This window comes from Pedococcus aerophilus, assembly GCF_039532215.1.
GTDB lineage: Bacteria > Actinomycetota > Actinomycetes > Actinomycetales > Dermatophilaceae > Pedococcus > Pedococcus aerophilus.
In genome coordinates this window covers 498,931-614,273 of record NZ_BAAARN010000001.1, presented here as the reverse complement: position 1 = coordinate 614,273, position 115,343 = coordinate 498,931, and the positions used below count along the sequence as shown (strand labels likewise).

The 115,343-nt window shown below is 68.6% G+C and carries 99 protein-coding genes, 3 tRNA genes and 3 pseudogenes (1 of these 105 running past the window's edge); 56 read left to right on the top strand and 49 right to left on the bottom strand.

Annotated features, from left to right (window positions below; translation table 11 throughout):
• From ABD286_RS02860 to ABD286_RS02850, 3 genes are all read right to left on the bottom strand, one after another.
• A protein-coding gene (locus tag ABD286_RS02860; RefSeq protein ID WP_344190054.1) for an Abi family protein crosses the window boundary here: on the bottom strand, positions 1-491 show its 5' end (the start). Its footprint begins 496 nt before the window's first position; only the first 491 of its 987 coding nucleotides appear in the window; its start codon is at positions 489-491; the stop codon falls past the left edge of the window.
• A 1,127-nt stretch (positions 492-1,618) separates the two neighbouring features.
• Entirely contained in the window at positions 1,619-2,086 is a 468-nt protein-coding gene (locus ABD286_RS02855; RefSeq protein ID WP_344190052.1) for a hypothetical protein, read from the bottom strand.
• A 441-nt stretch (positions 2,087-2,527) separates the two neighbouring features.
• The gene (locus ABD286_RS02850; RefSeq protein WP_344190050.1) at positions 2,528-3,148 is read right to left on the bottom strand and encodes a hypothetical protein; all 621 of its coding nucleotides are present in this window, start codon (positions 3,146-3,148) and stop codon (positions 2,528-2,530) included.
• 486 nt (positions 3,149-3,634) lie between these two features.
• Here ABD286_RS02850 and ABD286_RS02845 point away from each other — a divergent pair, with 486 nt between their 5' ends.
• Entirely contained in the window at positions 3,635-4,576 is a 942-nt protein-coding gene (locus tag ABD286_RS02845) for a cold-shock protein (RefSeq protein ID WP_344190048.1), read from the top strand.
• 56 nt (positions 4,577-4,632) lie between these two features.
• Here ABD286_RS02845 and ABD286_RS02840 read toward each other — a convergent pair whose 3' ends face one another.
• Entirely contained in the window at positions 4,633-5,010 is a 378-nt protein-coding gene (locus tag ABD286_RS02840) for a DUF3253 domain-containing protein (protein ID WP_344190046.1), read from the bottom strand.
• Positions 5,011-5,114: 104 nt separating this feature from the next.
• On the opposite strand from ABD286_RS02840, the gene ABD286_RS02835 reads away from it, so the two are divergent.
• From ABD286_RS02835 to ABD286_RS02825, 3 genes are all read left to right on the top strand, one after another.
• The gene (locus tag ABD286_RS02835; RefSeq protein ID WP_344190044.1) at positions 5,115-5,450 is read left to right on the top strand and encodes an antibiotic biosynthesis monooxygenase family protein; all 336 of its coding nucleotides are present in this window, start codon (positions 5,115-5,117) and stop codon (positions 5,448-5,450) included.
• Positions 5,451-5,459: 9 nt separating this feature from the next.
• The gene (gene arr, locus ABD286_RS02830; protein WP_344190042.1) at positions 5,460-6,413 is read left to right on the top strand and encodes an NAD(+)--rifampin ADP-ribosyltransferase; all 954 of its coding nucleotides are present in this window, start codon (positions 5,460-5,462) and stop codon (positions 6,411-6,413) included.
• Between the two features lie 66 nt (positions 6,414-6,479).
• The gene (locus ABD286_RS02825; RefSeq protein WP_344190040.1) at positions 6,480-6,908 is read left to right on the top strand and encodes a PH domain-containing protein; all 429 of its coding nucleotides are present in this window, start codon (positions 6,480-6,482) and stop codon (positions 6,906-6,908) included.
• A gap of 40 nt (positions 6,909-6,948) precedes the next feature.
• On the opposite strand, the gene ABD286_RS02820 is transcribed toward ABD286_RS02825, so the two are convergent.
• From ABD286_RS02820 to ABD286_RS02795, 6 genes are all read right to left on the bottom strand, one after another.
• Positions 6,949-7,770, bottom strand: a complete 822-nt coding sequence (locus ABD286_RS02820; protein ID WP_344190038.1) for an arylamine N-acetyltransferase family protein — start codon at positions 7,768-7,770, stop codon at positions 6,949-6,951.
• A 19-nt stretch (positions 7,771-7,789) separates the two neighbouring features.
• Positions 7,790-8,422 (bottom strand): DinB family protein, encoded by a 633-nt coding sequence (locus ABD286_RS02815; RefSeq protein WP_344190036.1) that lies wholly within the window; start codon positions 8,420-8,422, stop codon positions 7,790-7,792.
• A gap of 124 nt (positions 8,423-8,546) precedes the next feature.
• Positions 8,547-9,452, bottom strand: coding sequence for a carbohydrate ABC transporter permease (locus ABD286_RS02810; protein ID WP_344190034.1), 906 nt, complete (start codon positions 9,450-9,452; stop codon positions 8,547-8,549).
• Positions 9,449-10,615, bottom strand: coding sequence for a carbohydrate ABC transporter permease (locus ABD286_RS02805; protein ID WP_344190032.1), 1,167 nt, complete (start codon positions 10,613-10,615; stop codon positions 9,449-9,451). The genes ABD286_RS02810 and ABD286_RS02805 overlap by 4 nt, the downstream gene beginning before the upstream one ends.
• Before the next feature lie 157 nt (positions 10,616-10,772).
• Entirely contained in the window at positions 10,773-12,032 is a 1,260-nt protein-coding gene (locus ABD286_RS02800) for a sugar ABC transporter substrate-binding protein (RefSeq protein WP_344190030.1), read from the bottom strand.
• Complete coding sequence (locus tag ABD286_RS02795; RefSeq protein ID WP_344190028.1) at positions 12,029-13,132, bottom strand: LacI family DNA-binding transcriptional regulator; 1,104 nt, start codon at positions 13,130-13,132, stop codon at positions 12,029-12,031. Before ABD286_RS02795 ends, ABD286_RS02800 begins: the two co-directional genes overlap by 4 nt.
• 203 nt (positions 13,133-13,335) lie before the next feature.
• On the opposite strand from ABD286_RS02795, the gene ABD286_RS02790 reads away from it, so the two are divergent.
• Both ABD286_RS02790 and dxs read left to right on the top strand, forming a co-directional pair.
• Positions 13,336-15,447, top strand: a complete 2,112-nt coding sequence (locus ABD286_RS02790) for an amylo-alpha-1,6-glucosidase (RefSeq protein WP_344190026.1) — start codon at positions 13,336-13,338, stop codon at positions 15,445-15,447.
• Positions 15,448-15,548: 101 nt separating this feature from the next.
• Positions 15,549-17,417: a 1-deoxy-D-xylulose-5-phosphate synthase gene (dxs, locus tag ABD286_RS02785; protein WP_344190024.1), complete on the top strand. Its 1,869-nt coding sequence runs from the start codon at positions 15,549-15,551 to the stop codon at positions 17,415-17,417.
• Here the strand turns inward: dxs and ABD286_RS02780 are convergent.
• The 7 genes from ABD286_RS02780 to ABD286_RS02750 all read right to left on the bottom strand — a co-directional run bounded on the left by ABD286_RS02780 (position 17,371) and on the right by ABD286_RS02750 (position 26,025).
• A complete protein-coding gene (locus tag ABD286_RS02780) occupies positions 17,371-19,221 on the bottom strand; it encodes a helix-turn-helix domain-containing protein (protein WP_344190022.1) in 1,851 nt (616 codons plus the stop codon). The genes dxs and ABD286_RS02780 overlap by 47 nt on opposite strands.
• A gap of 29 nt (positions 19,222-19,250) precedes the next feature.
• Positions 19,251-20,015, bottom strand: coding sequence for a 3-hydroxybutyrate dehydrogenase (locus tag ABD286_RS02775; protein ID WP_344190020.1), 765 nt, complete (start codon positions 20,013-20,015; stop codon positions 19,251-19,253).
• Positions 20,016-20,097: 82 nt separating this feature from the next.
• The gene (locus ABD286_RS02770) at positions 20,098-20,475 is read right to left on the bottom strand and encodes a nuclear transport factor 2 family protein (RefSeq protein WP_344190018.1); all 378 of its coding nucleotides are present in this window, start codon (positions 20,473-20,475) and stop codon (positions 20,098-20,100) included.
• A 75-nt stretch (positions 20,476-20,550) separates the two neighbouring features.
• Positions 20,551-22,656, bottom strand: coding sequence for a 3-hydroxyacyl-CoA dehydrogenase NAD-binding domain-containing protein (locus tag ABD286_RS02765; RefSeq protein WP_344190016.1), 2,106 nt, complete (start codon positions 22,654-22,656; stop codon positions 20,551-20,553).
• Positions 22,653-23,870 (bottom strand): thiolase family protein, encoded by a 1,218-nt coding sequence (locus ABD286_RS02760; protein ID WP_344190014.1) that lies wholly within the window; start codon positions 23,868-23,870, stop codon positions 22,653-22,655. The genes ABD286_RS02765 and ABD286_RS02760 overlap by 4 nt, the downstream gene beginning before the upstream one ends.
• Before the next feature lie 180 nt (positions 23,871-24,050).
• Complete coding sequence (locus ABD286_RS02755; protein WP_344193232.1) at positions 24,051-25,223, bottom strand: HRDC domain-containing protein; 1,173 nt, start codon at positions 25,221-25,223, stop codon at positions 24,051-24,053.
• Between the two features lie 217 nt (positions 25,224-25,440).
• Positions 25,441-26,025 carry a DUF3000 domain-containing protein gene (locus ABD286_RS02750; protein ID WP_344190012.1) on the bottom strand — a complete coding sequence of 195 codons (585 nt, stop codon included), beginning with the start codon at positions 26,023-26,025 and terminating at the stop codon, positions 25,441-25,443.
• 82 nt (positions 26,026-26,107) lie between these two features.
• Between ABD286_RS02750 and ABD286_RS02745 the strand changes: the two genes are divergently transcribed.
• Positions 26,108-26,932 carry a DMT family transporter gene (locus ABD286_RS02745; protein ID WP_344190010.1) on the top strand — a complete coding sequence of 275 codons (825 nt, stop codon included), beginning with the start codon at positions 26,108-26,110 and terminating at the stop codon, positions 26,930-26,932.
• Positions 26,933-26,965: 33 nt separating this feature from the next.
• The gene (gene hemE / locus ABD286_RS02740; protein WP_344190008.1) at positions 26,966-28,012 is read left to right on the top strand and encodes a uroporphyrinogen decarboxylase; all 1,047 of its coding nucleotides are present in this window, start codon (positions 26,966-26,968) and stop codon (positions 28,010-28,012) included.
• 27 nt (positions 28,013-28,039) lie between these two features.
• Here hemE and ABD286_RS02735 read toward each other — a convergent pair whose 3' ends face one another.
• On the bottom strand, positions 28,040-29,104 hold the full coding sequence (locus ABD286_RS02735) for a DUF4349 domain-containing protein (protein WP_344190006.1): 1,065 nt from the start codon (positions 29,102-29,104) through the stop codon (positions 28,040-28,042).
• Between the two features lie 74 nt (positions 29,105-29,178).
• On the opposite strand from ABD286_RS02735, the gene hemG reads away from it, so the two are divergent.
• The 5 genes from hemG (at position 29,179) to ABD286_RS02710 (ending at position 32,938) form a co-directional block, all read left to right on the top strand.
• On the top strand, positions 29,179-30,603 hold the full coding sequence (hemG, locus tag ABD286_RS02730) for a protoporphyrinogen oxidase (RefSeq protein ID WP_344190004.1): 1,425 nt from the start codon (positions 29,179-29,181) through the stop codon (positions 30,601-30,603).
• Between the two features lie 4 nt (positions 30,604-30,607).
• Positions 30,608-31,309, top strand: coding sequence for a hydrogen peroxide-dependent heme synthase (gene hemQ / locus ABD286_RS02725; protein ID WP_344190002.1), 702 nt, complete (start codon positions 30,608-30,610; stop codon positions 31,307-31,309).
• Between the two features lie 119 nt (positions 31,310-31,428).
• Positions 31,429-31,770, top strand: a complete 342-nt coding sequence (locus tag ABD286_RS02720) for a hypothetical protein (RefSeq protein ID WP_344190000.1) — start codon at positions 31,429-31,431, stop codon at positions 31,768-31,770.
• Positions 31,770-32,513, top strand: a complete 744-nt coding sequence (locus tag ABD286_RS02715) for a hypothetical protein (RefSeq protein ID WP_344189998.1) — start codon at positions 31,770-31,772, stop codon at positions 32,511-32,513. Before ABD286_RS02720 ends, ABD286_RS02715 begins: the two co-directional genes overlap by 1 nt.
• A complete protein-coding gene (locus tag ABD286_RS02710; protein ID WP_344189996.1) occupies positions 32,513-32,938 on the top strand; it encodes a hypothetical protein in 426 nt (141 codons plus the stop codon). The genes ABD286_RS02715 and ABD286_RS02710 overlap by 1 nt, the downstream gene beginning before the upstream one ends.
• 46 nt (positions 32,939-32,984) lie before the next feature.
• Here the strand turns inward: ABD286_RS02710 and msrB are convergent, their stop codons facing one another.
• Positions 32,985-33,416, bottom strand: coding sequence for a peptide-methionine (R)-S-oxide reductase MsrB (msrB, locus tag ABD286_RS02705; RefSeq protein WP_344189994.1), 432 nt, complete (start codon positions 33,414-33,416; stop codon positions 32,985-32,987).
• 121 nt (positions 33,417-33,537) lie between these two features.
• Between msrB and ABD286_RS02700 the strand changes: the two genes are divergently transcribed.
• Positions 33,538-35,697, top strand: coding sequence for an ATP-dependent DNA ligase (locus tag ABD286_RS02700; protein WP_344189992.1), 2,160 nt, complete (start codon positions 33,538-33,540; stop codon positions 35,695-35,697).
• Between the two features lie 20 nt (positions 35,698-35,717).
• Complete coding sequence (locus ABD286_RS02695) at positions 35,718-36,911, top strand: alpha/beta hydrolase family protein (RefSeq protein WP_344189990.1); 1,194 nt, start codon at positions 35,718-35,720, stop codon at positions 36,909-36,911.
• 83 nt (positions 36,912-36,994) lie between these two features.
• On the opposite strand, the gene ABD286_RS02690 is transcribed toward ABD286_RS02695, so the two are convergent.
• On the bottom strand, positions 36,995-38,527 hold the full coding sequence (locus ABD286_RS02690; protein ID WP_344189987.1) for an HNH endonuclease signature motif containing protein: 1,533 nt from the start codon (positions 38,525-38,527) through the stop codon (positions 36,995-36,997).
• A gap of 115 nt (positions 38,528-38,642) precedes the next feature.
• On the bottom strand, positions 38,643-39,404 hold the full coding sequence (locus ABD286_RS02685; protein WP_344189985.1) for a dihydrofolate reductase family protein: 762 nt from the start codon (positions 39,402-39,404) through the stop codon (positions 38,643-38,645).
• A gap of 32 nt (positions 39,405-39,436) precedes the next feature.
• On the opposite strand from ABD286_RS02685, the gene zapE reads away from it, so the two are divergent.
• The 3 genes from zapE (at position 39,437) to ABD286_RS02670 (ending at position 41,906) form a co-directional block, all read left to right on the top strand.
• The gene (gene zapE / locus ABD286_RS02680) at positions 39,437-40,444 is read left to right on the top strand and encodes a cell division protein ZapE (protein ID WP_425565304.1); all 1,008 of its coding nucleotides are present in this window, start codon (positions 39,437-39,439) and stop codon (positions 40,442-40,444) included.
• A 12-nt stretch (positions 40,445-40,456) separates the two neighbouring features.
• A complete protein-coding gene (locus ABD286_RS02675) occupies positions 40,457-41,440 on the top strand; it encodes a polyphosphate kinase 2 family protein (RefSeq protein WP_344189983.1) in 984 nt (327 codons plus the stop codon).
• A gap of 91 nt (positions 41,441-41,531) precedes the next feature.
• The gene (locus ABD286_RS02670) at positions 41,532-41,906 is read left to right on the top strand and encodes a VOC family protein (protein WP_344189981.1); all 375 of its coding nucleotides are present in this window, start codon (positions 41,532-41,534) and stop codon (positions 41,904-41,906) included.
• Positions 41,907-41,955: 49 nt separating this feature from the next.
• Here ABD286_RS02670 and ABD286_RS02665 read toward each other — a convergent pair whose 3' ends face one another.
• Both ABD286_RS02665 and ABD286_RS02660 read right to left on the bottom strand, forming a co-directional pair.
• The gene (locus ABD286_RS02665; protein WP_344189979.1) at positions 41,956-42,312 is read right to left on the bottom strand and encodes a hypothetical protein; all 357 of its coding nucleotides are present in this window, start codon (positions 42,310-42,312) and stop codon (positions 41,956-41,958) included.
• 64 nt (positions 42,313-42,376) lie between these two features.
• On the bottom strand, positions 42,377-44,023 hold the full coding sequence (locus ABD286_RS02660) for an acyl-CoA dehydrogenase family protein (protein ID WP_344189977.1): 1,647 nt from the start codon (positions 44,021-44,023) through the stop codon (positions 42,377-42,379).
• Between the two features lie 31 nt (positions 44,024-44,054).
• On the opposite strand from ABD286_RS02660, the gene ABD286_RS02655 reads away from it, so the two are divergent.
• The 4 genes from ABD286_RS02655 (at position 44,055) to ABD286_RS02640 (ending at position 45,627) form a co-directional block, all read left to right on the top strand.
• Complete coding sequence (locus ABD286_RS02655; protein WP_344189975.1) at positions 44,055-45,317, top strand: YihY/virulence factor BrkB family protein; 1,263 nt, start codon at positions 44,055-44,057, stop codon at positions 45,315-45,317.
• Positions 45,318-45,354: 37 nt separating this feature from the next.
• Positions 45,355-45,427 (top strand) — tRNA-Gly (locus ABD286_RS02650).
• A gap of 22 nt (positions 45,428-45,449) precedes the next feature.
• Positions 45,450-45,520: transfer RNA gene (locus ABD286_RS02645), tRNA-Cys, on the top strand.
• A gap of 32 nt (positions 45,521-45,552) precedes the next feature.
• A tRNA-Val gene (locus ABD286_RS02640) sits at positions 45,553-45,627 on the top strand.
• Between the two features lie 99 nt (positions 45,628-45,726).
• On the opposite strand, the gene ABD286_RS02635 is transcribed toward ABD286_RS02640, so the two are convergent.
• The 9 genes from ABD286_RS02635 to ABD286_RS02595 all read right to left on the bottom strand — a co-directional run bounded on the left by ABD286_RS02635 (position 45,727) and on the right by ABD286_RS02595 (position 55,015).
• Positions 45,727-46,938, bottom strand: a complete 1,212-nt coding sequence (locus ABD286_RS02635) for a site-specific integrase (RefSeq protein ID WP_344189973.1) — start codon at positions 46,936-46,938, stop codon at positions 45,727-45,729.
• Entirely contained in the window at positions 46,922-47,131 is a 210-nt protein-coding gene (locus tag ABD286_RS02630; RefSeq protein WP_056918510.1) for a helix-turn-helix domain-containing protein, read from the bottom strand. Before ABD286_RS02630 ends, ABD286_RS02635 begins: the two co-directional genes overlap by 17 nt.
• A 371-nt stretch (positions 47,132-47,502) precedes the next feature.
• Positions 47,503-48,897, bottom strand: a complete 1,395-nt coding sequence (locus ABD286_RS02625) for a hypothetical protein (protein WP_344189970.1) — start codon at positions 48,895-48,897, stop codon at positions 47,503-47,505.
• Complete coding sequence (locus tag ABD286_RS02620; RefSeq protein WP_344189968.1) at positions 48,894-49,217, bottom strand: hypothetical protein; 324 nt, start codon at positions 49,215-49,217, stop codon at positions 48,894-48,896. Before ABD286_RS02620 ends, ABD286_RS02625 begins: the two co-directional genes overlap by 4 nt.
• A gap of 40 nt (positions 49,218-49,257) precedes the next feature.
• On the bottom strand, positions 49,258-50,706 hold the full coding sequence (locus ABD286_RS02615) for a CHC2 zinc finger domain-containing protein (RefSeq protein ID WP_344189966.1): 1,449 nt from the start codon (positions 50,704-50,706) through the stop codon (positions 49,258-49,260).
• On the bottom strand, positions 50,703-51,344 hold the full coding sequence (locus tag ABD286_RS02610) for a hypothetical protein (protein WP_344189964.1): 642 nt from the start codon (positions 51,342-51,344) through the stop codon (positions 50,703-50,705). Before ABD286_RS02610 ends, ABD286_RS02615 begins: the two co-directional genes overlap by 4 nt.
• Positions 51,345-51,431: 87 nt before the next feature.
• Positions 51,432-51,827 carry a hypothetical protein gene (locus tag ABD286_RS02605; protein ID WP_056918546.1) on the bottom strand — a complete coding sequence of 132 codons (396 nt, stop codon included), beginning with the start codon at positions 51,825-51,827 and terminating at the stop codon, positions 51,432-51,434.
• A 363-nt stretch (positions 51,828-52,190) separates the two neighbouring features.
• The gene (locus tag ABD286_RS02600) at positions 52,191-53,537 is read right to left on the bottom strand and encodes a type IV secretory system conjugative DNA transfer family protein (protein WP_344193228.1); all 1,347 of its coding nucleotides are present in this window, start codon (positions 53,535-53,537) and stop codon (positions 52,191-52,193) included.
• A 1,130-nt stretch (positions 53,538-54,667) separates the two neighbouring features.
• Positions 54,668-55,015: a hypothetical protein gene (locus ABD286_RS02595; protein WP_056914741.1), complete on the bottom strand. Its 348-nt coding sequence runs from the start codon at positions 55,013-55,015 to the stop codon at positions 54,668-54,670.
• Between the two features lie 651 nt (positions 55,016-55,666).
• Between ABD286_RS02595 and ABD286_RS18865 the strand changes: the two genes are divergently transcribed.
• Positions 55,667-55,930, top strand: a complete 264-nt coding sequence (locus ABD286_RS18865) for a DUF202 domain-containing protein (protein ID WP_369796206.1) — start codon at positions 55,667-55,669, stop codon at positions 55,928-55,930.
• A gap of 202 nt (positions 55,931-56,132) precedes the next feature.
• Here the strand turns inward: ABD286_RS18865 and ABD286_RS02585 are convergent, their stop codons facing one another.
• The 6 genes from ABD286_RS02585 to ABD286_RS02560 all read right to left on the bottom strand — a co-directional run bounded on the left by ABD286_RS02585 (position 56,133) and on the right by ABD286_RS02560 (position 60,944).
• Positions 56,133-56,786 carry an alpha/beta fold hydrolase gene (locus ABD286_RS02585; protein ID WP_344189961.1) on the bottom strand — a complete coding sequence of 218 codons (654 nt, stop codon included), beginning with the start codon at positions 56,784-56,786 and terminating at the stop codon, positions 56,133-56,135.
• Positions 56,787-56,867: 81 nt separating this feature from the next.
• Positions 56,868-57,494 (bottom strand): uracil-DNA glycosylase, encoded by a 627-nt coding sequence (locus ABD286_RS02580; RefSeq protein WP_056914740.1) that lies wholly within the window; start codon positions 57,492-57,494, stop codon positions 56,868-56,870.
• A 483-nt stretch (positions 57,495-57,977) separates the two neighbouring features.
• Positions 57,978-58,658 carry a hypothetical protein gene (locus ABD286_RS02575; RefSeq protein WP_056914739.1) on the bottom strand — a complete coding sequence of 227 codons (681 nt, stop codon included), beginning with the start codon at positions 58,656-58,658 and terminating at the stop codon, positions 57,978-57,980.
• A gap of 68 nt (positions 58,659-58,726) precedes the next feature.
• Positions 58,727-59,386: an anti-sigma factor family protein gene (locus tag ABD286_RS02570; protein WP_056914738.1), complete on the bottom strand. Its 660-nt coding sequence runs from the start codon at positions 59,384-59,386 to the stop codon at positions 58,727-58,729.
• A complete protein-coding gene (locus tag ABD286_RS02565; RefSeq protein ID WP_235530613.1) occupies positions 59,383-59,964 on the bottom strand; it encodes a sigma-70 family RNA polymerase sigma factor in 582 nt (193 codons plus the stop codon). Before ABD286_RS02565 ends, ABD286_RS02570 begins: the two co-directional genes overlap by 4 nt.
• Positions 59,965-60,002: 38 nt before the next feature.
• Positions 60,003-60,944, bottom strand: a complete 942-nt coding sequence (locus ABD286_RS02560; protein ID WP_344189957.1) for a LysR family transcriptional regulator — start codon at positions 60,942-60,944, stop codon at positions 60,003-60,005.
• A 107-nt stretch (positions 60,945-61,051) separates the two neighbouring features.
• Here ABD286_RS02560 and ABD286_RS02555 point away from each other — a divergent pair, with 107 nt between their 5' ends.
• From ABD286_RS02555 to ABD286_RS02505, 11 genes and pseudogenes are all read left to right on the top strand, one after another.
• Positions 61,052-62,200, top strand: a complete 1,149-nt coding sequence (locus tag ABD286_RS02555; protein ID WP_056914736.1) for a TDT family transporter — start codon at positions 61,052-61,054, stop codon at positions 62,198-62,200.
• A gap of 266 nt (positions 62,201-62,466) precedes the next feature.
• The gene (locus tag ABD286_RS02550) at positions 62,467-63,918 is read left to right on the top strand and encodes a YncE family protein (RefSeq protein WP_082552966.1); all 1,452 of its coding nucleotides are present in this window, start codon (positions 62,467-62,469) and stop codon (positions 63,916-63,918) included.
• A 143-nt stretch (positions 63,919-64,061) separates the two neighbouring features.
• Complete coding sequence (locus ABD286_RS02545) at positions 64,062-64,826, top strand: CHRD domain-containing protein (RefSeq protein ID WP_056914734.1); 765 nt, start codon at positions 64,062-64,064, stop codon at positions 64,824-64,826.
• Entirely contained in the window at positions 64,826-65,551 is a 726-nt protein-coding gene (locus ABD286_RS02540; RefSeq protein ID WP_056918544.1) for a class F sortase, read from the top strand. The genes ABD286_RS02545 and ABD286_RS02540 overlap by 1 nt, the downstream gene beginning before the upstream one ends.
• A gap of 131 nt (positions 65,552-65,682) precedes the next feature.
• Positions 65,683-66,599, top strand: a pseudogene (locus ABD286_RS02535) (IS3 family transposase); the annotation flags it as partial.
• 46 nt (positions 66,600-66,645) lie between these two features.
• Positions 66,646-68,043, top strand: a pseudogene (locus ABD286_RS02530) (IS30 family transposase).
• Between the two features lie 7 nt (positions 68,044-68,050).
• Positions 68,051-68,341, top strand: a pseudogene (locus ABD286_RS02525) (integrase core domain-containing protein); the annotation flags it as partial.
• A gap of 38 nt (positions 68,342-68,379) precedes the next feature.
• Positions 68,380-69,318 carry a hypothetical protein gene (locus ABD286_RS02520; protein WP_157581279.1) on the top strand — a complete coding sequence of 313 codons (939 nt, stop codon included), beginning with the start codon at positions 68,380-68,382 and terminating at the stop codon, positions 69,316-69,318.
• A gap of 388 nt (positions 69,319-69,706) precedes the next feature.
• Positions 69,707-70,150: a thioredoxin domain-containing protein gene (locus ABD286_RS02515; RefSeq protein WP_162246818.1), complete on the top strand. Its 444-nt coding sequence runs from the start codon at positions 69,707-69,709 to the stop codon at positions 70,148-70,150.
• 333 nt (positions 70,151-70,483) lie between these two features.
• Positions 70,484-71,365, top strand: coding sequence for a cytochrome c biogenesis CcdA family protein (locus ABD286_RS02510; RefSeq protein WP_344189947.1), 882 nt, complete (start codon positions 70,484-70,486; stop codon positions 71,363-71,365).
• A gap of 426 nt (positions 71,366-71,791) precedes the next feature.
• On the top strand, positions 71,792-72,970 hold the full coding sequence (locus ABD286_RS02505; RefSeq protein ID WP_344189945.1) for an IS110 family RNA-guided transposase: 1,179 nt from the start codon (positions 71,792-71,794) through the stop codon (positions 72,968-72,970).
• A gap of 434 nt (positions 72,971-73,404) precedes the next feature.
• On the opposite strand, the gene ABD286_RS02500 is transcribed toward ABD286_RS02505, so the two are convergent.
• On the bottom strand, positions 73,405-73,608 hold the full coding sequence (locus ABD286_RS02500; RefSeq protein ID WP_056914727.1) for a hypothetical protein: 204 nt from the start codon (positions 73,606-73,608) through the stop codon (positions 73,405-73,407).
• Positions 73,609-73,664: 56 nt separating this feature from the next.
• Between ABD286_RS02500 and ABD286_RS02495 the strand changes: the two genes are divergently transcribed.
• The 4 genes from ABD286_RS02495 (at position 73,665) to ABD286_RS02480 (ending at position 78,290) form a co-directional block, all read left to right on the top strand.
• Complete coding sequence (locus ABD286_RS02495) at positions 73,665-74,120, top strand: DUF6153 family protein (protein WP_056914726.1); 456 nt, start codon at positions 73,665-73,667, stop codon at positions 74,118-74,120.
• Between the two features lie 88 nt (positions 74,121-74,208).
• A complete protein-coding gene (locus ABD286_RS02490) occupies positions 74,209-74,811 on the top strand; it encodes a DUF305 domain-containing protein (protein ID WP_056914725.1) in 603 nt (200 codons plus the stop codon).
• Between the two features lie 183 nt (positions 74,812-74,994).
• Positions 74,995-77,373 (top strand): heavy metal translocating P-type ATPase, encoded by a 2,379-nt coding sequence (locus ABD286_RS02485; protein WP_056914724.1) that lies wholly within the window; start codon positions 74,995-74,997, stop codon positions 77,371-77,373.
• A gap of 86 nt (positions 77,374-77,459) precedes the next feature.
• Positions 77,460-78,290 carry a F510_1955 family glycosylhydrolase gene (locus tag ABD286_RS02480; RefSeq protein WP_056920578.1) on the top strand — a complete coding sequence of 277 codons (831 nt, stop codon included), beginning with the start codon at positions 77,460-77,462 and terminating at the stop codon, positions 78,288-78,290.
• A gap of 783 nt (positions 78,291-79,073) precedes the next feature.
• Here ABD286_RS02480 and ABD286_RS02475 read toward each other — a convergent pair.
• The 6 genes from ABD286_RS02475 to ABD286_RS02450 form a co-directional block, all read right to left on the bottom strand.
• A complete protein-coding gene (locus tag ABD286_RS02475; RefSeq protein ID WP_056920585.1) occupies positions 79,074-80,312 on the bottom strand; it encodes a TraC family protein in 1,239 nt (412 codons plus the stop codon).
• Positions 80,313-80,563: 251 nt separating this feature from the next.
• Positions 80,564-82,012: an SCO6880 family protein gene (locus ABD286_RS02470; protein WP_056920577.1), complete on the bottom strand. Its 1,449-nt coding sequence runs from the start codon at positions 82,010-82,012 to the stop codon at positions 80,564-80,566.
• A 21-nt stretch (positions 82,013-82,033) separates the two neighbouring features.
• Positions 82,034-83,335, bottom strand: a complete 1,302-nt coding sequence (locus ABD286_RS02465) for a type IV secretion system protein (RefSeq protein ID WP_056920576.1) — start codon at positions 83,333-83,335, stop codon at positions 82,034-82,036.
• A complete protein-coding gene (locus ABD286_RS02460) occupies positions 83,332-84,135 on the bottom strand; it encodes a hypothetical protein (protein ID WP_344189936.1) in 804 nt (267 codons plus the stop codon). Before ABD286_RS02460 ends, ABD286_RS02465 begins: the two co-directional genes overlap by 4 nt.
• Complete coding sequence (locus ABD286_RS02455; protein ID WP_200947897.1) at positions 84,132-84,416, bottom strand: DUF6112 family protein; 285 nt, start codon at positions 84,414-84,416, stop codon at positions 84,132-84,134. The genes ABD286_RS02460 and ABD286_RS02455 overlap by 4 nt, the downstream gene beginning before the upstream one ends.
• Before the next feature lie 84 nt (positions 84,417-84,500).
• Positions 84,501-85,340 carry a C40 family peptidase gene (locus ABD286_RS02450; protein WP_344189933.1) on the bottom strand — a complete coding sequence of 280 codons (840 nt, stop codon included), beginning with the start codon at positions 85,338-85,340 and terminating at the stop codon, positions 84,501-84,503.
• Positions 85,341-85,646: 306 nt separating this feature from the next.
• Here ABD286_RS02450 and ABD286_RS02445 point away from each other — a divergent pair, with 306 nt between their 5' ends.
• Positions 85,647-86,147, top strand: a complete 501-nt coding sequence (locus ABD286_RS02445) for a hypothetical protein (protein ID WP_157598595.1) — start codon at positions 85,647-85,649, stop codon at positions 86,145-86,147.
• A 351-nt stretch (positions 86,148-86,498) separates the two neighbouring features.
• Here ABD286_RS02445 and ABD286_RS02440 read toward each other — a convergent pair whose 3' ends face one another.
• A complete protein-coding gene (locus tag ABD286_RS02440) occupies positions 86,499-86,891 on the bottom strand; it encodes a hypothetical protein (RefSeq protein ID WP_344189930.1) in 393 nt (130 codons plus the stop codon).
• A gap of 411 nt (positions 86,892-87,302) precedes the next feature.
• Here ABD286_RS02440 and ABD286_RS02435 point away from each other — a divergent pair, with 411 nt between their 5' ends.
• Together ABD286_RS02435 and ABD286_RS02430 are read left to right on the top strand one after the other, a co-directional pair.
• Complete coding sequence (locus tag ABD286_RS02435; RefSeq protein WP_056920570.1) at positions 87,303-88,076, top strand: helix-turn-helix domain-containing protein; 774 nt, start codon at positions 87,303-87,305, stop codon at positions 88,074-88,076.
• 16 nt (positions 88,077-88,092) lie between these two features.
• Positions 88,093-88,560, top strand: coding sequence for an NUDIX domain-containing protein (locus tag ABD286_RS02430; RefSeq protein ID WP_056920569.1), 468 nt, complete (start codon positions 88,093-88,095; stop codon positions 88,558-88,560).
• On the opposite strand, the gene ABD286_RS02425 is transcribed toward ABD286_RS02430, so the two are convergent.
• Together ABD286_RS02425 and ABD286_RS02420 are read right to left on the bottom strand one after the other, a co-directional pair.
• On the bottom strand, positions 88,557-89,060 hold the full coding sequence (locus ABD286_RS02425; protein ID WP_235529351.1) for an HD domain-containing protein: 504 nt from the start codon (positions 89,058-89,060) through the stop codon (positions 88,557-88,559). The two genes, ABD286_RS02430 and ABD286_RS02425, sit on opposite strands and share 4 nt — an antisense overlap.
• An 89-nt stretch (positions 89,061-89,149) precedes the next feature.
• A complete protein-coding gene (locus ABD286_RS02420; RefSeq protein WP_056920568.1) occupies positions 89,150-89,491 on the bottom strand; it encodes a hypothetical protein in 342 nt (113 codons plus the stop codon).
• A 323-nt stretch (positions 89,492-89,814) separates the two neighbouring features.
• On the opposite strand from ABD286_RS02420, the gene mobF reads away from it, so the two are divergent.
• The 3 genes from mobF (at position 89,815) to ABD286_RS02405 (ending at position 100,605) form a co-directional block, all read left to right on the top strand.
• The gene (mobF, locus tag ABD286_RS02415) at positions 89,815-92,724 is read left to right on the top strand and encodes a MobF family relaxase (protein ID WP_344189923.1); all 2,910 of its coding nucleotides are present in this window, start codon (positions 89,815-89,817) and stop codon (positions 92,722-92,724) included.
• Between the two features lie 592 nt (positions 92,725-93,316).
• Positions 93,317-100,273 (top strand): DNRLRE domain-containing protein, encoded by a 6,957-nt coding sequence (locus tag ABD286_RS02410; protein ID WP_344189921.1) that lies wholly within the window; start codon positions 93,317-93,319, stop codon positions 100,271-100,273.
• A gap of 14 nt (positions 100,274-100,287) precedes the next feature.
• Entirely contained in the window at positions 100,288-100,605 is a 318-nt protein-coding gene (locus ABD286_RS02405) for a hypothetical protein (protein ID WP_344189919.1), read from the top strand.
• 65 nt (positions 100,606-100,670) lie between these two features.
• On the opposite strand, the gene ABD286_RS02400 is transcribed toward ABD286_RS02405, so the two are convergent.
• Positions 100,671-101,093 (bottom strand): hypothetical protein, encoded by a 423-nt coding sequence (locus ABD286_RS02400; RefSeq protein WP_344193359.1) that lies wholly within the window; start codon positions 101,091-101,093, stop codon positions 100,671-100,673.
• A gap of 926 nt (positions 101,094-102,019) precedes the next feature.
• Here ABD286_RS02400 and ABD286_RS02395 point away from each other — a divergent pair.
• Genes ABD286_RS02395 through ABD286_RS02340 form a run of 12 tightly spaced genes read left to right on the top strand, consistent with a single transcriptional unit; the run spans position 102,020 to position 114,491 of the window.
• Positions 102,020-103,201, top strand: coding sequence for a sugar ABC transporter substrate-binding protein (locus ABD286_RS02395; RefSeq protein ID WP_344189917.1), 1,182 nt, complete (start codon positions 102,020-102,022; stop codon positions 103,199-103,201).
• Positions 103,202-104,734 carry a sugar ABC transporter ATP-binding protein gene (locus ABD286_RS02390; protein ID WP_344189915.1) on the top strand — a complete coding sequence of 511 codons (1,533 nt, stop codon included), beginning with the start codon at positions 103,202-103,204 and terminating at the stop codon, positions 104,732-104,734.
• The gene (locus tag ABD286_RS02385) at positions 104,731-105,756 is read left to right on the top strand and encodes an ABC transporter permease (RefSeq protein ID WP_344189913.1); all 1,026 of its coding nucleotides are present in this window, start codon (positions 104,731-104,733) and stop codon (positions 105,754-105,756) included. The genes ABD286_RS02390 and ABD286_RS02385 overlap by 4 nt, the downstream gene beginning before the upstream one ends.
• On the top strand, positions 105,756-106,646 hold the full coding sequence (locus ABD286_RS02380) for an enoyl-CoA hydratase/isomerase family protein (protein WP_344189911.1): 891 nt from the start codon (positions 105,756-105,758) through the stop codon (positions 106,644-106,646). Before ABD286_RS02385 ends, ABD286_RS02380 begins: the two co-directional genes overlap by 1 nt.
• A complete protein-coding gene (locus tag ABD286_RS02375; protein ID WP_344189909.1) occupies positions 106,633-107,871 on the top strand; it encodes a CaiB/BaiF CoA transferase family protein in 1,239 nt (412 codons plus the stop codon). The genes ABD286_RS02380 and ABD286_RS02375 overlap by 14 nt, the downstream gene beginning before the upstream one ends.
• A gap of 31 nt (positions 107,872-107,902) precedes the next feature.
• Positions 107,903-108,601 carry a GntR family transcriptional regulator gene (locus ABD286_RS02370; RefSeq protein WP_344189906.1) on the top strand — a complete coding sequence of 233 codons (699 nt, stop codon included), beginning with the start codon at positions 107,903-107,905 and terminating at the stop codon, positions 108,599-108,601.
• The gene (locus ABD286_RS02365) at positions 108,598-110,022 is read left to right on the top strand and encodes an amidase (protein ID WP_344189904.1); all 1,425 of its coding nucleotides are present in this window, start codon (positions 108,598-108,600) and stop codon (positions 110,020-110,022) included. Before ABD286_RS02370 ends, ABD286_RS02365 begins: the two co-directional genes overlap by 4 nt.
• On the top strand, positions 110,012-111,133 hold the full coding sequence (locus ABD286_RS02360) for a ring-opening amidohydrolase (RefSeq protein ID WP_344189902.1): 1,122 nt from the start codon (positions 110,012-110,014) through the stop codon (positions 111,131-111,133). The genes ABD286_RS02365 and ABD286_RS02360 overlap by 11 nt, the downstream gene beginning before the upstream one ends.
• Positions 111,130-111,873: a (Fe-S)-binding protein gene (locus tag ABD286_RS02355; protein WP_344189900.1), complete on the top strand. Its 744-nt coding sequence runs from the start codon at positions 111,130-111,132 to the stop codon at positions 111,871-111,873. Before ABD286_RS02360 ends, ABD286_RS02355 begins: the two co-directional genes overlap by 4 nt.
• On the top strand, positions 111,870-113,339 hold the full coding sequence (locus ABD286_RS02350; RefSeq protein WP_344189898.1) for a LutB/LldF family L-lactate oxidation iron-sulfur protein: 1,470 nt from the start codon (positions 111,870-111,872) through the stop codon (positions 113,337-113,339). Before ABD286_RS02355 ends, ABD286_RS02350 begins: the two co-directional genes overlap by 4 nt.
• Positions 113,339-113,968 (top strand): LutC/YkgG family protein, encoded by a 630-nt coding sequence (locus ABD286_RS02345; RefSeq protein WP_344189896.1) that lies wholly within the window; start codon positions 113,339-113,341, stop codon positions 113,966-113,968. Before ABD286_RS02350 ends, ABD286_RS02345 begins: the two co-directional genes overlap by 1 nt.
• Before the next feature lie 10 nt (positions 113,969-113,978).
• Positions 113,979-114,491, top strand: coding sequence for a gamma carbonic anhydrase family protein (locus tag ABD286_RS02340; protein WP_344189894.1), 513 nt, complete (start codon positions 113,979-113,981; stop codon positions 114,489-114,491).
• The last annotated feature ends 852 nt before the right edge of the window (positions 114,492-115,343 follow it).

The window sequence follows — 115,343 nt, the reverse complement described above, 5'->3', positions numbered from 1 at the left end:
AGTGCCGAGCGGTGAACCAGCCCGTCGTCGCCGGCGTCGGGGGTGCCGCGCAGCCGCGCCTCGCACGTGTCCCTAACGATCCTCACAAACCGGGCGTGCTTGCCGGAGTCGCGGAAGTGCGTGGACGCCACGTACCAAAACGGGTCGTCGTACGTCGTCGACATGTGGTCCGTCAGCGCGGCGCGAACGGCAACCTCCGCACGCTCGATGGCGTCCATGACGATCGAGCGGAGCGCGCGGTCGAAGACGTAGAGGTCGAGCAGGTCGTCGAATGAGGTGCCCTCTCGCAGCGCGTGGTCCGGGCCGCCCTGCTGGAATGGGATGGCATAAGGGGAGAGTCGGTAGTAGCCGATGTGGCGGAGATACCGATCGGCGCGTTCGCGGTCGGGCACCTCGAGCCCGCGTCCAATGAGACGGTCCGCCAGCTGGTCGAGGGTCAGCGGCGGCTTGTTGAAGCTGAGCGAGCCGCGTGGCCGCATCGACTGAGGCACCAAGGGCTCCTCCACTCCCGGGCAAAAAAATCCCCCAAGTGCGCATCGTGGAGAGGCGTGGGGGATGTAGTAAGGAGACAGTAGCACGAGTCGCAGGGCATGGCCGCTGGCTCGTACAAGTCGCGTCCACACGCGCCCGCCGGGCGCGCGTCATATCGCCGCGTGTATTTCGCCGACGCAGGGGTTCCTCCGAGATGAGCCTGGCGGCGCAGGTTTGCTGAACCTTCCGTCAACGGCGCTTGCCTAGACCGGGCGAGCCCGCGGGTGGCTCCCAGGACCGACGATTGGACAGCCACCAAGGGACATAGCGTCGGGTCCGCGCATAGGGGCTGGGCGCACTCTTGGCTGCCACTTGGAGGGTGCGATCCATCGCCTCCGTCGCACGACGATCCAGCGCCGCAAGACCCGAGTTCTCCAGTCGGTCGACAATGTCGTTTCGCGTGGCCGCGGAGTGACTGGGCAGTAGACGGCGAATCACGAGCACTAGGTAGGCGGCAGTCGGCTCGTCCCTTGCGCCGATCGCGGCTTCGGCCTGCTCCAACAACTTCCACACGTCCGTTTCAGCTGTCTTCCCCTGCTTGGGGAGCCGCCTTGCACTCTCGTCCGACATTCCGACCTCCCAAGATCCCGTCGAAACGAGCGTGGCCGAGTCGACGCGTGGCCGCCTGGCGATTGACGACAATTGACTCGAAGGGCTCGGTCATAGTCTGCCGCAGCCCAGGGCCTCGATGACCGCGATATGCCACGATGCGTCTTACCGCTGCCTTCGCTCTTTCGCGCCGTTACACATTTTGTCGCGGGTCGACTCATGGGCTCGGATCCTGGACGCCCAGTTGTGACGCCGTCGTCAACGCGGTCGACCCTGACGTCGAAAGGTCCTTCTCAGGAGTCTGTCGTAGCGCTGGGCGTCCTTGACGCATGACGCGGAGGGCGGCGGGATGGCCGCGTGTCCGAGCCTGAGGTCGAGTCCCTGACGGCATTCGATCGAAGAGCAGCAGCATCGCCGCGGTTGGTGTCGTGTGCCTTGCCGAGGTAGTAAGTCGACGGGACTGGGTGGGTCGCAGGTTCGGGATCTGCTATTCGGCTGCCGCCGAGGTGCTGTAGGGCGTTAGCAATTCTTTAAGTCCCTAACAACCCATGAGTTCAGCGAGCTGCTGTTGGTCCTGTGTGCGGGCAGTTGGTTCCATGTCACACGCCTCCTGCACGGAGTCTGTTGCGTTCTCGAGTTGGGCTTCAGCGGCCTGCAGCTTGTCCACCTGGTCGGGACAGACAAAGCGGAAGTTGATCCGCAGCACATCCATTGGTTCTCCTGCGTCCTTCTGCAGGCTGGCGAACGTCGTCAGCTCCTCTTGGCTGTCATCGCACATGTCCCTTGTGAGCGCCTCAACCTTGGACATATCTAGGTCAGTGACGCCGGCAATAGCTAGCTCTCGGATCCACGCCGCCGTGTCGACTCCAGTCGACCGGCTCACCGTCGGCGACTTGTCTTGGCTACCTGCGTTCACGTCCTGATCTTCCGCGCCTTCTCCGCATGCACCCATCAGCCCCACTAGCAGCACCGCGAAAACACCCCGTCGGCTTTGCACGTCCCCCACCCTTCAACAGTGCCGCGTTCGGTGCGACGTTGGGGCAAACCCTAGGTGACGAAGCGGTCATCTCGGGTTATGCCCGCGGTCGCCGATGGTTTCACGTCTTGGCGACGCCGGTCGCTGCCAACGTGGGACTGTCTCGCTTTCGGCAAAGGCAGCAGAACCGGCGAGTAACTGGCTCAGTTCTTAATGCTCCTCGCAGCGTGACGACACCCGGCTCTAACTTGATGCTCAGTTCTTGGGCGCTGGCGCAGCCGCCGGTCCTATTAGGGCCAGGCCACGCCCTGACGGAACGTCGGCTCGGACGCAGGTCTTGCGGCACGTCTTACCGCCGCGAGCTGGACGCTGTTGCAGTGTCCGATTGGGCGAGTTGTTTCAGACCCTTGGCCCGCTGGCACCGCGCGTTAAGAGGCTCGCAGGCTTCGATGCCGGCCGGCATTGAAGTCTCTAGGCCCCCGGCTTACCGCCGGTAGGCCAGTCGTGATTCAGGAAAGTTCCGAGGTCGTCGTTGCCCCACCAGCCAGTCCGCGCCTTCGTCATCGCTACGACCAATCGCCTCCGACGCCACCACCACGGCTCGGCCGACCATGCCGTCACAAAGTTGGCGAACGTTCGCGCATGGTTCCGCAGCTCGTCCAGTTCAGGGCCTCGGTGTATCAGGTGAAGGTCACCGCGTCCGTCCTCCATGTCTGCCGCGATTCTCAAGGCATCCTTCTGCAGTCGCACTCTCCATTGCAGCGCTTCCTGCACGAACGCCCGGCCTTCCTTTCGAAGCTGAGGCAGGATGCGCCTTCCGTCCTGGTGAAGTAGGTCGATGCTCCACGCTCGTAGGCTGGTGTCGAACTTAGAGTCATAGTCGCGCATTAGGTCGGCGTTGCGGTGGCAGTAGCGCACCACGTGGAAAGAGTTGATGATCACGTCCGACGCGGCTGTGATTTGACGCTGCTTGAAGCCCTCCTTTCGCTGGACGTGCACGGTCCATGCGACCGCGATGAGGGCGGCGATGAGGGCGCCTAGTGTCTGGACCCATGTGGCTCCCCAGGTAGTCCACCAGCTGGTGGCATCCACTGGGCTCTCCGCCACGGTCACATTGACTCCCTGCTGCCTTGTCGACAATCCATCTTGCACTGTAGCCGGGCGGTGGTCGAGGCGCGTTCGGTTCACCCGACGCATCCCCCGGCCCATTGGCGCCAAGCGTCGCGGCGTGCGCCTCCTTGCGGGATAGGTGTTTCGTATTCGACACTGGCAACCTCAAACGACCGGAGCTGATGTTCCGCTTCTCCCGGATCATCCCCCAGTAGCGCATCTGTTGGTGAGGCCAAGGGAATCACAACCCCAAAAAAGCGGACCGCCGCAGGGCCGCGTCTTTCCGCCGCCTGTCGGGCTACCGCAGACGTTGGATAATGCCGTTGTCCGTGCGAGTCGGGATGCCGTCGATGACGCCGTGGGGGACTTGCCCCGGTTGTCACCATCTCCTGAGGCCGTGACGCGAGTCGTGCTGCGTCGGGGACACTTGGGGTAACACCGACCGCAGTTTTTGACAAGGAGTCAGCCGTGACCGAGGGAACCGTCCGCTGGTTCGACACAGATCGAGGGTTCGGCTTCATCGCCCTCGGGCAGGGGGCAGACGACCTCTACGTCCATGCGTCCGAGATCGTCAGCAACGACGCGATGAAGGTGCTCCGGGAGGGGCAGGTGGTCGAGTTCGAGATCGGCGAGGGGGACCGTGGGCCGCAGGCGCGGCGCGTCAGGGTCACGGCCGACCAGGCTGCCGATGCACCGCTGGGCGTGCTCGGCACCGTGTCCTGGTACGAGCCTGCCAAGGGCTACGGCTTCGCCACCCCCGACGGCGGTGGCGCCGAGGTCTTCGTGCACAGCTCGGCCATCGTGGGCGGCGGTGTGGTCTCGGAGGGGCAGCGGGTGGCGTTCCTCGTCGTCGACGGCGAGAGGGGACCGCAGGCTGACCACCTCCTCCCCCTGGGAGCCCAGGCCGCCCAGCAGGCAGTGGCCTCGGACGGGGCTGACGGCACCGTGTCCTGGTACGACGGCGACAAGGGTTTCGGGTTCATCACCCCCGAGTCGGGTGACCCCGATGTCTTCGTCCACGTCCGGGAGCTGGCCGACGGCCTGCTCGGGTTGGACGAGGGTGACCGGGTGACCTACGACGTCGTCATGAGCGACAAGGGCCCGCAAGCTCGCGGTGTGCGCCTCGCGCGCAGCTCCGCGCAGCGGGGCCCCGCGTCGTCGACGACCCGCGCCCGGTCGGGGCACCGTGGGGCGTCCGACGTCCCGGCACGCGGTGGCGAGGGTGTGGTCGCGCGGTATGACGCGGAGCGGGGTTTCGGGTTCATCACCCCGGACGCCGGCGGCGCTGACCTGTTCATGCACGTGTCGGTGATCCGGGACGGCGAGGAGCTGTACCAGGGCGACCGGGTCAGGTACCAGGTGCGACAGAGCGATCGAGGACCGCAGGCCGACCGCGTCGAAAGGGTGTGAGCGGAACGCTGCACCGCGCACGAAGGCTTTGACCCGTCAGGGCGCCGACCTCGACCTCAACGGGGTCGGCGTACCCGGATCGGGCCCTTGAACTTGCTCGGGTCGACGACCTGTCCGCCCTGGGTGATCTCGGCGCGCCCCGCTGCCACCAGCCGTCGGGCGGCCATCCGTGCCGGCTCCATCAGGTCGGACCAGTCGTCCGCACCGACGGCGCGCGCCGCCTCCGACGGGCACACCGACGAGCTGGCCGACCGCCCGTCCAGCAGCGACTCCAGGGACGCCTCGAGCTTTCGATCGACGTCGCTCAGGCCGTGCTTGCGGCAGCTGTCCGAGCACCAGCGCACCGAGTCCCAGTCGCGAGCCCAAGCCTTGCGCCAGGTGATGGTTCGACCGCACCGGGCGCAGGGCTTGGACGGCAGGGGAGGTCGGGCCATGTCACCAGTCTGCCCGAGGAGCGGAGCAGGCACCCGGGCGGTGGCCGGGCACCTGCCGGGGGCAACGCTGGTCGGGCTGTGCGGCGCAGTGGCAGGCTGGGCGGGTGACCACCATCAAGATCAACGCCATCACCGTCCCTGCCGGATCCGGCGACGAGCTCGCCCACCGCTTCGCCGCACGGGCCGGAGCGGTCGACGGTGCCGACGGCTTCGAGGGTTTCGAGCTGCTGCGCCCGACCGATGACCGGGAGCAGTGGCTCGTCATCACCCGCTGGCGTGACGAGGAGTCGTTCCAGGGCTGGGTGAGCTCGCCCGGTTTCGCCGAGGGGCACCGGTCGGCCGTCGAGCGCGCCGGCGGAGAAGCACCGCGTCCGGTCTCGACCCACAGCGAGGTCTGGAACTACGAGGTGGCGGGCGGCTCCACGCCGACGAAGGACTGAGCCGGACCGATGCCGCCGAGCCAGCCAGACTTCGAGCTGACGATGGACGAGCTGCGGGCCGTGGCCGCCTACGCCGCCGCGTGCGCCGAGCCGGCGCTCGTCCTGTTCACCAAGGCCGTGCCGGACGACCCACGCCCGTCCGCTGCGCTGGACGCAGCGAGGGCTTTCGCCGAGGGAGCGCCGCGTTCCCGGTTGCAGCGCGCGACGGCGGCGGACGCCCACCGCGCGGCGAAGGACGCCCCCGACGAGCCCGCCCGGCACGCAGCGACGGCCGCGGGCGATGCTGCTGCCGCGGCATACCTGCACCCGCTCGCCAACCACACCCAGCTCCGGCACATCCTCGGTGCGGCGGTCCATGCGGCGCGCGCTGGGGAGCTCTCGCGCGGTGAGGACCCGGTGGTGGCCGAGTACCTCCTCGACGCGTCGGCGAAGCGCGCCACGCCCGTGGTGCTCGACGTGCTGTCGCGCTACCCGCGGGCACCGAAGGGCCGCAGCCGCACCGCTGTCCTCACCGCCCGGCTCGACAGCCTGCTGCGCGACCCGCGCCCGGTCCCGCGGGTCGTGGACGACCCCGGTCCGTTCTTCCATGGCACCAGGGCGGACGTGTCGGTCGGGGACCTTCTGACGCCCGGCTGGCGGTCGAACTACGGCTCGCAGCGCCCGTCGAAGCACGTCTACATCACGTCCTCGGCCGAGGGCGCCCCGCTCGCTGCCGCGCTCGCCCGTGGCGACGGACCCCCTCGCGTCTACCGCGTCGAACCGCTCGGCACCATCGAGGACGACCCGAACGTCACCGACAAGCGCTTCCCTGGCAACCCCACGCGCTCCTACCGCACGACGGAGGCGCTGCGCGTCGTCGAGGAGGTCACGGACTACCCGCCCGCCGACCCCGCGCTCGTCGAACGGCTGCGGTCGCGGATGGGCGAGCTGGACGAGCTCGGCATCGAGGCCATGGACGACTGAGTCCTCATCAGGGGAGAGTGTGGGCCGTGCCGACGCTGGGAGGCTCTTGGGGGACAGGGGAGAAACGTGGTCAGGGATCGTTCGAGCGGTGCTGTCGAGGGCACGCACGTGTTCGTCGGACGCGTATGGGTCGCGGTCGTGCTCCCCGCGGCGATCCTCGCCGTCGGGGTGGTCCTCGTCGCCGCCACCGACCTCGAGGCAGGCGCGCTGGTGGTCTCGTTGCTGTTCGCCGTCCCGATGGTGCTGAGCTGGTGGAACTGCACGGTCGTGTCGAATGACGGTGTGCGGCTTCGTCGTTGGCTGCGGTGGCGCACGTTGCCGTGGTCAGGGCTCGCTGAAGTCGCCGAACCCGGCCGGGCTCGGCGCGGCGCCGTCGTCGGCGTCGTCACGGCCCAGGGTGAGCCGGTCGCGCTGGACGTCCCGGGGGCGCTGCACGCCGAGTTCGTCGAGTACGCCCTGGCGCACGGCTTGCCCCAGAGGTCCCGGGGCCGCTGAGACGCTGCCTACCGGTCGACCGACAGGCTCATCGAGCAGGTCAGGACATCGACACCCGCTCGACCAGGCGACTGCGCTCGTCGTCCGACAACGGCACCTCGACCTCGGTCAGCCACTCCTCGAACTCGCCCGGGCGCAGCGGTCGGTGCTCGGTCGGTCGGCCGGGGGAGCGGAGGGTGACGACCTCGTGGGTGAGCGTCACGTGGCGAGCAGGCTGGTGCCGCGTGATGATCACGCCGCTGCGGAAGTGGGAGTCGGGGAAGGTGCTCGTGTAGTGGTGCCCGATGACGACGTCGACCGGGCGCACCTCGAGCTCATCGGTGGTGTGCATGATCTCCCAGCCCTCGTCGCGCCGTCGCCACAACGCCCAGCCCGTGTCCGACCGGTGCACCCGGTAGGCCCACCCGGGCGCCTGCTCCTCCTCGGCCCCGTCGCGCAGCGGTATGGGGCGCAGCAGGCTCATCCCGAACTCCGGGTCGCAGAGCAGCCGCTCGCCGTCGAGAGCGACCTCGACGACCATGTGCGTGCGTCCCTGCTGGGTGCCCGCCTCGGGGTCGCCGACCCGGCCAAGGTGACGTCGCACGGCATACCCCATGCGCTCCAGGGCTGCGGCGAAGATCGTGCTGTGCTCGAAGCAGTAACCGCCGCGACCACGACCGACGAACTTCGCCTGCACGGCCGCGATCCCGACACCGGGGTGCTGCCCGAGGACGACGTCGATGTTGTCGAAGGTGAAGGTGCGCACGTGCGCCTCGTGCAGCTGCGCCAACGCCTCCCAGCTGGGCGGCGAGGCAGCGACCCCCAGACGCGTGAGGTACCCGTCGAGGTCGAGCGCGTCGATGTGCCAGTCGTCGTGAGGCACAGGCCCAGTCAAGCGCAGCTCAGCGGTTGGCGGCAGGCCCGGACCACGCGCCGGCCGCGGCCTTCTCGCCCTCGCGGGCAGCGGCTTCCACCCTCGCGCGGTGCTCGGCCCAACGACGCTCGTCCTCCTCGGACGGCGCGGACACCGCTTCGGCGGGATCCGGTGCCCAGTCGCCCACCCGGCCGTCGAGCTGTTCGCGCAGGACGTCCGCATGGCCGGCGTGCCGCGCGGTCTCGACCACCACGTGGACGAGGACCGAGTGCAGCGTCACCTCGGGCCGGGGCCACCACGACACGTTGCCGGGGGAGTCGAGGTCCAGCGCCGCGATGGTCTCGTCGGCATGGGCTGTCACCGCACGGTACGTCGACAGGATCTCGGCGCTGCTCTCGTCCGCCGTCGCCCACAGGTCGCCGTCCGCGGGCTGGTCGTCGTCCCACCACGGCAGGTGCGGGGTGAACGGCCTGCCGAACGACTCACCGAAGTACCGGGACTCGACGATCGCCAGGTGCTTGACCAGCCCGAGCAGGTTGCTGCCCGTCACGGTGAGCGGGCGCCGCAGGTCGTACTCCGAAAGTCCCTCGACCTTCCACAGCACCGACGCGCGCGTCCGGACGAGGTACCGGTGGAGCTTGTCCTTGTGGGTGTCGGTCATGGCTCCCACTGTGCCGCAACGGGGTGCCCCGACGGGAGCTTGCGCGTATGCAGGGAGGTGAGCGGGCCGGGTACGTCCCCGCCGGCCCGCTCACCGTCTGTGGAGGCCCCGCCGGGCCGACCCCCTACTCCTTGACACCGCCCTCGAGCGACCCGGAGATGATGCGCTTCTGGAAGATGAAGAACATCACCGCGACCGGGATCGTCATGAGGACTGCTGCCGCCAGCTTGAGTGGGTACCGGTTGCCGGCACCGAGCGCCCCGGTGAGCAGACCGGCCACACCCGTGGTCAGGGTGTTGAGCTCGGGGGACTGCCGGGAGATCAGGAAGTGGCCGAGCTCGTTCCACGAGGACTGGAACGAGATGATCGTGATGGTGATGAGCGCGGGCTTGGCGATCGGCAGGACCACCGACCAGAACGTCCGGAACGGACCGCACCCGTCGAGGCGCGCGGCCTCCTCGAGGCTGACCGGGATCGACTCGAAGAACTGCTTCATGATGAAGATGCCGGCCGCATCCGCGAGCAGCGGCAGGATCATCGCGGCGAACGTGTCGTAGATGCCGATCTGCTTGAGCACCAAGAACTTCGGGATGAGCAGGACGACGCCCGGGACCGCCATCGTCGCGATCAGCGCGGTCGTGACCAGGCCGCGGCCACGGAACTTCATCCGTGCCAGGGCGTAGCCGGCGAGGCTGTCGAAGAAGACCCGACCCGCGGTGACGAACACGGTCACGATGACCGAGTTCCGGGCCCACAGGGCGAAGTCCTGCTCGAACAGCGCGCTGTAGGCGGCGGTCGAGAAGGTCGACGGGAAGGGGTTCAGCGGCGCCGCCGTCGCGTCCGGGTCGGTCTTGAAGCTCGTGCCGACCTGGATGACGAACGGGTAGAGGTAGAGCAGGGCGAAGACCGTCAGCAGCGTGTAGCCGAGCGCCTTGAGCACCGTGGCACGCGTGGCGTGCGCACTGCGCGGGGAGGCGCTGACGACGGTGCTGGTGTCCGCGTCGGAGCGGGGCGTGGTCTGGGTGCTCATGACATCGGTCCCGTCGTCGAGGTGGCGCTGGTGGTGCCGACCGTCGCCTGCCCGAGGGCCCGCTGCGGGCCGGGGTTGACCGGGCCGGGGGTGGCGGGGCCACCCCCTCGCTTCCACGGCTTGCGCCGCGGGGTGTCGCGATCTCGCAGCAGCAGCCACTGGATGCCGGTCATCACGAGGATGATCCCGAAGAGGATGAAGGACATCGCCGTGCCCTGGCCCCACTCGCCGTTGTTGATCGAGCTGTCGTAGGCGAGGAAGGCGGGCGTCAGCGTCGTCTTGCCGGGGTTGCCCTTGGACATGATGTAGATCTGGTCGAACACCTGCCAGGTGCCGATCAACCCCAGGGTCAGCACCGTGAACAGGGTCGGCTTGAGCTGCGGGATGACGACCGACCAGTTGGTGCGGATCGGGCCGGCGCCGTCGATCGACGCAGCCTCGTAGACGTCACCGGGGATGCTCTGGAGGGCGGCGAGGAACAAGAGCATGTAGCCACCGGCGGAGACCCAGATGACCAGGAAGATGATCGTGCACATCGCGATCGACGGCCCGGACACCCAGTCCCACCAGGTGAGGCTGAAGAAGCCGTTGTCCGTCATCGACGCCGGGCCCTGGCCGTCCTTGCCGATCCCGATCCCGTTGAGGACGAGGTGGCCGATGCCACGCGGGTCGGCGAACCAGTTCGGGCCCTTGATGCCGACGAACGACAGCAACGCGTTGACGGTGCCGGCCCCGGCGAACAGGAACAGGAACACCGACGCGATCGCGACCGAGCTCGTCACGGAGGGGAAGTAGTAGGCGGTGCGGAAGAAGCTCAGGCCCTTGAGCCGTCGCTGGTTGAGCAGCAGCGCGAGCGCGAGCGCGAGGACCGTCTGGATCGGCACCACGAGCAGCACGTAGTAGAAGTTGTTGCGGATCGAGGTCGCGAAGTCGCTGCGGGCCAGAGAGTCCTCGCCGATCAGCTGCTTGTAGTTGTCCGCGCCGACGAAGTTCACGGTCCCCGCCAGGGGAGAGCCGCGTCCAGCCCAGTCGCTGATGCTCACCCAGAAGGCGATGAGGATCGGGAACACGAGGAACAGTCCGAGGATCACGATCATCGGGGTGATGAACAACCACCCAGAGCGTGCCTCGGCGGCCTTGGCCGAGTTGGTACCGCGTCGCATGGGACCCCTTTTGGTCGCGTCGATGCCCCGTGGTGCCCACGGGAGAGGCGGTCGGCCCGCCCCGTGGTGCCGCGGGGCGAGCAGGGGCTCGCCCGGCGGCTGGGTGGAGACGGTGCCCGCGCGGAACGGGGGAGCCTCGCGCGGGCACCGGGTCTGGCTACTTCAGGACGGCTTCGCCGTTCTTCTGGAGGCGCTCGAGCATCCCCTTCGGGTCAGCGCCCGGCAGGCCGGCGAGCTGGGTGTCGAAGTCCTTGAGCACCGGGTCCATGCCGGCCACGGTGACCGGGCCCTGGGCGTACTCGGCGCCGGCGAGGAACGCCGCGTCGTCCGGGAACGCCTCCTTGTAGCCGGCCTCGGCGGACTTGATCGGCGGGATGACGCCCAGGCCCTTGGCCAGCGCCAGGGACGGCTCGGCCGTCGAGAGGTAGTTCACGAGGTCGATCGCAGCAGCCTGGTTCTTGCTGTCCGCGGCGATGCCGTAGCACTGGGTGAAGCTCAGCGTGCCCTTGCCGGCCGGGCCCTCCGGGAGCTCGGCAGCCATGTACTTGACGTTCGGGAAGTCGGCCTTGAGGGCGCCCTTGATCCAGTTGCCCTCGATGGTCATCGCGGTCGAGCCCTTGCCGAAGGCCTCACCGCCCCATCCTGCGTCGACACCCTTCGGGAAGGCGGTCGTCTTGCTCGCGAGGAGCTTCTGGACCTCCTTGAGGCCCGCGAGGTTCTCGGGGGAGTCCGCGGTGACCTGGGTCTGGTCCTCGTTGACGATCCAGCCGCCGGCCTGCTTCATGAAGGCGCCCACGCGGTCACGGGTGTCGCCGATGACGAGGCCGACGTGCTTGTCGGTGGTGAGCTTCTTGGCGACGGCCTCGAGGTCCGCCCACGTCTTCGGGACGTCGGCCTCGGTGAGGCCGGCTTCCTTCCACATGTCGGTGTTGATGATCAGGGCGAGTGCGGAGAAGTCCTTCGGGGCGCAGTACAGCTTGTCCTCGTAGGTGAAGGTCTTGGTCAGGCCCTCGTAGAAGTCCTCCTTGTTGGCGAGCTTGTCGCCGTAGGGGAACAGGTTGCCGGCCTTCGCGTAGGTCGGGAACACGTTGGCGTCGGTGAAGAAGACGTCCGGCGGCGAACCGGCCGCGAAGCCCTGGCTCAGCTGCTGGTTCATGTCGGAGGCCGCGACGATCTCGACCTTGTTGCCGGACTTGGTCTCCCACGCCTTGACGGTGTCCTGCTGGAGCTTGACGTCAGCCGGGCCGTTGGACGTGATCATGAACTTCAGCGTCACGGGTCCGCTCTGGCTGCTCGGCGAGGCGCTGGAGCCCTCGTCGAAGCCGCCGCCGCCCGAGCAGGCGCCGAGGACCAGGGCCCCCGCGGTCAGGCAGACCGCGAAGGCGGTCCGGGTGGGGCGGTTCCTGTATGGCGTCATGGTGTGTCCTTTCGACGGCCGTGTGCCGTGCCAGTGGTGTCCGGATCGGTGGCCGTCCGGGGTGGGTGGGGGGTGCGGGTGCTGCTGGAACGAACCGTGAGCTCGGGAGTGAGCAGGACCGGTTCGGTGCTTCGGGGGGACAGGAGCATCTGCCAGGCGGTGCGGGCCGCCTCGGCGATGGGCTGTCGGATGCTGGTGACGGACAGGGCCTCGGCCACGTCGGTGTCGTCGAACCCGACCACCCCGACGTCCGGGCCCAGGGCCAGCCCGGCGTTGCGGGCAGCGCGGACGGCACCGAGGGCGAGCATGTCCGAGGCGCACACGACGGCGCTGCCGGGACCGAGGCGGGCGAGCAGCCGCTCGGCGGCGGCGGTCGCCTGGTCGAGGTCCTGGACGGACTCCTCGGCCTCGGCCTCGTCGGGGTCGCTGCGTCCGGCGTCCGCCAGGCCGGCGAGCCAACCGCTGCGGCGGTCGTCACCGACGGGGGAGCCCGACGGCCAGCCGAGGAAGCCGATCCGGTCGTAGCCGGCCTCGACGAGGTGGGCCACGCCCTGGCGCACACCGGCGCCGCCGTCGACGTCGACCCACTGGTGCAGGTCGGGCAGGTCCCACACGCGGCCGAAGGACACGAAAGGGACGTCGTGGTCGAGGAGCCACTGCGGTCGGGGGTCGCCGCGCCGGGTGTCGGCCAGCACGAACCCGTCGACGAGGCCGGTCGCCAGCGTCTGGCGGTATCCCTCGATGACGTCCTCGGCGTCCGGGGCGAACACCATGAGGTGCGAGCCGTGGTCGGGGGCGGCGACGGTGAGCTGGACGAGGAACTCGTCGAGGATGTGCCCCATCTTCCCGTGGCCCGAGGGGTTCACCTCGAAGCCGAAGGCGGCGGCCTTGCGGCGACGCAGCTGCTGGGCGGTGACGTGGGGGGTGAAGCCGAGCCGGGCGATCTCCGCACGCACCCGCTCGAGCGTGGGGGCGGCGACCTTGTCCGGGCGGTTGAGGACGTTGCTCACGGTCTGGCGGGACACCTGGGCGGCACGGGCGACGTCGACGATGGTGGCGCGCGTCGACGGCGTCGCGGCGACACCCGTCAGTCCCGTCATCGGCTCGCTCCCTTGCGATGTGATCGTTCAAATCCGAAGGGGTTTGAACGTTCCAATAAAAGCGAGCATGCTCTACGCACCCGGCGTCGTCAAGAGCATGATGGGATGGCACGCCGGAACCGACCGAGCCCCGGGACGTCGTTCCACGACACGGTCCACAGCTCGCTGACCTGCCCTGACGTCAACGGAGAGAAGGCCCACAGGTGTCCGACCACGAGTCGCCGGAGGTGTCCGACGCGGCCGTCCCGCCGCGCCAGCCCTGGCTCCACCAGCTCAACATCTGCGCCAACGGCAATGCCACGGCGTTGTCCGGGACCTGTGGCGACATCGAGCCCTCGACCTCGCACGGGCTCTACGTCGACGACGTCCGCGTGCTCGGCACCGCGACCGTCCGCATCGACGGGGAGGCCCCGGCGTTCGTGGCGCAGGGAGCCAGCGGTGCCCGCGCGGAGTTCGTGCTGTCGGCGCGCAACCTCGGCAACCCCGGCCCGGACCCGACGGTGGAGGTGCACCGCACCCGACTGCTCGAGGACGGGGCCATGGTCGAGCGCCTGGTCCTCACGTCCCGCGCCAGCGAGACCGTCACCGCCACGGTGGCCGTCGAGCTCGCGGGCGACGGCGCCCCGATCGGCTCGGTCAAGGCCGGCCACGTGGTCCACCCCGCCGTGGCGCCGTCCCGCGACGGGGACGCCCTGGTCTTCTCCTTCGAGCGGCACACCGGCCGGGTCGAGTTCGACCCCGCGCCTTCCGCCGTCGTCGTCACCGACGACCGGGCCGTGGTCGAGCTGGAGATGTCGGTCGAGCCCGGGGGCAGCACCGTCGCCACGATGCGGGTCGAGGCGACCCGCGACGCGGCGTCGGTCCTCGACGCCGACCCCGGCCACTCCGCCGTGTCCTGGGACTCGGTCGAGGTCGTCGCCGACGACCCGCGACTGCGCCACCTCGTGGAGCACGCGATGGACGACCTCCAGCACCTCCTGCTGCGCGACCCCGACGACGCCGCTGACGTCTTCGCCGCAGCCGGAACCCCTTGGTACCTCACGCTTTTCGGCCGCGACTCGATCTGGGCCGCCCGCATGATGCTGCCCTTCGGCACCGACCTCGCCGGCGGCACGCTGCGGGTGCTCGCACGCCGCCAGGGCAAGGTCGTCGACCCCCGCAGCGCCGAGGCGCCGGGCAAGATCCCCCACGAGCTGCGCCGCACGGCATACCTCGATCCCGAGAGCGGGCTGGCACTCCCGCCGGTCTACTACGGCACGGTCGACGCCACCGCGCTCTGGGTGACGCTGCTCGTCGAGGCGTGGCAGTGGGGGATGGCCGAGGACGAGGTCCGCGCCCTCCTGCCCAACCTGCGCGCCGCCCTCCAGTGGCTCACCACCGACGGGCGTCCCGACGACGATGGCCTCCTCAAGTACCTCGACACCTCGGGCACCGGCCTGGCAAACCAGGGGTGGAAGGACTCCGGGGACTCGATCCGCTGGCGCGACGGGCGCATCGCCGACGCCCCCATCGCCCTCGTCGAGGCGCAGGCGTATGCCGTCGAGGCGCTCTCCGGCGCGGCTCGCCTCCTGCGCGCCCTGGGCGAGGACGGCGGCGACGACGCGGAACGCCAGGCCAAGGAGCTCCGCGAGCGGATCGCCGACCGCTTCTGGGTGCAGACCGACGCCGGGCGCTACCTCGCCATCGCGCTCGACGGCCACGGCGACGCTGTCGACGGGCTCGGCTCCAACATGGGCCACGTGCTCGGCACCGGGGTGCTCACCGAGGCCGAGTCCGCCTCGGTCGCCGCCCAGCTGACCGGGGAGGAGCTCCTCGACGAGTTCGGCATCCGGACCATGGGCAGCGGGAACGGCGGGTTCAACCCCATCGGCTACCACACCGGGTCGATCTGGACCCATGACACCGCCATCGCGGCGCTGGGCCTGGCGCGAGAAGGACATCGGGCCGAGAGCGCCCTCGTCGCCAAGTCGCTCGTCGCCTCCGCCGAGGCCTTCGACTACCGCTGGCCCGAGCTCTACTCGGGCCTGCCCATGATGGGGCGGCCCTCGCCCTACCCGGCCTCCTGCCGTCCGCAGGCGTGGTCCGCGGCGTCCGCCGGCGCGCTGGTCACGGTGGCCCTCGGGCTGCGGGCCGACGTCCCGGCCGGGACCATCGACATCGACCCCGTCGTCCCGGCGCCGTTCGGGGCGCTGCGCGTCGAGGGCCTTCGGGTCGGGGACGCCACGGTCACCGTGAGCGTTGACCGGGACGGACAGGTCGACGTGACCGGGGTGCCCCAAAGCATCGAGGTCAGGGTGCGTGGCGGCAGGGCCTAGCGCCACCGCTTAGACTCAGTCGCTTGCCCGATGCGGTGACCCGTCCCATGGACCTCGGACGGTGGACCGGGCGAACCGACTGCGTGAAAGGACGGCCCCGCGTGGGACTGCTCGAGACGATCAAGAGCCCCGCCGACCTCAAGGCGCTGCCTGCGCCCGAGGTCACCGAGCTCGCCGAGGAGATCCGCTCGTTCCTCGTGGAGTCGGTGTCCAAGACCGGCGGGCACCTCGGGCCGAACCTCGGCGTCGTCGAGCTGACCATCGCGCTGCACCGGGTCTTCGACAGCCCCCGCGACACGATCGTCTTCGACACCGGTCACCAGTCCTACGTCCACAAGCTGCTCACCGGCCGCCACGACTTCAGCAAGCTCAAGAAGCAGGGAGGGCTCTCCGGCTACCCGAGCCGCGCCGAGTCCGAGCACGACGTCGTCGAGAACTCGCACGCCTCGACGGCCCTGTCCTGGGCCGACGGCATCGCCAAGGCGCGCCGCCTCAAGGGCGAGCGTGGGCGCCATACGGTCGCGGTGATCGGTGACGGGGCACTCACCGGAGGCATGGCGTGGGAGGCGATCAACAACATCGCCGCCGACAAGGACCTGCCGCTGACCATCATCGTCAACGACAACGAGCGCTCCTACGCCCCGACCATCGGGGGCCTCGCCGAGCACCTCGCCACGCTGCGCACGACGCGCGGGTACGAGCGTTTCCTCGACTGGGGCAAGAACACGCTGCACCGCACCCCCGTCGTGGGCGGCGCGATGTACGAGACGTTGCACGGCATGAAGAAGGGCATCAAGGACATCGTCGCCCCGCAGGGGATGTTCGAGGACCTCGGCCTGAAGTACCTCGGCCCCATCGACGGGCACGACGAGCCCGCGGTCGAGGCGGCGCTGCGCCGGGCGCGCGCCTTCGGCGGCCCCGTGCTCGTCCACGTGATCACGCAGAAGGGCCGCGGCTACGACCCGGCCATCAACGACGACGCCGACCAGTTCCACGGCGTCGGCAAGTTCAACCCCGAGACGGGGCTGCCGTTCGAGGTCAGCGGCCGCATCTGGACCGACGAGTTCAACGACGAGATGGTGGCCCTCGGTGCCGAGCGGCCCGACCTCGTCGCGCTCACCGCGGCCATGCTCATCCCCGTGGGCCTGGACGGGTTCGCCGCGGCCTACCCCGACCGCGTCTTCGACGTCGGCATCGCCGAGCAGCACGCGACGACCATGGCGAGCGGGCTCGCGTTCGCCGGGCTGCACCCCGTGGTGGCGGTCTACGCGACGTTCCTCAACCGGGCGTTCGACCAGCTGCTTATGGACGCGGCGCTGCACCACGCCGGGGTCACGTTCGTCCTCGACCGCGCCGGGGTCACCGGTAGCGACGGTGCGTCGCACAACGGCATGTGGGACATGGCGATCGCCTCCATCGTGCCCGGCCTGCGCCTCGCCGCCCCGCGCGACGGACAGCAGGTCCGTATGCAGCTGCGCGAGGCCGTGGACGTGGCCGACGCCCCGACCGTGATCCGGTTCCCGAAGGGCGACGTGGGGGAGCCGGTGCCGGCGGTGCGCCAGGTGGGTGCGCTCGACGTCCTGCACGAGACCTCGACGGACGGCTGCGACGTGCTCGTCGTCGGTGTCGGGGCGTTCGCCGCCCTGTCGGTCGAGGTGGCGCAGAAGCTCGAGGCCCAGGGCCTGCGGGTCACTGCCGTCGACCCGCGCTGGGTGCTGCCCGTGAGCGACGACCTGGTCGAGCTGGCGCGCTACGCCGGTGCCGTCGCGGTCGTCGAGGACAACCTCGTCACGAGCGGCGTGGGGGTGGCCGTCACGGTCGCCCTCCGCGCGGCGGGGCTCGAGCAGCCGGTGCACCTGCACGGCATACCGAAGTCGTTCCTGGACCACGCCTCGCGCGGTCAGCTCCTCGACGAGCTGGGGCTCACCGCCGACGCGGTGGCGACGTCGCTGGCGACGCGCCTGCACTGAGCCGCCGCAGCCGCAGCGCCAGCTGCAGCTCCAGGGCGGGATCCGGCTGCTGCCAGTGCGGTCCGAGCAGTGCCGCGATGCGTTCGAGGCGCTGGCTGACGGTGTTGACGTGCACGTGCAGCTGCGTCGCGGCGTGCCGCGGGCTGCCACCGGCGTCGAAGTAGGCCTGGAGCGTCTTGACCAGCTCGGACCCACGCTTGGCGTCGTAGTCGAGCAGCGGGCCGAGGTGGTCGGTGACGTACCCGTCGACGTCGGGGGCCGAGCCCACGACGAGACCGGCGAAGCCGAGGTGGGCCGAGCTCGCTCCGGTGCCGCCGAGCCCGAGGGACTCCAGCGCCTGCACGGTCCGCACCGCCTCGGCCCAGGTGGCGGGCACGTCGTCGGCGAGGCTGACCGGTCCGGCGGCTCCGACGCTGACCCGGCCCAGTCGCCCCAGGCGACGGGCGAGCTCACCGGCGGACTGGTGGGCGTCGTCGGAGGGCACGAGGGCCACGACACGTCCGTCGTGCTCGCCGACGACCGAGTCGGGACCGGCGGCGGCGTGGGCGGCGAGCAGCAGGGTGCGGCGCGGCACCGTGTCGTCCGCGTCTGCCACGAGCACGGCGTGGGGGACCGAGGGGTCCACGCCCTCGCCGCGCGCGCGGGACGCCAGGGCCTGCGGGTCGCCGCGGCCGCTGACGAGGTCGGTCACGAGGTCGGTGCGCACGCGCTGCTCGGCCTCGGCGGCGGTGCGCTCGAAGAGCAGGACCAGGGCAGACACGACCGAGGCGCGCTCGACGGTGCGCCGGTCGGCGTCGTCGAGGACCCCCACACCGCCCAGGACCAGCACGCCGAGGGGGGTCTGCGGTGCCTTGACGCCGATGGCCCACCGGTCGCCGGCCGGGTCGTGGGCGAGCCGCCCGGACGCCTGGGTCATCCGGACGACGGCCGAGTCGGTGAGCGAGCCGGCGCGGGCGTCGTCGGTCGAGGGTGCGTCGCCGTGGGTGCTCAGGCACTCACCCTCGGAGCCGAGCAGCACCACCCAGCCACCCAGCAGGTCGCCGAGGGCCTTGGTGATGTCGTCGACCCCGCCACCGGCCAGGACGAGCTCGGCGAAGCGGTCGTGAGCAGCGGCGGCCCGCTCCACACCGGCGGTGTGGCGCCGGACCTCGTCGGCGCTGCGGGTCTGGACGATCGAGACGGCGGCCAGGGCGGCCAGCGACCCGAGGAGGGCGACCTGGTCGGGGGAGAACGGCCGGGGTGAGCGGTTGGCCGCGAACAGCACCCCGACGAACTCGTCCTCGACGGTCAGGGGAGTCCCGCAGATGGACACCAGGCCCTCGTCGCCGACCGCGCTGTCGATGGTCCCCGTGTGCTGGAACCGGTGGTCGTTGAGGTAGTCCGCGCTCCAGTACGGCTTGTGGGTCGAGGCCACCAGCCCGCCGAGCCCGTCGCCGAGGGAGAGCCGCACCGTCTGGAACTCCACGGACACCGAGCCGTCGGTGGCCCGCATGAAGGTGTCGCCGGCCTCGGGGTCGTACAGCGTGAGGTAGGCGACGTCGGTGCCGATGAGGGTCCGGGCGCGGCGGACGATGGCCTCGAGGATCCCGCTGGGGTCGCGCAGGGCGGCGAGGTCGCGGGCGGTCTCGACGAGGGCGGTGAGCTCGGCCTCGCGGCGCCGACGCGAGTCGAACGCGGCACGCACCCGCAGCGCCAGCTCGCGGGCCTCGCCCCCGGGGTCCCGGACGCCACCGAGCTCCGACGCGGGAGCACCCTCGGCCAGCAGGCGCAGGAGGGTCATCGCTGAGTCGTCGTGGGCGTCCATCGAGTCGGATCCTATGGCGGCTGGTGCCGTCAGTGGGCCGTCCAGCCACCGTCCATCGCGAAGGACGAACCCGACACGGATGCGGCCGAGGGGCCGCAGAGGAACGCCACCAGCTCGGCGACCTCGTCGGCCTCCACGAGCCGCTTGACGGCCACCGGCTCGAGCATGATCTTGGCGACGACCTCGTCCTCGGTGATGCCGTGCGTCTTGGCCTGGTCGGCGATCTGCTTCTCCACCAGCGGGGTGCGGACGTAGGCGGGGTTGACGCAGTTGCTCGTCACCCCGTGCTCGGCACCCTCGAGGGCGGTGACCTTCGACAGGCCCTCGAGGCCGTGCTTGGCCGAGACGTAGGCCGCCTTGAAGGCGCTCGCCCGCAGGCCGTGGACGCTGGAGACGTTGATGATGCGCCCGAACCCCTGCGCGTACATGTGGGGGAGCACGCGGCGCGTGAGGCGGAACGGCGAGGTGAGCATGAGCCGGATGATCAGGTCCCAGGTCTCGACGGGGAACTCGTGGATCGGGCTCACGTGCTGGATGCCGGCGTTGTTGACCAGGATGTCGACATCGCCAGGCAGCTGGTCCACGGCGGCCAGGTCGGACAGGTCGGTCGGCAGCAGCTCGACCCCGGCGAGGGAGGAGAACCGGTCGAGGCCCTCCTTGTCGCGGTCCGCCGCGTGCACCCTGGCGCCGGCGGCCACGAGCCGCTCGACGCAGGAGGCGCCGATCCCGCTCGCCGCACCGGTCACGAGAGCGGTGCGTCCGGTCAGGTCGAGCAGCGCAGGCGTCGTCGGCATGCCGCGAGACTAGGACCGCGGGGGTGGGCCGAGCATGTGGCGACGAGCCACAGTTGAGGGTGGTTCTGTGTGGTGGGACGGGTCACGCGCCAGAGGCATCAGGACGGAAACCCGAGCACATGATCCGCAACCAGCCGATCCGGCCCTCGCCGTCGGTCTCGAACACCGCGTGCTGCTCGGTCACGCGGGGTTCGCCGTGGCAGCTCAGCCCCAGCCGGTAGGTCACCCGGTCCCGGTCGCCCACCGTGTCGACGGCGACCTCGCGCACCTCGACGATCTCGTCGTGGGGCTCGAACCACCGGCCCAGCAGCACCTCCAGCACCGCGTCGTGGCCGGTGCCCTGCCACGCCTGGTCGGGGGTGAGCCCGCGGAAGTCGACGTCCTCGGTGAGCAGCGCCCGCAGCCCGTCCTCGTCCTTGGCCGCCAGCGCGTTGACGAACGTGTCACCGGTCGTGGTCATGGCAGGCATGGTCCTCCGACGACGACGCCCCGACAAGGTGCTCGTCGGGGCGTCGTCGCGTATGGCGCGTGCGGACTACGCGGGGACGCTCGCCACCCCGGCGGGCAGGAAGCGCCTGCCGGTGACCTTCTCCGAGACGCCCTCGCGGTCGAGCAGCGGCGTGAGGCCACCGTTCCAGAACTGGAACCCGGCGCCGGTGATCATCGCGAGGTCGAGGTCCATCGGGGCCTGGGCGACACCCTCGTCGAGCATGCGCCGGGCCTCGTCGGCCAGGACGCCGAGGACGCGCTCGCGCACCTGTTCGGTCGTCAGCACCACGGGGTCGGCCGGCTTGTCGAACAGCGCCTCGACCTCGGGGTCGACGACCGGCTTGCCCTCGGGCCAGGTGTAGATGGCCGACTTCTTCGCGGCGACGACCTTGCGCAGGTTCTCCGAGACGTAGAAGCGGTCGGGGAACGCCCTGGCCAGGGTCTCGTTGTTGTGCAACGCGATGGCCGGTCCGACGAGGCCGAGCAGGATGAACGGCGGCATCGGCGCGAGGCCGGCGAACGCACGGTCGGCCACCTCGATAGGGGTGCCCTCGTCGACGACCTTGGCGACCTCGCCCATGAAGCGGCCGAGGAGCCGGTTGACGATGAACGACGGCGAGTCCTTGACGAGGATCGTGGTCTTCTTCAACGTCTTGCCGGTGGCGAAGGCCGTGGCGAGGGTGGCGTCGTCGGTCTGCTCTCCCTTGATGATCTCCAGCAGCGGCATGACGGCGACCGGGTTGAAGAAGTGGAAGCCCACGACCCGCTCGGGGTGCTGCAGCTCGGACGCCATCTCCGTGATGGACAGCGAGCTGGTGTTGGTCGCGAGGACGCACTCGCCCGACACGACCGCCTCGACCTCGGCCCAGACCTGCTTCTTGACCGACATCTCCTCGAACACGGCCTCGATGACGAAGTCGGCGTCGGCGAAACCGTCCTTGCTCGTCGACCCGGTCACGAGGCCCTTGATGCGGTTGGCCTTGTCCTGGTTGACCCGGCGCTTGCCGAGCAGCTTGTCGACCTCGGCGTGGACGTAGCCGACACCCTTGCCCACCCGCTCCTCGTCGAGGTCGGTCATGACGACCGGCACCTCGAGGCGCTGGGCGAACAGCAGCGCGAGCTGGCTGGCCATGAGACCGGCGCCGACGATGCCGACCTTGGTGACCTTGCGGGCCAGGGCCTTGTCGGGCGCCCCGGCCGGGCGCTTGGCCCGACGCTGGACGAGGTCGAACGAGTAGAGCCCCGCGCGCAGCTCGTCACCCATGACGAGGTCGGCAAGTGCCTCGTCCTCGGCGGCGAACGCCTCGTCGCGGGTCGCGGTGCGGGCCTCGGCGACGAGCTGGAGGGCGCGGTAGGGGGCGGGGGACTTCCCACCGGTCTTGAGGTCGACCAGGCCCTTGGCGGCCTTGATGGCGCCGGACCACTCCGCCTCGTCCCGGGACACCTCGGCACGCTCGACCTTCGTCTCGCCCGTGATGACCTTCGCGGCCCAGAGCAGCGACTCCTCGAGGAAGTCGGCAGGGGCGAACATCACGTCGGCCATGCCGAGCTCGAACGCCTGCGGGCCCTTGAGCATCCGGTTGGTGTTCATCGGGTTCTCGATGATGACCTTGAGCGCGTTCGCCGGTCCGACGAGGTTGGGCAGCAGGTAGCAGCCGCCCCACCCCGGGACGAGGCCCAGGAACGTCTCGGGCAGCGCGATCGCGGGCACGCCCGCGGAGATGCTGCGGTAGTCGGCGGACAGGGCGATCTCCACGCCACCACCCATCGCCGCACCGTTGACGAACGCGAACGTCGGGACCGGCAGGTCCATGATCGCCCCGAACGCGGCGTGGCCGGCCCGGGCGACCTCGAGGGCCTGGTCGCGGCTGGTCGCCTGGGCGACGGCCTTGAGGTCGGCTCCGACCGCGAAGATGAACGGCTTGCCGGTGATGCCGACGGCCTGGATCTCGCCGGCCTCGGCGCGGGCGCGCAGGCTCTGGACCACCGAGAGCAGTCCGGCGATGGTCTGCGGCCCGAACGTGTTGGGCTTGGTGTGGTCGAACCCGTTGTCGAGCGTGACGAGAGCGAGGACGCCGGCGTCGCCGGGGAGGGTGATGTCGCGGACCGGGGTGTGGGTCACGACCTCGTCGAACGTCTGCTGGTCGCTCATGCGGCGACCTCCTTGCCGTAGTCAGCGTGGTGGGGGTTCTCCCAGATGACGGCTCCACCCATGCCGATGCCGATGCACATGGCGGTCATGCCGTAGCGGACCTCCGGGTGCTCCTCGAACTGGCGGGCGAGCTGCGTCATCAGGCGCACGCCCGACGAGGCGAGCGGGTGACCGGTGGCGATGGCGCCGCCGTACTGGTTGACGCGCGGGTCGTCGTCGGCGATGTCGAAGTGCTCGAGGAACGCGAGCACCTGCACCGCGAACGCCTCGTTGAGCTCGAACAGGCCGATGTCCTCGATCGACAGCCCGGCCTTGCCGAGCGCCTTCTCGGCAGCCGGCACCGGTCCGATGCCCATGACCTCGGGCTCGACGCCGACGAAGGCGAAGTCCACGAGCCGCATACGGATCGGCAGACCGAGCTCCTGGGCCGCAGCCTCGGAGGCGAGGATGCACGCGGTCGCGCCGTCGTTGAGGCCGGCCGAGTTGCCGGCGGTGACGTTGCCGTGCGGGCGGAACGGCGTCTTCAGCTCGGCGAGGCTCTCCAGGGAGGTGCCGGGGCGCGGCGGCTCGTCCTGGATGGCCAGACCGTAGCCGAGGTCCTGGTGACGGGTGGCGACGGGCACGAGGTCGGGCTGGACCTGACCGTTGGCGTACGCCTTGGCGAGCTTCTCCTGGGAGGCGACGGCGTAGGCGTCGGAGCGCTCCTTGGTCAGCGTCGGGTAGCGGTCGTGCAGGTTCTCGGCGGTCGAGCCCATGACGAGCGCGCTGGGGTCGACGAGCTTCTCGGCGACGATGCGCGGGTTGGGGTCGACTCCCTCACCCATGGGGTGGCGGCCCATGTGCTCGACCCCGCCGGCGATGGCGATGTCGATGGAGCCGAACGCGATCGAGCTCGCGGTGGCGGTCACGGCGGTCATCGCGCCGGCGCACATGCGGTCGATGGAGTAGCCCGGCGTCGTCTTGGGGAGACCGGACAGGAGGGCGGCCATGCGGCCGAGGGTCAGGCCCTGGTCGCCGATCTGGGTGGTCGCCGCGATGGCGACCTCTTCGACGCGCTCCGGCGGCAGCTCGGGGTGGCGGCGCATGAGCTCACGGATGCAACGGATGACGAGGTCGTCGGCGCGGGTCTGGGCGTAGATGCCCTTCTCCCCGGCCTTGCCGAACGGCGTCCGGACGCCGTCGACGAAGACGACCTCCTGAAGGGTGCGGGGCACGGGTGGCCTCCTGGGTCGGTGGAGCAGGTGGGCGGTGCCGGACGGTCCGTCCATGCACCTGCCCACGATGCTACTTCCCGGTAACAAGACGGTCACCCGACCCCGCGAGTGAGAGCCGTCACGACGGTCCGCGGGTGCACGTCGGTATGGCGCGGCACCCCGTCCCTGCCGGGAGCGGGGCTACTCGTCGGGGTGCGCCTCGAAGGCCGCCGCGACCAGCGGGGCCACGACGTCCGTCTGCCAACGGCGGGCGCCGAGGGACTGGAGCGCCTCGGCGAAGCCCGCGGCGCTGCGGTCGGCGGGCGGCGTCCAGATGACGCGACGCAGGGGCTCCGGCGACAGCACGTTCTCCACCGGGATGGAGTGCTCGGTGGCGAACTCGGTCAGCGCCTCACGCGTGGCAGCCAGACGGGCCGCGGCGACCGGGTCGCGCTCGGGCCAGGCGCGCTGCGGCGGCGGGCCGTCCGAGCGCAGGGTCATCGGCGGCAGGTCGGCCTCGGGGATCGCGTTGGCCCGGGTCACCGCGTCGAGCCACTGGCGCTGGTAGCGGCGCACCGAGCGGTGGCCCGAGGGCAGCGCGGCCGGGCTCGTCGGTGCCGCCATGGCGATCTCGACGAGGACGGCGTCGGGCAGGACCCGACCGGGGGACACGTCGCGGTCCTGGGCGATGGCGTCGCGGGTCTCCCACAGCTCGCGGACGACGGCGGCGATCCGGCGCTGGCGCACCTTGTGCATGCCGGACGTGCGGCGCCACGGGTCGACGCGGGGCGCGGGGCCGGTGAAGTCGAGCAGCGCCTCGAACTCCTCGCGGGCCCAGCCGGCCTTGCCCTGCTTGGCGAGGTCGACGCCCATGAGGTTGCGGACGTCGACGAGCACCTCCACGTCGAGCGCGGCGTACCGCAGCCACGGCTCGGGAAGCGGACGCGTCGACCAGTCGACGGCCGAGTGCTCCTTGGCCAACGAAAGACCGAGGTAGTGCTCGACGACGGCGGCGAGCCCGACGCGGGGAAGTCCGAGCAGGCGGCCGGCGAGCTCGGTGTCGAACAGCTGGCGCGGGCGCAGCCCCACCTCGGCGAGGCAGGCGAGGTCCTGCGTGGCGGCGTGCAGGATCCACTCGGCGTTGCCGATGGCCTCGTCGAGCGGGGACAGGTCGGGGCAGGCGATCGGGTCGATCAGCCAGGTGCCGGAGCCCTCCCGGCGCAGCTGCACGAGGTAGGCCCGCTGGCCGTAGCGGTAGCCGCTGGCGCGCTCGGCGTCGAGGGCGACCGGGCCCTCACCGGCGGCGATGGCCGCGGCAGCCTCCATCAGCCCGCGCTCGGTCTCCACGACCGGCGGCACGCCGTCGGCGGGCATGTCGAGGGGGATGAGCTCGACGGTGTCCTCAGCCGTCTCCTGGGCCGCGTCCTCGGCGCCGGCCTTGGTGCCGACCGCGGTGGCGTCGGCGGTGGCGCCGGCGGACGGGTCGCCCGAGTCCTGGGGGCGGTCCGCGGCAGAGGTGGGGGGCGCCGTTCCCACTGCGGGGATCTCGGCGTCGGTGTCGGTCACCGGCCCAACCTACCCGGCTCGGTGCTCAGCGCCGCGGCCCAGGCAGCGCGATGACTCCCTCGGGCAGCGGCGGGAGACCGGCGATGGTGCACAGGAGGTCCGACCACGCGACCAGGTGCGCACCGACGTTGCCGGCTACCGGGGTCCACGATGCGCGGACCTCCATCTCGACGCTGGCAGGTCGGTCGGACAGCCCCGCGAAGCTCTCGGAGACGACCCGCGTGACGGTGCCGGCCTCCGCGGTGAAACCGAGGTGGTGCGACTCCAGCGCGTCGGTCAGCCACGACCAGCCCACGGCACCCAGCATCGGGTCGTTGGCCAGCTCGGGCTCGAGCTCGGCGCGGGCGAACGTCACCGCGCGCCAGGCACCGTCCCACGGGTCCGGCGCCGACGGGTCGTGCAGCAGGACGAACCGGCCCGACGCGAGCTCGTCCTCGTCCGCGGCGGCACCCACCACCTCGGCGGTGAGGGCCACGGCATACGGGGCGATGCGCTGGGGCGCGGGCACCTCGGTGAGCCGGATCTCGGGGCGCAACCGCGCGCCGCGCAGGTCGCTGAGCGCCTGCGTGAACTCGGGTGACTGGTCGCCGGGGACCGTTCTGCTGCCCACCGTCAGAGAGTATGTCGCGGGGTCGGATATCACAGGGAGGCTGAGTCCGCGTCGTGTCGCGCTGCGCGGGTACCGTGCGCGGGTGCTCTCCCTCCTCGCGCTGGCCTCGAGCGCGTGCTGGGGCACCTCCGACTTCTTCGCCGGGTTGTTCTCGAGGCGGCGCCCGGCGGTCGCGGTGGTCGGGTGGACGCAGGCGCTCGCATTCGTCGTGCTCACCGCCGTGGTGCTCACCCAGCTGGGTGACGTCGCCTGGTCGGGCTGGCCGCTGTGGTCGGCCGCCGCGGGCCTGTCGGGCCTCACTGGGTTGCTCTGCTTCTACACCGCCCTGTCCACCGGGACGATGGGTGTGGTCGCCCCGATCGCGGCCCTCGGGGTGGCTGTCCCGGTCCTGCTCGGCGTCGCCACCGGTGACGAGCCGTCGGCCTGGACCTGGGTCGGCATCCTCGTCGCCGTCGTCGGCGTGACCCTCGCCTCCGGACCCGAGCTGAGCGGCGACGTGTCGACCCGCCCGGTGGTGCTGGCGGGGATCGCCGCGGTCGGCTTCGGGCTGGCCCTGTTCTGCCTCGACCGCGGTGCGCGCTCGTCGACGCTGATGACGCTGTGGGGGATGCGGTGCACCTCGGTCGTGGTGTTCACCGTGGTCGCCCTCGTCGCCCGGTCGGTCGGGGGAGTGGTCGCGCGCGAGGTGCCGGCGCTGCTGCTGATCGGGTGCGGGGACGTGGCCGCCAACGCGCTCTTCGCCGTCGCGTCCTCCCGTGGCCAGGTGAGCGTCGCGAGCGTCCTCGGTTCGCTGTACCCCGTCGTGACGATCCTGCTCGCGCGGCTCGTCCTCAAGGAGCGGCTGCGCCCGATCCAGCAGGTGGGGGCGCTGCTGTCGCTGGTCGGCGCCGCGGTCATCGCGGTGTGAGCGGCGCTGCCGGCGCGACCTAGGATTGGGCGGGTGACCTCCCCCCTCGACAGCCCGCTCGACTCTGCCCTCGTCCGGGCCGCCCGCCGCCAGCCGGTGACCCACACCCCGGTGTGGTTCATGCGCCAGGCCGGGCGCTCGCTGCCCGAGTACCGCAAGGTCCGTGAGGGCGTCGGCATGCTGGAGTCCTGCCGCCGCCCCGACCTCGTCACCGAGATCACCCTCCAGCCGGTCCGCCGCCACGGCGTCGACGCGGCCATCTTCTTCTCCGACATCGTCGTCCCGCTCGCCGCGGTCGGGGTGGACCTCGACATCGTCGCCGGTGTCGGTCCCGTCGTCGCCGAGCCGTTCCGCACCCGCGCGGACCTCGACCGGCTGCCCGAGCTCACCCCCGACCTCGTCCCCGACATCACCGAGTCGGTGCAGCTGCTCGTCGCCGAGCTCGGCGCGACGCCGCTCATCGGGTTCGCCGGGGCGCCGTTCACCCTGGCGAGCTACCTCGTCGAGGGTGGGCCGAGCAAGAACCACGAGAACACCAAGGCCCTGATGTACGGAGACCCCGGGTTGTGGCACGACCTGTGCGCCCGCCTCGCGCAGATCTCCGGTGCGTTCCTCGACGTGCAGGCCGCGGCCGGGGCCTCGGTCGTCCAGCTCTTCGACTCCTGGGTCGGCAACCTCCCGCGGGCCGACTACGAGACCTACGTCCAGCCGCACTCGCGGGTGGCGCTCGCCGCGGTGGCGAAGCACGGCACCCCGACGATCCACTTCGGGGTCGGTACGGGCGAGCTGCTCCCCGCCATGGGCGCCGCCGGCGCCGACGTCGTCGGCGTGGACTACCGCGTGTCCCTCACCGACGCGCTCGCGCGCATCGGTGACGGGTATGCCGTGCAGGGCAACCTCGACCCCGCGCTCCTGTTCGCCCCGTGGCCGGCCCTCGAGGCCAGGGTCCGCGCGATCGTCGAGGAGGGTCGGGCCGCGCCCGGGCACATCTTCAACCTCGGCCACGGCGTCCTGCCGACCACCGACCCCGACGTCATCACGCGGGTCGTCGAGCTCGTCCACGAGGTCGGCGCCCGCTGACCCGAGGGCCGGATCGCCGCACAGTCGTCACGGCAGCACGGTCGGAACCGTCGGCGAGGTCGGCACGGGCCGACGACGGCGCCAGGCCAGCCACAGCGGCACCCCGACCAGGGCGAAGGCTGCCACGAACGGCACCAGCGCCCCGATGATCGTCAGGACGACCCGCACCGACGCCGTGAACGCGTCCCAGCCGCCGACCAGTCCGGCCATGAACCCGGTGCCGTCCTCCTCCTCGGGGGCCGCAATGACGTTGGACTCCGTCGTCAGGCTGATCTGGATGGGAGAGCGCGCCACGCTGCTCTTCAGTGCCGTCAGCTGCGACTCCAGCGCCTCGAGGTCGGCCTGGCGACGGCTGACCTCTGCCTCGAGGTTGACGATCTGGGTGAGGTCGGTGGCCTTGCTCATCAGGGCCCGCACGCGGTTGACGCTCTCGCGCATCGTCTTGAGCCGTGACTCGGTGTCGACGATCTGCTTGCCGACCTCCTCGCTGGAGGTCTCGGAACGGATGACGGTGCCGAGCTTGCCGAGCTCGGCCATGACCGTGTCGAGCTTGGTCGCCGGGACCGACAGCGTGATCTCGCCGTAGGTCGTCGCGCTGACCTTGGACCGGTCCTCCAGCGGCACGTACCCGCCACCGGTGCCGATGTTCTCGGCGAGGACGACGCCGTCCGAGGCGACCGACAGCGAGCGGACGGCGGCCACGGTCTGGGAGAGGTTCCTGACCTTGAGGGCGACGGTGGCCCGACGGGCCAGGGTCGAGCCCGGGGCGGTGAGGACGGCTGGGTCCACGGTGCCCGTACCGGCCGGGCTGCCGGTGGCGGTGTCGCCGGACCCGCGGAGGGCGGTGCCGGGCTGGGTGCCGGAGCCCTCCTTGCTCGCCGAGTCGGGGGCGCCGCCCGGGGCGGGCTCGGCGCCGATCGCCGATCCGTCGGCCGAGCCGGCGGACGAGGTGTTGGAGCTGCTGCCGCTGCACCCGGCGAGGGCGACGGCAGCGAGGAGGGCGGCCGAGAGGCCGACGAGGAGACGGTGCGGACGATCACGGAACATGGCGACCCCCAGGTCGACGTCGAGGTGGGCAGGTGGTGATGGCACTCGGACTCGGTGGACGTGGGGGCCGTTCCCACCCCGTGGTGTCGAAACAGTCACGATGTTGAAAGGGTGGGGTCATGGTCGGTTCCAGGGTCGTCGTCATCGGTGGAGGCATCAGCGGCCTCACCGCCGCGTGGCAGCTCCTGGAGTCGCTCCCGGGGGCCCAGGTCACGGTGGTCGACGCCGCCGACCGCCCGGGGGGCAAGCTGCGTCGCGAGCCGGTCGCCGGGGTCGCGCTGGACGTCGGTGCCGAGTCGGTGCTGGCTCGCCGCCCGGAGGCGCTCGCGCTGATGTCCGAGCTCGGGCTCGACGACCTCGTCGTCCACCCCGAGGCGACCACCGCGAGCATCTGGTCGCGCGGCCAGCTCCACCCGATGCCGCGGGGCACCCTCATGGGCATCCCCTCTCCTGCCGCCTCTGCCCGGGGTCTGCTGTCGGACGCCGAGGTGGCGCGTGCCGAGGGCGAGCAGCCATGGGTCGCAGGGGATTTCAATGACGTCTCGGTGGGGGACTACGTCGCGGCCCGCCTGGGTGACGCCGTCGTCGACCGCCTGGTCGAACCCCTGCTCGCCGGGGTGTACGCCGGACAGGCGCGCAGCCTGTCGCTGCGCGCCTGCCTGCCGCAGGTGCACGCCGCCGTGACCGCCGGAGCGTCGTTGACGCAGGCAGCCGCGACCTCTGCGCAGACCTCGGCCCTGTCGTCGGCCGGTTCGTCGGCTCCCGTCTTCGCCGGTCTGGACGGGGGAGTCGGACGGCTCACCGAGACCCTGTCCGAGCGGCTCCGGTCGCGGGGGGTCACCATCCTCAGCAGCACCATCGCCCGCGAGGTCCACCGCGAGGGCAGCGGCTGGACGGTGGTCACGGGTGCGCGCCCCACTCCGACGCGCCTCGCGGCCGATGCGGTCGTCGTCGCGGTCCCTGCGGCTGCCGCTGCTCGGCTCGTTGCACCGCACGCGGTCGAGGCGGCCACGGCGCTGCGCGAGATCGAGTACGCCTCCATGGCGATCGTCACCCTCGCCGTCGACGCGGCCGGTGGTCCGTTGCCGGGCTCGGGCTTCCTGGTCCCGGCCGTGGACGGTCGCACCATCAAGGCGAGCACCTTCTCCTCGACCAAGTGGCGCTGGACGGCCGATGCGGCCGACGACCTCGTGTTCCTGCGGGCCTCCGTCGGTCGCTGGGGGGAGACCTCCGACCTGCAGCGCCCGGACGAGGAGCTCGTCGCGATCGCGGTCGCCGAGGTGAGTGAGGCGCTCGGCCACCAGCTGCCCCGAGTTGTCGACGCGCACGTCCAGAGGTGGGGAGGCGCCCTGCCGCAGTACACCGTCGGACACGTCGACCGGGTCGCCCGGATCCGGGCGGCCGTGGACGGTGCGCCGGGGCTGGAGCTGGCCGGCGCGGCATACGAAGGGGTCGGCATCCCGGCCTGCATCGCGAGCGGGCGGGCCGCCGCACGGGCCGTGGCCACCCACCTGCGCGCCCGCGGCGGCGGCGCGGGAGAATGAACCCATGAGCAGCAAGCCCACCCCCTCCCGGATCCGCGAGATCAACGACTCCATCAGGTATGCCATGTGGTCGGTGTTCAGCGTCACGGCTCCGCTCGGCGACGACCGGGAGCAGATGGCCAAGGAGGTCGAGGCGCTCTTCGGCGAGCTCGAGGAGAAGGGCGTGCTGACCCGTGGGGTCTACGACCTCGGCGGCATGCGGGCCGACTGCGACTTCATGGTGTGGTGGCACGCGGAGAAGATCGAGGACGTCCAGGCGGCGTACCGCGCGTTCCTGCGCACCGACCTCGGGCACCTCCTCGAGCCGACCTGGTCGGCCGCCGCGCTGCACCGCCCGGCGGAGTTCAACAAGAGCCACATCCCGGCGTTCCTCGCCGACGAGGACCCCAAGGACTTCATCTGCGTCTACCCGTTCGTGCGCTCCTACGAGTGGTACCTGCTGGACGACAAGGAGCGCCGCGACATGCTCCGCGAGCACGGGCAGATGGCGCGCGACTACCCCGACGTGCGGGCCAACACGATCGCCTCGTTCGCGCTCAACGACTACGAGTGGGTCCTGGCGTTCGAGGCCGACGAGCTGCACCGCATTGTCGACCTGATGCGGGAGCTGCGCGCGTCGCGGGCCCGGATGCACGTCCGCGACGAGCTGCCGTTCCACACCGGCCGCCGCGTCGAGGTCGCCGACCTGCTGGCCTCGCTGCGCTGAGCCCCTCCTGCTCCCGGCAGGGGAGTGCTCCCCCTGTCGTCCCGCCGACATGTCGGGCAGGCTGTCCGCAGGTGCCTGCAGGGGGCACCGTTTCGGTGCTGGAGGGGTCATGAGGGTTCATGAGGGTTCATGAGGGGGGCGGGGGCAGCCCCGCTGGAAAGTTCTCGGTCGAGCTGCCCGTGCTGACAGACCTCGCGAACGCCCTGGAGGAGCTCCAGGGCCACGCGATCAGCGCGAAGTCCTACTCGTCGTACGCCGACGTGGACAGCTCGGGCGGTGGACTGATGGTCCGGCTCGCGGATGCGACGGTCCACGTCTCGGACGACCTGGAGCGCGCCTTCGAGCGGCTCAGCCAGATCACCGGACGCGGATCCGAGGAGATCCGCAACACCCGCGATCTCTACCGCACCCTCGACGAGGAGTCGGCGCAGCGGGTCGACTCCACCTACTGGAGCGCCTGATGGTCAACGCAGCCGAGGGTGGTGGCGGCTACAACCCCAGCGGGTGGCTGACGACGCCGGTGGCCGAGGACGCCATCCCCGACGAGTGGGAAGCCATCATGAACGCCCGGGACAAGATCCCGTCGTTCGGCTCGATGGCCTTGAAGGCGTGGGAGGAGATGGGCGGCGACAGCATCCCCGACGCCTGGAGCGAGATGCTCGCCGGTGACTGGAAGGACGTCAGCAAGGTCGCGGACGCGCTGCGGAACCTCGGCAAGTTCTGCGAGTCCTACGCCAGCAGCCTCGACAGCGCGGTGCTGCAGGCTCAGTCCGGGTGGACCGGTGAGGCGTCCAACGCCATGGTCACGTACTTCGCCGGGGTGAGCGCCCAGCTGGACGGGCTGAAGGCCAACTGCGACGAGATCGCCGACGCCTGCAACGGCGCGGCGTTCGGGGTCTACGAGTGCGGCCAGTCCGTCGAGGACGGCATCGAGGCGATCTTCGACCTCGTCATCACGGCAGCCATCGCCCTTGCCGCCGCAGCAGCGTCGTCCTGGACCGTGGTCGGAGGACTCACCGGCGCAGCAGCTGCCGGAGCCGCGATCATCGCGGCGATCTCCAAGGTCAAGCTGGTGCTCGACGCGATCGACCTGGCCTTCCAGATCGCCAACGGCACGCTCGGCGTGATCGCCACGTCGGCCTCGGCGATCGCCGAGTCGGTCGACGTGTCCCTGCCGGGCGACTACGACAACAAGGTGGTCTGATGTCCGAACCCACGAGCTCTCGGTCCACGGGCTCTCTGTCCTCGGGCTCTCCGTCATCGCCCTCCGAGCCCCTGCTGCCGACGCTGCGGGACAGCCCGTTCCTGGCGAAGAAGCTCCGCGAGTCCCTGGAGACGTTGCGCGACAGCGCGGACCCGCAGATGCGGGAGCGGCTCACCGCGGTCCTGGAGGACCGGGCCAGCCTGCGCGACCTGGCGCGGGACCCGTCGTTCGGCTCGTTCGTCGGGCCGCTCGCCGACCGCGGGTGGGAGAAGTTCGAGGCGATGTCGCCCGAGGAGCGCTCGGCCGCGATCGTCGCCGAGCAGGAGGCCGACGAGCGGACCGCGCAGGAGCGGTCCGCCGCCGACTTCGTGCGTGAGGTCCGGGAGGGGACCTCGGGGCCGAAGCCCTCGGCCGGCACCTGGTGACGCCGGGTGACCGGCGTCGGTGTCCCAGCCCTGTCCGGTGTCTTCGTCAGGCCTGGTCGGCCGGGCGCAGCGTCATCGAGATCGAGTTGATGCAGTAGCGCTGGTCGGTGGGGGTGCCGTACCCCTCGCCCTCGAAGACGTGCCCGAGGTGGCTGCCGCAGTTCGCGCAGCGCACCTCGACACGCTTCATCCCCATGCTCACGTCCTCGATGTACTCCACGCTGTCGCCCGCTAGGGGGGAGTAGAAGGACGGCCAGCCGCAGTGGCTGTCGAACTTCGTGCCCGAGGTGAACAGCTCGGCACCGCAGGCGCGGCAGGCATACACGCCCTCGGTCTTGGTGTCGGTGTACTCGCCGACGTACGGGCGCTCGGTGCCCGCCTGGCGCAGCACCTGGTACTCCGCCGGGCTGAGCTCGGCACGCCACTCGTCCTCGGTCTTGGACACGGCATACGTGCGGTCGGTCTTGTCCATGGTCATGTCGTGACTCCTTCGGAACAGTCTCACGTCGTGCTCAACGCCAGCGGGGCCGGAAATGGTCCCGCTCCGCCCACCCCGATTCTTACGGGTCCGTGACGGGCCCGCCGGATAGGGTCGGGCCATGGCGGCAGCGGCGACGACGGTGGAGGTCCCCGAGGGCCCGTGGGGCGACGCGCGGGAGGTGCGGATCTCGAGCCCGGACCGGTTGATCTGGCCGGGTGAGGGCATCACCAAGCTCGACCTGGCGCAGTACGCCATCGATGTCCGCACGGGGTTCATGAACGCCCTCGGGCACCGGCCGGTGACCCTGCAGCGGTTCCCCGAGGGGATCGACGGGGAGGAGTTCTGGACCAAGAACCCGCCCAAGGGGATGCCCGACTTCATCACCCCGGTGATGTGCACCTACCCCTCGGGGCGCAGGCACCTCCAGGTCGTCGTCGACGAGCCGGCCGCGGTCGTGTGGGCGATGCAGATGAACACGGTGACGTTCCACCCGTGGCCGGTGCGGACGGCGGACGTCGACAAGCCCGACGAGCTGCGCATCGACCTCGATCCTCAGCCGGGGCGCACCTTCGCCGACGCGGTCGAGGCCGCGGTCGCACTGCGCGAGCTGCTCACCGAGATCGGGCTCACCGGGTGGGTCAAGACCTCGGGCAACCGAGGCGTGCACGTGTTCGTCCGCATCGCGCCGACCCACGAGTTCCTCGACGTGCGGCACGGGGTGATCGGGATCGCGCGTGAGCTCGAGCGACGCCTGCCCGACCTCGTCACCGCCTCCTGGTGGAAGGAGGAGCGGGGCGAGCGCGTCTTCGTCGACTTCAACCAGGCCTGTCGTGACCGCACCATCGCCTCCGCCTACAGCCCGCGCCCGCTGCCCGGTGCGCCGGTGAGTATGCCGCTCGGCTGGGACCACCTCGTGGGCGTCGACCCGGGGGAGTTCACGCTCCGCACCGTGCCGGGGATCATCGCCGCGTCCGGTGATGCGTGGGCCGGGATGGACGAGGCGGTGGGTGACGTCACCGGCGCGATCGCGTTGTGGGACAGGGACATCAACGAGCGTGGACTGGGTGAGCTGAACTTCCCCCCGGACTATCCGAAGATGCCGGGGGAGCCGCCGCGGGTCCAGCCGAGCAAGCGCCGGGCCGACAAGACCGACGACGAGTACATGACCCCGAAGGCCGATCGGGACGCCGAGCTGCGCGCCCAGTGGGGTCCGGTGCCGCCACCCGTGGCGCCCATGCTGGCCAAGCCGGTCAAGGGGATCCCGACGGGCGACTACCTCTTCGAGCCGAAGTGGGACGGGTTCCGCTCGATCATCTTCCGGTCCGGTGACTCCGTCGAGATCGGCAGCCGCAACGAGAAGCCGATGACGCGCTACTTCCCCGAGGTGGTCGAGGCGGTGCTGGCGAACTTTCCGGACCAGGCGGTCGTCGACGGCGAGATCGTCGTCGTGGGGTCGTCGGGTGACCGGCTGGACTTCGAGGCGCTCCAGCAGCGGATCCACCCTGCGGCAAGCCGGGTGAAGAAGCTGGCGGCAGAGACGCCGGCGCAGTTCGTGGCGTTCGACCTGCTGTCGCTGGCGGGGGAGGACCTCACGGATCGGCCGTTCTCCGAGCGACGGTCCTTGCTGGAGAACGCTTTCGCCTCGGTGGAGGCGCCGATCCACCTGACCCGGGCGACCCGTGACCCGCAGGAGGCGCAGGAGTGGTTCGAGCAGTTCGAGGGGGCCGGGCTGGACGGGGTGATCGCCAAGCCGCTGTCCGGGACGTACGAGCAGGACAAGCGGACGATGCTCAAGATCAAGCACGTCCGGACCGCCGACTGCGTGGTCGCGGGGTACCGCACCCACAAGAGCGGGGATGACCTCGTCGGTTCGCTGATGCTCGGGCTCTACAACGACGACGGGTCGCTGATGAGCGTCGGGGTGATCGGCGCCTTCCCGATGGCGCGACGCAAGGAGCTGTTCGAGGAGCTGCAGCCCCTCGTGACGACGTTCGAGGACCACCCGTGGGCCTGGGCCGAGCAGGAGGCGGGGTCGCGGACGCCCACCAGCGGCGCCACGAGCCGGTGGAACGCGGGCAAGGACCTGTCGTTCACGCCGCTGCGGCCCGAGCGCGTCGTCGAGGTGAAGTACGACCACATGGAGGGAGTCCGCTTCCGCCACACCGCGCAGTTCGTGCGATGGCGCGAGGACCGGGATCCCCGGTCGTGCACCTACGAGCAGCTGGAGGAACCCGTGAGCTTCGACCTCGCCGACGTGCTGGGGCAGGTGAAGCGGTGAGGCCGTCGAGCCCGTCGATCGTGTCGCGCCCGAAGGTCCCGCCGCTGGCGCCCGACCGGCGGCCGCTGCGCACCGCCGCCACCGTGGCCGGGGTGACCGCTGGTTCCCTCGCGGCCACGGCTGCCGTCTCCTCCGTCGGGCTGGCCGCCTACCTCGCCCGCCGGGCCCTGACCCCTGATCGTCAACGTCCCGACGACACGCAGATCCTTGCCGTCGACGAGACCTCGGTGACCCTCGACGTGACGCCGGAGACCGTGGTGCCGGGACGGTACGGCCTGTGGCTGGACAAGTCGTCCGGGCATGTGCGGCTCGGGGACATCCTCGACGTCGACGAGGAGCGTGGCCGGGTTCGTCGCGAGGTGCTGGGGGTCGACTCGGGTCACCTGGCGCCGGGGTACGGCCGGTGGGACCAGTACTTCTACGCGGGCCCGCCGGACCGCGCGCTCGGGATGCGCACGGAGTACGTCGACGTCCTCACCGAGCTCGGGACGATGCCGGCGTGGGTGATCCGTGCCCCGAAGCCGTCGACCCGCTGGGCGGTGCTCGTGCACGGTCGTGGTGCTCGTCGTGACGAGGGTCTGCGTGCTGCGAAACCGTTGCACAACAGTGGGATCAACATCATCATCCCGTCCTACCGCAACGACCTCGGAGCGCGACGCGGTGCGGATGGGCGGTACAACCTGGGCCTGTCGGAGTGGCGTGACATCGAGGACGCAGCACTGTTCGCGGTGCAGCAGGGAGCGCGCGAGCTGCTCCTCGTCGGGTGGTCGATGGGCGGGGCCATCGTGCTCCAGACCCTGAGCCGCTCGTGGCTGGCCGACCACGTCAGCCACGTGGTGCTGGATGCCCCGGTGATCGACTGGACCGACGTCCTGATCCACCACGGTCGGCTGCACGGCATCCCCGACCCGATCGGTGGCCTGAGTCGGTTCATCATGGGCCGGCGACTCACCCGGCGGCTGGCGGGGGTCCACGATCCTGTCGACGTGGCGCAGACGAACTGGGTGGCCAAGGCCTCCGAGCTGCGGCACCGGACGCTGATCATCCACTCGGTCGACGACGAGTTCGTGCCCGTCGGGCCCTCGCAGCAGCTGGCTGCCGCCCGGCCGGATCTCGTGACGATGGAGCACTGGGACACCTCCCGCCACACGAAGGAGTGGAACGTCGACCCGGACCGGTGGGAGCGTTCGGTCGCCGACTTCGTCAGCAGCTAGCGAGTTCAGCCGGCCACGGCGTGGATCTGCCTGGGCGGTGGGGCTTCCGCGAACTATCGCGTGGGGGCGTCGAGGCTGAGTCGTCATTCCCAGGGAATGAGGCCTTCGGAGATGATGACGAGTCCGGCTCCGGAGGATGTGGTCCTGCGCCTGGTTGGGGTGCGGGGTGTGCGGGTGGGTTGTCCGGGTGGTCTGGTGCGGGCGAGTTCGGGGTGGTCGATCTCGAGGTCGGAGGGGAGCTCGATGTCGTTCCAGCTGGCGTTGCCGCCGGTGGGTGGTCGGTAGGTGCCGGCCGGGACGGTCGGGTCGCCGCCGGGTGGTGGTGCTGTCTCGTCGGGTCGGGGTGGGCGGATGGGTAGCCCGTACCGGTTGACCACGGTCAGTCCGTCGGGTCGGTCGGGGTCGCCGGTGATCTGGTAGTCGCCACGGTCGATGCCGTCGTGGTGCCTGGTGCACAACGAGATCTGGTTGGTCGTGTCGGTGGTGCCGCCGTCGGCCCAGGGGTGCAGGTGGTGGATCTCGACGAAGCCGGTGTTGGTGGTGGGGCAGCCGGGGAACCGGCAGCCTCGGTCGCGGTCGAGGACCAGGCGTCGGGAGCGTTCGGGCAGGATCCGCATCGACCGCCCGACCGAGACCGGTCGCCCTTGGGTTTCCCAGACGGGTTGGACCACGCCATCCGACACGAAGCGCCCGAGCAGCCGCTTGGGGATCGCGTGCCCGCCGGTGACCCAGGCACCATTGGTGTCCAGGTGCAGGTACACCCGGTAGTGCGCCGCCCGTGAGGTCGACGTCATTGAGGCCAGGGACCGGTTGGCCATCTCCTCGAGCGCGTCGGCATAGGTCGGCAGCCCAGCATGCTGGTCAAGGAGCTGGTCCCTGTCGGTCGGAGAGTCGCTGGTGCTGTTGTCGGTCTCACGGCGGCGGAGGGTGAACAACGCGTCCTTGGCCTCCTTCACGGCCTGTTCGACCAGCGCGCCGATGGTCGCGGGCGCGGAGTACCGCAGCTGGAACCGACCATCAGCGTCGTACGTCATGGTCAGCTCGGGCCGCGCACAGGCCCGCTGCTCCGCGACCGAGGCCTTCGCGGCGTCGTGCTCTTCCCTCACCAGGGCGCGGGCGTCTGGCGCGGTGATGGTCGCTGCTGGTCCGTCGTCGCCCGGTTCGGGTACTGGATCGGCAGGGAAGGCGTGCATCCGGACCGCACGACGTAGCTGGGGCACGGTTGCTTCGCGGGCGAATCGGGTCAGCGACTTCTGGTGACTCGTGGGCACATTGCGGGCCAGGACCGCGACCTGGTCCAGGGACAGCTCACCGGCAGACAGTGCAGTCCCGGCGTCGGTCAGCTCCGACCGGCGCCGAGCCACAGCGACGATGTCGGCGGCGTGGGCAGGGGCCAACCCGGCCCGGACCACCAGGTAGTGCTCGGGGGACTTGAACCCGCCCTCACCCCAGTGACCGCCGGTCATGACCTCGTCGATGATGTCGACCAGCTCCGCCTGCACCCGGTTCAACTGTCCTGCAACGGCGGCGGTCCGGTCCCACAGGGCCCGGTTCCGCACACCCCAGCTGCCCGGCGCGAGTGCGTCGGGGACGGTGCTGAGGGGAGCGGTCGACATACCTCAATCGTACAGGTGTTCGAACTCATCGGGAAGAGAAGTCCACAATTGAAGTACGCGAGTTCGCCCACAGCAGAACAGAATTGGGCACCGTCGGACAGCCGCGATCAGAGATCTAGCGGCCCACGCGCCATCGACCGAGGACCGTCCCGTCCTCCTCCAGGAGAAGCATGGGCGTCAGGGCCACGTCGAGGTCCGGCCCTCCGGCGATCCGGCCGTGGTCGCCGCCGACGAGGGTGGGTGCCCAGGTGAGGTCGACCTCGTCAACGACTCCGGCCTCGAGCATGGTGGCGAACAGCGACGGACCACCCTCGGACAGGATGCTCCGAAATCCCTTTTCCTCCAGCGCCTGACGAGCCGCCACGAGGTCGACGCGTTCACCGCCGGTGACGATCACGTTGCTCTCACCGAGGACCCCCTTGGCAGCCTCCACCTTCTCCGCAGCCGCGTGCTCGCAGGTGATCATCAGCGCTGCGCCCTGAGGAGACGTCATGGCGGCCACGGTCGGCGGCAGCTCTCCCCGGTTGCTGACCACGGCCAGGACCGGCGCGTCCGGGTCCTCGTCTTGGAGCGCTGGATACCCCTCTGCCCGAACGGTTCCCGCGCCGACGACCACGACGTCCGCGAGCTGACGCAGCACCGAGAAGACGCGGAAGTCCGCAGGCGTGTTGATGCTCCCGGAGCGGCCGTCGGCACCGGTGACGGCACCGTCGAGGGAAGCCACGAAGTTGACGCGCAGCCACGCTCGGTCGGCCGGCACGGCATACACCTCACGCAGGGCGGCCTCATCGAGGTCGCTGGAGCCGGCGTCCGCCGAGGACGACGAGGACGACGAGGACGACGAGGGCAGACCGGTCTCGTTGAGCAGCAGGCGCATGGCGCGAAGTCTGCCTCACCTAGGCTTCCTGCGTGCCCTCCTCGTTGACCGACCGCTCACCGAAGCTCGACCGCGAACGGTTGGTGCGCGACCTCGTGCCCCCGCCGAGGTTCGACGCCGAACGGTTCTCGACCTACCGCCCCGACCCCGCCGAGCCCAGCCAGTCCGCGGCCGTCGAGCGGCTCGAGGCGTATGCCGCGTCGCTGGGTGCCGCGCGCGGCGGCACCGGCCTCTTCGGGCGGCGCAAGAAGCGTCCGCAGGCGGGGCGCGGGATCTACCTCGACGGCGGGTTCGGTGTCGGCAAGACGCACCTGCTGGCGAGCCTGTGGCACGAGGCGGACGGGCCCAAGTCCTTCGGCACCTTCGTTGAGTACACGAACCTCGTCGGGGCACTGGGATTCGCGCAGACGGTCGAGGCGCTCAGCGGTCACACCCTCGTCTGCATCGACGAGTTCGAGCTCGACGACCCCGGTGACACCGTCCTCATGGCCACGCTGCTCGCCCGGCTGACCGAGGCAGGGGTGTCGCTGGCTGCCACGAGCAACACCCTGCCCGACGCGCTGGGGGAGGGACGGTTCGCGGCGGAGGACTTCCTGCGCGAGATCCAGGCCCTGGCCTCACGGTTCGACGTCCTCACGGTGGACGGACCCGACTACCGGCACCGCGACACGGTCGACAGCCCACCGCCGTTGACCGAGGACGAGGTCCGCGCAGCCGGTCAGCGCGAGGGTGCCGTCCTCGACCACTTCGTCGACGTGACGCGGCACCTGTCGACGGTCCACCCGAGTCGCTACCGCACGCTTCTCGACGGGGTCAGCGCGATCGCCTGGACCCACGTGCGGCCCGTCACTGACCAGGCGGTGGCCCTGCGCCTCGTCGTCCTCGCCGACCGCCTGTACGACGCGGACATCCCGGTGTTCGCCAGCGGCCAACCACTGGGCCAGGTGTTCTCCGAGGAGATGCTCGCCGGCGGGTACCGGAAGAAGTACTACCGGGCCATCTCCCGACTCACAGCCCTCGCGCGCGGTGACGACCGGTGACAGGATGCCGAGATGGCGAAGAAGGACAAGAAGTCCACCAAGTCCGGCAAGTCCACGAAGGCCGAGCTCAAGGCCGCCCTGGCCAAGGAGGTCTCGGCGAAGAAGGCCGTCAGGGCCACCAAGAACCCGAAGGCTGAGCCGGCCGAGGTCGCGCCCCTGTCCCCGGTGTCGTTCAGTGAGGCTCTCAGGGCCCGTGAGGGCTTCGTCCTCGCCGAGTGCGACCCGCGGTCGACTCCTGCCTTCGACGGCGACAAGGTCGCCGGGAAGCAGGCCCTCGACCTGAGGGCGGGGGAGATCGGCGAGTTCCAGGAACGGCTGTACGCCGAGGCCAAGATGAACGGCACCCGGTCCCTGCTGCTCGTCGTGCAGGGCATGGACACCTCCGGCAAGGGCGGCATCATGCGCCACGTCGTCGGCCACATGGACCCACAGGGCGTGCGCTACACAGCGTTCAAGGCACCGTCGCTGGAGGAGCGTCGCCACCCGTTCCTCTGGCGCATCCGCAACGCGTTGCCGAACCCCGGTCAGATCGGGGTCTTCGACCGCTCGCACTACGAGGACGTCCTCATCGTCCGCGTCCACGACCTCGTGCCCAAGGCGACGTGGTCGCGCCGGTACGCGCAGATCAACGCCTTCGAGGAGAAGGCCGTCGCCGAGGGGACCACGATCGTCAAGGTGATGCTGCACATCTCCTCGGACGAGCAGAAGGCGCGGCTGACCGAGCGCCTCGAGCGACCCGACAAGCAGTGGAAGTACAACCCCGGCGACGTCGACGAGCGCCTCGAGTGGCCGCACTACCAGGAGGCCTACCAGGCCGTCCTCGACCGCACGTCGACCGACGCCGCCCCGTGGCACGTCGTCCCCGCCGACCGGAAGTGGTACGCCCGGCTCGCCGTGCAGAGCCTGGTGCTGGAGCACCTCGAGGCGATGGATCCGCAGTGGCCCGCCGTCGACTACGACGTCGAGGCCGAGCAGGAGCGGTTGCGCATCACCTGACACCGCAGCGATGAGTTGGGAGGCGGCGGCGGGTCGGTATGTGTGGAGGCGGTAGCAACCCGCTGCTGCCACTGAGCGAAAGGAGCTGGGCATGCTCAGCGACTCGAAGGCATTCAGCGGATTCTCGGCCGACGACATCGAGGCGGCGCGTGCCTTCTACGGCGGCGTCCTCGGTCTCGAGGTGAGCGAGCAGATGGGCATCCTCACGCTGCACCTCGGCGGTGGACACCGCGCGACCATCTACCCGAAGCCCGACCACGTGCCCGCAGGCTTCACCGTCCTGAACTTCCCCGTCGCCGACATCGAGGCGGCCGTCGGCGCTCTCACCGACGCCGGCGTGCAGTTCGAGAAGTACGAGGGGACGCCGATGGCGACCGACGACAACGGGATCTTCCGCGGTGGCGGCCCGCTGATCGCGTGGTTCACCGACCCGGCCGGCAACGTCCTCTCGGTGATCCAGGACTAGCGGATCCAGGACCAACGGATCCAGGACCAACGGATCCAGGACCAACGGTTCAGAGCTGGCGCAGCCCTGGCGGCGCCGGGGCGTGGCCGAACCCCCAGAGCAGGACCCAGACGGCGATCGCGCAGATCGTCAGCAGCACGAAGCCGCCGGCCACCATGGCGGCAGGGCCGGGTTTGCGGATGGGGCGGATCCACACCTCGTGCTGTGGCCGCGGCGCCGGCGCGCCGAGCATGGCACCGCCGCACGCTGAGAGCACGACGATCGGGGCGCCGATGTAGAGCAGCGGGTCGAGGACGTCCATGTAGTTGAGGCCCTTCATCGCTGCAGGCAGCAGGACGACGAGCGCCGCAGTCACGGCACCGAGGAAGAGCCCGATCAAGGCTCCCCGTCCGGGTTGACCTCTCATGCTGCCGAGTATGCGGCCGCCGTGCGTCCGCGTCGATCATCCGTTCGTGGGTGGCGCGCCTCGGTCAAGTGGCGAACGCCCGCTCGACCAGGCCCACCGCTGCTGTCGAGCTGAGGCCCGCGTCGAGCGTCCCGAACGTCACGCCGTGGTCACCACCGAGACGGCTGGCGATGAAGGCGTCCGCGACGACCGCCGGGGCGTGCTGGGCCAGCAGGGCGGCCTGCAGCGTGAGGGCGAGCCGCTCGACCAACGTGCGGGCACTCGCCTGCGCGTCCGGGTCAGAGGCCCGGGCCAGGACGTCCGGCAGCGCGGCGATCGCCTGGTCCAGTGCCGGATGGTGACCGCGGGCGCGGCGGACCTCGTCGAGGTAGGCCTCGACCGATGCGGGTTCACGGCTGGCGGCCCGCAGGACGTCGAGGGCGTTGACGTTTCCCGAGCCTTCCCAGATCGAGTTGAGCGGCGCCTCGCGGTACAGCCGGGCAAGGCCGTTCTCCTCGACGTACCCGTTGCCGCCCAGGCACTCCAGGGCCTCGGCCACCATCACCGGCGTCCGCTTGCAGACCCAGTACTTGCCGAGCGCCACGCCGAGCCGGGAGAAGGCCGTGTCGCCCTCGTCGACCGCGTGCGCGAGCCGCAGCGCGAGCGTCGTCGCAGCCTCGGACTCCAGCGCCAGGTCCGCGAGGACGTTCTGCATGAGCGGCTGGTCGACGAGCAGGTCGCCGAAGGCGCGGCGGTGCCGTGCGTGGTGGACGGCACGGAGCAGGGCCGCCCGCATCGTGGCCGACGAGCCGAGGATGCAGTCGAGCCGGGTCGCGGCGACCATGTCGAGGATCGTGCGGATGCCGCGGCCCTCGTCGCCGACGCGCACGCCCCACGTGCCCTCGAGCTCGACCTCGGACGACGCGTTGGAACGGTTGCCCAGCTTGTCCTTGAGGCGCTGCAGCGCAAAGGGATTCCGCTCGCCGTCGTCGAGGACCCGTGGCACGAGGAAGCACCCGATGCCGGCCTCGGTCTGGGCCAGCACGAGGAACGCGTCACTCATCGGTGCCGAGCAGAACCACTTGTGACCGGTCAGGCGGTACGTGTCCCCGCCTGCGACGGGACCGTCCTTGGTGAGGACCGCCCGGGTGGTGTTGGCGCGGACGTCCGAGCCGCCCTGCTTCTCCGTCATGCCCATGCCCGCGATCGCCCCGGACTTGGCGTCGAGCGGACGGAGCCCGGAGTCGTAGCTGCGCGAGGCGAGCTGGGGGACCCAGCGCGCCGCGAGGGCGGGGTTCGCCGCGAGGGCCGGCGCGGCGGCATACGTCATGGAGACGGGGCACAGGTGTCCCTGCTCGACCTCGGACCACGTCGTGAACCCGGCCGCGCGACGCACGTGCGCCCCGCGTCCCCCGGGCTGCGTCCACGGCTCGGCCGTGAGTCCGCCGCTGACGGCGACGTCCATGAGCGCGTGCCACGCCGGGTGGAAGTCGACCTCGTCGAGGCGTTCGCCGGTGGGGGAGTGGGTGCGCAGGACGGGGTGGTGGGTGTTCGCCTGCTCGGCCCAGACGCGCGCCTGCGCCGACCCCGAGTGCGCTCCCAGCTGCTCCACCTCGTCGTGTGCCGCGTCATCGGCCCAGCGTCGAACAGCCTCGGAGAGCGCGGGATTGGCGGTCAGCGCGTTGTAGTCCGGGAGGGGCGGGACCTGGTTGGTGACGGCGTGGGTGGGCACGACGGCAGAGTATGCGGGATACCGTGGTCGGGTGAGTGTGAAGGCGCGGGTCCGACGCGAGCTGGTGCGCGTGCCCGGAGCCATGTCCGTGGCCCGGATGACGGTGGAGACGATCAGGGTCTGCCTGAAGTACCGGGTGACCGGTTTGGCGTCCGAGGCAGGCTTCTTCATGCTGCTCTCGCTGCCGCCGTTGGTGCTGGGGCTCTTCGGTGGCGTCGGCTACCTCGGCAAGTGGCTGGGGCAGAGCACCGTGCAGCAGATCATCGCCGGCATCCAGGAGTGGGCAGAGCGGTTCCTCACCCCTGGGCTGATCCAGGGCACGCTGCTACCGACGGTGCAGGACGTGTTCACCGACGGCCGGTTCGACCTCATCTCGGTCGGCTTCCTGCTGTCGGTCTGGTCCGGCTCGCGCGCGCTCAACGTCTTCGTCGACACCATCTCGATCATGTACGGGCAGTCGGGGGTGCGCGGCATCGTCCGGACCCGCGCCCTGTCGCTGACGCTGTACTTCCTCTCCCTCGTGGTCGGCGTCGTCGTCATCCCGCTGGTCGTGATCGGACCGACCTGGCTGCGTGACCTGCTGCCGAAGGAGACCGAGTTCCTCGCCTGGCTCTACTGGCCGGTCGTGACCGTCCTGGCCGTGGCGAGCATCGCGACGCTGTTCCACATCTCCACCCCGCGGCGCACCCCGTGGATGCGCGACGTGCCCGGGGCGGTGCTGACGCTCGTCCTGTGGTCGCTGTCGTCGTACGTGCTGCGCGGCACCATCGCGGCCTCGCTGGGTGGGACGTCGATCTACGGGCCGTTGTCGGCGCCGATCGCCCTGTTGATCTTCCTCTACGCCCTGGCCATCGCCGTCCTCATCGGGGCCGCCCTGAACGCCGCCATCCGGATGCTGTGGCCGGTCGAGGAGCGCGAGTCGCTGCGCGCCCAGCTCGTCACGTGGGTGAAGAAGCGGCTGGCCGAGCGCAAGGCTGGTCCCTCCGCGCCGGGTTCGTTGCGTCCTGCGCCCGTCCCGGCTGCTGCTGCGGCCTCCGGGGGCGTCGCCGGGCTGCTGGCTGCTCAGGAGGCCAGCACGCGGAACGGAGCGGTCCACGCAGGGGTGAGCACGCGCCATACGAGCTCCGACGAGGGCCGGTTGAGCACGGCTGAGGCGGAGCTGGCGGGGTCGTTGGAGGGTCTGAAGGAGGAGGCGCGCAAGCCGCTGACCCCCGTGCCCGACGACACGGACGACACCCAATTTGGAGAGGAAGCGCCTGATCCGATAAGTTTTCTACGCACGCGCAGCGGGTAGCCAAAAGCTTCTCGTTCGTCACCAACGCGCGTGTAATGCGGATGTAGCTCAGTTGGTAGAGCGCAACCTTGCCAAGGTTGAGGTCGCCGGTTCGAGCCCGGTCATCCGCTCGGAGGGTTTGACCGCCTTCACGGTGGAGTGGCCGAGAGGCGAGGCAGCGGCCTGCAAAGCCGCGTACACGGGTTCAAATCCCGTCTCCACCTCGACTACGTACGAACCCGAAATGCTCCACCTCGGGCGATTGGCGCAGTGGTAGCGCGCTTCCTTGACACGGAAGAGGTCACTGGTTCAAACCCAGTATCGCCCACCAGAACGAAACAGCCCCTGACCTGCGGAAACGCCGGTCAGGGGCTGTTGTTCGTAGGGCTTCGAATCGGCCCTCAAGGGCGATGCTTGACTAACTGCTTGACTAAGGATCCGTTTTTGGGTCCGGTTCCGGTGTCGAAACGGAGTCCGGACGCGGGCGGACGTCCTCCGGCACGAAGATGCGGTCCATGGCCTCCGCGCCCTCGGTCAGCACGGGTCTGAGCTGCTTTCGGTAAACCGCCTCGGTGACCGTGGTGCTCCGGTGGCCGACCAGCCGGGCGATCTCCTCCAGGGGGACTCCCGCCTCGGACAGGATCGAGACGAAGCTGTGCCGGAGCTCGCGGGGTGTCCACGTCCCGTCGACCAAGCCAGCTCGGCGCACGACGCTGCGGAAGGCACGGCGGACGTTCGCCGAGTCCAGGGCGAGCCCGGAATCGGTGCAGAAGACGAGGTCGTTGTCGGTCCAGTTGTCCCCGGCTGCCTCCCTGCGACGGTCCTGCTCCAGCTTGTGAAGCGTGAGCGCTTCGACGGCGACGGTAGGCAACCGAAGGGTCCGTCGTGACCGCTTGGTCTTGGTGTCGCCAGTTTCACGCACCGACCGCCAGACCTGAATGGTCGGCGGCCGCAGTGGTTTCGACGCGAGGTCGCCGGTCAGGTCCAGGTGAGCCCAGGTCAGGGCGCGCAGCTCCTCCGTCCTGGCGCCCGTGACGAGGCTGAGCGTGATGTAGGCATTCATGTCCGTTCCACGCGCAGCGGCCAGCACGGCCGCAGCTTGCTCGAAGGTCAGCGCCCTGGACGGGCGCCCCTTTCGTCCCTGCGGGACCTCGCAGTGCAACGCGACGTTTCGCCGGAGCCGGTCACGGGCCACCTGGCGAGACAGGGCTCGACGCAGGATGGAGAGGATGCGCTGCAGGGTGGCACGGCTGAGGTCAGGTGCCTTGCGCTTGAGCCATCGGTCCACGTCCTCGGCGGTGAGCTCCTGCACCTTTCTGGCGCCCAGGTCCGGGATGACATGTCCGTTGGCCAGGATCCGGCACGTGGTGATGGTCTTCGCGGACCGGCCGGCCAGACCGAACTCCAGCCAGTCCTCGATGGCCGACGCAACTGTCATGCGGGCTGCTACCGAAATGCCATCGCGGTGGTCGCGAATGAGCTTCTGGAGCTTGTCCTTGGCCTCGGTCTTGGTGCGACCGGTCCCAGTCTTGACGATGCGTTTGCCGTCTGGGTGGAAGCCCACCTGAGCGGTCGCGATCCAGCGCTGGCGTGACTCCGAGAAGTGGACACCACCTTCGCCGCGACTACGCCGTGTGGCCATCCGCCTCCGCCTCGGACTCGAGCAGGGCGACGTAACGTTCGATCGCCGACGCAGTGACGTAGCAGCGGCGCCCTTGGTGCACGGTCTGCAAGCGGCCTGCACGGATCTGCTCATAGACGACGGTGCGGCTCATGCTGAGCAGCTCCATTGTTTCCGTGATGCCGAGGAGTGCGCGTTCTGCCACTGCGGTCATGGTTTCTCCCTTGTCGTTCTCGACTGGACAACGGTGACGAGGGGGCACCATCCGCGCCAGGTCGCCGTTTGGCCCTGGCGTCAGCACATTCAGTTGACCTTGGAGTTGCGTGATCGTTGCCGGCGCTGCTGCTCAACCACGTGCAGTGAGTTCGAGACGAGAGTGGTGTGCTCTCGAGCCCCGAATCCGTTGATTATCCGGAGGGAGCGCGCGTCGTTACTCGTCCTACTTCATGAATAGTCTCTGACCTGCATAAATGTGCGGATGGAGCTTGTGAGGGTGCTCGTCATTTCCTGGCTCTTCTCGACCAAAGCCGGAGGGTAAACCGGACGGCGACAAGCCTTGCTCGCGTGGAGAGCCCTGTGGCTGGGTCAGAGCTCGAGCAGTCTCTGGACTGGCGAGGGACCGGGATGTAGGTCGGGCCGTGCCATGGAGTGCTTGACCTGCTGCGTCTGTCGATACGCCTCGTTCCACAGCATCTGGAGGTCGGGCACCTCGTGGCTGGAGACGGCGACGAACTTGCCCTGACTCTTGGCTGGCATCCGGGTCACGGAGACCGGCAGGGCTCGTGCGGGGGCGAAGACGAGTCCGGATCGGAGCAGTCGGTCTGGAAGCGTCTGACTCAGCTCCATGACTCGTCCAAGAGTCTCGACACCGTGGGTGAGGTCGCGTAGTCCTCGTGGCCTGTCCCAAACATCCGCTGGTTCGGATGCGTGCACACCGACTTCGTTGAGGGCGTTGAAGAGCTCACGACTGGCGGCGACGAACTCGGTGCTGCTGCGGCTTGCGGTGGTGAGCCGTGCCCAGGACTTGTCGGCGGACTGGAAGGCGCGTGCACCAGCTACCAGAGAGGTGCTGGCTCCGTCGAGCGCGTCCTCGAGGTTGCCATGGGGCGCGGTAAGTACCTGGTGCGTAACCGCGTACAGGTGGGCTCCCTGGTTGGCCAGCATGCGCAGGGTGTCTGCGCTCGGAACGAGCCGGAGGAGCTCCAGCTCGGCGGCTTTCGTCCAGTGTTCGACGGCTGCTTCGAGGCGCTCGTTGATTGTCGCTGGAGCCGGCTCCGGCGAGGTGGCGGTGAGCCGCTCGAGCGCGAGGGGACGCTGCGCACCTTCGCGGAGCGCGTCGATGGACCTTTCCGCGTATTGCGAGATGGCCAGCGGGCGGTCGGCGTCCACTACTGCGCCATGGGCTAGGGCGTGACGTGCTGCAGAGTAGGTGAGGGAAAGGATGTGGATGTAGGTGCCGGCCAGTTGTGCGTCGTCCATGAAGCGGGCCTGCTCGACCTGTCGCTGGGCCACGGCCAAGTCTGCGGCTGCGCCGAGCGTGCAGGAGATTCGTGCAAGCGGGTGCGGGTCGCCGAGCTCCGCCGGGGTGATGTCGGGGTCCACGTCCAGGTCACGGGTCTTGACCAGGTAAACGCCCGCGTCGTGGACCACGTGCAGGTTGCCGTGCTGCACCCTGCGACGGAAGTAGGCGGCCCTCTTGCCGGTGAGCGCGGCGGCCTGTTCGAGGCTGAGCTGGGTGTCGAAGGGATGCCGCAGCGGTTCGGGGTAGGAACGGAACACGGCAAGGGTGGGCGCGAGCGCCGTGCGCGTCGTGCCGGGTCTGTGCATCGCGTCTGGTCCTGCGAGCTCGAACATGAGCCGGTGCACGGTCACGTCGAAAGTGGCCCACTGTTCCCTGGTGATGGGGACTTCGCTGTCGCGCAGTTGCCGGGTGAAGAGATCGGCGTGGGCCAGAAGGTCAGCTGCGCTGGTGGTGCTCATCGCGCGTCCGTGTCCTTGGCGATTCGCACGAGGTCGGCGACGTGCCGCGCCCACAGCGGGAGGTCTGGCGGCCCTTCAAGCGGGTGGATCTCGTCGAGCGTGTTGAGTGCGGCCTGAAGCTGCTCCAGGATCGATCCGGCGGCCGGCGGGCCGGCTGTGGGCCACTGGTCGGGGCTGAGCCCGGCGGCGTTCAGGCGGATCTGGCCGGCGAACGCGCGCAACGACGGTGAGTCGTGCAGGCCCGCGAGATTGTCGACCCGTTCGGCTGCCGAATGCAGTTGGCTTGCTGCCCGGTCGAGCAGTTCGGTGGCGCTGGTCATGGCTTCCTCGCTTGGGTGTGCCGTGTGCTCGAGTGCCTTGTTAGAGGCTGGGGCCGGGGCTATCGACCGAGAGGGCAGCGGTTGGGTGCATGCTGGCTTCGACCGCGTGAGCCTCCATGGCCCGGCGGCGCAGTACGGGGATTGCGGTCGCGGCTGGGTCCCAGCCGTGCTGGGTCAGTTCAGCCTCGACTTGTGCCAACAGTTTGGCCGCCTCTCGGGGCGAGGCGGTCAGCAGGCTCAGCGGTACGACGGTGTCGATGGTCTCCTGCAGGGGGTCGCGGGACCGTGCTGCGATGGCCCGCACCAGTTCGTGCCCTGGCGGTTTGGGCGCCACGACGTTCCGCTTCCACTGGTGCTGCGGGTCGAAGGCCGACAGGCCCGGGTGACCCTGCGTCGCGATCCACTCGGCGGGGTCAAGCCCGCCCGGGAGTCGAGTGACCATCGCCGGGTGACCCATGCCGCGGCATACCGCGTCCACCCACCGCTGGGTGCCCTCGGCGCCGGCTTGGTCTCCGTCCAGGGCGACGACGATGCGCTTGGCGCATGAGGTGGCCACGCGCTCCGCCTGGGTGGAAGACACCGTCACCCCGTTGGTGGAACACGGCCAGAACTCGCCGAGACGATTTGCCTGTGCGGCTGAGGCCGCCACGGCCAATGCGTCGAGTGGGCCCTCCACGACCACCGCCGTCGCGTGGGCGACCGGAGGCTCGACGAGGGGCGTGTAGAGCACTTGGGACTTGTCGAAGGTCGCGGTGCGAGTGGGGTTTCGGTACTTCGGTCCCCGCTCGATGTCGTCGACCTTGCGACCGATGAAGCCCTCGATGTGTCCGGTGCCCGAACGGACTGGAACCATGAGGCGGTCGTGGAAGGTGTCGTACAGCAGGCCGGAGCTGCTGCGGTGCGCGAGGTCGACGGCCTGCAGCTCGTCGACCGATACCCCATCGCGCAGGAGGCGTTCGGTCAGCCAGGACCAGCTGCGCCCGCTGTGACCGATGACTGGCTGGGCGAGAGCCGACTCGAGCTCGCGGACGTCGATGCCGCGGTGGTGGTGCAGGTAGCTGATTGCGAACGCGTGCCGGACTTTCGATGTGAGGTGTTCCCATGCCAACTCGTGGATCGCGTGGGCGCGGTCGACGCTGATGAGCCTCCATGGTGGGGGCTCGGTCTGCGATGGCTGTCGTCCCAGCGCGGTTCGCGTCGACCGGTCGGTGTTCTCGAGGCGGGCGACTGCATCGCGAAAACCGACTCCCTCGTGGCGTTGGACGTAGTCGATGACGTCACCTGAGGCGCCGCACCCGAAGCAGTGGAACCGGTCCGGGTCCTTGCCCCCCACGGACAGGGAAGCGGTGGAGTCGTCGTGGAACGGGCAGCAGCCCATGAAGCCGTGCCCCGAACGGCGAAGCCTGACGCCGGATGCGGTGATCACGTCTTCGATCGGGTGATGGCGTCGGACCTCGGCGACGTCGACGGAGGCGGAGGTGGCTGTCACAGCTCGACTCCCCGCGATGGGTGGCGCTGCATCGCGCTGCTCCGTGCGAGGAGTTGGCCGGCGAAGAGCTCCGCGAACTGCGGGACAGTCATGTGCATGTCGACCTCGATGGCCTTGGCGAACGTCGACTCCACAGCATCGGCCGGGGCGTGGGTGCTGATGGCCGCGTACTCGTCCCAGGTGGGGTCGTAGGCATACAGAAGGCCCTCACTGGCGGCGGCGGTGCGGCGCAGCGAGATCCGCTGTTCGCGGCGTTCACCCCAACGCATGCCGTAGTCGCGGTCGATGCCAGGCAGGTGTCCGTATGCAGCCTTGAACGCTTGTGGCCCGGTCCAGGTCAGTGAGTTGGGCGTGGGGTCGCCGGGCGCGCGACCGGAGGCCGCCATCGTCAGTGCGCTCAGTTCGTGGACGCCGTCACTGAGCGCACCGGTGATCCGGTCAGCGACGGTGAAGGCGACATCGTCGACGCCGTTGCTGAGGGTGAGCCCGACAGCGTGGGCGTAGGCGTTGCGCTGCCCGAGGCGGTACCAGTAGTCCGCGGGGTCGTCCAGGTCAACGCCCTCATGTGCGTTGCGGGACAGTGCGATCAGTTGTTCGACAGCGCGGTTCTGGTCTGTCCCTTCCGAGGTGGCGCTCATGACGGCCTTCCCCGCGCGGGCCCTTCCCGCGCTCCCTCTGGACAACGGCGGCGTGGGGGCACTATGAAGTGGCAGCCCAACCGGCGATCAGAGCGCGGGTCGCTGTGGCGGGTCCCGGTGCTCTCGCATGGTGCACTGGGTCACCGCGTTGAGTTCCCTTAGGAGATGCGTCACGTCCTGCAGAGCGCGCAGCCAGTCGACGGCCGCGGTCGGTGCCGCAGATTGCGCGAAACAGGCCCGCTCATGGTCTTTCAGGGCAAGCAAGGCCTCGACCATGCCGCCGTGCTCCTCCCAGCAGGGCGGGATCGCCCGGGCGTCGACGCAGAAGCGTCGCACCAGCTCGGCAACCCACGCGCGTAGCTCCGCCTTCACCCGCTCACGGACGACACCTGACAGCGACGGCAGGTGCAGAGGTCCGGTCAGCTGACCAAAGGTCACCGCATGTTCGTCGTCGCCGAAGGCGAGAGCTGGTTGACCGCTCACGAAGCGTCCCGCTGGCTGGCGCCGCGACGTCGAAGGAGCGCAATGATCCCCAGGCTCGCCTGCCGTCTGCTCAGGTGCCGCCAGCCCGCGCTGCGCGCGAGAACGCGGTGCAGCTGCCTGTGGTCTCGGGCGCACAATGGTACGAGGTCGTCATCGTCCTCACGCCCGATACGGATGTAGGTGAGGTGATGCAAGTGCCCACTGCGGGGGCACCAGACCCGGTCGCAGACCAGGCACTGGGGTGGGGTTCCATGTGAGGTCAGCCAGGCGGCATACCAAGCGTGCCGTCGCGCCCGCCATCCGCCGGAGGTGAGGTAGGCGTCGTAGGCCGCCCTGCGGGCGATCTGGTCGACGCGGCGACGCCTATTCGTCGGACGCGTTCGCACGATGGATCGCCTCCTCCAGGAGTCGGCGGTCGGCGACGAGCTGTTTGGCATCCCTGCGGCTCGTCCATGGGGTCAGGGCGAGGTCGATGGGTTGGGCGGCGCGAAGAAGCATGACCGCCTTGCCGAACGGCAGGGTGCGCAGCTGGGCGGGTTCGAGGATGGGGACCCGTGTCGTCGTGGTGGAGTGGGTCCGTCGTCCGTCGGCACCACGGCTGGTGGAGGTCTGCCTCTCCTCGCGTTGACCGAGGAGCTTGGAGAGGTCCTCAAGGTCCCGTGCGTTCGAGCCCCCACCGAGGATCACCTTGACGATGGCGGCGTCCCAGATCGCGGAGGCGGCGTGCTCACCCCAGACCGCGCGCGCTTGGGCAAGCGACTGCAGCACCACGACGGTGGATATCCCTGTGCCTCCTCCATCGGACATCAGGGCGGGCAGGGACGGCAACGGATAGTTGGCAGCCTCATCCAGTACCAGCGTCAGGGGAGGGTCGAGCCGGGCGGCGGGGGAGCGCGCAGCGATGCGGCGACCGGCTTCGACGACGTCTTCGACGAATGCACCGACCAGCCCTGCCGTGGCTGCACTGCCAGTCGAGGTGCCCAGCAGGTAGACCGTGCCGTCGCTGCGGAGGAAATCGCCAGGGTCGAAGACCTCGTCAGGGGAGGGGGAGAGGGCATCCATGACGCGGGGGTCGGCCAACGCGGAGAAGACGATGGTGACCATGGCCCAGACCGAGTCTCGCTGGCGCGGGTCTGCGCTGATGATCGCGTCGAGTCCCTGATACCACCCCGCGGCGGCATCGGGGTGGCCGTTGAGGATCTGGACGGCTTCGCGGGCATGGACGGCGGACAGTGACCACCGGAACAGCTCCGAGCATGAGTAGCCGCCCAGGGCGGCGGCGTGGAGCAGGCATCGCACAGCCTGCTCGGCCGAGGCCTGCCAGAAGTTGGAGTCGGTGGTGCCAGCGGCAGTGCCGCTCGTCAGCGCCTTCGCGCGCACCATGGCCGTGTGCGGGTCCTCGCAGCCCCGGATGGGGGACCAGCGAGTGGCGGACGGTATGCCGGGTGCGCGTCCCTGTGGGTCAAACACCGCGACCGGTCCCCATGCCGCTCGCCGCCGCAGCGTTGCCGTGAGGTTGTCCGGCCGAGTGCTCGTCGTGAGCACGGCGCCCGGGGAGTCGAGGATCATGGGAATGGCCAGATGCAGCCCCTTGCCCGCACGCGGAGGACCCAGGACCACCACGGAGTCCTCGACCGAGCAGAAGCAGGCAACTCCGCAGGACTCCCCGAGGTGGTAACCGAGGTCCTGAGACGTCGCGGTTCGAGTCATGGACGGTCGTAGGGCGGCTGCTCTTTGATGCAGGCGACGTTGGCCGGCACTGCCTTGCACCTGGCGGCGCGCTGCCATCCCTGGCCTTCGAGGGATGCGCGTGCCTTGCCGGGCCGCCACGGCCAACAAGCACGCAGCCGAGGCTACAAGCAGTACTAGGACTGGCCAGCTGGACCACGCGGAGCCGATCGAGGCTCGAGCCTCTATCTGATCCCAGACGTGATGAAGGTACTCGTCCAGACCCGACTGGCCGGCGAAAAGGGATGCGTGGCCCAGCCAGGACGGAAGCCGCGCGCCCAACGCTGCGGTACCGCTCGTCACTCCGCGACGCGGCTGTCTCCGTGTAGGCAGTCCGACACGCATCAATACCCCTTACTTCGATCCCCTTTCATGGGGAGACGTGGCCAAGGGGGCACCATTCGCGCAGCCATCGGCCGCAGTGAACCTTCGCATGGGGAAGGGGAGAGGCGCGGGGCTGGCGCCCGTCCGTGCTGGCCCGTGCGCACAGCCCACGCTGGAGTTCGCCGAGACCTGCTGCCTTCCGCCGCGAAGTCACCGGTTCCAGAGTCCGTGTGGTCGCAGGAGTGGGACAAGCTCGCCTTCGAGGACTTTTGCGCTGGGGCCATCGGTGACGATGGTCCAGCTGACCTCAGGAGAGAGCCGCAAGATAGCGTCCGCCGCCCATTCCTTGGCCCGCCTTGGTCCCTCATTTTCGAGGCGGTCAAGCTGGACCCCGATCCAATGCGGATCGGCGAGTGCCCGATCAAGTGCGGCCTCACCGAAGCCGCTCACGGCGCCCTTACCAGTTCGGTAGACAGAAAGCCGACCGTGTAGTCCCATGGGGCGTCCGCTTCCGGCGCGCTCTCCTGCCATGCCTGCGTAGCGAATCACCTGGGATCCAGGCTCGCGGAAGAGGTACACGCCGGGCAGCCGCGGCGCAGAGGTCTGCCCCGTCAGGAACGGGGACCACGGAGACCAGTCGGCCGCGGCCTCGACGAGGGCATATGCCTGTCGAGTTCCTGAATCGAGTATCTGTTCACCCACCCATGCCACGAGGCCATCCTGCCGGATCGTTTCCGGAGGAAACGGCGTACGCAGTGCGTGACCGAAAGGACGGTCTTTTCGCCGCGTCAGTGGAACTCCGCAACAACCTCGATCAGCCCCACGATGTGGTTGTTGAACTCGCCAAGGTCATCGGCCGGGATCCAGTACTCGAGGATGGTCTGGCCTCCAGCCTGCTGAACGTCGTACCGGTCCAGGTAATCCTTCTCGACCTCAAATCGCGTCACATAGCCGACCCCGCTCGCCTTCACATTCCAGTCACGAGCGATTCGTGTGGCGTAGTCCTCGTTCAGCACCGGGTAGAAGATCGGCTGGTCTGGCAACCGTGGCGGCCACGCATGCCATCCGGTGGCCTCGACCAGTGCGAGCTCCTTTGGGCCCGTCGGTCGCCAAAGGGTCACTGTCTGCCTGCTCATCGCAGCAGGATGTCAGGGTCAGGCGTGGGAGACCCACCGATTTAGCAGCGTCTTTCCGCCGCCAGCCGGTCACGTGCCTCCACCGATCGAGTCACCTAGTGGTGCAGCAGACCCCAATCTTTCCCTCCTCAGTGCTTAGGCCCGGCGACGTATACCGCTTGCGCACCAGATGGACATTGAGCATCCTCAAATCAAGTCGCGAGAAACCGGTCGCCTGACCCGTTTGCGTTGTTCCCACTTGCGCCTCCGCGGGCGGAGGCTGCGCGCGGTCGTCTCGGGGCCGCGACGTCCGCGCTGCGAGGTCGCGCGTAATCGGGGGCACGGGGGTCCGACGGATGCTTGACTAGCTGCTTGACAACGGCGGCGTGTTTTGGCGCATTTCGAGGGACGTTGGGGGAACGGTCGTGCTCGGGTGGACGTGCCGGGACACCGGTGGACGTGCTGAAGGTGCATGGCATGGAAGGGGTCAGGGGTTCGAATCCCCTCAGCTCCACAAGAACACGAGATGGCCCCTGGCCAGCGGAAGCGCTGGTCGGGGGCCATCTCGCTTGAAGCCGCCCGTGACGACGTCCTTGGGCCGAAACCACCCAATGCTTGACTGACTGCTTGACTGACCTGTGGCCAACGGGCACGTTTTCACCCATCTCGCCAGTGCCAAGGGGTCCGCTGACGCGCTTGGACGTCCGAAGCTCTGCCTGTCACTTCCCATGCCGGGAAGGGGTCATCTCAGGTGGCTCGCGCCACAGAGGCCTGCAGCCCGAGCGCACCGCTCTGGCGTGGCGACGCACCGCGTTGTCGGTGGCGGTCCGTTCGCTCGCGAGATTTCGCGGCCCCACGTCAAGCGTTGCCGACAGCGGCGCACCGCCGCCGACAGGAAGAAGCATCACAACCCCAAGCGGGGCCACGCGTTCGTGAACACCGTCATCAACGACCACTCCCGGGTCCCCTACGCCGAGGTCCATGACGATGACACCGCGGTCAGCAGCTCATCGGCCTCAGCGGTCCCTGCGGATACGCGGGAGCCGGGGCACAGCGATTCAACGAATCTGGGTATGACGTTGGCGCGCCGCCGATTCAGACCGCCTGCGGTGTGGTCGACCTCCCGATGAGCGCGGTCTCAGCGAGGGGCAAAGCGCTTCAGACGTTCCAGCATCGCGTCGAGTACCGGACCGGCCAGATTCGTTGCGAAGATGTTCTGCGCGTGGGCCGAGCCCGCAAGGATCTTCACCACGTTGTCGTCACCTGGCGCAGACTCGGCCAGCTCTGTCGAGACGTGGGCCAGGGGCTCGTCCTTGCTCGCCACGAAGAGCTTGGGTTGGTCCCCGAGCCCGTCTACGGTTGCGTTGGGCGACAAAAGGATCAACTGATCGGCCAGGCGCGGGTCCCGGCTCGAGAGATCGAGAATGGCATCGGCGCCCGCGCTGGCCCCGATGAGAGCGACATCAGCGACTCCCTCGCCCTGCAGTTTCTCTACGGCGTCGCGGATCGCATCGGGGTCGATGTTCTCGACCGCGATCACGGTCGCTCCCTGGTGGGCTATCGCGACGGCCTGCTTCTCCCAGCTGGCAGCATCGAAGGCAGCGCCGTGCGCGAGTACGACTCCGTAGGCTCCGTCGCCCCATTGCAGCGCGGAGGAGCCTTCAATGGCGATCGCCTTACCTGAGGTGTCGCCGCCCGAGGCGGGGATGCTCGTCTCTGAAGGTTCTCCGCAACTGGTGAGAGCCATGACGACGGAAAGTGCCAGTGCTGTACGCGCCATGATTTGGAGCATGCCCACGAGACTAGATCCCCACGGCTTCAGCGGTTCTTTCAAGAGGGCAACGGCATGGGTTGCTGACCGTGGCTCGGCGGTTCACCGGCAGAGATCTGCGGCTCGGTCCAGCGCGAAGGTGGTGCGCAGGAACGCCTCGTGGCGCCGATGTCCGTTGGCTGGTGAGGGATGGGGAACGGCCAGGGTGGGCACGAGGACCGGGGTATCGGTGAGCGTGAGGTAGCGCATCCAACCCTCCAGAGCCGCTCCGCCGAAAGTCACCACCACCTTCAGAAAGGGCAGTCCGCTGACCAGCGTGGTCAGGGCCGGGCGGGCGTCTTCCAGGTCGTCGACGCGGGGGCTGCGGCGTCGACCGTCCGGTCCGAGCAGTGCCCAGGGGATGACGTTCCAGCGCAGGCAGTGTGCCGGGTCGAGCCGGGAAAGGGTCATCGCCCGACGGACCTTCTGGGTGGTGGGATCCTCGTTGTCAAGCGAACTGAAACCCAGATCGCCCACCGCGACCGTCTGGGGCCCTGGTGACTCCATCAGGAGCAGGACCTGGGCCTTGGTGCCCGCACCGGCCGGGTCGAACCAGGGCACGAACCTGGTCCCGTTCGCACCATCGAGCCGCCACTGCTCGACCAGCTCGTTCAGCGGGCCGACCGGATGGTCCCGGACGTGGGCCCGTTTGCCCGCAGGCTCAGGGTGCTCCCCTGGGTCGTGGTGCACGCGATCAGCCCCAGCCCACGATCGCGACGCCGGCGGCGGCGGCGGCGGCGAGGCGAAGGGTGCTGACCGCGGTCTTGTGGTCACCACGCCCCCGATCGGTGCTCGATCTGAGCGTGAGCCCGACGCGCGACCCCGGACCTTGGGGCGGCGTGGGCGAGCATGGGCAGGGCCACGTGTCCTTCGTCCGCCTTCCTGCTGTGTGTAGACCGTTCATGTTCCGCTGTCGGGGTCCGGCTGACATAGGTGGTGGATGCCAGCGAACGATGGCGATGGCGAGGGAGCCCGGCCAGCGCCCCACGGGCCAAGGTGTGGGCCTGGTTCCTGGTGATGTCGTCATTGGTCGGGGGCGGCGACCCCGACGGCTGAGGTTGTACCTGCCCAAGGACCCCTATGAGGCGTAGCCACCATGCTGGCGCGCGCATGGGGGCGATGCGTGTCGAGGGGGATGTCTGCTGCTGGAGCGTTCGGGCTCGCCGATTGCGATCAGGCGGGGTCTCCGTTGAGGTGGAAGGTGACGGTCTCGATGTTGGAGGCGACCCCGATGGCCTTGAGGTCGCGGCGGTCGATGCGTCGGTCGCCGTTCTGGTCGGTGATGACGTTGGGTGCGTCGTCGTAGATGCCGTTGTGGTTGAGGTCGGCGATGACGGCGACGGTCAGGGTGGTGTCGACGTTCTTCCCGGCGATCGGGGCGCCAACGATCCAGGTGTCCCAGAGTTCGGTGCCTTGGCTGTCGCGGTTGGTGACGCCGGTGAGGTTGAACAGGTTGGCCAGGTTGGTGCCGGGGCCGGAGAAGCCGGGCAGGGTGTTGTTGGTGGTGGAGGTCAGCACGACCAAGCCGGGCATCCGATCGTCGCGGCCGGTGGAGAAGGTGCCGGGGAAGGGAGCGATGTTGTTGTGCGCGGCGGGGCCGGTCAGCTGGAGGCCGGTGAAGCCGGTCTGGGCCAGGGTGCTGCCGTCGAAGTCGACGTCGAGGTCGACGAACCATCCGGCTCCACTGATGCCAGCGTTGTCGCCTTCCGAGGGGGCGAACACCTCGACGTGGACCGGCTTGTCTGATCCGGAGTTCGAGTCGGCGCTCGCACTGGTCAGGGTGGTGGTGGCATAGGTCGCCGCGAGTGCGGTGGCGACTGCGATGGCGGCCAGGGCTTGGGTCTTGGTCTTCATGGCTGTCCTTCCAGTTGGGATGTCATTGAGGCGTACGCCGGAACCTGGACAACGGTTCAGCGGCGACCTCAGATGTCGGTCGACAGCAGCAGCGTTCCGTCGGTGGTGGCGACGCGCACGGCCGCGACGTCGGTGCGGGCCAGGGCGCTGGCTCCGGTGACGTGGGCGATGCCGTCGGGTGTGGAAGCCCAGGTCGCCGCTTGTTCGCGGGTGCCGTCGGTGGCGATCACCCACACGATGAACCGTTGGTCCTTGGGCAACGCGGACAGGTCGAGATCGATCGAGGTGCCCCACGGTCGAGCGGAGAGGCTGGTCTGGCCGCGCGCTGGGCTGCCTTGGACAGCGACAAGATGCAGGGCTGCAGGGTTGGTCTGGGGGGTGTCCCTGTGCCCGGCAACCAGTCCCGCTGTCGTGGCGCCGAGGCCGAGCACCAGTACCGCAGCGGCCGCGGAACCGAGCAGCGAGCGGCGTCGTCGGCGGCGACGTCCCTGCCGGAGGGCCCCAACGGCGCGGGTCAGCGCACCGTCGTCCAGTTCGGCTGTAGTGCTCGAGTTGGGTCCGTGCCCGAGCCGCAGTAGCGATGGCAGGCCTGCGTAGGCGGCGACCTCGTTGCGACAGGTGGGGCAAGTGCTGAGGTGGCCGTCGAGCAGGGCTCGGTCGGCCGCATCGAGTCCACCCAGCACGTAGGGTCCCAGCAGTTCACGCACCCGGTCGTGTTCGGAGCTCATCGTGTCATTCCCATCTCTTCGAATGCGGCACGCAGCACACGGACTGCGTAGTAGGCACGCGACTTCACGGTGCCGGCCGGGATGCCAAGCAGTTGGGCGGTCTCGGTGACTGTCGAGCCGCCGTAGTAGAGGTGGTCGACCACGGCCCGGTGCTCGCTCGAGAGTCGTTCCAGTGCCTGGTCAACCATCCAGGCGTCGACCTGGGCATCGAGCCTGTCTTCGACCGGTTGCGCCGCAAGAACTTCCTCGTCGGTGACCAGTCGCGGGCGGCGCTGCTCGGCGCGCCAGATGTCGATGACCACGTTCTTGGCCACGGTGAACAGGTAGGACCGTGGGTCCCCTCGTCGCGGGTCGATCAGATCCAGGTTCCGCCAGGCCCGCAGCATCGTCTCCTGGACGACATCCTCGGCCTTCGCCCGGTCATCGACCAGCCGCAGCACGAATGCGAACAACACCCGCCCATGCAGCCGGTACAGCTCCGCCAGCAACTCCTCCTCGCTGGCGGGCGTCCCTGCCTTTCCCACCTTGGACCGGCGCGTGCGGGGTCGCCACGACTCGGTCGGACCATCGCTGCTCACAAAGAGGTGTACGCCTTTTCCTGATGAGCGGTTCACCCCTACTTTGCGCCGGTTCTCTGATGCCCTAGTCGTTGCTCGGCTGCGCGGGCGATCGAGACCAGTTCGCGGCCCGGCCCAGCGGGTGGCTGCCTGGTGCCTACCCACACGGCGCGGAAGACGCGCTTGAGGTCGAGATTTTCAGTCGGCACCACCACGAGATGGCCGGAGTCCAGATCACGTGAGACAAAGCGATGACTGAGGAAGGCCGGCGAGCTGCCAGCAAGGACCGCCTCGCGGATGGAAGTCGCCGTGGTCAGCTCGACAACCGCGTCGCCCATCGTCAACCCTTGCTGACCAAGGGCCACCTCCAGGACCTCGCGGGTCCCAGAGCCACGTTCGCGGCTGGTCAGCGGCAGCTCTGCGACCTCCGCCGGAGACAGGGGGGTGCGTCGCCGGCTGATCGGCGTGCCAGCCGCGGCCACCAGGACGAGCTCGTCGTGTCCGATCGAAGCACAGCGCACTCCCCTGGGTGCCTCGACGCCCTCGACGAAACCCAAATGCGCGGTTCCGTCACGAACCGCTTCGACTACATGCGAGCTGTTGGAGGCGTTCAGGCTCACCGCCGTCGGCAGGTGTCCCTCGCCCTGCTGACGCTGACGGAGGAGGACCAGCCAGCGGGGGATGAGGCTTTCGGCGATGGTCATGCTGGCCCAGACTGAGAGCTCGCGACTGCGATCGCCACGGAGCCCCTCGATCGCGGTGTCGATCTCGTCCGCGACCTCGATCAGCCGGGCAGCCCACTCGGCCACCACCACACCGGCAGGGGTGAGCTTCGATCCGCGGGCACCCCGATGCACCAGGGTCAGGCCGGTCTGAGCTTCCATCGCACGCAGGCGTTCTGAGGCTGCTTGCTGGCTGATGCCGTTGGCTCGAGCAGTGCCGCCGATGCTGGCATGCTGGGCGATTCCCACCAGCAGCCTCAGCCCGTCGAGTTCTGGCACATGAGGTGAGGGCACACACCCACCCTACAGCACCCACAAGCCAAGGTTGTGCATCCACAGTCGGCTGGGGACTACTGACGACTGTGGCCTGCTCGCAGACTGGATACGTGAACACTCTTCAAGCCGCAACCGGCAATGTCGACCAGCACGCTGAGGGCAATCGTTCCTTCCTGACAGCTCTCGAAGGGCAGCCCGCGTTCGGGTTCATTGGCCCTAACTGGTTCGCCTGCGTGATGGGCACCGGCATCGTCGCGAATGCTGCCGCAACCTTGCCCGTCAAGGTGCCAGGACTGCTGCTGTTCGCGCGGACCGTGTGGGTGCTGGACGGGGTCTTATTGGCAGTTATCGCTGTTGCGACGCTGATCCACTGGACGCGACACACGAGCACTGCCCGCGGACACCTCGCCAACCCGGTGATGTCCCACTTCTACGGCGCCCCGGCGATGGCGTTGATGACCGTGGGAGCAGGTGCCCTGCTGGTCGGTCAGCCGCTGGTGGGCCAAGGCACCGCCGTCGGCATCGACTTCGTGCTCTGGACCGCAGGCACCCTGCTGGGCCTCTGGACCGCGGCGGCGGTGCCGTACAAGGCCTTCACCACCCACGACGTGAAGCAGGACGCCGCCTTCGGCGGCTGGCTCATGCCGATCGTGCCACCCATGGTCAGCGCCGCCACCGGCCCGTTGCTGCTTCCCCACCTACCCGCCGGTCAGTGGCAGCTGTCCATGCAGCTGGCCTGCACCATGATGTTCGGATTGACGATCGTTGCGAGCCTCATCGTGATCACGATGATCTGGAGCCGGCTGGTGCATCACAAGGTCGGGCCCGCCGCGGCGGTTCCCACGCTGTGGATCGTGCTCGGTCCGCTGGGCCAGTCGGTCACCGCCGCGCACACCCTTGGTGCCACCGCCACGAGCGTCCTCCCAGCGCCCTACGGCTCCGCCCTCGAGGCGATGGGTCTGGTCTACGGGGCACCCATGTGGGGGTTCGCGATGCTCTGGCTCACCCTTGCGACCGCGATCACCGTGCGCACCGCTCGGCACGGGATGCCGTTCTCGCTGACCTGGTGGTCCTTCACCTTCCCCGTGGGCACCGTCGTCACCGGTACGTCGGGACTGGCTGCTGCCACCGGCGCGCGCTTCCTCGTGGTCGCCGCCGTCGTCTTCTACGTAGGGTTGCTGGTCGCCTGGGCGACAGTTGCGGTCCGCACCGGACGCGGAGTATTCCACGGACACCTGCTGCGCGTCCCTGCCCAATGACCCGGCCCCTGTTCTCCGCTGGATTCGGGCAGGCCGGCAGCCGACAGCCAGCATGCGTACGCCTCGTTGAGTTGAACGGTTCAGGCAGGGTGTCCGGGCGCCACCGGTGAACCGTTCGGCAGTTACGCGCGTACGCAAGAAGAGGAAGGCCGATCTTTCGCACCTCCGACGTGGGCTGGGGAGCCGAATCCCCGAACCACCAGTGTGTCCAACCGCGCGGCCCGACGACAACGCAAGAGGGTCGCCACGTCACTACAAGGAGCCTGATGCAACTCGTTCACCTTTCTTCCCGGCGCCGCCTGCTGGCGGCCGGTACGGTGCTGGCCCTGGCTGCCGGCGGGACCGCCGTTGCGCTGGGCGCCGGACCGACCCAGGCCAGCGCCTCTCACCCTGCGGATCCCATCCAAGCTCCCGCGCTGCCGGGTGCTCCGCCGATCGGCCGGGCCGATCGGGTTTATACCGCCGACCAGACCTCCAACACCGTCACCGTGATCGACCCCAGCACCCGCAAAGTTCTGGGCACGATCCCGTTCGGGGACCAGCGCCTGGGCGGCGATCTCGGACCCCAGTACCTCAAAGACGTCGATGTCCACGGCCTCGGGTTCTCCCGCGACGGCAGGTATCTCAACGTCGTGTCGGTGACGACCAACACCGTCACCGTGGTGCGGACGGTCGACAACACGGTGATGTCCAAAACGTATGTCGGCAGGGCCTCGCACGAGGGCTTCTTCGCTCCCGACGGCAAGACCGTCTGGGTGGCCGACCGGGCGCTCGCCCGCGTCGACATCGTCGACGCCCGTCACGGTGGCATCGTCGGGCACGTCGCCACCGGCGACGGACCGTCGAAGGTGCTGTTCAGCCCCGACGGCCGGTACGCCTACGTCAACCACCTCCGCTCCGCCACCATCGACGTGGTCAAGGTGTCCTCCCGCAAGGTGGTGCGGCGCATCAGCGGCCTCGCCGACGTGTTCTCCTCCGACATGGCGCTCTCACCCGACGGCACCGAGCTCTGGGCCGCACACAAGAAGGTCGGCAAGGTCACCGTGATCGACCTGCAGGCCGGTCGAATCACCAGCGTCCTAAAGACCGGCCCGGATACAAACCACCCGGCGTTCGTGACCACCCCGCGCGCGGGATTCGTCTACCTCACCGTGGGTGCTGAGAACACCACCAAGATCTACCGCCGACACACCGGCGCTGCACCCACCTTGGTCGGTGCGGTGCCTTCCAGCGGCGTGGAACCGCACGGCATCTGGCCCAGCCCCGACAACTCCACCGTGTACGTCGTCAACGAGCACTCCGACAGCGTCGACATCATCGACACCGCCACCCGCAAGCGAACCGATACCCTGCGGGTCGGTCAGGAGGGCCAGGCCCTGGTCTACGTCGCCGGCGCCGTCCCCTCGGGCCCGGGCACCCAGCACCTCACCCGGCAGGGTCTCGACCAGCCTGTCCGCAACGCTGACGCCGCCGTCGCCGGGCCGGGCAAGGTCGCCGTGACCGTCCGCGCAGTCGCGGGTCTCGACATGGTCCAGCTCCAGGGCAGTGGTCTGACCCCGAACACCACCTACACCGCGTCCGCCCGGCACGCTGACGACCTGATCCCGTTGCTCTCGTTCACCGCCGACGCCACCGGCGCCCTCCCGCAGGCATTGGCCTTCGTCAAGTTCCTCGGCGTCTACGACGTCACTAGCGTGCAGGTGCGACCGGCCGGCTGAATGCCTGTGCCAAAAGGTCGTTTCCGGTGCGAAGTTCCAGTCAGAGTTCGGGACCCATCCACTTCGTTGAATGGCTCCGAAGCGCCCAAACCCAATGCTCAGCCCACGGCAGCCGCTGGTTGCCCGACAAAGGAGTCACCTGAATGCGTACTACCACCAAGATTGCCACCGTTGCCCTCGGGTCTGCGGCGCTCCTTCCCTTCCTCGGTGCAGGCATCGCCCAGGCTGCTGACGGCAGCACCATGGCAACCCTGCGTCCCGTGGCGCTGAACGGCGTCGACGCCAGCGGCACCGCAATGGTGACCGTGAAGGGGACGAAGATCGACGTCACCATGGCCGCTACCGGCCTGCTGAAGGACAGCCCCCACGCTGCCCACATCCACTTCGGCGCCGACGCTCGCCACGAGTGCCCAAAGGCCTCTGACGACAAGAGTGGTGACGGCACCTTGACGACCACCGAGGGTGGTCCGGCCTACGGCCCGGTCGTCGTGTCGCTGACCAAGACCGGCGACACCTCGCCCAAGAGTGGCCTGGCCGTCGACCGTTTCGACACCGCCCCCGGCGGCAAGTTCAGCTATGAGCGTGGCAGCATCACTGTCTCCTCCGAGCTGGCCCAGGCGGTCACCGATGGCCAGGCTGTCGTGGTCGTCCACGGTGTGGACCACAACGGCAATGGCAAGTACGACGGGGCCACCAAGAGCGACCTCGACCCGAAGCTGCCGACCGAGGCGACCGACCCGGCCATCTGTGGCGTCCTCAACGCCGCGCCCGCCGGCGGCATGGACACCGGCGCCGGTGGCACCTCCACCCCGAACAACGAGGGCATGCTCCTGCTCGGTGGCGGCCTGCTCATCGCCGCCGTCGGCTCCGGTGCCTTCACCGCTCGCAAGGCTCGCAACCGCGTCTGATGTCCGCATCCTCGGAGTTCGGTGACCGCCGTGGCAGCATTGCCGCGGCGGTCACCGTCGTGCTCCTCGTCGTCGGAGGGGTGCTGGTCGCCAAGTCCTTGACGGGCAGCGACGCGCCTCCGCAACCGGACGCGTCACAGGCCGAGGCGACCACCTCGGCGCCCAGCACGCAGCCGCCGACGAGCACGCAGACGCCGACGTCGTCGGAGGCGGCCACGAAGTCGCAGGCGCCGGCCACGCCGCAGAGCAGCTCCGACTTCGGGCCCATCCTGGAGCCCAGCGCACCGACCTCGCTGACCATCCCGTCCATCGGGGTGCGCACCAGGGGCATCGTCGACCTGGGCCTGGACAAGAACGGCAGGCTCGAGGCGCCAACCGACTTCGACCGGGCGGGCTGGTACGCCAACGGCCCGACGCCCGGCGAGTTCGGGCCGGCAGTCATCGGCGCCCACGTCGACAGCAAGGCCGGTCCCGCCGTCTTCTACCGGTTGGGCTCGTTGAAGAAGGGCGCGACCCTGTCCGTGGGCCGCGAGGACGGGTCGACCGCGCGCTTCCTCGTCGACCGGGTGGCGCGCTACTCCAAGGCCGACTTCCCGACGTCGACCGTGTACGGCGACACCGGGGGCCGCGCCGAGCTGCGCCTCATCACCTGCGGCGGTGCCTTCGACCAAGCGACCGGGCACTACGTCGACAACATCGTCGCCTTCGCCCACCTCGTGAGGTAGGTCCGGGGCCGCCAGACGCCGCTTCTCTACGACGGCCGACTCGTCCGCGGCGGCTCGCCCATGGGTCTGCTGCACGAACAGGTGACACCTGATCTGCGTCGATTCGTGTCGGCGCTGGAAGGATGTGCACCATGCCCAAGGCGTTTCCCAAGGAGTTCCGTCAGGACGTGATCCGGGTCTACCGCGACTCGGACGCATCGATGGCCCAGGTCGCGAAAGACTTCGGCATCTCGGCGTCGTGTCTGAAGCGGTGGCTGACGATCGACGAGCGCAGCTCATCGGTCTCGTCTGGTTCGAGCCGGCGGGGCGATGAATCCGAGGCGTTGCGTGAGGCCACCAAGCGGATCAAGCTGCTCGAGCAAGAGAACGAGGTCCTGCGCCGCGCTGCGGCGTACCTGTCCCAGGCGGACCTGCCGGGAAAATGATGTACCCGCTCGTCCGCGAGCTAGCCGTCGACGGGATTCCCGTCACGGTGACGTGCCGGGTACTGAAGATCGCTCGCCAGCCCTACTATCGCTGGCTGGTGAACCCGGTCACGACCGCCGAACTGGTTGCGGCCTACCGCGCCAACGCCCTGTTCGACGCCCACCGTGACGACCCTGAGTTCGGCTACCGTTTCCTGGTCGACGAAGCCCGCGACGCCGGCCAGGTCATGGCGGAGCGGACCGCGTGGCGGCTCTGTTCGCAGCTGGGCTGGTGGTCCGCGTTCGGCAAGAAGCGTGGGCGCAACGGCAAAAAGGCCGGTCCACCGGTCCACGACGACCTCCTGGCGGTCACCGACGACAAGGGGCGGACCCGGCACGAGTTCACCGCCCACCGCCCGAACCAGTTGTGGCTGGCCGACATCACCGAGCACTGGACCGGTGAGGGGAAGCTGTACCTATGCGCGGTCAAGGACGTCTACTCCAACCGCATCATTGGGTACTCGATGGACTCACGAATGAAGTCACGCCTAGCCGTCGCCGCACTCGACAACGCCGTCGCCAGGCGCCGGGCCGAAGGCGCCGACGTGGCCGGTTGCATCCTGCACACCGATCGCGGATCGCAGGGCGGATTCAACTGGTCGTCGCAACACCCCGTCATGGAGGTGTTGAGTGGCTCGTCGTCAACAGGCAGCGGATCGGGCGATTCGACCAAAGCTGCGGTCGCCGGGTGCGCCGAGGTTCCAGCGTCATGTCCAAGTGGCGTTCTGGGAGCAGATCGCCGAAGGGTTGCTGCCTGAGGAGGCTGCCGGGGTGATCGGCGTGGCACAGGCGGTCGGTGCGCGCTGGTTCCATCACGCTGGCGGCATGCCGCCGTTCGACCTGAAGTTCACGCCCACGGGCCGGTACCTATCCTTCGCTGAACGGGAGGAGATCGCGCTGCTCAGGGCCCAGGACAGGGGCGTGCGCGAGATCGCGCGAGAGATCGGCCGTGACCCGGGCACGGTGTCACGCGAGCTGCGGCGCAACGCCGCCACCCGTGGTGGGAAGCTCGAGTACCGGGCGTCCGTCGCGCAATGGAAGGCCGACATGACCGCCAAACGCCCGAAGGCGGCGAAGCTGGTCACCAACCCGCGATTGAAGATATACGTCCAGCAGCGGCTGGCGGGGCAGATCAGCCTGCCGGACGGCACCCCATTCCTGGGTCCGACACCACCGCGGTTCACCGGCCGGAACAAGCCGCATCGCAAGGACCGCCCGTGGTCGTTGGCGTGGAGCCCGGAGCAGATCAGCCATCGGCTCAAGGTCGACTTCCCCGAAGATGAATCCATGCGCATCAGCCACGAGGCGATCTATCAGTCGCTGTACATCCAGGGCCGTGGGGCGCTCAAACGTGAGCTGGTCTGGTGCCTGCGGACCGGTCGCGCGTTGCGGGCCCCGCGGGAACGATCGCGGCGCAAGACCTGGGCACATGTCACTGCCGAGACTCTGATCAGCGAGCGGCCCTGCGAAGCAGAGGACCGCGCCATTCCGGGGCACTGGGAAGGCGACCTGCTGATCGGGCTGGAGCGCTCCGCGATCGGCACCGTGGTCGACCGCACGACCAGGTTCACGATGCTGGTCCACCTGCCGCGTGAGGAGGGCTACCGGCACAAACAGACCCCGAAGAACGGGCCGGCGCTGGCTGGCTACGGGGCGATCACGATGAAGAACGCGCTGGCAAACACGATGAAGACCTTGCCGACACAGCTGGCCCGGTCGCTGACGTGGGACCGCGGCAAGGAGATGTCCGCTCACGCCAAGTTCACCGTCGAGACCGGAATCCCGGTCTTCTTCGCCGATCCCCAGTCGCCGTGGCAGCGCGGCACGAACGAGAACACCAACGGCTTGCTACGCTAGTACTTCCCCAAAGGCACCGACCTCGCGCGCTGGTCCGCCGAGGAAATCCAGGCGGTCGCTCAGGCACTGAACACCAGGCCTCGTAAGACCCTCGGCTGGAGAACGCCAGCCGAGGCGTTCAATGAGCACCTACTGTTGCTCCAACAAGCCGGTGTTGCATCGACTGGTTGAACCTGGTCAGTTTCGAAGCCGGAAACTCGTCCGCACACTCAACCGCCACACCATGGTCGGATCCATGGGCCGCGTCGGCGCCGCCGGTGACAACGCGGCCATGGAGTCCTTCTTCAGCCTGCTGCAAAAGAACGTCCTCAACCGGCGCCGCTGGGCCACCCGCACCGAACTTCGGATCGCGATCGTGACCTGGATCGAGAGGACCTATCACCGCCGCCGACGGCAAGCCACACTCGGCCGATTGACCCCCGTCGAATACGAGCTGATCATGACTACACCCGCCGCCCAGGTGGCCTAACCAAAACTGTCACCTGTTCGTGCAGCAGACCCGTGTTCATGAAGAGCACCATCGCCGTGAACACCGCCGAGGGCACAGTGACGCTGCCCCTGCAGCAGGGACTGCACGACGGGGCAACCGTCTGGTACGTCGTCACGGAGTCCTCGAACCGCGACGACGCGCAGCGTCGGGGCGTGAACTATTCGCCGAAACTCGTGAACGCGCTCGGCACCGCCGCGGTCCAGTCGGCCCGCAGGATCGGATCGCAGCTGGCGTTCAGCGGCACGGTGGACTTCAGTCCCACGCGTGTCGTGGTGCCCGGCCCGACGGCCTTCCCACCCACCACCGTGCACGCCGGTGCCGTGGGCGACGCTGACTACAGCCCACTGGTGTCCGCAGACGGGCGTACGGTGATCAACGCGACGCAGGTCGCCAACGCTTCGGGCCTTCACGACGCCATCGTGGACATCAACTTCGACCGACGCCAAGTGACGCTGGACACCCTGAACGGCTTCTACGAGGGCAAGCGCGTGCAGTACCTCCACCAGGAAGCCTCCGTCGAGCTGGTGGCTGCTCTCGAGGGGTCGACGTGGGCTCCTAACCTCGATGCAGCCCCGGGGTTGGCTTCCTTCGACCGGAAGTCTTCGGCACGGGCGGCCATCATCCCCATCGTGAATGGCCCGCAAGGCGCGAACAACCCGCAGCGGCAGGGACTGCAGTCGGCCGTCGCCGGCCAAGGTGACCCGCTCAACATCACCCAGGTCGTGCCGGGCGACAACGACTACTCGCCCGTTTGGGACGTGACCCCGGCCGTTTGGACCGAGGCTGCGATCACGGCAGGTCAGCGAGTCCGGCTGACCGATCATGATGACGTCGCCAAGCTGTTCTCCGACGGACTGCTCGTCAGCGCTGGTGGTGGACCGGCCAACGCGAGCCTCGACGGTCTACGCGCACTGCCGGGCATCTCGAATTGCCCTGTGGTGGTCGAACTTGGCTGATGTAGCACTCGTCTGGAAGGGCTCGACTCGCGTCGGGCCCTTCCACAGCGCATCGCCTTGACGGACAACTACCCCAGCCCTTGAGGAATCAGCCTGGGTGCCGCCTCCAGCTAGTACCCCCAGAGGCCCGAAAGGCAGGCGACTGAAGAAGCCAGCACACCAGCGACCGGCCCAGCCCTGGACGATGGGGTAGGACCACCACCGCGAGCACCACACCACGGGGCCGGGCTCTACGCCCGCCGCCTTCCTGCTCATTGACAGGACTGTCGTTGAGCGCACCCGGAGGCGGAGGAGGACAATGAATCCTTGGAACGCGGGACCGGCAATGTTGGAAGCCTCGGGCCGGGTCTTTCTGCCGCAATATCTGTGTGCCCCACCGGGAGGTCCCATGGTCACCGACGACCAGCGCTCGTGCGAAGCATTGCCTGGACAGCCCCACAGGGCGCGCAACATGGTCGCCATGACCCGGCGCCGGGCGGTTGCGACGGCATTGTTGCTGCTGCTGACCCTTGTGGCGGTGGGTGGGTGCTCCGTTCCCACGCCGACCACGGGCGGCGGCGGCAGCACCGGTGCGGTGTCACCGTTCGCACACGTCGGCGCCATCCCGGACACGGTGTCCGGTGCCGCGTTCGATGCGGCGACCTTGACCGGCAGACCGGTCGTCCTCTGGTTCTGGGCTCCGTGGTGCACCATCTGCCGCAGCGAAGCACCAGCGGTCACCAAAGTCGCCGCCGAGTTCGCGGGGCAGGTCGACATCATCGGGGTTGCGGGTCAGGGGGGGGCAAGGGCACCATGGTCGACTTCGTCAAGCAGACCGGCACGTCCGCTCTGACCCATCTCGCTGACACCAACGGCACCGTCTGGCGCGAGTACGGAGTCACCGTCCAGCCCACCTTTGCGTTCATCACCGCCGATGGTCGAGCGGACCTGCGGGTGGGCAGCCTTGACGAGGCGACGTTGCGCGCTCGGGTGGCTGAGGTCGCCGCAGGAGCTGCGACGTCCACGGTGAGCCTGCCGCCGGGACCTACGTGCAGCAAGGCCGCTGACGGCACTCTCCTGTGTGGGTCAGCTGGCCCGGGCCAGCCCACGGGAGCCATCCCCGACCCGTCCTCGACGACGACATTGTGAGCCGTGCCGGGAGTGCCAAGGTGCCGGCGGTGGCTTGGTGACTGCCGCTGTCGTGTTGGCGGTCACGGCCGGCATGCTGGCCGCGTTCAACCCCTGCGGGTTCGCCCTCCTGCCCGGATACCTGGCCTTGTTCGTGGGACAGCCGCCCTCGAGGAGCGGGGTCGTGGCTCGCGCCCTGGTCGTCGGAGTGTCGGTGACCGTCGGTTTCGTGGCCGTGTTCGGGGCTGTGGGTGTGGGCATCTCAGCCCTGTCCCTGACGTTGGGCCCGTGGCTGTTCGTGGCGACGTTGGTCGCCGGCGCTGCGCTGCTGGTCGTCGGAGTGCTGCTTCTCCTCGGTCACGACGTGACCGTTCGGACGCCGCGTGCCCGGTCCCGGGTCGATGGTTCGGTGCGCGGCATGGTGGCCTACGGCGTGGTGTACGCGACGGTGTCACTGTCGTGCACGCTGCCGGTGTTCCTGTCGGCGGTGGCGTCGGTGTTCACCAGCGGCGCCGGGGCGTCGTTCGTGGTGGGCGTGTCTGCTGCGGTCGCGTACGCCCTGGCAATGGGACTGGTCATGACCGTGCTGGCAGTCGTCGTCGGACTCCTCGGGCGGGCTGCGATGGCGCGGGCCCGCCCGTGGACCCGCCATGTCGGGCGCGCCTCGGGGGTGGTCGTGACCGTCGCGGCCGGCTACGTCCTCTGGTACGGGTGGGTCGAGCTACAGCTCTACAACGGCAACACGGTCGCATCCGGACCGGTCACGGCTGTCGCCGAGGCTTCCGGTGCCGTGAGCCGAACCTTGACAGCGCTGGGTGCCGGGCGCTGGCTGATCGTTGTGGTGGTCGGGCTGGTCCTGTTCGTGGTGGCGTCCGTGGCGGTGCGGCGGCGCAGTGGGTTACCAGCCCGCTCTGCGGCGTCACGGCGCCGAACTCACTGAGGGTGGTGCGCGAGCAAGGCCTGGCTGTACCCGGCCGCTAGGTTCGCAGCACAGTGCACGTCCCTATCCGGTCCCGGGACTGCGGGCCAAGGTAGCCGATGCCTTCAAATTGGCTGTGAAATGTGACCGGTTCCCCACATCGGCGCTGTCTGCTCCCGACCAGCGCCGACGGCATGACTCGACCTCACGTCCGCTCATCGGCTACTTGTTTCATTGACGTCATGGCCGGGATCTGACGAGGCTCGGTCTAGGCGTTCGGGGTTGTCGCTCTCATTTCGGCTGCTCACCTCGGTGTGGCTCTCATTTGGCCTGCGCATCCCCGGACGTCGCCAGAGCGGAAGTGGCTCAAGAGGGGTTTGCCCTAGCTCGAAGTAGCGTTGCCCTCCCCGCTCGACAACCCCATCAGGTTCGAGTTCGGAGGACAACATGGAAGGCACGCCAGCACGAGTGGTCATAGGGATGGACGCGCACAAACGCTCGGTCACGATCGAAGTCATGACCGGTGGCGAATCCATCGTCGGGAAAGGACGACTCGCGACCGACCGTGACGGTCTTGCCGCGATGCGCCGGTACGTGCAGGCGTGGCCGGAGCATGTCTGGGCGACCGAGGGATGCCAAGGCATCGGCCGGCACGTGGCCAACCGGCTACTGGCCGAAGGTGAGCAGGTCCTCGACGTCCCGCCGAAGCTGTCCGCGCGGGCGCGGGTGTTCGCCACCGGTCAGGGCCGCAAGACCGATGCCACCGATGCGCACTCGGTGGCGCTGGTGGGCACCCGGATGAGTGGGCTGCGCCCGGTCGTCAACGACGAGCAGCTGGCGGTGCTGCGGATTCTGGTCGACCGGCGCCGATCCCTGGGCGAGGAGCACACCCGCAAGATGTCCCAGGTCCACCACCTGCTCCTGGAGTTGATCCCAGGCGGGGCGAAGAAGGAACTGTCCGCCGCACAGGCCAAGGCGCTGCTGGCAACCGTCCGCCCCCGTGACGCTGCGGGCAAGACCCGGCGTCGCGTCGCGGCCGAACTGGTCGCCGACCTCGAGCGGATCTATCAGCGCAAGAAGGCCGCGAACAAGGAACTGACCGCTCTGGTCGCCGCGACCGGCACCACCCTGATGGACCTGAACGGGATCGGCCCGTCCAGCGCGGCCCGGCTGCTGGTCGAGGTCGGTGACATCACCCGGTTCCCGGACAACAACCACTTCGGCTCCTGGACAGGCACCGCAGCCATCGATGCCTCCTCGGGGGACAACGTCCGCCACCGTTTGTCCCGAGGCGGCAACCGTCAGATCAACCGGGTGCTGCACATCATGGCTACCGTGCAGCTGCGTAATCCCACCGAGGGCCGCGCGTACTTCGACCGCTGCAAGGCTCGAGGGAAGACCTCGAACGAGTCGATGCGGCCGCTCAAACGCCGACTGTCCGACATCGTGTATCGGACCATGGTCAACGACGCTGCACGACACATGGCGACGGGCCCGGGAGGGCAACGAGGCAACGACTCTGACTCCAGCGCGGTCGGCTCACAACCTCACACCAACTCTTCGGACAAGCCACTTCCCGGACCCGCCACCACCCACCGTAGAACCCGACTTGCCGCCGCGTCTTGACACAGAGAGGAGCCAAAGTCGGACGGATCGTCGGCCGCAGGACCTGCGTCACATCGCCGCCTGGCGCTCACCTCGGTTGCGACTCCGGCCCTTGGCGGCAATGCCGGTGGCAGCGCAGCGTCCCTGTGTGATGCCGCCCCGGGCTCGGGCGGGTAGGGGCGCGCCTTGGCGTGACTTTCGCGGGACGTTGCCAGCGGCTTGGGAGCGCTCCGGAGGGTCCGTTGTTGATGCGCCGCGACGGATCAAGGGGGCCCCTGGAGGAGGGACGCACTGTTGCATTCAGTTAGTCGATCGCGGGCGAGGTGGTGCCGCTCTGCAAGCTGACGCGGACGGAATGTACGAGGAGCTCGCCGTGCCCTTCGTCAGAGCCGCGGGCAACGATTGCTACGCACAGCCGTCGCTCGGGCGGCGGCACGCGCCACCCCGATGCACGCTCAGCCGGACTTCCTCCACTGCTCGATGGCCGCGCGGCACTTGGCGGCCTGTTCTGGATCGTCGGGCAGGTGGAGGTTGATGGTCATGGAGTCTGGGACGGAGACCCATTCAGCGAACGTGAGCGTTGCGCCGTTGCGACGAAGCGCGTGGATGAGCGGCCCCAGGTCTCGGCCGGGCTCGGGTGCGAACTCTTCGACGGTCATGGTCGGGACGATAGCCCCGGGGTGCGCCTTGGAGCAGCGACGTAGACTCGGGAGTGATGAGCATCCAAGACCGGTCCGGGACCACGGCGCGACGCGCCTTGTGGTTCGGCGGGCTGCTCATCCTCCTCGCGGGGATCGTCGGAATGCATGGCCTGAACAGCCACAACGGTGGCATGGCCCATGACATGGAAGTGGTGTTCCACGAGCCGGTCGACGCGTCGATGCCTACGGCGCCGCTACCCGGGGCCCACGAGGCGATGGTTGCGGCCGCCCACGATGTCGGAGCTGTTGGTGCCACGGTGGTCGACGCCACGACCGGCTGGGACATGGACATGACGGCTATGTGCATGGCTGTGCTGACGATGGCTCTGCTCGTGCTGCTCCGCATGCTGAGTGGCGCCCCCGCGCTGCCCTTGTATCAGCGTGTGGCGGCCCCAGCGAGGGCACCCGGTCCGCACGGGCGTGACCCTGATCCTCCGTCTTTGATTGTTCTGTCGATTCGGCGCTGCTGACCGGCTGCGGAGCCCGTGTGTGACGCGTGGCCGATCCGCGGCTTCAGCATGCCCCCTCTACCCGACAGACCTGATTGGACGACCCGTGATGAAACGACTCTTCAGTGCCCTCGCGCTTGCCGTGGTGGCAGCGCTCGCCTTGACCGGTTGCGGCAACGCCGCAGACACCACCGCCAGTGGCAGCAACAACAGCAGTTCCAGCAGCTCAAAGGCCGACTTCAACGACGCGGACGTCAAGTTCACGCAGTCGATGATTCCTCACCATGAGCAGGCTGTGGTGATGGCGAAGATGGCCGCGACTCATGCTCAGTCAGCCCAGGTGAAGGATCTGGCCGCCAAGATCGAAGCAGCCCAGCGCCCCGAGATCGACACCATGTCCGGCTGGCTCAAGGCCTGGGGGCAGGAGCAGCCCTCCCGCGGCGGCATGGGTATGAGCGGCATGGACCACGGCTCAGATGGCATGGCAGGGATGATGAGCGACGACGACATGAGGTCGCTCGACTCGGCCAAGGGAACGAGCTTCGACCAGATGTTCCTGACGATGATGATCTCGCATCACGAGGGCGCGATCGAGATGGCCAAGACCCAACAGGCGGACGGCAAGAACGCCGACGCGGTCGCACTGGCGAAGAAGATCGAGGCCGACCAGACGGCCGAGCTCGCGCAGATGAAGGACATGTTGAAGTCATGACCCCGGCCGCCCAGGTCGACCGCACGGCCAAATCCACGTCGCGGTCGACCTGGGCCCCTCGGTAGCGCCCGCCTTGACTGGGCGTGCACCACTCTCCGAGTCGAATCCCGCCTGTCAACGCATGCAACGACCCTGTCGTTCGTTGGTTGACCAGATACCCCCAGGGGGTACACGATGAATGACATGAGCGAGCACAGCGAACACGCGCGGGTTGCGACCACGGTGAAGGACCCCGTCTGTGGGATGGACGTCGACCCCGCCTCCAGCGAGCACCACGCGTTGCACGACGGGCGCACTCATTGGTTCTGCTCCAGTCGGTGCCGTAGACGCTTCGAGGAGAACCCTGACGCCTTTCTGCATGCGGTGCCCGCTGACGCGAACGCTGATCACGGCCACGGCCCTATGGAAGGTGCGCCGGGGCAGGAAGCCAGCAGCGGTTCGGCCGGGGACTTACAGGAGTGGACGTGCCCCATGCACCCAGAGATCCGGCGCCCCGGCCCAGGCTCCTGCCCGATCTGTGGGATGGCCCTCGAACCCCTCATGGTGACCGCGGAGAGCGGACCCAGCCCGGAGCTGGCCGACATGACTCGCCGATTCTGGACCGGTGTGGCCCTATCCTTCCCTGTTGTCGTCCTTGGCATGGGCGGCGACTTGATCCCAGCGATCCACGACCTGATCTCTCCACGAGCGTCGACCTGGGTCCAGCTGGTCCTGGCCACCCCGGTGGTGCTGTGGGCGGGGGCCCCTTTCTTCCAGCGCGGCTGGACCTCGGTGCGGACCATGAAGCTGAACATGTTCACCCTCATCGCGATGGGCACGGGCGTCGCTTGGTTGTTCAGCGTGGTCGCCACCGTGGCGCCGGGTATCTTCCCGGAGGCGTTCCGGATGGACGGTGCGGTCGACGTCTACTTCGAAGCCGCCTCGGTCATCACCACACTCGTGCTGCTCGGGCAGGTCCTTGAGCTCCAGGCCCGGGAGCAGACGTCCGGCGCGATCCGGGCGCTGCTCGATCTGACCCCCGACACCGCGCGCCGGATCAACGCGGACGGCACCGAGCATGAGGTGACCCTGGACCAGGTCACGGTGGGTGACCGGTTCCGGGTCCGTCCGGGCGAGAAGGTCCCCGTCGACGGCGTGGTCGAGGATGGTCGTTCCACTCTCGACGAGTCCCTGGTTACCGGTGAGTCGATGCCGGTGACCAAGACCGTTGACGACTCGGTCATCGGCGGCACCATCAACCAGACCGGGTCGCTGGTCGTCCGCGCGGACAAGGTCGGCCGGGACACCATGCTGGCCCGGATCGTGCAGATGGTCGCCGAAGCTCAGCGTTCCCGTGCACCGATCCAGCGAGTGGCGGACAAGGTCGCCGCCTGGTTCGTGCCCATAGTCATCCTCATCGCGATCGTCGCGTTCGTGGTCTGGGCCGTTGCGGGACCAGACCCGCGCCTGGCTCACGCGCTCGTCGTGGCGGTTTCCGTCCTGATCATCGCCTGCCCCTGTGCGCTTGGTCTGGCCACACCGATGTCGATCATGGTCGGTGTCGGACGTGGCGCTGGGCTCGGCGTGCTGATCAAGAACGCCGAGGCCCTCGAACGGATGGAGAAGGTCGACACGGTCGTCGTGGACAAGACCGGGACGCTGACGGAGGGCAAGCCGTCCGTGACGCAGATCGTCACCGCGGCGGGGTTCGAGCAGGACGACCTGTTGCGGCTCGTGGCCGGGGTTGAACGTGCCTCCGAGCACCCACTGGCCACAGCCATCGTCAACGCCGCCACGGACGCTGGTCTGACCATCTCGGCCGCGACCGACTTCGACGCGCCGGTCGGCAAGGGCGTCATTGGCAGCGTCGATCAGCGCAAGGTCCGGGTGGGCAGCGCCTCATTCCTGACCGGTGAAGGACTCGACCCGAGCGCACTGACCGCGCAGGCCGACCGTTTGCGCGCCGACGGGGCCACCGTGATCTTCGCCGGTGTCGACGGCCAGGTCGCGGGGATCATCGCGATTGCCGACCAGGTCAAGGGAACAACCCCTGCGGCCGTGGTAGCCCTGCGCGCCGAAGGGGTTGAGGTTGTCATGCTCACCGGTGACGACCGCCTCACCGCAGAAGCCGTCGCTCGCCGACTTGGCATCGACCGGGTCGAGGCCGAGGTCATGCCGGACCACAAGGCCGACGTCGTCAAGCGACTACGCAGCGAGGGACGCGTCGTGGCAATGGCTGGCGACGGCGTGAACGACGCACCCGCCCTCGCTGCAGCCGACGTGGGCCTGGCCATGGGGTCGGGCACCGACGTCGCCATTGAAAGCGCGGGCATAACCCTCCTTGGCGGTGACCTGACCGGCATCTTGCGTGCACGGAAGCTCTCCGAGGCGACCATGTCGAACATCCGCCAGAACCTCGTGTTCGCGTTCGTGTACAACGTCGGGGGAATCCCCATCGCAGCCGGGGTGCTCTACCCGACCTTCGGGCTCCTGCTCTCTCCCGTCATCGCCGCAGCCGCCATGGCCCTGTCGTCCGTCAGCGTCATCGGCAACGCCCTGCGCCTGCGCGCCCGCCACATATGACCCGGACGGCACGAATGGCCGCATCAGGCCTTGACCTCGTAGGAGCCAACTTGTTCCGCCGCGCAATCACATTGGCAGCATCCTCGATGCTGGTCGCCGCCGTCGCAGCGTGCTCCTCTGGGTCGCCGGAAGGCGTGACCACTGCGCCTCCGGGATCTTCGGCACCCGCGCTGGGCCATGTCCACGGGCTAGGGGTAGACCCCGCCGACGGCACCCTGTACGTCGCCTCCCACACCGGGGTCTACCGGCTGGCAGCCAATGGCAGCGCCGACCGGGTCGCCGACCGGTACCAGGACACCATGGGGTTTGCTGTCGTCGGTCCCGGCAACTTCCTTGCCAGCGGTCACCCGGACCTGCGCGAAGACCTGCCGGGCCAACTGGGGCTGATCGAGTCCAAGGACAGCGCGAAGACGTGGACCGCGGTCTCCCTGCAGGGCAAGGCAGACTTCCACGCCATCGAACCTGCCGGGAGACGAACCTACGCATACGACTCCGTCAACGGAGCACTGATCACCTCAACCAACCGGCGGGACTGGACCGTGATGGAGAACCAAGAGCTGCTGGACCTCGCCGCCGACCCCTCCCACCCCCGCGTCCTGTTCGCCACCACGCCGGAGGGACAGGTACTCCGCTCCGAGGACGGGTCCAAACTGACGCCAGTGACTGGGGCGCCTAGGCTCGGACCGCTGGACTGGCAGACCGACGGGCCGCTCGTGGGCGTCGGTGCCGACGGGACCGTGAGCGTCAGCAGCGACGAAGGCGCCACATGGGCCAAGAAGGGCACGGTGGCGGGTCAGGTCGAGGCGCTTGACGTCATTCCGGGTCGGTGGCACGTGGCAACAGACCGCGGCATCTACGAGTCCACCGACGACGGTCAGACTTGGATGCCAGTGCTTGTGGCCACCACGAACCACTGACCCCGGCAAGCCAGATGATCGGGCTGACTCTCCCGTGCCGGTGGCGGCGGTGTCCTTGCTCCATCCCGGGTTCTACGCCCCGGGATTCCGGATTCTGGTACCTGCCGCAAGAGGTCCAACCGGGACGAAGAGGCCATCCGACCGTTTGACGCAGTGTCTTTGACCTGCTCGCGGACGGCAGCAGCGTTGCAAGCGAGGCGCATGACTTCCACATCAGCGACCAGGCGGGGTACCGGTGGCGTCGCCAGACCGGATCGACCCCGGCCTGCAGCGTGACCTGAACCCTAGAAGGCGAACCGCCACGTGAAGGAGCGGGTCGCGGAGCTGCAGCCTGAGCTTGAGCCTGAGATCGAATCGTCGCACGAGCAGTTTGCTCATACAGGCCAGCCTCGAAGGGCGGTAAGCGGCCGCCGAGGGTCACCGCACACCCTCCCTCTCGACGTCGCGTTCAGGGTTATCGTCTCTGAGTCGGGTACCACCAGCACATCAGGCGCCATCGGAGCGCTCCACTACGAGGGCTCACCCAATCGCGTTTGAACGCAAGGGCAGCAACACCTTGGTATGAGGATCGAACGAAACGCGACTCCTCCGAAACCGGGACAACTGTGGCCGATGACTGGTCCCGGGGCGCGGGATCTGCCATGGCTGGAAGACGATCATGCAACGCCAAAGGCGGCTAGCGGTCTTTCAGGTCCAGCGCGGGAGGCGCGATCCTGACCTGCGTCTTAACGCCGTGAAGATCGGCGGATCCGCCTGGTTCGGTGCCGATTACAGCCGCGTATGTCATGTTTCCGGGAATCCATTGAGCTGAACTGTCATGCGCGATGACGTGTCGAAGAGCCGGAGTTCGTTCTCGGTCGCGACGTGACGGACGACAAAGGCGCGATTGCCAACGCGCCAAAGTCCCTCTCCGACCTGCAGATCCGGGAGTTGTGCTTGCTCAGCACTCGAGAGCCCGAGTTCGAGCGCGGTCCGGGGGCCTTCGGAGATCTCCTGTTGGTAAATGATCTTGGTCGAGCAATCCGCGAGCAGTCCTCGGGCCAAGGCTCGGGCTTCGGAGTTGCTGTTGCCGACGGCGTCGAGGTCGGACAGACGGTGGACGATGAGCAAGTTGGCGATGCCCAGCCCTCGGCAGAGCTTCCACTGTGACTGCATGCGGGCGAGCAACGCCGGCTGCCGCATGAGTCTCCAGGCCTCGTCGTAGACGACCCAGCGTTGTCCACCGTCTGGTGCGGCGAGCGCTGCCTCCATCCAGGCGGAGGCGCAGGTCATGACCATGGCGATGAGCTGGTCGGCGCCTTGGATCTGGGAGAGGTCCAGCGACACCATGGGCAGTGAGGGGTCGAAGACAATCGTCGAGGGCCCGTCGAAGAGTCCTGCGAGGTCTCCGGAGACTAGGCGCCGCATGGCGTGGCCGAGGTCCCGCCCGTCTCGCGCGAGTTCGGCGCAGGTGGCCCCGGGACGTGACGACTTGGGCTCCAGGAGCGCGTCAACGACCGACGGCAGCGTGGGTGTGGGGGATTCGGCAATGGCCTCGTCCAGTGCGACGTCGAGAGCGGTGTGCTCCACCGAGCTGAGCGGGCGTCCGAGCGCCGACTCAGACAACGAGCCGAGCAGCGTCCGGCGACGGATGCGGACCAGGGTCGCCCACTGCAGGTCGTCCACGGTGCCGACTCGCGGACCGGGGTCCATGGGGTTGAGCCGGTTGGCGCTGCCACCCCCCAGCTGGATGGCCGCCCCACCGACAGCTCGTGCGACGGCGGACCATTCGCCCTTGGGGTCGCCGGGGACGTAGACCCGTCGTCCGAAGGCGATGGAGCGGGTCGCCAGCGACTTGGCCAGGCACGACTTGCCCTTACCGACGACGCCAGCGAGGAGGCAGTTCGGGTTGGTGATGACCCCCTGCCTGTAGAGGGCCCAGGGGTCGAAGCAGAAGCCGCCGCCGGACCAGGCGTCCTGCCCGACGTAAACGCCTTCGCCGCCGAGACCGGCCTCGGCCAGGAATGGGTAGGCGCCGGCCACCGTGTCCGAGGTGGCGCGGTGGGTGGGAACCCGTAGGTGACGGAGAGACCGCAGCGCCTCTGGTCCGATCTCGCCGGGTGCCGGTAGTAGCGTCGCCTGGTGCTCCTGCTCCTGCTCCTCGTGTCGCCCGACGGTTACGTCGTGTTGCAACGAGTTGGCCGATCGGCCTCGTCCCTGCGCGCGACGGCTGCTTCGCGATGCGTCGGCCTCAAGGTAGAACCCTGCTGGTGAGGCCTGTCGGCGGCGCCCTCTCATGCTGAGACCCGCCTGGCCAGGGGGAGTGAGGCTGCCGCGAAAGCTCGCGCCTGCCGACCGTACAGTCGCCTAGTCTCGCAGCCGCTCTGGATGGCGGCGCGCGAGATCTCAGCGACCGCGGCCTCCAACCCGTCGCGCGTGGCGGCCGTGATGGCAAGCATCCCGGTGAAGCGGATGTCGGCATGTCCGCTGATGAGCGCGCGTTCGCGTTCGAGGACGTCGTCGCGCTCCACCGAGTCGGAAAGGTCGGCGATGGTGCCCAGTTTGGCCTTCTGTGCGGCGTCGGTGGCGTACTCGACCTTGGCCTTGCGAATGTCTCGCAGTGCTGCCTCAGCCGACACCGGCTCGAGGGTGAGGGACAGCGTCTTGCGGATCCCCTGCTGGAACACCAGTGCGTGCAGGAAGAACGGCGGGACAGCGACACGTGGCCACTCGCTGACCCACAGCACTGCGGAGAACCCGGTGTCGTGTCGCAGGTAGTCCCAGTGCTCGTCGACGGCAACCGGGCCTGCCGTTGAGAGGGCGCAGGTGCCAAGATCTTCGCGGTCTACCACCGGGTCGTAGGCCGCCCGCAGCGTCGCAGCGAGTTCCGGCTCATCGAGCCACCCGGTCAGCTGCAAGTCGGCCGCGCGCAGGCCCGCCTCGAGCGAAGTCATCTCCTGACGCAGGAACGCGGCCGCACCGGCCATCCCACGCCCCGCCTGCCTGATGTGGCGTCTGGCCTTTCGGAGGTCGAGCGAGATAGCAATGAGCGTACGGTGGGTAGAGGCCGCCGGAGCACACGTGCGCATCAGCTCCTCGTACTCTCGCACCGCCCACTGACGTGGATCCTTGACCCCGTGGGCGTCCCACCACCCGGTGATTCCTCGACCGGAGTCCGGCAGGGACACCTCAAGCACCTGCACCCGCGCACAGGTACCGGTCGCGGAGAGTCCCGCGAGGGCGCGTCCCCAGCCGTGGACGCGACGCGCCTGCTCCTCCGGTGAGAGGAGCACGTATGCCGGGTGGCGAACGAGCGCCACGGCGGTCAGGGTCTGCGCGTGCGGGTCGTGGAGCATCGCAGCCCCGCTCTCTTCATCGATGTGGAGGCGCAGCGACGCGGCGTCCCCAGGGAGGGCCAGCGTGCCGGCCGGGCGCGGACGGTCTGGCCGCGCGCGGTACCTCGTTTGACCGCGCGCCTTCCGGAACAAGAAGTGGCCCGCCGTTGGTGCAAGCTCGGCGGCCGGTTGACCGCCCCAACGTGCAAAGGCGAGAACGAGGAAAGTGAGCCAGAGCGGCGACGAGGCCGCCGCGCCCGGGGCGCCCGCCACGAACATCATCGGGACGAAGGTCGCGGCCGCGCACGCGATGCAGGCGACTCGGAAGGCGGACAGCCCCAAGAGCAGGCCACGCCGGGGGCGTCGGCCGAAGCGGACGGTGAACTGGGACTGTGCGGCGTCAGTCATGGATGTGATCTCTCGGACTCATCAGGTGCTCCTGGGTGGCTGCGTCGGAACTGGTGGGTCGCCGCGCCCGACCGTCGCAGTGTCGAACGAGGGTGCGGCGGCCTCTACTGCGCCGATGGCCTTCTGCCCGGCGGCCTTCGTGGCTTGTGCCGTTGTGGCTGCGGCGACGACTGGAGCTGCGGCTGCTGAGACGGCTGCGGCGCCTCCGCTTCCTGCGGCAGCTCCCGCCGCCCCCCGACCGCCCGCGGCCGGGATCGCTGACGGTGCGGGTGTCGCCGGCCGGGAGGTGTTGATGAGCTCTGCCTCGCGGTCCTTCGACCAGGTCGGCGCCGAGGAACTGCGCGCTGGCGGCCTGGGCATGAGTGCGCGCGCTTGGTACTGCAGGGCGTTGACCTTCTGGGGTGCCCTGATGACGGTCCGGGCGCCTGCGGAGGCCTGCCCGGCAGTGGCGTGCGCGGCATACAGGGTGTCGCCCGCGAAGCTGAACATCTTGATCGCGACCCAGGGCGCGAACCCACCCATGAGCAGGATCAGCGCGCCGCCCGCGAGTTGCGTGCCGGTCTGCGTGGGGCCGCCGCCGTCCTGACCGGCACCGTTGAACACGGAGATTCCGATGCTCAGGATGATGACGAGCAGGAGCTTCGAGACGATCATTGCGCAGACGAACTCGACCCACTTGCGCACCCAGCCGCGGGTGATGTCGGCACTTGCGCCGGCGAACGCCAGCGGCGCCAGGACTGCGGCGATGAGCAGCATGACCTTGCGGATCATCATCGCGGCCCACACGACGACCACTGCCGCGAGGATGACGATTGAGAAGATGAGCGTGACCGCGGGGTTCTGCACGTTGGCGAGGCCGGTGAAGGCGAGTTTGGAGCCCAAGCCGTTGATGTTGGTGCCCATCGTGTACTGCACGAGGCCGGCACTGAGCGAGTCCACTGCTCCGAGGAGTACTCGTGTAGCGGTGAGCGCGAGTGCCGACCCGACGAAGCTGATTAGGAGTCCCTGCAAGCCACGTCCGAGTGCTGCCGGTTCGCGTCGCAGGACGGAGGCGATCATCTGGATGACGAACAGTCCCAGGCACAGGACCGCGGCGACGCTAGCGGTGGCGGCCATCTCTTTGGCCAGCTGGGGTGAGCTCAGGTCGAGGGTGGTGGCGGTGTCGATCTCCTTCCAGAGCCAACTCGTGGCGTTGGTCGCCGCAAGGCCGAAGTAGCCGGCCATGCGGCTGAAGGCGCTGTCGACCGCGCCGGTCGTCGCGCCCTGTGCGGCCTGCCCGGCCAGGCACATCGGGTTGAGGGCGAAGATGCCAGTGCAGCTCATGGCGCACCAATCGGGATGGATGCGTACGTCACCGCGGCGACGAACCCCCATATCGTCCGAGCGGGCGGGCCTTCGAGGTTGAGTGTCATGGCAACGCTGAACCTTTGCGTGTGGTCACCGCGAGAGCCCTTGGTATGCCGCGTCACCAGAGCGGCAACCTCGCGCCCGGTGATGCTCGGGTCCGTGATTCGACCGTCGGCCACGGCGTTGGTCCAAGCCAGTGGCTCCGTGACGTGCTGGATATGGACGGAGGTGTACGAACCGGCAACGGCTAGTTGCCTCCATTCCTGCTCGGTGGGAACGGGGGATGCTCCGTCGGCAGCGTCGCTGACCGAGTACACGGCGAGCCGATCGCGCAGTTCGGACGGCACCAGTCCGACCACCAGCGGTTCCTTCGTCGGTGCTGACTCGGTCTGCACCCACGCGAGGTGCGTCTGGCGTGGCGAGCGGTAGTCCTGGGTGAGCAACCGGCGGACGAACTCGGCGGCATACAGGTCGGGTTGTTGCGCTTGCTCGCCCGCGATCCGGCGCGGAGCGCCGCTGGCATACTCGGGCTCGACGGCGCGCAGGCGCTTCAAGTCCTGCTCTGCCGCAGGCGCGTCGGAGCCCCGAGCAATCGACGGGCGCGGTGACGTCCCCGCGGTGGCCGGAGCCCGCTGATGCGTCTGCACTCCTTCGCTGCCGACCGTCGTCGGTGAGGTGTGATTCAGAACTGTCCAGCCGGCAAGGACCAGCAGCCCGATGGCTGCGCAGACCGCGACGGTCACCCCGGTGCGGCCGCTGGCGTACAACCTGTTCATCGAAGCGAGGAGCCGGCGTTGTTGAAGAACGTGACCAACGTGTTGGCGGCCCCGATGAGCATCGCCGCAGCACCGGCGACGAGGACGCCGTTCTTGCCCTTGCCCGCGACGTGCGGGTTGGAGGAGTTGGCACCCACGGCCCAGGCGATCGATGAGATGGCGACACCGGCGACGGCGGCGATCAGACCGAACGTGAGCACCGCTCCGACGATGTTCTCGAGCGCGCCGATGCCGGGCAGGCCAGTGGTGTTGGGCTTGATGTCGATTGATGGTACGGACATGGTTGACCCCTTCGCAGCACGCGGGCCACTCCCGCGCATGTACTGGCTACGTCACGCTGGGGGCACCATGCGTCGCGTCGCAGATCAACCGATGTGCCGCAGGCCCGACACACCGCTGGTGGTGAAAGCGCTCAGGGTGGTCACCTTGACCACGTCGCCGGTCCTTGGTGCGTGGATGACGAGACCGTGCCCGAGGTACATGCCCATGTGCCCCGGCGCGGCAAGGCTGCCCTGGCTGCCAGGGATCAGGACCAGATCGCCGGGCACGAGGGCTGCCTCGATGGTCGGCGCACCGTCGCGCAGCTGGTCCCAGGTGGTTCGGCCGATTGGTATGCCGGCCCGCTGCCACGCCGCCTGGGTCAGGCCCGAACAGTCGAACTGATCTGGCCCGGTCCCTCCCCACAGGTACGGCTTGCCCAGTTGGGCCAGGGCAAAGGCGATCGCCGTCGCGGCCTGCTGGCTGGTGTCGGGCGGAAGCGCGTAGCCCTCGGGGAGGCCGTGCGATGCCGAATCGCCGCGAGGCATGACGTCGGACGCCCCGCAGTCCAGTCTCGATGCGTCGCGTTCGACGACCGCCAGGACTCCTGCGGCGCGGTCTGTCTGGCGTAGATAGTTCTCGCCGACCTCGGCCGAATAGCCGTTGGCGGATGTGGGTCGGCCGTCGAACGCGGACTTCTGCACCAGCTGTGCAGCACGCCAGGGCGGTTGCCCTGCCCAGTTGGGGATCGTCAGCAGGGCGTCGACGAAGAGTGTCGTGGATTCCGTGGCGCTCATCCGTTGCACTGCGCTGCCCCAGCTGCGCCGCTGCTGGAAGAGGCCGAGCGAGTCGTGGTCGTAGCCTGTGCCTTGCGAGGGCAGACCAGCGCCGCTGGGGTCGTTGGGGTTGGCGAGGATCCGCAGGTCCGACTCCGCCATGGCCGTCATCAACGCGATCAGCGCTGCTCCGTGGCCCCCGCGCCCTGAGGCTGTGCTCACCACGACTCTCGCGTTCTGGGCCTGGACAGCTGAAAGGCCGACCACGGGACCGGACGTCGTACAAGCCGGCATACGAGGCGCGCTGGGAGAGTCGATGGCAACCACGGTCGCCAACCCCAGCCCGCCGCAGCCCAACACGGTGGCAGCGACCGCCGTGGCGGCCATCCCGGTCAACCCCATGGTTGCCAGACGCGCAGCGGGGGGCACCATGCGTCACGCGCTTGCGCTGTCGGTGCCTGGGGCGACAGTGTGGTGATGAAGCGGCAGCTCAAGGAGAGAACCGTGAAGGTGAACAGTCGTCGTGCACCCCGGACCCTGACCCGTCCGGAAATCGCGGACGCCCGCGCCCTTGCGCTCGAGCTTGCCGGGATGCGTGAGGCTGCACCGATCGACGCAATGCTCCAAGGGCTCATACTTGAACCGGACGAGGTGGCCCGACGAGTTTCGGCGCTGTGGTTGCGAATCCGTGTTGATGGGCAATGGAGCCCGGCGAGCTGGTCACAGGTTCTCATCAGCGATCATCGGCTGTTGCTCCGACTCAGCGGCGGGGAGCTGGTGTCACTGTGGTGGGGGTCGCTCGTCGGATTCGAGGTGAACCTGGACGAGGAATACGTCATCCTGGATTTCGGCGACGGTCGCCCGCGGGCGCTATCCGGTCCAGGGGTGTCCCTGGTCGCCGTCGCTGGAGTGGCTCGGCTCTACGGTGTGGAGGCTCTGACGACGCATCCGGCGCTGGAGCCGTTGCGCGCCGGATGATGAGGAGCTGACGCCGGACGTAGAGGCGCTCGGCAGGGGTGAGGTCTCGGCCCTGCCCATAGATCGCGAACAGGCCGGCCCAGGTGGACGTGCCAGTCAGCAGTCGATGGACCGCTCGACGCTTGTTTGGGGGAAACCGCAGCTGGTCCAACATCCGCCGAGTCACGGTTCGGGAGTGCCCGCCTGCCTGCTTGCTCGACGCGGTCACCAAGGGTCGGGCGGCGCCGTACCGACTTGCCATCAGTGCCCTCGAGACCAAGAGATCCGCTGCGGCCGAAAGGCCCATCTCCTCGAACTCCTCGCAGGACAGCTCCAGACGTGCCGCAGCCCAGACTTCCCACGACATGACGGTCATGACGCCACCGGCTCCTCGGAGTCGAGCGCGCAGAACCGGAGCGGACCGCCGGCGGGCACATGCGTGAATCCGTGCAGGGCGTCGGCCAGGGCGGCTCTGCCAGATCCGTGCATGCCCTTGGTGGCAGCGCACCGCATCTGACGGTAGAGATCGGCCGGATTCATCGCCCGGGCGCACTCCTCGTGGTCGACGACCCACTCCATCGCCGCCAACAGCTCCTGGCTGGCGTAGTCGGCAGTGACGACCACCGGCGCCTTGGAACCCAGGGGAATGACGGTGCGCCGGGATCTCGTGCACAGGAGCGACTGCACCAGCAGCCAGAGCGCGTTTCGCTCCTCCGACGGCTCGGTGAGTGACGCACACCTGGCGAGCGCCTCGGCGATCTGCACTGCGTGGACTTCATCGGTCTTCATCGCTGCACCCCGGCTTCGTACCTTGCCGCGCCGACCCTCGCGGCGCTTCTGCGATCGAACGACGTGCCGTGTGGCACGGGAACCGTGCGGTCCGCATCTGTGGAGGTCCTGTTCGGCGTTCGAGCGCCGTCCACAGGTCGCGGGATCCTGCTCCCAGCCATTGGAGCGCCTTGCCCGTGGATGCGGTCTGAGTTATCCACAACCCCGCAGCGGATGGCGCACTCTTCCTCGTGTTTGGCCACTTGCTTCCCTGCCTTCGCGCGTCTCGTTCTGTTCCGATACGCACCAGTCAGCCCGCGGACTGTTGACGTTCACACCGCGTGTGAGTGACGCTTGGGACGTTTATGAACGACCAGTGAACGTCCCAACGTCCTGAAGTTGGCGCCGATGAGCAACGAGCGACTTGCCGCAGCGATCTCTCGCGGCCACAAGACGATTGAGCAGATCGCGCGCGAGGTCGACATCGATCCCAAGACGGTTCAGCGCTGGATGGCCGGTCGGACACCACACCCGCGGCATCGTTATGCGCTGGCTCACTTGCTGGGGGAGAGCGAGGAGTTCCTGTGGCCCGGAGTGCATCGCCGTCCGGCCGATGCACTCGGCGCGACGGCTGAGGTGGTTTCGGTCTACTCGCACCGTACGGACCTCAACCCTGACCGGTGGTGGGACCTCTTCCAAGGTGCTGATGCCCAGATCGACCTGCTCGGTTACACGCTCTACTTCCTGCCACACCAGCACCCCGAACTGGTCGAGCTCCTCCTCGAGAAGTGTGGGCAAGGGTGTCGTGTCCGCATCGCACTGGCCGATCCGGAATCCGAACACGTCCGGCGGCGGGACGAAGAGGAGCACGAAGCCATCACCTTGGTGCCGCGGATACGGTCGACACTGGGGGCGTTCGCGCCGCTGGTGGAGTGCGAGAACGCGGACCTGCGGTTCCAGGACGTCCCGCTCTACAACTCGGTCTTCCGGTTCGATGACCAGATGCTCGTGACCCCGCACCTCTACGGGATGCCGGGTCGCTCCGCACCATTGCTTCACCTGCGCAGGCTCGGACCGAGCGGGGTCTTCTCCCGGTTCTCGGCCCACTTCGAGGGGATATGGTCGGACAGCCGGGCGATCGACCAGGAGCGTCCCACTACACCGCTTCGATCCGGCACCTGATCCGAGGGGAGGAGCCATGGGCCGGCGCGACTTCTACGACGACCCTGCCGCACCGCCGGCCAACTCTTTGGTGCCTGCCGCCTCGGCCGTGGTCATCGACGACGACAACCGGATCGTGCTTCAGCGTAGGCGCGACAATGAGATGTGGGCACTGCCGGGCGGTGTGATGGAGCTCGGCGAGTCCGTGGCCGGGTGCGCGGTCCGTGAGACCCTCGAAGAGACGGGCCTCGAGGTCGAGGTCACGGGCATCGTCGGCGTCTACAGCGACCCCAAGCACGTCTTCGCATACGACGACGGTGAGGTCCGCCAAGAGTTTTCGATCTGCGTCCTGGCGCGGGTCCGAGGCGGGAACATCGAGGTCAGTGACGAGTCGCACGAGGTGCAGGCGTTCACAGCCGACGAGATCGCCGAGCTGCCGATGGTCCCATCGATCCGGCTGCGGATCAGCGACTACCTTGCTGGCGGAGCGCCGGCAGTTCGCTAGAGGGAGACCCCGGCTTCTGCGCAATGTCGTCGAACCCGTTCGCGACCGCGCTCGAACCCGGGCATGCCAGCGAGGACGGTGCGAGCCACCACGTGATCGGGGCCGTACCGCTCGACGATCTCCGCCAGACGGTCCTCGATGGTCACGAGCTGCCCATCGGGACTCGTGCTCAAGTCGCAGAACGTCAAAGCGTCGTCGAGGAGCGTTCCCCCAAAAGGAAACTCGTCTTCGTAGTCCTCGATCCCGCGCAGTCCCGCCTCATGCTTGGCGTTCGTGTGGTGGGCGACCAGACGCGCCAAGTCCTCCTCCCCAAACGAGCGAAGGTGTCGGGCGCCGTCGAGGGGATGGAAGCCAGTGGCCGCGAGCCCGGGGGCATAGCCGATGTCATGGAGGTATGCCGCCGCCACCAGTAGTTCCCGATCCCCGCCTTCGAACGGAAGAGACGCAGCTCGCGCTGCAACGGCTTGAACGTGCGCCCAACGTCGACCCAAGGTCGACATGAACTGCTCGGCCTGGGCACGCGCCCAATCGACTCGGTCGCCCCGCATCTGCCACACCATACGCAGGGGTGCGGTTTGGTGTGTAGCGGTCACGTCGTCGACGGATGTGCACCTGGCGACGTTCCGGTCCCGGCGGCCGGCCGGGCACCAGGGGGCTTGTCATCACCGGCGGCCTGGGCCGCCAGCTTCACGCGTCGCCTGAGCTCGCGAGGCTGCCTTTCGAGGAGCTGGGCGGCTCGAGACAGTCCGGAGACCGACACGAGGTCGGACTCGGCCATGGCGAGCTCGAGATCGATCGCGTCGAGGCGCCCGACCAGCGAGTCGAGGCGGCGCGCCACCTTGTCAACCTCGCGAAGGGCCTGCGTCTCGGCCCGTTGCGCCTCCAACAGGCGGAGCCGGGCTTGTTGGCCAACGGGATAGGGGCGACTCATGAGTTCCTCCTCGATTCGTGTGTCAGGTCAACGGCCGCCACGGGGCACCATTCGCATGAACCACCCGGACCTGACTGCCAGGCGCTGCCTAGGGCCCTACGAACCGTCCCCACCTACGCGGCACACGCCCTCGACCCCAGACCGCCACGCCCGGCACCTTCTGACCCATGTCACCGGTCTCGTCCCCACGGCCCTCCCGCCAGCCCGCGCTGGCTCCCTCCGCTCCACCCCGTCTGCGTCAGGCCCAACCTCGGATCCACACGTCTGGCACCAAGGTGGTCGGGTGGTCGCCGATGGTGCCCCCACGACACCGTTGTCCGACTATGACGATGTCGATCAGGCGCATGACTCTCGGGGCGGGATACCGCTACCTCATGTCCTCGGTCGCCAGGGCCGACGAGGCCACCAAGGTCGCTGGGCTGACTGGGTACTACGCGGCGACGGGTACCCCGCCGGGCTGGTTTCTGGGCGCCGGCCTCGCGGGTCTTGCCGGGGGAGTCGGCGTCGAGACAGGCTCGCAGGTCACCGAGAAGCAGCTGTGGAGGATGCTGGGGATGCTGCAGGACCCGGTCACCGGTGAGCAGCTCGGGCGACCGCCGACCGGTAAGGGAATGGTGTTCGTCGACCACCTCGGGAGGGTGCGGAAGGCGAAGTCGTCGGTGGCCGGTTTCGACCTGACCTTCTCCGTGCCGAAGAGCGTGTCGGTGGCGTGGGCGCTTGCGGACGAACCGACGCGAGCGCGGATCCACGCGGCGCACCAACGCGCCCTCAAGGCGGTGATCGCCTACGGGGAGTCCCAGGTGTTCGCCACCCGCACCGGCCACGCGGGGGCGATCACCGAGGACGTGCGCGGGGTGGTCGCCACCGCATTCGACCACTGGGACTCCCGCGCGGGGGACCCCCAGCTCCACACCCACGTGGTGGTCCTCAACCGGGTCCAGCCGGTGGTGGATGGCCGCTGGCGGACCCTGGACTCCAAGGGGTTGTTCCGGGCCGCGGTCGGCATGTCCGAGCTGTACAACGGTCTCTTGGCGGACGAGTTGACCCGTGACCTGGGGTGGGCGTGGTTGCCGCAGGAACGGGCTCGGTCGACGGAGCCGAAGTGGGAGGTCGACGGCGTCGGCAAGGAGCTGCGGGATGAGTTTGCGCAGCGTTCGAGTGTGATCGAGCGTGCCAAGGACGACCTGGTCGATGCGTTCGCGGCTTCCCACGGGCGGCAGCCTTCGGCGCGGGAGGTGATCGGGCTGCGGCAGCGGGCGACGCTGGCCACCCGTGAGGCCAAGCAAGTCAAACCGCTGACCGAGCTCATCCGCGGCTGGCGGGTGCGCGGTCGGGACTTCGTCGGCGACGACCAGCCAGCGTGGGTCGCAGCACTGGCCGGGCGGCACACCCAGAAGCTCGTCACCGCCGACGACCTGCGGCAGGGGATCCTCGCCGACGCCGCCACGCTGGTGGTGGCCAAGGTCGCGGACAAGCGGGCCACGTTCACCCGGGCGAACCTGCTGGCCGAGGCACACCGGCAGCTCCACGGGGTCCGGTTCGCCACCCAGGCCGACCGCATCGCGGCGGCTGAGCGTACCGCCACCCTGGCCACGGACCGCGCGGTCATGCTCACCCCCGCCGAGACCCTGAACGTCCCGGAGCACCTGCGCCGCGCGGACGGGTCCAGCATGCTTCGAGCCCGCAACAGCGAGGTCTACGCCACCCAGGAACTCCTCGACGCCGAAGCCCGACTCTTGGCCGCCGGACAGGCCACCGATGGCCCCACCGTAAGCACCCGCGTCACGGCCCGCCTGGGGCACATGATCGTACCCGGCAAGGAGCACGTCCTGTCCGCGGAGCAAGCCCACGCCGTCGCCGCTGTGGTCACCTCCGGCCGCCGACTCGACGTCCTCGTCGGTGCCGCCGGCACGGGGAAGTCGACCACCATGGCGGGAGTACGGGCAGCGTGGGAGGCCGAACACGGGCCAGGATCGGTGGTCGGATTGGCCCCATCGGCGGCATCCGCGGAGGTCCTGGCCGACGCGGTCGGGGTCCCTACCGAGAACACGGCAAAGTGGATCAGCGAGAACCAGCGCAGTCCGGAGCGCGAACAATGCCTGCGCGAGTACGCGGCGCGGCTTTCCGGCGCCTACCCCTGCGTTGCCACCCGCCAACTGCAGCAGCGTGCGGCCGCGGAACGCGCCGCATACGCCCGGTGGACCCTACGGCCTGAGCAGCTGGTCATCATCGACGAAGCGTCCATGACCGCCACCAAGGACCTGGACCACATCACCGCAGTCGCGACCCGGGCCGGTGCGAAAGTGCTGCTGGTGGGGGACTGGGCACAGCTGTCCCCGGTCCAGGCCGGGGGAGCGTTCAAGCTGCTCGCCGACGACCGCGGCGCCGATGTCGCGACCCTGCACGACGTCCGCCGGTTCCGCCACGAATGGGAACGCGACTCCACCCTCCAGCTGCGCACCGGCAACCCCGAGGCAGCCGACACGTACCTGGCGCACGGGCGGGTCGAGTCCGGTACGCGGGAGGACATGCTCGATCTCCTTTTCGACGCCTGGCTGACCGACACCCGCGCCGGGCGCCAGTCACTGATGATCGCCGCCGATGCCCAGACCGTCGCAGATCTCAACGCTCGAGCCCGAGCCCACAATGTCGCGGTGGGCGCAGTTGCTGACGGTGGTGTCACCACGGCTGACGGCACCACCATCGCGGTCGGAGACGTGGTCGTCACCCGGCGGAACGTCCGCGCATATTTCACAGGGCGCGGTTGGGTCAAGAACGGCGATGACTGGATCGTTCGCGAGACACGGGACGACGGATCGGTGCGCCTTTCCCGTCCAGACAATGGGGGCGTGGCGATCCTGCCTGCCACCTATGTCGCTGAGCATCTTGAACTCGGGTACGCCTCCACAGCCCACCGAGCCCAAGGCCGAACCGTCGACACCGCCCACGCCTACGTGACCCCGACTACGACACGCGAGCCGCTGTACGTCATGGCCACGCGGGGCAGGGAGTCGAACCGAATGTATGTCAACGTAGACCACGATCCCGACGACGGCACGAGGCACAACGAGCCGGAGCATGCCGAACCTGATGAAGTACTGCGCCACGCCATCGCCACGACGGGCGCGGACTCATCCGCCACCCAAACACGTCGTGACGAAGCTGCGGCGGCACGGGCGCCGTGGCGTGTCGACGGACACAGGGCGGCAGGAGTGGCCACACGCTACCTCTGAGTAGCTGTCCGTCCTGAAAGGGGTGGATTCAGGCGGCGGACGCAACAAGCTCCGTGAACCTCGCGCTCGGGCCCCACGCTCGGCGAACCTCGCGTTCGGGCCCCACGCTCCGCGTTCTGTCCTGAGTCGTGATAGCAGGCTGCTTCCCCACGTCGACGCTAGTCCGTTTGAGCCACCTCCGAAGTGTGTCTCCGTGGATCCCGAGCGGCTCTCCCGCGCATCGACACGCGCCATTGATGCTCGGCCCACCCTGTGCCTCGAGCACGTCCATCACCATCCAGCTCGAACGCTTGCGGAGGTTGTCCGGATACTTCCTCGGTGCTGCCGTGACTTCACCGCTTCGCGGGTTGGTAGACCCATCGATCCAGGGCCGGTTCAGAGCACGAACGAGCGGCCAAGAGCGCAGACCGTTGGCGTCCGCCGCGAACCGTTTCTCCACATCACATTGGACTCGGCCAGAGATAGGTCAAAAGGACTATCCGCTTCTTTTATAGGTAAAGAGTAGGCAAAGTGCGGGACGACGGATGCGTGTTGGCAGCAGAGTCCTTCCGTTCGCCCTCGAATAGGGCACTTGGGATCTGCAGGGTTAGGCATGTCAGAGTTGAAGTCGTCGCGTGTGTTGTCGTCAACGTTTAGCGGTGGGCGGCTGCGCCCGAGTTTCATGGCCACAGCGATGGCGGTCGCGTCGGCGTTGACGGTGACGTTGGGTATGGCGGCTGAGCCGGCGGCTGCGCTCGCGCCTGCTGCGACGAAGCCGAAGGCTGAGACCGTATCTGTGCGTCCGGATGTGGTGTCGGCGCGGCTGACGGCGCGGGCGCAGGGTGTGCGTGTTGAGGTTGAGTCTCTGCGTGATGAGACCTCGACGACGTGGGTGAACCCGGACGGCACGATGACGACGCAGGCCCATGCTGGTCAGATTCGGTTCCGTGACCCGTCCCTGAAGGATGAGCAGCACCCCGGTGGTGGTGCGTGGCGTGATGTGGACCTGACCCTGGGCGTGGCGCCGGACGGGACGGTGGCGCCGCAGGGACACCCGTCCGGGTTGTCGTTGGCGGGTGGGTCTAGGGCCGCTAGCGGTGCGGCGAAGTCTGCTTCGGAGACGGACATCGCGGGCGTGAGTGAGAAGAAGGGCAGGGCCAAGCAAGCCCGCGACGTGACCCTGGGGTGGTCAGGCAACCTCGGCACGCCGGTGCTGAAGGAGTCGACGGCGACCTATAAGGACGTCAAGCCCGGGGTCGACCTGGTGGTGGATGCGCGTCGGACCGGCTTTGAGCAGCACCTGGTGATCAACACCCCTGAGGCGTTGTCGGCTCTGGTTGCGCAGGCCGGGAAGGGCTCGGTGTCGTGGGACATCCCTGTCAAGACCAAGGGTCTGACTGCTCGCTCGGAGATGGACGGGTCGGTCTCGTTCGTCGACGCTGATGGAGCGGTGGCCTCGCGGATTTCCGCGCCGGTTGCTTGGGATGCGGTGAAGGATGAGAAGTCCGACGAATTCGTGAACCTGTCGCCGGTGAAGATGACGGTCGCCCAGAAGGGGTCCGGTCGCGCTGTTGTGACGTTGACTCCCGACCAAGAGTGGCTGACCAGCCCGGACCGCACGTTCCCGATCACCATCGATCCTACGTACGCCTCGGGCACCTCCACCGCCTCGTTCGACACCTACGTGTCATCGGCGTTCCCAACAGCGACCTACTCGACGTCTACCGAGCTGCGGGTGGGGACCTACGACGGGGGAGGGGACAAGTATCGGTCCTTCCTGACGTTCCCGATCAGCGGAGGCATCGGCGGCAAGGACATCATCTCAGGGTCCCTTTCCCTGTATGAGTTCCACTCTTACTCCTGCACCGCTAAGCCGTTCTATGTGTACTCGGCCCTGGGCGGGACGTCGTCGACGAACTGGAACAATCAGCCCAGTGGTGCCACCAGTTACGGGTCGCTCAACGTTGCTAAGGGCTTCTCGTCCTCGTGCGCGGGTGGACGGGTCAGTGTGCCGGTGACCTCAATGATCCAGTCGTGGGCGGCCAGTGGCTCCTCTGCTGGTGGCGTGCGTCTGTCGGCGTCGGAGACGGACTCCTACGGGTGGAAGAAGTTCTACTCGGTTGATTCCTCTCAGGACCCGTACATCACGTACACGTACAACCGGAAGCCCAACCTTGCGTCCGCACCGACTGTCGCGGGCGCTAACTCGTACACCGCGCCCGGTTCCTCGAACGCGATGCTGTTCACGAACCAGAAGCGGCCGACACTGAGCACGGTTGTCACCGACCCTGACAGCAATGGTGTGTACTCCAACATTCAGGTTCACTCCGACACGTCGGGCTCCGCCCTGGTGACGAACTGCGTGACGCCGCACCCGCCGTACACGGCCTCTGGGACTGCTGCGACGTGCACGCTCTCGACGGACCTACCGAACAACGACACGTACTACATCCGTGCGTCGGCTGGCGACGACCAAGGCCTGTCGAATGGCTACTGGTCACCCTGGACCACGTTGTACGTATCCCAGTCGACACCGCCGGCCCCGTCGATCAGCTGCACCAACGGGTATGCCAACAACACGTGGACCGACGCCGCCCCCACCACGGATGTCACGTGCACGATCAGCGCGCCCGGGGTAGCTGGCACGTACGTCGCGCCCGGATATATCGACCTGTACGTCGACGGTGCCACCACGGCAAAGCGTGTCGTCGTCACCGCCTCCAACGATCCGGCCGTCGCCAAAACGACGGTGTCGTTCACGAACGCCCAGAACGGGCCTCACACCATCAAGGCGATCGGACTATCCCGGTCGATGGTGCCTTCACCGGCGACGAACATCTCGTTCGGTTGGGGCGGCTCATCGATGACGTTGCCGAAGGTAGGGACCTCGACCTCGGGCACCATCAGCATCGCTGCCGCAGGACCGCCCAAGCGCAGCGCAAGCACCGTGACGGGCAAGCTCCAGTGGCGGGTCGCCGGTTCGGGCAACGAGACGACCGGGTGGAGCGACGGCCCGACGGTGGCCTTGAGCCCGGCGACGTCGAGCGACATCGTCAACGCGAACATCACGTGGGATACGCGGACCGCTGTGCGTGAGGCCGGTGCCAGCGCAGACCTCCCGTCGCGGACTCCAATCCTTTTGGATGTGCAGTACTGCTTCGTCTATGGCGGTGGAGCGACCCAGTGCACCTGGTCGCAGTCACCGCGGACCATTACCCGGCTGCCGCACGCCTTTGGCAACGGGTACCCCGTCGCTGATGCCGGCCCGGGCCAAGTTGCCCTGTACACCGGAGAGTTCAACACCTCCGCCACCGATGTGTCCGTACCTGGGTACAGCGGTGATCTGGCGATCTCACGCTCACACACCAGCTTCGACGGTGACGGCAGCACCGCCAGCTGGCCCAATGACCCGGTAACCGGTGTCTTCGGCCCCGGCTGGACAGCCTCCCTCGAAGGCCCGGACGCCGGCGCCGCAGGGATGAACGTCATCGACAACACCCGCCAAGACGGGTCCATCGTCCTGATCGACGAAGAAGGCAACCCGCTGGTCTTCGCCAACCCCGACGGCGCCCGGGTGTACAAGCCCAACACCAAATACCTGCGCGCTACCGACGACACCGTCGACTCCGGCGCACAACTGATGGTGGGTGGGACCGGGTCTGGGACGAGCTTCAAGGCCACCACCTTGACCCTTGTCGAAGAGGACGGCACAGTCACCACGTGGTCTCCGGTTAGCTACACCGCCAGCACCACCGCGTACGCCCCGACCGCGGACGTGTCGTGGAAACCAGTGTCGGTAAACGAAGCCGGCCAGGTTGGGTCCACCACCTACTCCCACGACGCTGCGGGCCGCGTCATCCGCATCATCGCGCCTGTTCCGCCTGCTGCCGACGGGACCTCCCCCGCTGTGACCTGCTCCCCGACAGGGACCTTGGTCAAGGGCTGCCGCGCCCTGAACATCACCTACGCCACGGTGACCGTTGGTGCCGGCACGGTCACCCGGGTTGCCTCAATCACGGCCACGCTGTGGGATCCTGAAGTTGCCGCCGGCGCCGGGGCGATGGCCACCACCACTGTGGCGTCCTACACCTACGACACCTCAGGACGCCTCGTAAAGGTCCTGGATCCCCGCACCAACTTGGGGACCGACTACACCTGGGATGGGACTTCCACCCGGCTGGCTTCGGTCAAGGCGACCGGACTCGCCGCTCAACGCCTCGCCTACGACACGACTCCCGGGGCCCCGCGGGTGACCACCGCCAGCCGCGACGACGCCACCGGTGGTTCCACCGCTGTGACCACCACAAGGATCCAGTACGGGATCGCTGTGACCGGATCCTCCAGTTTGCCTGACCTGAGCGCCAGCGCTGTGGAAATCTGGAACCAAGCCAGCGCACCAGTCACCGGGTACGCCGTGTTCGGTCTGGACGACACCGGTACTTGCTGCACCCGTGGTCAGCTGTACTACGCCGACGCCCAGGGCTACACCGTCAATACCGCGCAATACGGTGCTGGTGCATGGCAGGTCACCGCAACCGACTACGACGACAAGGGCAATACCGTCCGCGAGCTCGACGCCGGCGCCATCAACACCGCCAAGGCCGCCGTCGCCACCGGTGCCGCGCTCAACCCCGCCGAGATCGACGCCCTGTCCACCCAGACGGTCTACAACGACGACATCAGCGCCAGCGTCGACCCCGACGGCGCCGGGCCTCTGCCCGCCGCCACGAAGGTCGTCACCCCTGCCGGAACCTTGGTCACCGATGTGTACGGGCCGGCACGCGATGCCATGGTCAACGTCGTTGGCGAGGACGACATCCGACCCGTTCGTCCACACACCCACACCGACTACGACCAAGGCGCCCCGAACCGCGGCAACGGAACCGGGATCAACCCCGACACCCTCGAGCCGTGGCGGTTGCCCACCACCGTCACGACAGGGGCCGCCAGCAGCTTCGGCGCCCCAGAGGATCCTGACGTCAGCGTCTACTCCACCACAGTCAACAGCTACGCCAAGCTGTCCAGCGCCGACGCGACCGAGGGCGACCCCTGGAAGCTGGGATCCCCGACCAAGGTCACCACGGGAGGCATCGCGAGCACGACCAGGTTCGACGCTGAGGGGCGCACCACATCAGTACGCCAACCCTTGTCGACCGGAACCGATGCCGGCACCACCAACACGGTGTTCTACACCGCAGGGACAAACCCCGCCGACAGCGCCTGCGGTAACAAGGTCGAGTGGGCAGGCCTGACCTGCTGGACCGGACCTGCTGCCGCACCGACCACCGGAGCCGCAGGAGCCGCGACCCTCCCCGACAGCCGCACAACCAAGTACAACCAGTGGCTGTCGCCCCTACAAGAGGTTGAAACTTCCGGGACCGCGACGCGAACCACGGAAACCCGATACGACACCGCTGCCCGCACCACGAAGTCCTGGACCACCACCAGCGGTGTCACTGGGTCCACCGCACGAGCAGGTACCTACACGCACTACCGCACCGACAACGGCCTCGTCGACTACACGGGCAAGCTCAACACAGGCAAAACCGACGCAGACGCCACCGCACGCACCACGACCACGTTCGACGCGTGGGGACGAGCCGTGACCAGCACCAACGACCTCGGTGACACCACAACAACCACCTACGTCGCACCAGGCCAGCCCGGCGCCGGGTCAGCCGCCACCATCGACGAAGCACCTGCCAGCGGGGGAGGCGCGACCCAGCGGACCGCGTACTTCTACGACGGCACCGACGCCGACGGCAAGTCCGAGCGACGAAACCAAGTCACCCGGATGACCATCACCCGCTCAGGTACCGGCTCCAGCGTCCTGCAATACCAAGCCGCCTATGACGCAGACGGACAAATGGTCACCCAGAAACTGCCCGGAGCGATCACCCAACGCACAACACTCGACGCCGCCGGTGAACCCGTCGCGATGCAGTACACCGGACAGGTCACCCCCGTCACCGAGACAACCGACACCGACGGCAACGTCACCTACACCCCCGGTACCCCAGTTCAGAACCAGCCCTGGCTGGCCTGGAGCGTCACCAACGACACCCAAGGCCGTGTGCGAAGCGAAGCCACCGGACCCTCCGCAGGCTTCGACGGAGCCCCAGGTGTCAGCGACGTCACGGAGATCTCACCAGGAATTGGCGAAGCGGTTTCTTACGACCGCACTTACCAGTACGACTCCGCGGGCCGACTCCAATCCGTGATCGACCGCACAGCACCCACCCACCTCGAGACCCTCGACGCCGCACCCTGCGACGTGCGCAGCTACTACTACGACAACAACGGCCGACGCACCAAGTCCGCCACTACCTCCCACACCGACGGAGACTGCACCGGAACGTCGAACACCACTTCGTCTTCCTTGACGTGGGCCTACGACACCGCCGACCGACCCACCGCGGGGGCCAACGGCGTAGGCCAGTACACCTACGACGCAATGGGTCGCCAGACCACTATCCCGAGCTCCGATGCCCCAAGTAGTGCAGCCGGAAACATCACCTTGGGCTACTACGACGACGACCTCCCACGATCGGTGAGCCAGAACGGGACAACCACCACGTTCGTCCTTGACTCCGCCAACCGGCGCCTGCAGGCCGACACAACCACGGGAACGCAAACCACCCGGACCATCCGGCACTACACCGAAGGGGGCGACAACCCGTCCTGGATCGTCTCAACCGATGCCTTGGGGCAGCCCAGCACGATCAGGTACGCCGAATCCATCGGTGGAGACCTTGGGGCGTCGATATACGCAGACGGGTCGGCAGCACTGTCCCTGGCGAACCTGCACGGCGACGTCGTCACCACCGTCCCGATGGACGCAAGCCAGGCATACACCACGCCATCCGTCGTCATCAGTGGCTGGTCGGACTATGCCGAGTTCGGAACTCCCCGAGACCCGGCGGCCACTGCAGCCGTGGCCGGCGCAGTGGGATACGGGTGGCTTGGGGCCAAACAGCGTTCCACCACCGCCGAAACCGCCGGGCTGACCCTCATGGGTGACAGGCTCTACAACGGGATCACTGGGCGATTCACGGCGCTTGACCCCGAGCCAGGTGGTAACGCCAGTTCTTACGGCTATCCCAATGACCCCATCAATCAGACCGATCTGGATGGCCACCGAGCATTCTGGAAGAAGAGATCTTTCTGGAAGAAAGTCGGGACAGCGGCTCTTTGGGGCTCAATGTTTGTGCCTGGCCTTGGAATGGCGGGAATGGCTGTACGCGGAGCAATCTGGGGTGTCCGTGCCTATCGCACCTACCGTGCAGTCAGTGGCTACCGCAGTTTTCGGGCGGCGCTCTATGTCACCCGGAACAGCTCCCGGGCAAGGGCAGTCGGAGCCACCTTCTCGCGAGGCAGTTTTAGCAACTCTAGCCGCTCCTTCGTTTATCACTACGGCAAGCATGGACACCGCTACAGCAGTCCCCGCCACTACCATCAATCAGCCCGCCGGGCGCTAACGTGGTACCGCGGCTCGACAAAGGCGACCATTCGCCGAAGCCCTGGAGGCAAGCTCAACCATTCTCGCGACCGCTGGCATTCGTTCTGGTGATTAGGGGGGCAACGATGACTGCTAGACGCGACCGAGCAATCCTGCATGAAATTTGGAAAGTTGTTGATCGCTATTCCTACGATCCTGAGCTTGATGATCTTCAGGACGATAAAAACTTCAATCTTGCGGCGGAAGAACTGTCGGATTTACTCGCTGGTTGGATGGACAGATCGTCGCGATCTGCTGATTCTGGGAAACCAGATGCCCAGCGTCTGATCGCGATCCTGCGCCAGCACCACCTGCCTCCCCGCGACCTGGTGAAAGCCTTGGATCAGTTGGAGGCGCTCCTCAGAAGAGCGAATCCTCCGGCAAGTTTGAATCCGGACCTTTGACTTGGGCCCTCTGCCGGACCACGCGGGGGCACCCTGTATGGAGCCAACTTCTGCGCGAACGCCAGTCACGCCGCCCGCGCGATGGCCTGCTCCACCACCGCCGCCATCACGACCCGGGAGTGGTCATACACACCAGTCACGACCTTAGCCTCACGCACCTCACCAGAACCGGCGTCGACCAGCTGAACCCCGCTGATAATGTCGACGCCCCACAGTTGCGTCGGCCCAGGCCGCTCGAAGCGCACGAATGGGTCCGCGACCTTCTTCGTGGCCGTCCCTCGACCAGCCCTGCCCGCCGCAGGGTCCAGTTGATGGCCCTCGGGCGTATTGAGCGCTGTCTGCAGGACTTGGGCGTTCGGCCACTCGGGTGACACGTTCCCTTCCATCATGTCCAAGAACCAGACGGCGTCTAGGCCCTGCAGGAAGGCATCGCCAAACGCCGACGCGGCTATGGGTTCGAGGTGCTTCCCCGGGTCAGCCAGGCCCATTCCTCAAGCCCGCGCCTGAAGGTCTCGTTGTCGAATTGCCGGATCAACTCCACGGCCGCAACCTAGCGAAACAGAGAACACGAATGGCGCGGTTCCGATAGGTCGGGCGCAGAAGTCGGCCTTGGGGACGTCCGCTCATCGGCATTATGTGAGTGAATATGGCCGCTGACCTTGCGGGTCAAGTGGGCGTGCTCGCTGCGCGATGGTGCCCCGGCGAGTGCGTGGGCATGGCGAGTGCCGATGCAGGCCCTCGTTGGCGAGGAGATCGAGGGGGAGGGGGCTTGTTTGACTAACTGCTTGACAACCGGTGCGCGTCCGAGCGGATGCCGGCGGACGGCGGGGGACTGTTTCGTGCTCAGATGGACGTCTGGACACGTTGACGGATGGTCTGGGAATGCTTGACACGGAAGAGGTCACTGGTTCAAACCCAGTATCGCCCACCAGTACGAAACAGCCCCTGACCTGCGGAAACGCCGGTCAGGGGCTGATTCTTTGGGTCGCGTCGGGGGCGCCTGCTTGACCAACTGCTTGACTAAGTGGGCGCGTTTCGACCCTGGTGGCGGTCCCCGTACGTCCGCCGACGTGTGTGGACGTCCGAAGATGGGCCAGTCACTTCCCATGCGGGGAAGAAGTCACCGATCGAGGCGACCTTGCGACGTGAGACGCCCAGTCACGGAGTCGGTTACGTGGGTCGCGCTGACATCGAGGGCCACCACACCCCGTACGGCGCAGCCTGTGATCGTCTGCTGACGAATCGGTGCAAGCGTGACCTCTTCACCCTGGCCCGCAGCGAGGCGGTGTCGAGCTTACGCCATTCCAAGATTGCCGGTGAAAGATTGTAGACAATCTGCGGAACTTAGCCCTACCGTGAAGCCACCCCGCGGTTGGGCAATGGTGCCCCCGCCCTCGAATCTTGGAGGACCGCAATGCGGCGAAATCTCGGAGCGCACGCGCTGACGGCATCACTGGCGGTCGTCACCGCGCTGGGTCTGGCGGGTTGTTCGGAGGGCGCGAGCCCCAACGGTGCGGCCGCCGCAACCGCCTCCGGCCCGGCCGTCGACACCTCGGCCGCGAAGGCCGAGATCGACAAGGCCAAGGCCCTGGCGACCTTCACCGCGCCCGGCCCGGCGTTCGACGTGTCGAAGGCCCAGGGCAAGACGATCGTGAACGTCAGCCTGAACAGCACGGTGCCGTTCAACCAGATCGTCGATGCGGCGATGGGCGAGGCGGGGAAGGAGGCCGGCGTCAAGGTGGTGCAGTTCACCAACCAGGGCCAGGTCTCGCAGTGGATCCAGGGCGTCCAGAGCGGCATCGCCCAGAAGGCCGACGCCATCGTCCTCGAGGGTTCGCCCGACCCGAAGCTGCTCGGCCCCCAGCTGGCTGCCGCGAAGGCGGCGGGCATCCCGGTCATCAGCACCCACCTGTACGACGAGTCCTACGTCGAGACGGCCAAGAAGGAACAGCCGAACATCGCGGCCTTCGTGGACGCCCACCACTACCGGGCCGGGACCCTCATGGCCGACTACGCCATCATGAACTCCGGTGGCCACGTGAACGCCTACTTCGTGACGTCGAACGAGGTGCAACCTGCGGCAGGGATCGCCAAGGCTTTCAAGGACGAGCTCGCAGCCAAGTGCCCCGCCACGTGCAAGGCCGAGATCGTGAACATCCCCATCTCGGACTGGGCTACCAAGGTGGCGACCCAGGTGCAGACGGCGTTGCTGAAGGACCCCTCCATCAACTACGTGGTGCCGGTCTTCGACGGTATGACGTCCTTCCTCACCACCGGCATCACCCAGGCCGGCAAGACCGGGAGCGTCAAGATCGTGGCCTACAACGGCACCGCCTCGGTCATGAAGATGATCCAGGACAAGAACCTCGTCGTCGCCGAGGTCGGTGAGCCCCTCGAGTGGCTCGGCTGGGCCAACATGGACCAGGTCCTGCGGGTCCTGACCGGCACCGAACCCGTGGCCAGCGAGAAGACCCCGCTGCGCGTCTTCGACTCGACCAACGTCGACGAGGCCGGCAAGCCGGTCAACCAGAAGGATGGCTACGGCGACCCGAATCAGTTCAAGGACGGCTACCGGACCCTGTGGGGACTGAAGTAGATGCCCGACGTTCTCGAGATCGAGGGCCTGGCCAAGACGTTCGGCGGCGTCAAGGCACTGCAGGGCGTGGACCTCACGGTGAGAGCCGGTGAGATCCACGGCCTGCTCGGCCAGAACGGCTCCGGCAAGTCGACCCTGATCAAGGTCCTCGCCGGCTTCCACCAGCCCGATCCCGGCGGACGCCTGCGGGTCAACGGCCAAGAGGTCTCGCTGCCGCTCGCCCCGGGCGAGTACAAGTCGCTGGGCATGCGCTTCGTCCACCAGGACCTCGGCCTGATCCCCTCGCTCACCGTCCTGGAGAACCTCTTCCTCGACGAGCTCGCCACCGAGGCCTCGGTGGCGATCCCGTGGAAGCAGTGGCGGGGCCGGGCGCGCACGCTCATGCAGCGGTACGGCGTGGAGCTCAACCCCTCGAAGCTGGTCAGTGACCTGCGCCCGGTGGAGCGGGCCCTGCTCGCCATCGTGCGGGCCGTCGCGACAGCGCCGAGCAACGGGTTGCTGGTCCTCGACGAGCCGACCGTCTTCCTTCCCCAGGACGACACCCAGATGCTTTTCGACGTCACCCGCAACGTCGCAGGCACGGGAACCGGGGTGTTGTTCGTCTCGCACGACCTCGAGGAGGTCAAGCAGCTCACGGACCGGTTCACCGTCTTCCGGGACGGCCGCGTCGTCGGCAGCGGTGCCACTGCCGACCACACCCGCGAGCAGATCGTGCGCCTCATCGTCGGGCACGACCTGGAAGCCGTGAGTCACCGCAGCGCGGCCCAGCTCGCCGCCTCGCCGCCGGCGGCGACGGTGACTGGTGCGCGTGGCGGCCTGGTCGCCGAGGCGTCGCTCGTGGTGCACCGTGGCGAGGTCCTCGGCGTGACAGGCCTCTCCGGGTCGGGCTTCGAGGACCTGCCTTACCTCATGTTCGGCGCCTCGAGCGCCGAGGCCGGTCGCATCGAGATCGGTTCTGCGACAACGGAACTGCGGCGACAGAACCCGACCAAGGCGTTCAAGCAGGGCCTGGCCCTCGTGCCGGCGGACCGGCCGCGCGACGGAGCCATCCTCAGCCTCTCGGTGCTGGACAACGTCAGCATGCAGACGTTGCCCACCTACCAGCGCGGGCCCTTCCTGCGGCGCAGGAAGATGCAGGAGGAGACGCGCAAGGTGTTGTCCACGTTCGACGTGCGACCGAGCGACCCCACCCTGCCCTGCTCGAGCCTCTCGGGCGGCAACCAGCAGAAGGTCCTGATGGCGAAGTGGCTGCAGACGCGCCCGACCGTCCTGATGGTCCACGAACCAACGCAGGGCGTCGACGTCGGCGCCCGCGAAGAGATTTTCTCAGTCTTGCGGTCAGCGACCGCAGAAGGGATGGGCGTGCTATGCGCCAGCAGCGATCACGAACAGTTGGCCCTGATCTGCGACCGGGTGCTGATCTTCCGTCAGGGCCTCATCGTGGCGGAGTTGACGGGAGACCAGATCAGCAAGGAGCGGCTCTCGGAGCTGTCGTACGCGGTGCAGGACCCGTCGAAGGACCTCGCGTCATGAGCGCGCCCGACGACACCAAGGACAGCACGGCCACCAAGGACGTCAAGAACAGCAGGTCCTCGAAGGCCAACCGCCTGGACCTCGTCCAGCGCGTGGCCCTCCCGTTCGCCTGGTTGCTGCTCATCGTCGGGTTCGGTATTGCCAACCCCAGCGTCTTCCTCACGGCAGCGACCTTCCAGACGATGCTCGGGTCGCAGGCCGTGCTCCTCGTCCTGACGCTGGCTCTGATCGTGCCCCTGACGGCCGGCGACTACGACCTGTCGGTCGCCGGGGTGCTGACCCTGTCGGCGATGATGGTCGCCATCCTCAACGTCCAGCACGGCTGGCCGATCTGGGCGGCGGTGCTCGCAGCCCTGGCGATGGCGCTCGTAGTCGGTCTCGTGAACGGACTGATCATGGTCTACTTCGGCATCGAGTCGCTGATCGTCACCCTCGGCATGGGGACGCTCCTCACCGGAATCACGTTGTGGGCCAGCGACTCCGCCACGATCTCGGGCATTTCGCAGGGGCTGGTCGAGTACGTCATCGTCAAGCGATTCGCTGGCATCTCGCTGGCCTTCTTCTACGCGATCGCCCTGTGCGCAGTGCTCTGGTGGGTCCTCGAGTACACCTCGATCGGGCGCCGTCTGCTCTTCGTCGGCCGCGGCCGCAGCGTGTCCAAGCTCAGCGGGGTAAGGGTCGGACGCGTCCGGGTTGGTGCGCTCATGGGCTCCTCGGTCCTCGCCGCCCTGGCGGGGGTGCTGTACGCCGGGACGTCCGGTGGCGCAGACCCCAGCTCGGGCTCCAGCCTGCTGCTCCCGGCGTTCGCCGCTGCCTTCCTCGGCGCGACGAGCATCATGCCCGGACGCTTCAACCCGTGGGGCACCGCCATCGCGGTGTACTTCCTCGTCACCGGCATCACCGGGCTGCAGCTCATGGGTGTCCAGTCCTACGTCCAGCAGTTGTTCTACGGAGGCGCTCTTCTCGTCGCCGTCGCCCTGTCGCAGCTGGCCCGTGGCCGGGTCCCGCTGGACAACGGGTGATGGCCACGATGACCGAGCTCGCCGAGCTGGTCGCGATCCTACAGGCGCAGGCGCCGGACGAGACCGTCCAGGACATGATCGGGCTCGAGCTGGCCGGCCTCGGCAAGAACCGCCTGGTCGGCGTGGTCACCCTGAGCCGACCGGCGCAGCACAACGCCCTGACCCTCGCCGGGTGGAAGCGGCTCGGGGAGGTCTTCACCGAACTTGCCGACCACACGGCCCTGCGGGCGGTCGTCGTCCGTGGTGCCGGGACCAAGGCCTTCAGTGCTGGCGCAGACATCAGCGAGTTCCCGGCTCAACGGCTGACCCCGCTGGACGCCGACTCCTACAACGCCGCCATCGCCTCCGCGCTGCGCGCCGCCCAGGCACTTCCGGTGCCGGTCATCGCGATGGTCGACGGCCTTGCCGTCGGCGGCGGGTGTGAGCTGGCAGCAGCCTGCGACATCCGGATCGCCACCACCCGCTCCCGGTTCGGCATCCCGATCGGCCGACTCGGCGTCACCCTCGGGCTGACCGAGACCCGCGCAGTCGGGGGAGCCCTCGGCCGGGCGAACCTCATGTACCTCGTGGCCACAGGCAAGCTCATCGACGCGGATCAAGCGTCCTCGTGGGGGTTCGTCCAGCAGGTCGTCGCCCCCGAGGCCCTGCTCTCCGAGGTGAGCGCATTGGTCGCCAACATCGCGGCCAGCTCCGAGGTCACCATCCGTTCCACCAAGGTCACGACCCTCCTGGGACCGGACCCGACCGTCACCGACGACAACGCCACCCTGCGCGCGTTCCACGAGCAGGCCTACGGCGGCGCGGACCTGAAGGAAGGCGTCGCAGCCTTCCTCGCGGGCCGCTCGCCGGAGTTCACCACCGAAAGGACCTCTGGTCATGGCAGCGCTTGACGGACTCAAGGTCGTCGACCTCACCCGATACCTCTCAGGACCGACGCTCACGATGCTCCTCGCCGACCTCGGTGCCGACGTGGTGAAGGTCGAGACCCTTCCCACCGGTGATCCGGCCCGGCAGTCCGGTCCGTTCCACGAGGAGGAGAGCGTCTACTACCTCGCATCGAACCGGAACAAGCGCTCCCTCGCCGTCGACCTGCGCCAAGCCGAGGGGCGCGAGCTGCTCCTGCGGCTCATCGACGACGCGGACGTGTTCGTCCAGAACTACCGTCCCGGCACCGCCAACGCCATGGGGCTCGGGGCGGACGAGCTGCGGGCGCGCAACCCCCGGCTAATCTACGTCAACATCAGCGGCTTCGGCACGCGACCGCCCGGGGACGCCCTGCCGGGCTTCGACCAGACCGCCCAGGCAATGTCGGGGCTGATGAGTGTGACGGGCACCGAGGACACCGGAGCGCTCCGCGTGGGGATCGCCGTCAGCGACTCCTCGACCGGGGTCTTCGCCGCGGTCGGCGTGCTGGCCGCCCTGCACGAGCGCGACCGCACCGGCCAGGGAGCGGTCGTGGAGGCCTCGCTCATGGAGTCCACCCTGACCCTGATGTCGTACCAGGCCCAGAAGTACCTCAGCCTCGGGATCGTCCCCGGCCGTGACGGCAACGACCACCCGATCATGTTTCCCCAGGGCACGTTCAAGACCGGCGAGGGCTCGATCACCCTGGCGTCGGGGAACGAGAAGATGTGGCGCCGCCTGTGCGCCGCCCTCGGGCTCGACCACCTGGCCGAGGACCCTCGCTACCTCGACAACGCGGCCCGGATGGTCAACCGCGGGGAGCTGCGGCAGTCCATCGAGGACGTGCTGGCGCACCAGTCGGCCGAGGAGTGGATCCCGCAGATCAACGCGGCTGGTGTCCCGTGCGGCCCGGTGCTCGACCTGGAGCAGGCCCTGAACCACCCCATCACCCGGGCCCTGGACATGGTGGAGACCGTCGAGCACCGCGAGCTCGGCCCGATGAAGGTGCTTGGCCAGGCCGTCAAGGTCGAGGGCAGCGAGAAGGGCTGGCTGCGTCGCCCCGCACCGATGTTCGGGGAGCACTCGATCGAGGTGGCGAGGGAGTCGGGCGTTGGGGAGGCCGAGATCCACAGTCTCCTCGCGACCGGAGTGATCGCCGACCTGCAGCACGTGCCGCACGACCCGGAGTCGACCATCGATGCAGCACAATGAGCCGAACCGGGGATACAGGGAGGACTTCATGATGTCGGCCGAGGCATTCCAGACCGACCAAGGCAAGGTCGAGATTCCGTCCATCGTGGAGGCGGTGGTCCTGCGGCTACGGGCGCTGATCGTCTCGGGCGACGTGCGGCCGGGGGACCGGCTCGTCGAGGAGCGGCTCACCGAAATGTTCGGCGTGAGCCGGCCACCGTTGCGTGAGGCGCTTCGCGTCCTGCAGCGCGACGGCCTCGTCCAGAGCCTTCCGCGTCGCGGCTACATCGTCACCCCCATCACGGCCCAGGACGTGCGTGAGATCTACTCGCTGCGCTTCGCCCTCGAGCGGCTTGCCATCGAGCTCGGTGTCCCCGTCAAGGATCCTGCCAGCCTCGAGCCCATGCGCGCTGCCCTGGCGGACATGAAGGCGGCGGCGGACAGCGGCGACGACAACGCGGTGCTCGCCGCCAACAGCAGGTTCCACATGGGACTGGTGTCGTTGGCCGGGCACAGCCGGCTCATCACGGCCTACGAGGGCCTGCGTCTGCAGCTCGAGCTGTGCATGGCCTACAACCTCAAGTTCCGTGAGCGTCTCTATGGCGACCGGGGCGACGTGCACCCCCGTCACGCGCTGCTGCTGGAGAGCATCGAGCGCGGGGACCGGAAGGCCGTCCTGCACGAGATCGCCAACCACGGCAACAGCTCCATCCTCGACAACCTCGACGAGCTGATCGGGCCCGCCACGTGAGTCCTGCCACTCCCATCACCATCCCCTTCGCCACCCCCTTCGCCTCGGCCGTTGCCGAGATCCGTGCCGGGTCCGCGGATCCGGCTTCCCTCGTCCGGGCCGGCGTGGCCCGGATCAGGCAGGAGAACCCTCGCTTCAACGCCATCGTCGCCGAGCGCGGGGACCAGGCGGTCGACGAGGCCGCCGGACTGACCTCGACCGGACGCACCGGGGGAGTGCTCGCGGGAGTTCCGTTCACCGCCAAGGACATGCTCGCCACGGCCGACCTCCCCACGACCTGCGGGTCGCGGGCGCTCGAGGGCAACACCACGGGTGAGGACGCGACGGTCGTCGCGCGGATGCGTGCGGCCGGTGCGGTGCTGGTGGGCAAGACCAACTGCCCGGAGTTCGCGCTCGGCGTAGACACGGACAACGACCTGTTCGGCCCCACCCGGAACCCCTTGGGGCCGTGGACCGCCGGCGGTTCGAGTGGCGGCGAAGCCGCTGCCGTGGCCTCCGGGATGTCCATGGTCGGGCTCGGCAGCGACTACGGCGGCTCGCTGCGCTGGCCGGCCCAGTGCGCCGGCCTGGTCGGCCTGCGTCCCACGGTGGGTCGCGTCCCCCGCAGCGGCGAGCAGCCGGGCGGTCCTGTCCACGACGGACCGTTGCGTGACTTCCAGGACACGGTGCAGGTCGTCGGCCCCATCGGTCGCAGCGCCCAGGACGTGTTCACGGTCCTCCAAGTCATCGCAGGTCCCGACGGCCGGGATCCCCTGGCCGAGGACCAGCCCCTGCGTGACTACCGAGACGTCGGGCTCGAGGACCTCGAGATCGCCTGGGCGCCCACCGTCGGTGAAGTCGTCGTCGACCGCGAGGTCGCCGCGGCGGTCGAGACGGCCGCAGCGGCCCTCGCCCTGTCCGGCGCACGGGTCTCCATGGGAGTGCCGACCGAGGTGGACCGCGCGGCCACGGTCTACGACCGCCTGCGATCCGCCGAGCCGATGAGCGCCGTCGCTCGCCTGGCCGAGGCGCACCCGCACCTCGTCGGTGCAGGGATCAAGGCCATGCTCGACGCCCGCGTCCGGCTCACGGAGGACGCGCTGGCCGAGCTCTGGGCCGAGCGCGACGCCCTGGTCGCCGGACTCGGCGCGTGGCTGCGTGGCGACCGTGTCCTGCTGCTCCCGGTCAGCACCGAGGCCCCGCACGACCTCACGGGTCGGGTCGCCGACTTTCACCTCCTCGCACCCAGCAGGGCCATCAGCCTGTTCGGGATCCCTGCGGTCTCGGTCCCTGTGTCCACGTCGAGCACGGGGTCGCCCATCTCCGTCCAGGTCGTCGGCGCCGCCTTCCGGGAGGATGTCGTTCTGGCTGTCTGCGACTACCTTGCCCGGGGCGAGCGGGCCGTCAGCCCCGCCCCCGAGGAGGTGCACCGTGCGCGTTGACGTCCACGTGTGCGAGATGCGGACTCCCGGTGATGTCAGCGCGATCGCGCGCCTCTTCGACGACGGCGTGGTCGCTCCCGAGAGCGTCATGGCAGTCGTCGGCAAGTCCGAGGGAACCGGCCTCGGGAAGGACGTCGGTCGTGAGGCGGCCGACCGCGCCATCAAGGAGTTGCTCGCCGCCCGGCTGGGCACCTCGGCGGACGACGTCGCAGACCGATTGTGCATAGTCCTCTCGGGCGGCAGCCCTGGAGTCATCACGCCCCACGTCGCGGTCTTCGCACGTACGGATGACCCGGCCGGGATATCCCTCGGCGGGCCGAGACTCGTTGCCGGCCTTGCGCATTCGGCAGCCATCCTTCCCGAGGAGATCGGCCGGATGGGGCAGATCGCCAAGGTGCGCGCGGCGGTCGAGCTCGCTCTGGCGGATGCCGGGGTGGACGATCCGAGCGACGTCCACGCCGTCCTCGTCAAGGCCCCGTCGTTAAGTCCGGAGAGCATCGCCGACGCGAGGTCGCGGGGCCGCGACACGGTCACGCAGGACATGTCGATCGGGCCGGAGGGCGCCATCTGCTACTCCAACGACGCGTCGGCGTTGGGGGTCGCGCTGGCCCTGGGCGAGGCTGACGAGGACGAGGTCCACGACGGCATGGTTCGGCGCGACTACTCGGTCTTCTCCGACGTGGCCCTCACGTCCTCGGGCGGGGAGAAGACGCATGCCGAGGTCCTGCTGCTCGGCAACACAACCGACTCGACGAGCGACCTACGCATCGGCCACCGTTCGATGGCGAGCATCATCGACGGTTCGGCCGTGCGCGGTGCGCTGGAGTCGGCAGGGGTCGAAGTCGTCGACGGAGACACCCGGGCGGCATCACGGGGCCTCGTCTACGCCCTGGCCAAGATGATCATGCCAGCCACCGGTGAGGTCGACGGGCGACGGATCACCCTCCTCGAGGACCAGGTCGGCTACCACGTCGCGAAGGCGATGGGCGGCTTCCTCCTCGCGTCGGGAACCGGTCACACGGAGGTGTTCGTCAGCGGCGGCGAACAGAACTCACACCAGGGACCGCCCGACGGCAACCCCTTGGCGGTCATCGTGAGGCCGGCGCTGTGAAAGTCGCGCTGTTCGTCACGTGCCTGGCCGACGGGCTGTTCCCCGAGGTGGGGCGAGCGACGGTGACGTTGCTCGAACGCCTCGGTCACGAGGTCGTCTTCCCGAAGGCCCAGACGTGCTGCGGGCAGATGCACACCAACACCGGGTACGGCCGCCAGGCCGTCCCGCTCGTCCGGCACCACGTCGAGACATTCGAAGAGTTCGATGCCATCGTGGCCCCGTCGGGGTCCTGCGTGGGAGCCGTTCGGCACCAGCACGCGATGCTGGCGCGGAAGGCCGGCGACGACGACCTGGCGGTGCGGGCTGAAGCCACCGCGAGCCATACGTGGGAGCTGTCGGAGTTCCTCGTCGACGTCCTCGGGGTCGAGGACGTCGGGGCGCACTACCCGCACCGGGTCACGTACCACCCCACCTGCCACTCGCTACGCCTGCTGCGGGTGCAGGACAAGCCGCTGCGGCTCCTTCGTGCGGTGAGGGGGCTCCACCTCGTGGAGCTGCCCGATGCCGACCAGTGCTGCGGGTTCGGAGGCACCTTCGCCGTCAAGAACGCCGACACGTCCACGGCGATGCTGGCCGACAAGATGAAGAACATCATGTCCACCAGAGCCGAGAGCGTCACGGCCGGCGACTCGTCCTGCCTCATGCACATCGGTGGTGGGCTGTCGCGTCTACGGGTGGGGACGCGCACCGTCCACCTCGCGGAGATCCTAGCCTCGACCGAGAACTCGGTGGGGCGATGAGCACCTTCCTGGGCATGCCGGCGATCCACGCGCCCCGGGGGGTCGGGGGACTGCGCGGCGACGAGTCCTTCCCCAAGGCCGCCAAGGCCGCACTTGGGGACACCCAGCTCCGGGCCAACATCGGTCGGGCCACCCGGACCATCCGTGAGAAGCGTGCGGCGGTCGTCGAGGAGGTGCCCGACTGGGAGGAGCTGCGGCTCGCAGGGCAGCAGGTCAAGGCCGCCACGATGGCCCGCCTCGACGACCACCTGCGCACCCTCGAGGAGGCAGTCACCCGTCGTGGCGGTGTCGTCCACTGGGCGCGAGATGCCAACGAGGCCAACGCGATCATCGCCGACCTCATCCTGGCCACGGGCGAGACCGAGGTCGTCAAGGTCAAGTCGATGGTTACCCAGGAGATCGGGCTCAACGAGGCCCTGGAGGCCCAGGGGATCACCGCCACGGAGACCGACCTAGCCGAGCTGATCGTGCAGCTCGGCCACGACAAGCCCTCGCACATCCTCGTGCCGGCTATCCACCGCAACCGCGCCGAAGTGCGCGAAATCTTCCTGCGCGAGATGCCGGGCGTGCCACCGGACCTCACCGACGACCCACGCCAGCTGGCGATGGCTGCGCGGGCCCACCTGAGGCAGAAGTTCCTCACGGCCAAGGTCGCCGTCAGCGGAGCCAACTTCGCGGTGGCCGACTCGGGCACGCTGCTCGTGGTGGAGTCCGAGGGCAACGGACGGATGTGCCTGACCCTCCCCGAGACGCTGATCACCGTGATGGGCATCGAGAAGGTCGTGCCGACATGGCAGGACCTCGAGGTCTTCCTCCAGCTGCTGCCGCGCTCGTCGACCGGTGAGCGGATGAACCCCTACACGTCGGCGTGGACCGGGGTCACCCCCGGGGATGGGCCGCAAGCCTTCCACCTCGTGCTGCTCGACAACGGACGGACCGCGACGCTCGGGGACCACGTGGGCCGAGAGGTGTTGCACTGCATCAAGTGCAGCGCATGCATGAACGTCTGCCCAGTCTACGAACGCACCGGGGGCCACGCCTACGGGTCGGTCTATCCCGGCCCGATTGGTGCGGTGCTTACCCCTCAGCTCACGGGCATCGAAGACAACTCGTCGCTGCCGTTCGCGTCGTCCCTGTGTGGCGCGTGCTTCGACGCCTGCCCGGTCCGCATCGACATCCCGTCCCTGCTCGTCCACCTGCGCGAGCGCCACACGGAGGAGCAGGCCAAGGAGCATCGACTGCCGACGCCAGAGGCTGCGGCACTGTCCCTCGTGGGGTGGGTGATGCAGAGTCCGCGTCGGTTCCGCATGGCCGAGACCGCATTGCGTATGGCGCGTCCTTTCGCCAGGAGTGGACGCTTCCGGTCCCTGCCGTTCCCGCTCTCCGCGTGGACCACCAGCAGAGACGCCCCCGCACCACCTCCCGAGACCTTCCGCGAATGGTGGGAAAGGACCAGGGACCAGTGATGGGCGCCCGTGAAGACATCCTCCAGCGGATCAAGGAGGCCAACACCGGCATCGAGGTCCGTGCCGTCCAGCGCGACTACCGACGAGGGCCGTTGACGACCACTGCCGGTGAGCTCCCGGACCTGGTCACCCTCCTCGAGGAACGGTTGGTCGACTACCGCGCCACCGTCGTGCGGTGCCGACCGGACGGTTTGGCCTCTGCGGTGGAGAGGCTCGTGGCCGCGGCCTCGCCCGTGCTGCGCGCACCAGGAGTGCCGCATGAATGGTGCCCGGCTGCGGAGCCCGACCACGAGGGCCTCGCAGCCCAGGATCTCGACGCGTATGCCGCGGTGCTCACCGCCGCCACGGTGGCGTGCGCCGAGACGGGGACCATCGCCCTCGACGCCTCGCCCGATCAGGGCCGTCGCGCGATCACCCTGATCCCCGACCTGCACGTGTGCATCGTGCGCGCCGACCAGGTCGTCGCGTCCGTGCCCGAAATGTTGTCCCGGCTCGAGGGCGACCGCCCGATCACCTTCATCAGCGGCCCGTCGGCGACCAGTGATATCGAGCTCGACCGTGTCGAGGGGGTGCACGGCCCCCGGACCCTGTGCGTCGTGCTCGTCGAAACCGATGAGGGAGACCGATGAGGAAGCTCCGGTGCTGATCCCCCTTGGGGAGAGGACTCCCCGAATCCATCCGTCGGCCTGGATCGCCGACAATGCCACCGTCGTCGGTGCCACCACGATGGCGGAGGACAGCAGCGTGTGGTTCTCGGCCGTGGTCCGCGCCGATGGGGACTGCATCACCATCGGACCGCGAAGCAACGTCCAGGACGGATGCGTGCTGCACGCCGACCGCGGGATCCCGCTGCGACTGGGCGCTGGCGTCACCGTCGGCCACGGTGCCGTTCTCCACGGGTGTCTCATCGACGACGACGTGCTGGTCGGCATGGGGGCGATCGTCCTCAACGGTGCGAGCATCGGTTCAGGCTCGATCATCGGCGCCGGGGCGATGATCCCGGAGGGCACGCAGATCCCGCCGAACTCCATGGTGCTTGGCCTGCCCGGCAAGGTCCGCCGAGAAACGACCGACGCAGAACATGAAGGCATCCGCGCCAACGCGCAGTTCTACGTTGAACGAATCGCTGAGTACACAACCGAAATCTCATAGGCAGAAAATCGAGCACCGCCCTTATCCCGTGGCCTGGGGCAGAGCCAACGCACCGTGCAACGGCTGCTTGACTAACTGCTGACAACGGGGGCGTGTTCGGGTGGATGCGGGCGGACGTTGGGGGACTCGTTTCGTGCTCATATGGACGGCGACGGACGTCCAAGGACAGGGTGGGAACGCTTGACAGGGAAGAGGTCACTGGTTCAAACCCAGTATCGCCCACCAGTACGAGACAGCCCCTGACCTGCGGAGACGCTGGTCAGGGGCTGTTCTCATGCCGGTGGCGATGGGTGCCTCTTGACCAACTGCTTGACTAAATGGGCGGGTTTCGACCGTGGTGCCGGTCCCTGTACGCCCGCTGACGTGCGTGGACGTCCGAAGCAGGGCCAGCTACTTCCCATGCAGGGAAGAGGTCAGGTCATCGCTGCAGGAACGTAGGTGTCGGGAATCCTGCGACTAGTGGACGCGGTCCCGTCCGATGCCCTCGTTGCTGCGGGGAAGATGCAGAGCGGATCCCAACTGCGGTGCGGCTGGTCGCGGTTGGCCCAAACCTGCTGCACAACAAGGTAGTCAGGCCGGCTGGACCCGCCGTGGTGATGTGTCGCATGCGACCGACTCATGCAGGGTGCGCCCGGCGTTCCTGTGATCACGCCACCAGGATGGTCGCCAGAGGGACATTCGAAGCGAATTATCCAGAATGTCTTGTTTCGGGGCGCCGGGGCTCGTAGCACCAACTGGCGAAATGACCCTCCGCCAAGCTCCCAGCATCCCTTTGGAAGTCATGCCCCTGGCGCCATCACACAGCAAGCACGACGAGCAAACGGCGCCGCACGCCCCAAGGACGTCGCGCAG

What these genes read in the sequence shown, in the direction of transcription:
- hemQ (WP_344190002.1), top strand. Translation starts at nt 30,608, where the DNA reads ATGAGCAGCAAGCCCACCCCCTCCCGGATCCGCGAGATCAACGACTCC.
- ABD286_RS02460 (WP_344189936.1), bottom strand. Translation starts at nt 84,135, where the DNA reads ATGAACAGGTTGTACGCCAGCGGCCGCACCGGGGTGACCGTCGCGGTC.
- ABD286_RS02600 (WP_344193228.1), bottom strand. Translation starts at nt 53,537, where the DNA reads ATGACTCGAACCGCGACGTCTCAGGACCTCGGTTACCACCTCGGGGAG.
- ABD286_RS02635 (WP_344189973.1), bottom strand. Translation starts at nt 46,938, where the DNA reads ATGGCCACACGGCGTAGTCGCGGCGAAGGTGGTGTCCACTTCTCGGAG.
- ABD286_RS02455 (WP_200947897.1), bottom strand. Translation starts at nt 84,416, where the DNA reads ATGTCCGTACCATCAATCGACATCAAGCCCAACACCACTGGCCTGCCC.
- ABD286_RS02840 (WP_344190046.1), bottom strand. Translation starts at nt 5,010, where the DNA reads ATGGCCCGACCTCCCCTGCCGTCCAAGCCCTGCGCCCGGTGCGGTCGA.
- ABD286_RS02465 (WP_056920576.1), bottom strand. Translation starts at nt 83,335, where the DNA reads ATGAGCTGCACTGGCATCTTCGCCCTCAACCCGATGTGCCTGGCCGGG.
- ABD286_RS02595 (WP_056914741.1), bottom strand. Translation starts at nt 55,015, where the DNA reads ATGAGCAGGCAGACAGTGACCCTTTGGCGACCGACGGGCCCAAAGGAG.
- ABD286_RS02520 (WP_157581279.1), top strand. Translation starts at nt 68,380, where the DNA reads ATGAAGAGCACCATCGCCGTGAACACCGCCGAGGGCACAGTGACGCTG.
- ABD286_RS02350 (WP_344189898.1), top strand. Translation starts at nt 111,870, where the DNA reads ATGAGCACCTTCCTGGGCATGCCGGCGATCCACGCGCCCCGGGGGGTC.
- mobF (WP_344189923.1), top strand. Translation starts at nt 89,815, where the DNA reads ATGACGATGTCGATCAGGCGCATGACTCTCGGGGCGGGATACCGCTAC.
- ABD286_RS02375 (WP_344189909.1), top strand. Translation starts at nt 106,633, where the DNA reads ATGGCAGCGCTTGACGGACTCAAGGTCGTCGACCTCACCCGATACCTC.
- ABD286_RS02470 (WP_056920577.1), bottom strand. Translation starts at nt 82,012, where the DNA reads ATGACTGACGCCGCACAGTCCCAGTTCACCGTCCGCTTCGGCCGACGC.
- arr (WP_344190042.1), top strand. Translation starts at nt 5,460, where the DNA reads ATGCCGCCGAGCCAGCCAGACTTCGAGCTGACGATGGACGAGCTGCGG.
- hemG (WP_344190004.1), top strand. Translation starts at nt 29,179, where the DNA reads ATGGTCGGTTCCAGGGTCGTCGTCATCGGTGGAGGCATCAGCGGCCTC.
- ABD286_RS02765 (WP_344190016.1), bottom strand. Translation starts at nt 22,656, where the DNA reads ATGAGCGACCAGCAGACGTTCGACGAGGTCGTGACCCACACCCCGGTC.
- ABD286_RS02685 (WP_344189985.1), bottom strand. Translation starts at nt 39,404, where the DNA reads ATGCGCCTGCTGCTCAACGAGACCGGTCTGCCCTCGTCGTCCTCGTCG.
- msrB (WP_344189994.1), bottom strand. Translation starts at nt 33,416, where the DNA reads ATGACCATGGACAAGACCGACCGCACGTATGCCGTGTCCAAGACCGAG.
- ABD286_RS02815 (WP_344190036.1), bottom strand. Translation starts at nt 8,422, where the DNA reads ATGACCGACACCCACAAGGACAAGCTCCACCGGTACCTCGTCCGGACG.
- ABD286_RS02485 (WP_056914724.1), top strand. Translation starts at nt 74,995, where the DNA reads ATGAGCGAGCACAGCGAACACGCGCGGGTTGCGACCACGGTGAAGGAC.
- ABD286_RS02490 (WP_056914725.1), top strand. Translation starts at nt 74,209, where the DNA reads ATGAAACGACTCTTCAGTGCCCTCGCGCTTGCCGTGGTGGCAGCGCTC.
- ABD286_RS02495 (WP_056914726.1), top strand. Translation starts at nt 73,665, where the DNA reads ATGAGCATCCAAGACCGGTCCGGGACCACGGCGCGACGCGCCTTGTGG.
- ABD286_RS02710 (WP_344189996.1), top strand. Translation starts at nt 32,513, where the DNA reads ATGTCCGAACCCACGAGCTCTCGGTCCACGGGCTCTCTGTCCTCGGGC.
- ABD286_RS02610 (WP_344189964.1), bottom strand. Translation starts at nt 51,344, where the DNA reads ATGAGCGCCACCTCGGAAGGGACAGACCAGAACCGCGCTGTCGAACAA.
- ABD286_RS02715 (WP_344189998.1), top strand. Translation starts at nt 31,770, where the DNA reads ATGGTCAACGCAGCCGAGGGTGGTGGCGGCTACAACCCCAGCGGGTGG.
- ABD286_RS02425 (WP_235529351.1), bottom strand. Translation starts at nt 89,060, where the DNA reads ATGTCGACCTTGGGTCGACGTTGGGCGCACGTTCAAGCCGTTGCAGCG.
- ABD286_RS02500 (WP_056914727.1), bottom strand. Translation starts at nt 73,608, where the DNA reads ATGACCGTCGAAGAGTTCGCACCCGAGCCCGGCCGAGACCTGGGGCCG.
- ABD286_RS02395 (WP_344189917.1), top strand. Translation starts at nt 102,020, where the DNA reads ATGCGGCGAAATCTCGGAGCGCACGCGCTGACGGCATCACTGGCGGTC.
- ABD286_RS02370 (WP_344189906.1), top strand. Translation starts at nt 107,903, where the DNA reads ATGTCGGCCGAGGCATTCCAGACCGACCAAGGCAAGGTCGAGATTCCG.
- ABD286_RS02450 (WP_344189933.1), bottom strand. Translation starts at nt 85,340, where the DNA reads ATGACGGCCATGGCGGAGTCGGACCTGCGGATCCTCGCCAACCCCAAC.
- ABD286_RS02775 (WP_344190020.1), bottom strand. Translation starts at nt 20,015, where the DNA reads ATGCCGACGACGCCTGCGCTGCTCGACCTGACCGGACGCACCGCTCTC.
- ABD286_RS02720 (WP_344190000.1), top strand. Translation starts at nt 31,429, where the DNA reads ATGAGGGTTCATGAGGGGGGCGGGGGCAGCCCCGCTGGAAAGTTCTCG.
- ABD286_RS02770 (WP_344190018.1), bottom strand. Translation starts at nt 20,475, where the DNA reads ATGACCACGACCGGTGACACGTTCGTCAACGCGCTGGCGGCCAAGGAC.
- ABD286_RS02390 (WP_344189915.1), top strand. Translation starts at nt 103,202, where the DNA reads ATGCCCGACGTTCTCGAGATCGAGGGCCTGGCCAAGACGTTCGGCGGC.
- ABD286_RS02670 (WP_344189981.1), top strand. Translation starts at nt 41,532, where the DNA reads ATGCTCAGCGACTCGAAGGCATTCAGCGGATTCTCGGCCGACGACATC.
- ABD286_RS02690 (WP_344189987.1), bottom strand. Translation starts at nt 38,527, where the DNA reads ATGTCGACCGCTCCCCTCAGCACCGTCCCCGACGCACTCGCGCCGGGC.
- ABD286_RS02575 (WP_056914739.1), bottom strand. Translation starts at nt 58,658, where the DNA reads ATGAAGACCAAGACCCAAGCCCTGGCCGCCATCGCAGTCGCCACCGCA.
- ABD286_RS02480 (WP_056920578.1), top strand. Translation starts at nt 77,460, where the DNA reads ATGCTGGTCGCCGCCGTCGCAGCGTGCTCCTCTGGGTCGCCGGAAGGC.
- ABD286_RS02400 (WP_344193359.1), bottom strand. Translation starts at nt 101,093, where the DNA reads ATGGGCCTGGCTGACCCGGGGAAGCACCTCGAACCCATAGCCGCGTCG.
- ABD286_RS02805 (WP_344190032.1), bottom strand. Translation starts at nt 10,615, where the DNA reads ATGCGACGCGGTACCAACTCGGCCAAGGCCGCCGAGGCACGCTCTGGG.
- ABD286_RS02405 (WP_344189919.1), top strand. Translation starts at nt 100,288, where the DNA reads ATGACTGCTAGACGCGACCGAGCAATCCTGCATGAAATTTGGAAAGTT.
- ABD286_RS02780 (WP_344190022.1), bottom strand. Translation starts at nt 19,221, where the DNA reads ATGGACGCCCACGACGACTCAGCGATGACCCTCCTGCGCCTGCTGGCC.
- ABD286_RS02545 (WP_056914734.1), top strand. Translation starts at nt 64,062, where the DNA reads ATGCGTACTACCACCAAGATTGCCACCGTTGCCCTCGGGTCTGCGGCG.
- ABD286_RS02540 (WP_056918544.1), top strand. Translation starts at nt 64,826, where the DNA reads ATGTCCGCATCCTCGGAGTTCGGTGACCGCCGTGGCAGCATTGCCGCG.
- ABD286_RS02550 (WP_082552966.1), top strand. Translation starts at nt 62,467, where the DNA reads ATGCAACTCGTTCACCTTTCTTCCCGGCGCCGCCTGCTGGCGGCCGGT.
- ABD286_RS02620 (WP_344189968.1), bottom strand. Translation starts at nt 49,217, where the DNA reads ATGACCAGCGCCACCGAACTGCTCGACCGGGCAGCAAGCCAACTGCAT.
- ABD286_RS02345 (WP_344189896.1), top strand. Translation starts at nt 113,339, where the DNA reads ATGGGCGCCCGTGAAGACATCCTCCAGCGGATCAAGGAGGCCAACACC.
- ABD286_RS02430 (WP_056920569.1), top strand. Translation starts at nt 88,093, where the DNA reads ATGGGCCGGCGCGACTTCTACGACGACCCTGCCGCACCGCCGGCCAAC.
- ABD286_RS02810 (WP_344190034.1), bottom strand. Translation starts at nt 9,452, where the DNA reads ATGAGCACCCAGACCACGCCCCGCTCCGACGCGGACACCAGCACCGTC.
- ABD286_RS02665 (WP_344189979.1), bottom strand. Translation starts at nt 42,312, where the DNA reads ATGAGAGGTCAACCCGGACGGGGAGCCTTGATCGGGCTCTTCCTCGGT.
- ABD286_RS02755 (WP_344193232.1), bottom strand. Translation starts at nt 25,223, where the DNA reads ATGCCCGCCGACGGCGTGCCGCCGGTCGTGGAGACCGAGCGCGGGCTG.
- ABD286_RS02800 (WP_344190030.1), bottom strand. Translation starts at nt 12,032, where the DNA reads ATGACGCCATACAGGAACCGCCCCACCCGGACCGCCTTCGCGGTCTGC.
- ABD286_RS02515 (WP_162246818.1), top strand. Translation starts at nt 69,707, where the DNA reads ATGGTCACCGACGACCAGCGCTCGTGCGAAGCATTGCCTGGACAGCCC.
- ABD286_RS02435 (WP_056920570.1), top strand. Translation starts at nt 87,303, where the DNA reads ATGAGCAACGAGCGACTTGCCGCAGCGATCTCTCGCGGCCACAAGACG.
- ABD286_RS02630 (WP_056918510.1), bottom strand. Translation starts at nt 47,131, where the DNA reads ATGACCGCAGTGGCAGAACGCGCACTCCTCGGCATCACGGAAACAATG.
- ABD286_RS02505 (WP_344189945.1), top strand. Translation starts at nt 71,792, where the DNA reads ATGGAAGGCACGCCAGCACGAGTGGTCATAGGGATGGACGCGCACAAA.
- ABD286_RS02675 (WP_344189983.1), top strand. Translation starts at nt 40,457, where the DNA reads ATGGCGAAGAAGGACAAGAAGTCCACCAAGTCCGGCAAGTCCACGAAG.
- ABD286_RS02795 (WP_344190028.1), bottom strand. Translation starts at nt 13,132, where the DNA reads ATGACGGGACTGACGGGTGTCGCCGCGACGCCGTCGACGCGCGCCACC.
- ABD286_RS02570 (WP_056914738.1), bottom strand. Translation starts at nt 59,386, where the DNA reads ATGAGCTCCGAACACGACCGGGTGCGTGAACTGCTGGGACCCTACGTG.
- ABD286_RS02700 (WP_344189992.1), top strand. Translation starts at nt 33,538, where the DNA reads ATGGCGGCAGCGGCGACGACGGTGGAGGTCCCCGAGGGCCCGTGGGGC.
- ABD286_RS02585 (WP_344189961.1), bottom strand. Translation starts at nt 56,786, where the DNA reads ATGCTCCAAATCATGGCGCGTACAGCACTGGCACTTTCCGTCGTCATG.
- ABD286_RS02420 (WP_056920568.1), bottom strand. Translation starts at nt 89,491, where the DNA reads ATGAGTCGCCCCTATCCCGTTGGCCAACAAGCCCGGCTCCGCCTGTTG.
- ABD286_RS02445 (WP_157598595.1), top strand. Translation starts at nt 85,647, where the DNA reads ATGAAGCGGCAGCTCAAGGAGAGAACCGTGAAGGTGAACAGTCGTCGT.
- ABD286_RS02625 (WP_344189970.1), bottom strand. Translation starts at nt 48,897, where the DNA reads ATGAGCACCACCAGCGCAGCTGACCTTCTGGCCCACGCCGATCTCTTC.
- ABD286_RS02380 (WP_344189911.1), top strand. Translation starts at nt 105,756, where the DNA reads ATGGCCACGATGACCGAGCTCGCCGAGCTGGTCGCGATCCTACAGGCG.
- ABD286_RS02385 (WP_344189913.1), top strand. Translation starts at nt 104,731, where the DNA reads ATGAGCGCGCCCGACGACACCAAGGACAGCACGGCCACCAAGGACGTC.
- ABD286_RS02410 (WP_344189921.1), top strand. Translation starts at nt 93,317, where the DNA reads ATGTCAGAGTTGAAGTCGTCGCGTGTGTTGTCGTCAACGTTTAGCGGT.